95 protein-coding genes and 2 tRNA genes (2 of these 97 only partly in view) are annotated in these 115343 nt (G+C 59.8%); 54 read left to right on the top strand and 43 right to left on the bottom strand.

Annotation, left to right across the window (positions count from 1 at the left end; all coding sequences use genetic code 11):
- Both ACIQAL_RS02220 and ACIQAL_RS02215 read left to right on the top strand, forming a co-directional pair.
- Positions 1-198 carry the 3' portion of an ABC transporter ATP-binding protein gene (locus ACIQAL_RS02220; protein ID WP_401141904.1) on the top strand. It extends 789 nt beyond the left edge of the window, so only the last 198 of its 987 coding nucleotides appear in the window; its start codon lies beyond the left edge, outside the window; its stop codon occupies positions 196-198.
- Between the two features lie 154 nt (positions 199-352).
- On the top strand, positions 353-1006 hold the full coding sequence (locus ACIQAL_RS02215; protein ID WP_401141901.1) for an HAD family hydrolase: 654 nt from the start codon (positions 353-355) through the stop codon (positions 1004-1006).
- Positions 1007-1065: 59 nt separating this feature from the next.
- Here the strand turns inward: ACIQAL_RS02215 and ACIQAL_RS02210 are convergent, their stop codons facing one another.
- Both ACIQAL_RS02210 and ACIQAL_RS02205 read right to left on the bottom strand, forming a co-directional pair.
- Complete coding sequence (locus ACIQAL_RS02210; protein WP_401141899.1) at positions 1066-1548, bottom strand: hypothetical protein; 483 nt, start codon at positions 1546-1548, stop codon at positions 1066-1068.
- Between the two features lie 362 nt (positions 1549-1910).
- Entirely contained in the window at positions 1911-2375 is a 465-nt protein-coding gene (locus tag ACIQAL_RS02205; RefSeq protein WP_401141896.1) for a hypothetical protein, read from the bottom strand.
- Positions 2376-2982: 607 nt separating this feature from the next.
- On the opposite strand from ACIQAL_RS02205, the gene ACIQAL_RS02200 reads away from it, so the two are divergent.
- Entirely contained in the window at positions 2983-3900 is a 918-nt protein-coding gene (locus ACIQAL_RS02200) for a hypothetical protein (protein ID WP_401141893.1), read from the top strand.
- A 103-nt stretch (positions 3901-4003) separates the two neighbouring features.
- Here the strand turns inward: ACIQAL_RS02200 and ACIQAL_RS02195 are convergent, their stop codons facing one another.
- Positions 4004-4966: an NAD(P)H-quinone oxidoreductase gene (locus ACIQAL_RS02195; protein WP_401141890.1), complete on the bottom strand. Its 963-nt coding sequence runs from the start codon at positions 4964-4966 to the stop codon at positions 4004-4006.
- A 220-nt stretch (positions 4967-5186) separates the two neighbouring features.
- Here ACIQAL_RS02195 and ACIQAL_RS02190 point away from each other — a divergent pair, with 220 nt between their 5' ends.
- Together ACIQAL_RS02190 and ACIQAL_RS02185 are read left to right on the top strand one after the other, a co-directional pair.
- Positions 5187-7268 carry a carboxy terminal-processing peptidase gene (locus tag ACIQAL_RS02190; RefSeq protein WP_401141888.1) on the top strand — a complete coding sequence of 694 codons (2082 nt, stop codon included), beginning with the start codon at positions 5187-5189 and terminating at the stop codon, positions 7266-7268.
- A 132-nt stretch (positions 7269-7400) separates the two neighbouring features.
- Positions 7401-9179 (top strand): bifunctional diguanylate cyclase/phosphodiesterase, encoded by a 1779-nt coding sequence (locus ACIQAL_RS02185; protein ID WP_401141886.1) that lies wholly within the window; start codon positions 7401-7403, stop codon positions 9177-9179.
- A gap of 86 nt (positions 9180-9265) precedes the next feature.
- Here the strand turns inward: ACIQAL_RS02185 and ACIQAL_RS02180 are convergent, their stop codons facing one another.
- From ACIQAL_RS02180 to ACIQAL_RS02160, 5 genes are all read right to left on the bottom strand, one after another.
- Positions 9266-9640, bottom strand: coding sequence for a hypothetical protein (locus ACIQAL_RS02180; RefSeq protein ID WP_401141883.1), 375 nt, complete (start codon positions 9638-9640; stop codon positions 9266-9268).
- Positions 9637-9981, bottom strand: a complete 345-nt coding sequence (locus ACIQAL_RS02175) for a helix-turn-helix domain-containing protein (RefSeq protein ID WP_401141881.1) — start codon at positions 9979-9981, stop codon at positions 9637-9639. The genes ACIQAL_RS02180 and ACIQAL_RS02175 overlap by 4 nt, the downstream gene beginning before the upstream one ends.
- Positions 9982-10251: 270 nt before the next feature.
- Positions 10252-10701, bottom strand: coding sequence for a YkvA family protein (locus ACIQAL_RS02170; protein ID WP_166593392.1), 450 nt, complete (start codon positions 10699-10701; stop codon positions 10252-10254).
- 415 nt (positions 10702-11116) lie between these two features.
- Positions 11117-11902: an FKBP-type peptidyl-prolyl cis-trans isomerase gene (locus ACIQAL_RS02165; RefSeq protein ID WP_166593393.1), complete on the bottom strand. Its 786-nt coding sequence runs from the start codon at positions 11900-11902 to the stop codon at positions 11117-11119.
- A 281-nt stretch (positions 11903-12183) separates the two neighbouring features.
- Positions 12184-15978, bottom strand: coding sequence for a molybdopterin-dependent oxidoreductase (locus tag ACIQAL_RS02160; protein ID WP_401141878.1), 3795 nt, complete (start codon positions 15976-15978; stop codon positions 12184-12186).
- 746 nt (positions 15979-16724) lie between these two features.
- Here ACIQAL_RS02160 and nirB point away from each other — a divergent pair.
- Entirely contained in the window at positions 16725-19286 is a 2562-nt protein-coding gene (nirB, locus tag ACIQAL_RS02155; RefSeq protein ID WP_401141875.1) for a nitrite reductase large subunit NirB, read from the top strand.
- A complete protein-coding gene (gene nirD, locus ACIQAL_RS02150) occupies positions 19283-19660 on the top strand; it encodes a nitrite reductase small subunit NirD (protein WP_166593396.1) in 378 nt (125 codons plus the stop codon). Before nirB ends, nirD begins: the two co-directional genes overlap by 4 nt.
- Positions 19661-20071: 411 nt before the next feature.
- On the opposite strand, the gene ACIQAL_RS02145 is transcribed toward nirD, so the two are convergent.
- Together ACIQAL_RS02145 and ACIQAL_RS02140 are read right to left on the bottom strand one after the other, a co-directional pair.
- Positions 20072-20148, bottom strand: a tRNA-Asp gene (locus ACIQAL_RS02145).
- Between the two features lie 20 nt (positions 20149-20168).
- Positions 20169-20244, bottom strand: a tRNA-Val gene (locus ACIQAL_RS02140).
- Between the two features lie 160 nt (positions 20245-20404).
- Between ACIQAL_RS02140 and rdgC the strand changes: the two genes are divergently transcribed.
- The gene (gene rdgC, locus ACIQAL_RS02135) at positions 20405-21325 is read left to right on the top strand and encodes a recombination-associated protein RdgC (protein ID WP_401141872.1); all 921 of its coding nucleotides are present in this window, start codon (positions 20405-20407) and stop codon (positions 21323-21325) included.
- A 99-nt stretch (positions 21326-21424) separates the two neighbouring features.
- Positions 21425-22387 (top strand): bile acid:sodium symporter family protein, encoded by a 963-nt coding sequence (locus ACIQAL_RS02130; RefSeq protein ID WP_401141870.1) that lies wholly within the window; start codon positions 21425-21427, stop codon positions 22385-22387.
- Between the two features lie 170 nt (positions 22388-22557).
- On the opposite strand, the gene ACIQAL_RS02125 is transcribed toward ACIQAL_RS02130, so the two are convergent.
- Positions 22558-24429, bottom strand: coding sequence for an MFS transporter (locus tag ACIQAL_RS02125; protein ID WP_401141868.1), 1872 nt, complete (start codon positions 24427-24429; stop codon positions 22558-22560).
- 223 nt (positions 24430-24652) lie between these two features.
- The gene (locus tag ACIQAL_RS02120; RefSeq protein WP_401141866.1) at positions 24653-25801 is read right to left on the bottom strand and encodes a TDT family transporter; all 1149 of its coding nucleotides are present in this window, start codon (positions 25799-25801) and stop codon (positions 24653-24655) included.
- Positions 25802-26085: 284 nt separating this feature from the next.
- On the opposite strand from ACIQAL_RS02120, the gene ACIQAL_RS02115 reads away from it, so the two are divergent.
- A complete protein-coding gene (locus ACIQAL_RS02115; protein ID WP_401141864.1) occupies positions 26086-29559 on the top strand; it encodes a NahK/ErcS family hybrid sensor histidine kinase/response regulator in 3474 nt (1157 codons plus the stop codon).
- A 70-nt stretch (positions 29560-29629) separates the two neighbouring features.
- Here ACIQAL_RS02115 and ACIQAL_RS02110 read toward each other — a convergent pair whose 3' ends face one another.
- A complete protein-coding gene (locus ACIQAL_RS02110) occupies positions 29630-30757 on the bottom strand; it encodes a GNAT family N-acetyltransferase (protein WP_401141861.1) in 1128 nt (375 codons plus the stop codon).
- A gap of 293 nt (positions 30758-31050) precedes the next feature.
- Here ACIQAL_RS02110 and ACIQAL_RS02105 point away from each other — a divergent pair, with 293 nt between their 5' ends.
- Positions 31051-32370, top strand: coding sequence for a putative porin (locus ACIQAL_RS02105; RefSeq protein WP_401141858.1), 1320 nt, complete (start codon positions 31051-31053; stop codon positions 32368-32370).
- A 315-nt stretch (positions 32371-32685) separates the two neighbouring features.
- On the opposite strand, the gene ACIQAL_RS02100 is transcribed toward ACIQAL_RS02105, so the two are convergent.
- The 4 genes from ACIQAL_RS02100 to fadD2 form a co-directional block, all read right to left on the bottom strand.
- Positions 32686-33807 carry a beta-ketoacyl-ACP synthase III gene (locus tag ACIQAL_RS02100; protein ID WP_401141855.1) on the bottom strand — a complete coding sequence of 374 codons (1122 nt, stop codon included), beginning with the start codon at positions 33805-33807 and terminating at the stop codon, positions 32686-32688.
- Positions 33808-34149: 342 nt separating this feature from the next.
- Positions 34150-38061, bottom strand: a complete 3912-nt coding sequence (hrpA, locus tag ACIQAL_RS02095; protein WP_401141853.1) for an ATP-dependent RNA helicase HrpA — start codon at positions 38059-38061, stop codon at positions 34150-34152.
- A 323-nt stretch (positions 38062-38384) separates the two neighbouring features.
- Positions 38385-40082: a long-chain-fatty-acid--CoA ligase FadD1 gene (fadD1, locus tag ACIQAL_RS02090; RefSeq protein ID WP_401141851.1), complete on the bottom strand. Its 1698-nt coding sequence runs from the start codon at positions 40080-40082 to the stop codon at positions 38385-38387.
- Positions 40083-40521: 439 nt separating this feature from the next.
- On the bottom strand, positions 40522-42210 hold the full coding sequence (gene fadD2, locus ACIQAL_RS02085) for a long-chain-fatty-acid--CoA ligase FadD2 (RefSeq protein WP_401141849.1): 1689 nt from the start codon (positions 42208-42210) through the stop codon (positions 40522-40524).
- Positions 42211-42436: 226 nt separating this feature from the next.
- Here fadD2 and ACIQAL_RS02080 point away from each other — a divergent pair, with 226 nt between their 5' ends.
- Together ACIQAL_RS02080 and ACIQAL_RS02075 are read left to right on the top strand one after the other, a co-directional pair.
- Complete coding sequence (locus ACIQAL_RS02080; protein ID WP_401141846.1) at positions 42437-43381, top strand: lysophospholipase; 945 nt, start codon at positions 42437-42439, stop codon at positions 43379-43381.
- 38 nt (positions 43382-43419) lie between these two features.
- A complete protein-coding gene (locus ACIQAL_RS02075) occupies positions 43420-43890 on the top strand; it encodes a MaoC family dehydratase (protein ID WP_401141845.1) in 471 nt (156 codons plus the stop codon).
- 269 nt (positions 43891-44159) lie between these two features.
- On the opposite strand, the gene ccoM is transcribed toward ACIQAL_RS02075, so the two are convergent.
- The 3 genes from ccoM to ACIQAL_RS02060 all read right to left on the bottom strand — a co-directional run bounded on the left by ccoM (position 44160) and on the right by ACIQAL_RS02060 (position 45023).
- On the bottom strand, positions 44160-44276 hold the full coding sequence (gene ccoM / locus ACIQAL_RS02070) for a cytochrome c oxidase subunit CcoM (RefSeq protein WP_306167747.1): 117 nt from the start codon (positions 44274-44276) through the stop codon (positions 44160-44162).
- Positions 44277-44420: 144 nt separating this feature from the next.
- Complete coding sequence (locus ACIQAL_RS02065; protein ID WP_401141841.1) at positions 44421-44579, bottom strand: hypothetical protein; 159 nt, start codon at positions 44577-44579, stop codon at positions 44421-44423.
- 66 nt (positions 44580-44645) lie between these two features.
- Positions 44646-45023 carry an aspartate-semialdehyde dehydrogenase gene (locus ACIQAL_RS02060; RefSeq protein ID WP_166593411.1) on the bottom strand — a complete coding sequence of 126 codons (378 nt, stop codon included), beginning with the start codon at positions 45021-45023 and terminating at the stop codon, positions 44646-44648.
- A gap of 217 nt (positions 45024-45240) precedes the next feature.
- Between ACIQAL_RS02060 and rapA the strand changes: the two genes are divergently transcribed.
- Positions 45241-48087: an RNA polymerase-associated protein RapA gene (rapA, locus tag ACIQAL_RS02055; RefSeq protein WP_166593412.1), complete on the top strand. Its 2847-nt coding sequence runs from the start codon at positions 45241-45243 to the stop codon at positions 48085-48087.
- Positions 48088-48274: 187 nt separating this feature from the next.
- Here rapA and ACIQAL_RS02050 read toward each other — a convergent pair whose 3' ends face one another.
- Complete coding sequence (locus ACIQAL_RS02050; protein WP_401142387.1) at positions 48275-49687, bottom strand: spinster family MFS transporter; 1413 nt, start codon at positions 49685-49687, stop codon at positions 48275-48277.
- A gap of 202 nt (positions 49688-49889) precedes the next feature.
- On the opposite strand from ACIQAL_RS02050, the gene ACIQAL_RS02045 reads away from it, so the two are divergent.
- From ACIQAL_RS02045 to ACIQAL_RS02035, 3 genes are all read left to right on the top strand, one after another.
- Positions 49890-50267: a YkgJ family cysteine cluster protein gene (locus tag ACIQAL_RS02045; protein WP_166593414.1), complete on the top strand. Its 378-nt coding sequence runs from the start codon at positions 49890-49892 to the stop codon at positions 50265-50267.
- A 148-nt stretch (positions 50268-50415) separates the two neighbouring features.
- Positions 50416-52707 carry a putative bifunctional diguanylate cyclase/phosphodiesterase gene (locus tag ACIQAL_RS02040; RefSeq protein ID WP_401141838.1) on the top strand — a complete coding sequence of 764 codons (2292 nt, stop codon included), beginning with the start codon at positions 50416-50418 and terminating at the stop codon, positions 52705-52707.
- Between the two features lie 196 nt (positions 52708-52903).
- On the top strand, positions 52904-55090 hold the full coding sequence (locus ACIQAL_RS02035) for a hypothetical protein (RefSeq protein WP_401141835.1): 2187 nt from the start codon (positions 52904-52906) through the stop codon (positions 55088-55090).
- A gap of 434 nt (positions 55091-55524) precedes the next feature.
- On the opposite strand, the gene ACIQAL_RS02030 is transcribed toward ACIQAL_RS02035, so the two are convergent.
- The gene (locus tag ACIQAL_RS02030) at positions 55525-55824 is read right to left on the bottom strand and encodes a DUF2288 domain-containing protein (RefSeq protein WP_401141833.1); all 300 of its coding nucleotides are present in this window, start codon (positions 55822-55824) and stop codon (positions 55525-55527) included.
- A gap of 328 nt (positions 55825-56152) precedes the next feature.
- Between ACIQAL_RS02030 and ACIQAL_RS02025 the strand changes: the two genes are divergently transcribed.
- From ACIQAL_RS02025 to ACIQAL_RS02005, 5 genes are all read left to right on the top strand, one after another.
- Entirely contained in the window at positions 56153-57280 is a 1128-nt protein-coding gene (locus ACIQAL_RS02025; RefSeq protein ID WP_166593418.1) for a branched-chain amino acid ABC transporter substrate-binding protein, read from the top strand.
- Positions 57281-57496: 216 nt separating this feature from the next.
- Positions 57497-58426: a high-affinity branched-chain amino acid ABC transporter permease LivH gene (gene livH, locus ACIQAL_RS02020; RefSeq protein ID WP_341959525.1), complete on the top strand. Its 930-nt coding sequence runs from the start codon at positions 57497-57499 to the stop codon at positions 58424-58426.
- Positions 58423-59685 (top strand): high-affinity branched-chain amino acid ABC transporter permease LivM, encoded by a 1263-nt coding sequence (locus ACIQAL_RS02015; protein WP_401141831.1) that lies wholly within the window; start codon positions 58423-58425, stop codon positions 59683-59685. The genes livH and ACIQAL_RS02015 overlap by 4 nt, the downstream gene beginning before the upstream one ends.
- Positions 59685-60452 carry a high-affinity branched-chain amino acid ABC transporter ATP-binding protein LivG gene (gene livG, locus ACIQAL_RS02010; RefSeq protein ID WP_166593421.1) on the top strand — a complete coding sequence of 256 codons (768 nt, stop codon included), beginning with the start codon at positions 59685-59687 and terminating at the stop codon, positions 60450-60452. The genes ACIQAL_RS02015 and livG overlap by 1 nt, the downstream gene beginning before the upstream one ends.
- Positions 60453-61154, top strand: coding sequence for an ABC transporter ATP-binding protein (locus ACIQAL_RS02005; RefSeq protein ID WP_166593422.1), 702 nt, complete (start codon positions 60453-60455; stop codon positions 61152-61154).
- Positions 61155-61225: 71 nt separating this feature from the next.
- Here the strand turns inward: ACIQAL_RS02005 and ACIQAL_RS02000 are convergent, their stop codons facing one another.
- Positions 61226-62134 (bottom strand): LysR family transcriptional regulator, encoded by a 909-nt coding sequence (locus ACIQAL_RS02000; RefSeq protein WP_401141828.1) that lies wholly within the window; start codon positions 62132-62134, stop codon positions 61226-61228.
- 104 nt (positions 62135-62238) lie between these two features.
- Here ACIQAL_RS02000 and ACIQAL_RS01995 point away from each other — a divergent pair, with 104 nt between their 5' ends.
- From ACIQAL_RS01995 to nhaA, 4 genes are all read left to right on the top strand, one after another.
- Positions 62239-62838, top strand: a complete 600-nt coding sequence (locus ACIQAL_RS01995; RefSeq protein WP_401141825.1) for a short chain dehydrogenase — start codon at positions 62239-62241, stop codon at positions 62836-62838.
- 62 nt (positions 62839-62900) lie between these two features.
- Positions 62901-63581: a COG3650 family protein gene (locus ACIQAL_RS01990; RefSeq protein WP_166593425.1), complete on the top strand. Its 681-nt coding sequence runs from the start codon at positions 62901-62903 to the stop codon at positions 63579-63581.
- 173 nt (positions 63582-63754) lie between these two features.
- Positions 63755-65368: an NAD(P)/FAD-dependent oxidoreductase gene (locus ACIQAL_RS01985; RefSeq protein ID WP_401141822.1), complete on the top strand. Its 1614-nt coding sequence runs from the start codon at positions 63755-63757 to the stop codon at positions 65366-65368.
- A 346-nt stretch (positions 65369-65714) separates the two neighbouring features.
- A complete protein-coding gene (gene nhaA / locus ACIQAL_RS01980) occupies positions 65715-66914 on the top strand; it encodes a Na+/H+ antiporter NhaA (protein WP_401141819.1) in 1200 nt (399 codons plus the stop codon).
- An 88-nt stretch (positions 66915-67002) separates the two neighbouring features.
- Here nhaA and ACIQAL_RS01975 read toward each other — a convergent pair whose 3' ends face one another.
- The 5 genes from ACIQAL_RS01975 to dinG form a co-directional block, all read right to left on the bottom strand.
- Positions 67003-67467 carry a glycine zipper 2TM domain-containing protein gene (locus tag ACIQAL_RS01975; RefSeq protein ID WP_166593428.1) on the bottom strand — a complete coding sequence of 155 codons (465 nt, stop codon included), beginning with the start codon at positions 67465-67467 and terminating at the stop codon, positions 67003-67005.
- A 178-nt stretch (positions 67468-67645) separates the two neighbouring features.
- A complete protein-coding gene (gene pdxH, locus ACIQAL_RS01970; protein ID WP_341959532.1) occupies positions 67646-68293 on the bottom strand; it encodes a pyridoxamine 5'-phosphate oxidase in 648 nt (215 codons plus the stop codon).
- A gap of 48 nt (positions 68294-68341) precedes the next feature.
- A complete protein-coding gene (locus ACIQAL_RS01965) occupies positions 68342-69427 on the bottom strand; it encodes an OmpA family protein (RefSeq protein WP_401141815.1) in 1086 nt (361 codons plus the stop codon).
- A 150-nt stretch (positions 69428-69577) separates the two neighbouring features.
- Positions 69578-70726 carry a serine hydrolase domain-containing protein gene (locus ACIQAL_RS01960; RefSeq protein WP_401141812.1) on the bottom strand — a complete coding sequence of 383 codons (1149 nt, stop codon included), beginning with the start codon at positions 70724-70726 and terminating at the stop codon, positions 69578-69580.
- Between the two features lie 134 nt (positions 70727-70860).
- Positions 70861-73005 (bottom strand): ATP-dependent DNA helicase DinG, encoded by a 2145-nt coding sequence (gene dinG, locus ACIQAL_RS01955; protein ID WP_166593432.1) that lies wholly within the window; start codon positions 73003-73005, stop codon positions 70861-70863.
- A 124-nt stretch (positions 73006-73129) separates the two neighbouring features.
- On the opposite strand from dinG, the gene ACIQAL_RS01950 reads away from it, so the two are divergent.
- Positions 73130-73594 (top strand): CopD family protein, encoded by a 465-nt coding sequence (locus ACIQAL_RS01950; RefSeq protein ID WP_401141809.1) that lies wholly within the window; start codon positions 73130-73132, stop codon positions 73592-73594.
- Positions 73595-73728: 134 nt separating this feature from the next.
- Here ACIQAL_RS01950 and ACIQAL_RS01945 read toward each other — a convergent pair whose 3' ends face one another.
- The 3 genes from ACIQAL_RS01945 to ACIQAL_RS01935 all read right to left on the bottom strand — a co-directional run bounded on the left by ACIQAL_RS01945 (position 73729) and on the right by ACIQAL_RS01935 (position 75841).
- Complete coding sequence (locus ACIQAL_RS01945) at positions 73729-74502, bottom strand: collagen-like protein (protein WP_401141806.1); 774 nt, start codon at positions 74500-74502, stop codon at positions 73729-73731.
- Positions 74495-74770, bottom strand: a complete 276-nt coding sequence (locus ACIQAL_RS01940; protein WP_341959537.1) for a DUF1145 domain-containing protein — start codon at positions 74768-74770, stop codon at positions 74495-74497. Before ACIQAL_RS01940 ends, ACIQAL_RS01945 begins: the two co-directional genes overlap by 8 nt.
- Before the next feature lie 369 nt (positions 74771-75139).
- A complete protein-coding gene (locus ACIQAL_RS01935) occupies positions 75140-75841 on the bottom strand; it encodes an OmpA family protein (protein ID WP_166593436.1) in 702 nt (233 codons plus the stop codon).
- 243 nt (positions 75842-76084) lie between these two features.
- On the opposite strand from ACIQAL_RS01935, the gene ACIQAL_RS01930 reads away from it, so the two are divergent.
- Positions 76085-76582 carry a DUF6231 family protein gene (locus ACIQAL_RS01930; RefSeq protein ID WP_166593437.1) on the top strand — a complete coding sequence of 166 codons (498 nt, stop codon included), beginning with the start codon at positions 76085-76087 and terminating at the stop codon, positions 76580-76582.
- 10 nt (positions 76583-76592) lie between these two features.
- The gene (locus tag ACIQAL_RS01925) at positions 76593-77066 is read left to right on the top strand and encodes a YchJ family protein (RefSeq protein ID WP_401141803.1); all 474 of its coding nucleotides are present in this window, start codon (positions 76593-76595) and stop codon (positions 77064-77066) included.
- A gap of 54 nt (positions 77067-77120) precedes the next feature.
- Here the strand turns inward: ACIQAL_RS01925 and ACIQAL_RS01920 are convergent, their stop codons facing one another.
- Entirely contained in the window at positions 77121-77729 is a 609-nt protein-coding gene (locus ACIQAL_RS01920; protein WP_401141801.1) for a hypothetical protein, read from the bottom strand.
- 111 nt (positions 77730-77840) lie between these two features.
- Between ACIQAL_RS01920 and ACIQAL_RS01915 the strand changes: the two genes are divergently transcribed.
- The 12 genes from ACIQAL_RS01915 to pdeM all read left to right on the top strand — a co-directional run bounded on the left by ACIQAL_RS01915 (position 77841) and on the right by pdeM (position 92285).
- On the top strand, positions 77841-78326 hold the full coding sequence (locus tag ACIQAL_RS01915; protein WP_401141799.1) for an LEA type 2 family protein: 486 nt from the start codon (positions 77841-77843) through the stop codon (positions 78324-78326).
- A 4-nt stretch (positions 78327-78330) separates the two neighbouring features.
- Positions 78331-78537, top strand: a complete 207-nt coding sequence (locus tag ACIQAL_RS01910) for an SEC-C metal-binding domain-containing protein (RefSeq protein ID WP_166593441.1) — start codon at positions 78331-78333, stop codon at positions 78535-78537.
- A 247-nt stretch (positions 78538-78784) separates the two neighbouring features.
- Positions 78785-81268, top strand: a complete 2484-nt coding sequence (locus ACIQAL_RS01905; protein ID WP_401141796.1) for a penicillin acylase family protein — start codon at positions 78785-78787, stop codon at positions 81266-81268.
- 313 nt (positions 81269-81581) lie between these two features.
- A complete protein-coding gene (locus tag ACIQAL_RS01900) occupies positions 81582-82619 on the top strand; it encodes a ligase-associated DNA damage response exonuclease (RefSeq protein ID WP_401141793.1) in 1038 nt (345 codons plus the stop codon).
- Positions 82616-84331: an ATP-dependent DNA ligase gene (locus tag ACIQAL_RS01895; protein WP_401141791.1), complete on the top strand. Its 1716-nt coding sequence runs from the start codon at positions 82616-82618 to the stop codon at positions 84329-84331. The genes ACIQAL_RS01900 and ACIQAL_RS01895 overlap by 4 nt, the downstream gene beginning before the upstream one ends.
- A gap of 381 nt (positions 84332-84712) precedes the next feature.
- Positions 84713-85495, top strand: coding sequence for a transporter substrate-binding domain-containing protein (locus ACIQAL_RS01890; protein WP_166593445.1), 783 nt, complete (start codon positions 84713-84715; stop codon positions 85493-85495).
- Positions 85496-85580: 85 nt separating this feature from the next.
- Positions 85581-86309: an ABC transporter permease gene (locus tag ACIQAL_RS01885; RefSeq protein ID WP_166593446.1), complete on the top strand. Its 729-nt coding sequence runs from the start codon at positions 85581-85583 to the stop codon at positions 86307-86309.
- Positions 86306-87016, top strand: a complete 711-nt coding sequence (locus ACIQAL_RS01880; protein WP_166593447.1) for an ABC transporter permease — start codon at positions 86306-86308, stop codon at positions 87014-87016. Before ACIQAL_RS01885 ends, ACIQAL_RS01880 begins: the two co-directional genes overlap by 4 nt.
- Before the next feature lie 9 nt (positions 87017-87025).
- Complete coding sequence (locus tag ACIQAL_RS01875; protein ID WP_401141787.1) at positions 87026-88144, top strand: succinylglutamate desuccinylase/aspartoacylase family protein; 1119 nt, start codon at positions 87026-87028, stop codon at positions 88142-88144.
- A 12-nt stretch (positions 88145-88156) separates the two neighbouring features.
- Positions 88157-88921, top strand: coding sequence for an ABC transporter ATP-binding protein (locus ACIQAL_RS01870; protein WP_166593449.1), 765 nt, complete (start codon positions 88157-88159; stop codon positions 88919-88921).
- Positions 88922-89139: 218 nt separating this feature from the next.
- Positions 89140-91629 carry a ligase-associated DNA damage response DEXH box helicase gene (locus ACIQAL_RS01865; RefSeq protein ID WP_401141784.1) on the top strand — a complete coding sequence of 830 codons (2490 nt, stop codon included), beginning with the start codon at positions 89140-89142 and terminating at the stop codon, positions 91627-91629.
- Complete coding sequence (gene pdeM / locus ACIQAL_RS01860; protein WP_401141782.1) at positions 91626-92285, top strand: ligase-associated DNA damage response endonuclease PdeM; 660 nt, start codon at positions 91626-91628, stop codon at positions 92283-92285. The genes ACIQAL_RS01865 and pdeM overlap by 4 nt, the downstream gene beginning before the upstream one ends.
- Before the next feature lie 62 nt (positions 92286-92347).
- Here the strand turns inward: pdeM and ACIQAL_RS01855 are convergent, their stop codons facing one another.
- Together ACIQAL_RS01855 and dcd are read right to left on the bottom strand one after the other, a co-directional pair.
- Complete coding sequence (locus tag ACIQAL_RS01855) at positions 92348-92569, bottom strand: hypothetical protein (RefSeq protein ID WP_166593452.1); 222 nt, start codon at positions 92567-92569, stop codon at positions 92348-92350.
- Positions 92570-92679: 110 nt separating this feature from the next.
- Positions 92680-93246, bottom strand: a complete 567-nt coding sequence (dcd, locus tag ACIQAL_RS01850) for a dCTP deaminase (RefSeq protein WP_017126297.1) — start codon at positions 93244-93246, stop codon at positions 92680-92682.
- 310 nt (positions 93247-93556) lie between these two features.
- Here dcd and ACIQAL_RS01845 point away from each other — a divergent pair, with 310 nt between their 5' ends.
- On the top strand, positions 93557-93766 hold the full coding sequence (locus ACIQAL_RS01845) for a cold-shock protein (RefSeq protein ID WP_002554837.1): 210 nt from the start codon (positions 93557-93559) through the stop codon (positions 93764-93766).
- A gap of 192 nt (positions 93767-93958) precedes the next feature.
- Here ACIQAL_RS01845 and apbC read toward each other — a convergent pair whose 3' ends face one another.
- Complete coding sequence (apbC, locus tag ACIQAL_RS01840) at positions 93959-95053, bottom strand: iron-sulfur cluster carrier protein ApbC (RefSeq protein WP_401141779.1); 1095 nt, start codon at positions 95051-95053, stop codon at positions 93959-93961.
- Positions 95054-95234: 181 nt separating this feature from the next.
- On the opposite strand from apbC, the gene metG reads away from it, so the two are divergent.
- From metG to ACIQAL_RS01820, 4 genes are all read left to right on the top strand, one after another.
- Complete coding sequence (gene metG / locus ACIQAL_RS01835) at positions 95235-97283, top strand: methionine--tRNA ligase (RefSeq protein WP_401141777.1); 2049 nt, start codon at positions 95235-95237, stop codon at positions 97281-97283.
- Between the two features lie 47 nt (positions 97284-97330).
- On the top strand, positions 97331-98368 hold the full coding sequence (rsxB, locus tag ACIQAL_RS01830; RefSeq protein ID WP_401141774.1) for an electron transport complex subunit RsxB: 1038 nt from the start codon (positions 97331-97333) through the stop codon (positions 98366-98368).
- 68 nt (positions 98369-98436) lie between these two features.
- Positions 98437-99075: an endonuclease III gene (gene nth, locus ACIQAL_RS01825; protein WP_401141771.1), complete on the top strand. Its 639-nt coding sequence runs from the start codon at positions 98437-98439 to the stop codon at positions 99073-99075.
- A gap of 105 nt (positions 99076-99180) precedes the next feature.
- Positions 99181-99363 (top strand): PA3496 family putative envelope integrity protein, encoded by a 183-nt coding sequence (locus tag ACIQAL_RS01820; protein WP_166593457.1) that lies wholly within the window; start codon positions 99181-99183, stop codon positions 99361-99363.
- A gap of 122 nt (positions 99364-99485) precedes the next feature.
- On the opposite strand, the gene ACIQAL_RS01815 is transcribed toward ACIQAL_RS01820, so the two are convergent.
- Entirely contained in the window at positions 99486-100112 is a 627-nt protein-coding gene (locus ACIQAL_RS01815; protein ID WP_166593458.1) for a response regulator transcription factor, read from the bottom strand.
- Between the two features lie 1179 nt (positions 100113-101291).
- Here ACIQAL_RS01815 and ACIQAL_RS01810 point away from each other — a divergent pair.
- On the top strand, positions 101292-101846 hold the full coding sequence (locus tag ACIQAL_RS01810; RefSeq protein ID WP_401141769.1) for a hypothetical protein: 555 nt from the start codon (positions 101292-101294) through the stop codon (positions 101844-101846).
- A gap of 192 nt (positions 101847-102038) precedes the next feature.
- Here the strand turns inward: ACIQAL_RS01810 and ACIQAL_RS01805 are convergent, their stop codons facing one another.
- Both ACIQAL_RS01805 and ACIQAL_RS01800 read right to left on the bottom strand, forming a co-directional pair.
- Complete coding sequence (locus tag ACIQAL_RS01805) at positions 102039-103256, bottom strand: argininosuccinate synthase (RefSeq protein WP_037012287.1); 1218 nt, start codon at positions 103254-103256, stop codon at positions 102039-102041.
- A gap of 120 nt (positions 103257-103376) precedes the next feature.
- Positions 103377-104354 carry an OmpA family protein gene (locus ACIQAL_RS01800; protein ID WP_401141766.1) on the bottom strand — a complete coding sequence of 326 codons (978 nt, stop codon included), beginning with the start codon at positions 104352-104354 and terminating at the stop codon, positions 103377-103379.
- 146 nt (positions 104355-104500) lie between these two features.
- Here ACIQAL_RS01800 and pyrC point away from each other — a divergent pair, with 146 nt between their 5' ends.
- The 4 genes from pyrC (at position 104501) to bfr (ending at position 107314) form a co-directional block, all read left to right on the top strand.
- Positions 104501-105547: a dihydroorotase gene (gene pyrC / locus ACIQAL_RS01795; RefSeq protein ID WP_401141765.1), complete on the top strand. Its 1047-nt coding sequence runs from the start codon at positions 104501-104503 to the stop codon at positions 105545-105547.
- Positions 105544-106221, top strand: coding sequence for a ribonuclease T (gene rnt / locus ACIQAL_RS01790; RefSeq protein ID WP_401141763.1), 678 nt, complete (start codon positions 105544-105546; stop codon positions 106219-106221). The genes pyrC and rnt overlap by 4 nt, the downstream gene beginning before the upstream one ends.
- Positions 106222-106417: 196 nt before the next feature.
- Positions 106418-106636, top strand: coding sequence for a bacterioferritin-associated ferredoxin (locus ACIQAL_RS01785; RefSeq protein ID WP_166593464.1), 219 nt, complete (start codon positions 106418-106420; stop codon positions 106634-106636).
- Between the two features lie 201 nt (positions 106637-106837).
- The gene (gene bfr / locus ACIQAL_RS01780; protein WP_166593465.1) at positions 106838-107314 is read left to right on the top strand and encodes a bacterioferritin; all 477 of its coding nucleotides are present in this window, start codon (positions 106838-106840) and stop codon (positions 107312-107314) included.
- A gap of 141 nt (positions 107315-107455) precedes the next feature.
- On the opposite strand, the gene grxD is transcribed toward bfr, so the two are convergent.
- From grxD to ACIQAL_RS01765, 3 genes are all read right to left on the bottom strand, one after another.
- Positions 107456-107785 carry a Grx4 family monothiol glutaredoxin gene (grxD, locus tag ACIQAL_RS01775; protein ID WP_341959557.1) on the bottom strand — a complete coding sequence of 110 codons (330 nt, stop codon included), beginning with the start codon at positions 107783-107785 and terminating at the stop codon, positions 107456-107458.
- 116 nt (positions 107786-107901) lie between these two features.
- Positions 107902-110010, bottom strand: a complete 2109-nt coding sequence (locus ACIQAL_RS01770; protein WP_401141759.1) for a molybdopterin oxidoreductase family protein — start codon at positions 110008-110010, stop codon at positions 107902-107904.
- A 147-nt stretch (positions 110011-110157) separates the two neighbouring features.
- Positions 110158-110460 (bottom strand): hypothetical protein, encoded by a 303-nt coding sequence (locus tag ACIQAL_RS01765; protein ID WP_166593468.1) that lies wholly within the window; start codon positions 110458-110460, stop codon positions 110158-110160.
- Positions 110461-110911: 451 nt separating this feature from the next.
- Here ACIQAL_RS01765 and argF point away from each other — a divergent pair, with 451 nt between their 5' ends.
- On the top strand, positions 110912-111832 hold the full coding sequence (gene argF, locus ACIQAL_RS01760) for an ornithine carbamoyltransferase (protein ID WP_401141756.1): 921 nt from the start codon (positions 110912-110914) through the stop codon (positions 111830-111832).
- Entirely contained in the window at positions 111829-112869 is a 1041-nt protein-coding gene (locus ACIQAL_RS01755; RefSeq protein WP_401141754.1) for an ABC transporter ATP-binding protein, read from the top strand. The genes argF and ACIQAL_RS01755 overlap by 4 nt, the downstream gene beginning before the upstream one ends.
- A 144-nt stretch (positions 112870-113013) precedes the next feature.
- On the opposite strand, the gene ACIQAL_RS01750 is transcribed toward ACIQAL_RS01755, so the two are convergent.
- Together ACIQAL_RS01750 and ybaK are read right to left on the bottom strand one after the other, a co-directional pair.
- A complete protein-coding gene (locus ACIQAL_RS01750; RefSeq protein WP_401141751.1) occupies positions 113014-113802 on the bottom strand; it encodes a PhzF family phenazine biosynthesis protein in 789 nt (262 codons plus the stop codon).
- Between the two features lie 95 nt (positions 113803-113897).
- Positions 113898-114368 (bottom strand): Cys-tRNA(Pro) deacylase, encoded by a 471-nt coding sequence (gene ybaK / locus ACIQAL_RS01745; RefSeq protein WP_401141749.1) that lies wholly within the window; start codon positions 114366-114368, stop codon positions 113898-113900.
- Positions 114369-114650: 282 nt separating this feature from the next.
- Between ybaK and glpK the strand changes: the two genes are divergently transcribed.
- Positions 114651-115343: the start of a glycerol kinase GlpK gene (gene glpK, locus ACIQAL_RS01740; protein ID WP_401141746.1), read on the top strand. It continues 816 nt past the right edge of the window; the window shows 693 of its 1509 coding nt (coding positions 1-693); its start codon is at positions 114651-114653; the stop codon falls past the right edge of the window.

The following is a 115343-nucleotide window of genomic DNA, read 5'->3' as shown; positions in this document are numbered from 1 at the left end:
ATTCAACTGAGCCTCACTGGCGCGCTGGAAGGCGAAGTGCGCAGCCACAGTTTGCTGGGCAACGTGATTCGTTACCGCGTCGAAGCGCGCGGGGTGGAACTGGTGGTCGACGTGCTCAATCGCTCGGCTGATGACTTGCACCCGAACGGCCGCCGCGTCACTCTGAACATCGAAGCGTCGGCGCTCTGCGCCGTGTAAGGCAACTGCAAGCAGAGGAGCAGCTGCGAGCTGCAAGCTTCAAGCTGTAAGAAAAAGCGGAATCACCGCTGCTCTTACTTGCAGCTTGTAGCTCGAAACTTGCAGCTGCGCGCCGAGCATCCATAAAACCCACACTGAAAAAAGGAGAGCGCGCATGGCCTTGGCCATCTTCGATCTGGACGAAACCCTGATACACGGCGACTGCGCCAGCCTGTGGAGCGAGCAGATGGGGCGTCTGGGCTGGGTCGATCCCGAATCGTTCATGAAGAAAGACCATGAACTGATGGAGGCCTACAGCAAGGGCGATCTGGCGATGGAGGACTACATGGCGTTCAGCCTGGAACCCATGATCGGCCGCACACCCGAAGAGGTGGATTTCCTCGTCGGCCCGTGGGTCGAGGACTACATCGAACCGATCATTTTCAGCGACGCAACCCGCACCATCGCCGAACACCGCGCCAACGGCGACCGCATCCTGATCATCTCCGCCTCCGGCGTGCATCTGGTGCAAGCCATCGCCGAACGCATCGGCGTCGACGAAGTGCTGGCCATTGATCTGGAAGTCGCCCACGGCGTCTACAGCGGCAACACCCGAGGCGTGCTGACCTACCGCGAAGGCAAGATCACGCGGTTAATGGAATGGCTGGATCAGGAAGGAGAAAACCTCGAAGGCGCGAGTTTTTATTCTGATTCGAGGAATGATTTGCCGTTGTTGCAGAAGGTCGACTTCCCGCATGTTGTGAATCCCGATGCGGTGCTCAAAGAAGCAGCAGAGAAGGCCGGTTGGCCGATTCATCGCTGGAACTGATTTCATCGCCGATGACAACCTGATCCATTCCTGGATCAGGCCGTTATTATCAGCGAGTATCAGTTGGGGCCAGGAGGACTCACTTGATTCAACTCGAAGTTATCGAGTACAAAAAAGCTGGACATATTGTTGCACCTGAACTGTATTTCACGTACAGGTGATCCGTGGAACACCACCTGACGAGGTCCGCTGACCGATTCTTTCAGCTCTTCCCAATAATAACCGCCATTCTTCAAATGAAAGAGCACTACCACACTGGACGCCGGCGTCAGGTAGTGCCAAAACTTAACCTCACTAAACTCCACCTTGGCGAATACAAAAACAACTTTATCGCTCGCCAACTTGCTATCGTTCGCGTAGATCACTTTCCCTTCGATTTTTCCAGGTTGAACACTGACCCCCTTATAATCAAGCGACTGAAGCGCCACCTGACCACCCTCATTGGAATAAACCTCTGCAAAAGTAGGCGTCTTGAACTCGTTATAATTGTTCACGACCTGAGAGGGTTGATCATCAAAGTTTTCGCGTTCTGCGGCCATCATTCAATCTCCTCATTCCCTGTTTAACATTAATTAACTGCATCCTGCACAGGACACAGCGAAAGTATTAACTTCTTCACGCCCCTCTTCCAGTGCACGGTTCATAATAATCGTAGGCGGTGTCGACATAGCGGAAACCAAAACAAATGAAAACAATAAGTTAGCCCGTCGTTATTTCCGTTTCGAAGAACATTTATTCCAAATCAATAGATACTTGGCGACGCACAGATATCCAGACGCTTTGTGATTGCGCAATGAAATAAGCGCGAGTCCGCGATCTCCCTCAGAACATGCGCGCGCCACCCACCCGACTCATGATTGAACCGGGCAAGGCACCGCAGTAATGCGAACAGGAAACGGGCGTATCAAGAAAACTCAAAATGATCGATCACGAACCACTCTGATGCACTGATGCCACTGATCTGGAGGCGGCTGATGCGCTCGCCCGAGAAATGGACCTGCAGAGGCAAGTCATTGGAGTCTCCGAGCATTTGCTGGCTTTGACTGCCGTCCTCAGAGATACAGGTGACCTTCGTTGAGGGTGAGCCATGGAGATAATGCCAAAAACTGAGTTCGTTACATGGCACCTTTAGCGTGATGACCACCGACGCTTTGTTGCTTGCCAAGGCGTGAAAGTTGACATGTAACACCTGACCCTCGTATTTCCCGGGTATGGGGTCATACGGCATATCCTTATTATAGGGTTGAATGGCGACTGTCCCCGTAGGGTCTTCATTAAGGATCGTCATTGTAGACGTCTGAACGGTTTCGCCGGGCATCAGTATGACGGACGCCGTCAAATCAAAATCTTCATGACGTTCACGGGTCACTGCAAGTGTCCAGGTACCGGAAACAGGGGTGCCTGACGGTCACTAGGCTTGAATTTCATGGGAGCCCTCAGACAGGTCTGAAAGACTGACGATCCACTGATTATCGCTCGCAACATTCACAACTTTATTAAAAACACCATCAACGAAAATAGCGATGGTCTCTCCCACGACACGTTCATTAGCTGCCAGCGACAGCTACCGACGATCTGAATCCATGATACGTATACTCCCTTGTTAAAACCGAAGACGGTGGGCGATCCACTGTCATACCGCGTGTCCAATGCACGTGCTTTCATCATTAATTTTCACAGCTTTGAAACCATATCAGCCACACTCACTTGCAGGCCTATTACTACAACATAAACAAAATGACAGCACTGATATAGAATTCATTTTGAATAAGGGTTATTCCAAAACACTGTAAAAAACCACGGGACTGTCATCAGCGGTCCATTACAACGGGTCGGCTAACTTCATTATTGAGAGACGAGTGTGAAGGATCACTGTCCGACCAACGGTCGCAAAACCTGTCATTTATGACAGTAGCCAAACGCCCCGACCCGGCGCTCAATCTGCACTGTCCATCCATAGACAGGAGTCAGCCGGCATGAACCGCCCCACCTCCAGCTCAGCCCCAGACACACTCTCCCTTACGCCCAATGGCACAGCGCGCCTCAACGAAACTGTCGAGGTGTTTGACGGTGCAACCTCGCTGGGCACCGCTACGGTTAATGTAGACGGTACATGGACCTACCCCCTCTCAGGACTGAATGCCAGCTCGCACTCAATCAGGGCCATCCTGCAATCCGGTAATCGACCGGGGTCAAATACCCACAGCTTCACCGTGATAGCGGCCGCCACCCCCACAATCAGCAGCATCAAAAACTCTGCGGGCGCAGAAATTGCCCACGGCGGCGAAACGTTTGACACCCGCGTGACCGTTAGCGGTACGGCCACGCCAAATCAGTCCGTGGAGATTTTTGACGGCAGTAATTCAAAAGGCACGCAATCGGTCAATGCCAGCGGCAACTGGAGCACAACGCTGAGCGGATTGAGCATCGGCAGCCACGCGATAAAGGCAGTGGCGCAATACGGCAGTAATCCCTCCTCGACTATACGCAGCTTCAGCGTCGCCAGAGAGGTTACCCCCACCATCGGCAGCATCAAGGATCCCCAGGGGAATGAGATTGCAGAAGGCGCAGCAACCTACGACACCAACATCACCATCACAGGGACAGCCTCGCCCAATCAGTCCGTGGAGATTTTTGACGCTAGCGCCTCCAAAGGCACGCACTCGGTCGATGTCAACGGTAACTGGACCAGGGCCCTGACCGGGTTGGGCGTCGGGCGCCACACGATTACGGCAGTGGGCCAATATGGCAGTCGTCCGTCTTCGGCAATACGCAGTTTCAGCGTTGAGGTCGCGAACCCCACTATCACCAGCGTCAAGGACTCCAATGGAGTGGCCATTCCCGCCGGGGGAACGACGACCGACACCGCCATTACCATGACGGGCTCCGTGTGACCTCGGTTGCGGCGCAATGTCCGCTGCGCCATTTCGCGATGTCTGATCACCTGTGGGAGGGATTTCAGTCACTCTCACAGGGCGACCGTGTCAGAACGGTCTGTCAGACCAGCGTTTCATCAATCACCAGCACCACCTTCCCCGACACCTGATTGGTCGCCAGTTCCGCGTAAGCCTCTTCCGCTTCGAGGATCGGAAAGGTCCGCGCCAGTTGTGGGTTGAGACGGCGTTCGGTGAACAGCGGCCAGACGTGTTGACCCAGATCGGCGAGCAGATCGGCCTTGAACTGGTCGTCGCGGCTGCGCAGGGTCGAGCCGAGAATCTGGATGCGTTTGCCGAGTACCAGCGCCAGGTCCAGTTCAGCCTTGCGTCCGCCCATCAGGCCGATCAGCACCAGACGGCCATCGGTGCCCAGCACTTTGAGGTTCAGCGCGGCGTAATTCGCACCCACCGGGTCGAGGATCACGTTAAACGGTCCGAAGTCGTTGAGGCCGTCGAGGCTTTCGCTGCGGATCACCCCACCCTGTGCCCCGAGGTCTTCGCAATACTTCAGCCGCTCTGCCGAGCCAACACTGACCCAGCACGGGCTGCCGAACGCCTTGCACAGCTGAATGGCAGCTGAACCAACGCCACTTGCTCCCGCGTGCAGCAAGACTTTTTCACCGGGTTTAAGACCGGCCAGCTGGAACAGGTTGAGCCACGCGGTTGCATAGACTTCAGGAATGCCCGCCGCTTCATGCAGCGACATGCCCGCTGGCACCGGCAAAACATGCCGTGCGTCGACCACGACTTCTTCGGCCATCGCCCCGCCTGCAACCAGCGCGCAGACGCGGTCTCCCACGGTCCAGGACGTGCCCGGCCCCACTTCGGCGATCACCCCCGAACACTCCATCCCCAGAATTTCGGTGACACCCGGCGGTGGCGGATACAGACCCGCGCGCTGCAACAGATCGGCCCGATTGAGCCCGGCCGCTGCGACCTTTATGCGAACCTGGCCCACATCGAGCGTCGGTGATGGCTGTTCAACCCATTCCACATGACCTTCAACGCCTTGCAATGCTTTCACGGTGCCTCCATAGTGAGTCTTGACTGAGCTCGACGTGCCTCGCGGCCGTTCGGGCTTTTTGCATTATGCGACCGGGTTTCGCATCAGGTTGTGTGAATACACCACGTGCGACGGCAGGACAAGGCAGCCGAACGCAGTGGTTTTCACGGAGCCTGTAGGGAACCGGCGACCTCAAAGACGGCCTAATATGCGTTATCAATTGTCCCCGCGTCGAATCAGCATGAAGCATTTTTTGCCCAGCACCACCCTTGCATTCCTCATTGGCCTGGCTGCATTGCCAATGTCGGCCAGTTTGTTCGCAGCCAACAGCTGGGACAATCTTCAGCCTGATCGCGATGAAGTCATCGCCAGCTTGAATGTCGTGGAGTTGCTTAAACGCCACCACTACAGCAAGCCGCCGCTGGACGACAAACGCTCGGAAATCATCTACCAGAGCTACCTGAAACTTCTCGATCCTGCGCGCAGCTATTTCCTCGCCAGCGACATCGCCGAGTTCGACAAATGGCGCTTTCAGTTCGACGACTTCCTCAAGAGCGGCGATCTGAACCCGGGATTCACTATCTACAAGCGCTATCTGGATCGCATCAAGTCGCGTCTGGATTTCGCCCTGGCCCAACTGGATAAAGGCGTCGACAAGATCGACCTGACCACCAACGAAACGTTGCTGGTCGATCGCAAAGACGCGCCATGGCCCAAAAACGAAGCCGAACTGGACGACCTGTGGCGCAAACGCGTCAAGGATGAAGTTCTGCGCCTGAAGATCGCGGGCAAAGACCCGGCGAAGATTCAGGAAACCCTGACCAAGCGCTACAAAAACCAATTGGCGCGCCTCGGTCAGACCCGCAGCGAAGACATCTTCCAGGCGTACCTGAACACCTTCGCGATGTCCTACGACCCGCACACCAATTACCTGTCGCCTGACAGCGCGGAAAACTTCGACATCAACATGAGTCTGTCGCTGGAAGGCATCGGCGCCGTCCTGCAAAGCGACAACGACAACGTGAAGATTGTGCGTCTGGTGCCCGCAGGCCCGGCAGCGAAGACCAAGCAGGTCGCGACGGCTGACAAGATCATCGGCGTTGCCCAGGGCGACAAAGAAATGGTCGACGTGATCGGCTGGCGTCTGGACGAAGTGGTCAAATTGATTCGCGGTCCGAAAGGCTCCGTCGTGCGTCTGGAAATCGTCCCGGCCAGCAATGCGCCGAACGACCAGACCACCAAGATCGTTTCGATCACCCGCGAAGCCGTGAAGCTCGAAGAGCAAGCGGCCAAGAAATCGATCCTGCACCTGAATCAGGACGGCAAGGATTACAAGCTGGGCGTGATCGAGATCCCGGCCTTCTACCTGGACTTCAAGGCTTACCGTGCTGGCGATCCGGAGTACAAGAGCACGACCCGTGACGTGAAGAAACTGCTGACCGAATTGCAGTCCGAGAAAGTCGACGGCGTGGTCATCGACCTGCGTAACAACGGCGGTGGTTCGCTGCAAGAAGCCACCGAGCTGACCAGCCTGTTCATCGACAAAGGCCCGACCGTGCTGGTGCGTAACGCCGACGGTAAGGTCGATGTGCTGGAAGACGAAAACAGCGGCGCGTTCTACAAAGGCCCGATGGCGTTGCTGGTCAACCGCCTCTCGGCCTCGGCTTCGGAGATTTTCGCCGGCGCCATGCAGGACTATCACCGTGCGCTGATCATCGGCGGCCAGACTTTCGGCAAGGGCACCGTGCAGACCATTCAGCCACTGAACCACGGCGAGCTGAAACTGACGCTGGCGAAGTTCTACCGGGTGTCCGGTCAGAGCACACAGCATCAGGGCGTCCTGCCTGACATCGCCTACCCGTCGATCATCGACACCAAGGAAATCGGCGAAAGCGCGCTGCCGGAAGCGATGACCTACGACACCATCAAGCCTGCGATCAAGCCGGCGGTGGACCCGTTCAAACCGTTCCTGGCCCAGCTGCAATCGCGTCACGACGTGCGTTCTGCCAAAGACGCCGAGTTCGTGTTCGTCGAACAGAAGCTCGCGCTGGCCAAGAAACTGATGAGCGAGAAGACCGTCAGCCTCAACGAAGCCGAGCGTCGCGCCGAACACGCCGACATCGATGCCAAGCAACTGGTGATGGAAAACACCCGTCGCAAGGCCAAAGGCGAAGAACCGCTCAAAGAGCTGAAGAAAGAAGACGAGGACGCACTGCCGGTGGACGACGACAAGACCAAGCCGGAAGACGATGCGTACTTGGCCGAGACCGGCCGGATTCTCTTGGACTACCTCGGTTTGAGCGGGACAGTGGCGAAGAAGTAAGTGACTGACGACTTCGTTGGGTGAAACCTGACGAGGTGATGGCAAAGCGTCATCAAATAGTCATGAATCTGTCGTGAAATACGGGGGCTCGGCGCCAGGCGTCGAGCCCCTTTTTCTTGCCCCGAGATTGCCATGACCGTGACCGAACAGCTGAGCGCCTTGAGTGCGATTTTGACTCACCGCGACTTGCACAGCCTGTTCCAACCGATTGTGTCGCTGTCGGATCGCCGCATCCTTGGTTACGAAGCCCTGACCCGCGGTCCTTCCAACAGCGCCCTGCACTCCCCCATCAGCCTGTTCGCCGTTGCCCGTCAGACCGGTCGCCTGAGCGAGCTGGAACTGGCCTGCCGCGAATCGGCGTGTCGACGTTTCAGCGAGCAGAAGCTGGAAGGCAAACTGTTCCTCAACATCTCGCCCGAATCCCTGCTGGAGCCTTCGCACCCGCCGGGACGCACCTTGCAACTGTTGCAGCGTTACGGCATTCCGCCGAGCCAGGTGGTGATCGAGTTGACCGAACAAACGCCGACCGACGACTTCGGCCTCCTTTACAACGCACTGTATCACTACCGCGATATGGGGTTTTCCATCGCGCTGGACGATCTGGGCGCGGGCTATTCCAGCCTGCGCCTGTGGTCCGAGTTGCGCCCGGATTACGTGAAGATCGACCGGCACTTCATCGACGGCATTCATCAGGACGCCGTGAAGCGCGAATTCGTCGGTTCCATGCTGCAAATGGCCAAGGCCTCCCGCGCGCTGGTGATCGCCGAAGGCATTGAGTTGCAGGAAGAGCTGGAGGTGTTGATCGACATGGGCGTCGAGCTGGTGCAGGGCTATCTGCTGTGTCGCCCGCAAGAACACCCACCCCGCGACGCCCGCACCCTGCTGCCGAAAATCGACCCCAGCGCCGTGGCGCTCAACGAAGAAGGCAGTGACCTCAGCGCCCTGCTCAACACCTTGCCCGCCGTGGTGCAAACCACGCCGACCGCCACCGTGCTGGAAGCGTTTCGCAAACAGGCGAATCTGAACTCGCTGGCCGTACTGGACGAACAGCAACGCCCGATCGGCATCGTGCATCGGCACTCGCTCTCGGACGTGCTGCTGCAACCCTTCGCCACCGAAATCTATGCGCGCAAACCGATCAGCCGCCTGATGAGCGATGATTTTCTCGCCGTCGAACTCAATCAATCGCTGCAACAGGTCAGCCGCCTGATCACCAGCCGCGCCCGGCAACGCATCGAAGAAGATTTCATCATCATGCAGAACGGCGCCTACCTGGGGTTGGGCCGGGTTATCGACGTGCTCAAGCTGATCACGGAACTGAAGATCCAACAGGCGCGCTATGCCAACCCCCTGACCCTGCTGCCGGGGAACGTGCCGATTCAGCAATGCCTCACCCGGCTGCTGCAACAGGGGCGCGAATCGATGATCTGCTACGTGGACATCGACAGTTTCAAACCCTTCAACGACCTCTACGGCTACGGCCGTGGCGACGAAGTGTTGCTATGCCTGGCGCAGTGCCTGAACGACCGCATCGACCCCAGTCGCGACTTCGTGGGCCACATCGGCGGCGACGACTTTCTGATGGTGTTGGGCTCGGAAGACTGGCGCAAACGTTTGAACATGCTGCTCGACGACTTCCAGAACCAGTGCCGCCGCTTTTACCGCGCCGATCATTTGGAAGCAGGCTGTTTCGTCGCCCTCAACCGCCAAGGGCAGCGCCAGGAGTTCCCGCTGCTCTCGCTCTCGATTGGCGTGGTGCACCTGCATCCGCAGGTGTGTGCGACGCTGGACGCCAGTCAACTCGCAGAGCTGGCATCACAGGCCAAGCATTACGCCAAGGACGTCATCGGCGCGAGCGTGCATGTGATTGATACGGCGGTGACGAGCTTCAAGCCGCAAGTGGCAAGCTGATCGCACCAACACCTGAGAAGCCCTGGCGATTGAACGGAAACCTTCGTCGACAAGCCAGCAGATCATTCAGCACAACAGCGCGCGAGTTACTCCGGCTTGACCTCTTCCGCATATTCAAACTCAAACACCCGCACGACTTCAGCGGCGTGCCAGGAAGCAGCAGCGATGCCGTCGGAGGGGCCGGTGAAACGGCCGAGGCGTTCAGCGCATTCGAAGAAGCCGGTGCGCGGCAGACGGCTGGCGCCCTGGCTGATGACCAGCGAGCTGCGCAACGGCTGTTCGGCGCGGGCGTCGAGGGCGGCGAGGTGTTCGAGGGCGGCGGTCAGGGTTTGCATCGCCGGAGTCGGCAATTGCAGGCGTTCCAGCAAGGCGCGGTAGGTGACCAAATGGCGTTGGCGACGGGCGAGGTCCAGTTCACTCAGGAGGGCCTCCCAATGCTGACGGCTGATGCGCACGCTCATGCTTCACCTCGCCAGCCGGGCACACCCAATTCCCAGGCGAGACTGCGCTGTATGGCGGCGTCGGGCTCGCGGTTTCCGCTTTCGATCATTTCCAGATAGGAAGGGCTGATCCCCACCGCTCGGGCCAGTGTCGCCACGTCAATGCCCTTGGCCTGACGCAACGCCCCCAGCTCCTCGAACGACGGCCAATCGGAAGCAGCGGCGGAAGCGGCAGACTGGGCCGACGGGGCTGCCTCCGGTGCTCGGGACACGCCCGCCGCCTTCAACAGCGCCTGATACTCCGCCCATGGCAACACCGCGTATTCTGGCTCTCCATCGCGAGAAATAACCTGAAGATCCATAACCACCCCCTGTAGGACGAATAGCCGTTGCTTGTAATCTTTTTCTCTATATTGGCGGCATCTTACCAGCGGATGAGGGGCAAAGGCGTACGGGGGATCGACAGAGTTTTCTCAGGAACGACGTTCGGGGGGATTGAGACACCGGTGAGCTGACCTGTGGGAGCGAATTCATTCGCGAATCGGTTTTACAGACGCCACATCTCCACCGCCTGCTGCCCTTCGCGAATGAGTTCGCTCCCACAGGTGGATCGGGTGGGAGCAGATCAGCTGTCAGTCTTTCTTTTCCTGCTCCAGCACTTTCGGCGTCGAGGGCAAACGCTCGACCACGGCGAGCTTTTCCGGGCTCTGCCGCTCACGCCAGGCGCGGAAAGCACTGAGTTCGGCTTCCAGGCTCTTCATCACCCACGCCAGGACTGCGATGTCGTCTAGCATGCCCAATCCCGGAATCCAGTCTGGAATGGCGTCCAACGGGCTCAAAAAATACATCAGCCCCGCCACCACGGACAAAATCGCCTTGCCACTGATGGCCCGGTACTCACCGCGCCAGTACGCCAGACACAGTGCCTGCAAGAGCTTGAGGTCGTCCTTGAGTTTGCCCAGCCTGTTGCCATCGCTCGCGGCCTTGCCCGCCACCGCGAACAACAATGCGGGCAAACGACCTGCTGCCATCAACCGCTTGGCCATGGGCAGGTAACGAATGAAATTCCAGGGTGCTTTCATATTCACTCCAGCGATGTCGATAAAAATCGACCAAATGGCCCATCGCCCTCGATGGAAGAACCCGACCTGTAAACGCTCACGTCCACGCACAAAAGGTTATCCACACAAATTGTGGATAACCTTGTGAACAGAGCCGGTTTACGGCGCTGAAACGCCCGTTTTATAGGGCTCTGCCTTAAATCGCGCGTTTTTTACTCACATAAATAAACGCAAAAAATCGTTGACTTGAGGGTTCGCCGAGGCTACCCACGACAGTTACAAACCTGACGCATCGCTCAGCAAATGCCGACATTGCTCCATCTGCCAACGGTATTGGGACTGCCCTCTTCCTGCCCCGTTCGATTTATTTTCGGCAAAAACGAAAATGCCCCGTCGAGACGGGGCATTTCTGTTCAAGCGGCAATCGACGGATCGATTACTTCTTGGCAGCAGGCTTGGCAGGTTCTGCTGCCGGGGCAGCTTCTTCTTCCTCGTCCGCTGCGCCAGCGGCGTCGTTGCCGGCAGCAGCCGGGTCCTTGATGCCCAGCAGTTCCAGGTCGAAGACCAGAACCGAGTTGGCCGGGATCATCGGGCTTGGGCTTTGAGCGCCATAAGCCAGATCGCTCGGGATGTAGAGCTTGATCTTCTCGCCAACGTGCATCAGTTGCAGGCCTTCGACCCAGCCTGGAATCACACCGCTGACCGGCAGATCGATCGGGCTGCCGCGCTCGACGGAGCTGTCGAACACCTTGCCGTCAGTCAGCTTGCCTTCGTAGTGAACGGTCACGACATCAGTCGGCTTGGGTACTGGGCCATCGGCTTGCTTGATGACTTCGTACTGCAGGCCGGAAGCGGTAGTGGTCACTTCTTTACGCTTGCCGTTTTCTTCGAGGAATTTCTTGCCAGCGGCTGCCGACTCTTCGCTCATCTTGGCCATGCGTTCTTCAGCACGCTTCTGCAGCTCGCCGAAGGCCGCAACCAGCTCTTCGTCTTTCAGTTTCTGCTCTTTCTTGCCGACGGCATCTTCGATACCCAGCGCTACGGCTTTGGAATCCAGATCGTCCATGCCTTCTTGAGCCAGGCTCTTGCCCATGTTCAGGCCGATGCCGTAAGACGCTTTTTGTGCCGGGGTTTTCAGCTCAACGGTGCTGGCTTGCTTATCACAGCCCGCGAGTACCAGACCGACCAGGGCAATCGCCGCTGCCAACCGATGCTGTTTCATCCTGTTTCCTTGTTCATGCGCCGAAAGGGCAAACGAGTAAAGCCGCGAGCTTATCAGGCCGCCGCGATCAATGGCTACCGGCATGAGAGGGGGAAAAGGTCGATAAGTTCAGGTAACCAAAGGTTTTCTCGTTCTATCGAGAAAACGGTTCAGTTTTGGTTCAGGCGGCTTCTGCGGTTTCTCCAGCGCTCGCCGCCGGACTCAGCGACGGCTCAGGCTTGGGGGAGCCGGCTTGCTGGCGAAAGCGGTAGAGCTGGCGCTGACCATTTTGATGAATGGCCTCAGTACACGTCCCGAACGTAGCGCTTCTGCTCGGCCATCTGCCGCAGGTGCTCGACGGCCCGCTCTTCACTCATCCCACCCTGCGTCACGATGACGTCGCGCAAGGCGTGATCGACATCCTTGGCCATGTGCGTGGCATCACCGCAGACATAAAGGTGTGCCCCCTCCTGCAACCAGCGCCACAGCTCGGCGCCTTGTTGCTGAATGCGGTGCTGGACGTAGATTTTTTCGGCCTGATCGCGGGAAAAAGCCAGGCTGAGTCGGGTCAGCAGCCCGCCCTTTTGCATCCCTTTCAGTTCATCGCGGTAGTAGAAATCGGTGGCCGCGTGCTGCTCGCCGAAGAACAGCCAGTTGGCGCCCCGATCCCCTCTCGCCTGGCGCTCTTGCAGGAAAGCCCGAAACGGCGCCACGCCGGTCCCCGGTCCGATCATGATCATCGGCACATCGCCGTCGCGAGGTGGGCGAAAGTGCTGCGTCGGTTGCAGGAAAATCGGCACCGGGCTGTCATCCGCTCGATCGGCGAGAAAGGTCGAGGACACCCCTTTACGCTGGCCATACCGAACGGCGGACACCGTCAGATGGACCTCGTCGGGATGGGCTTTTGAACTGGAGGCGATGGAATACAAGCGCGGCTGCAAAGGTTTGAGCTGTTCCAGTAGCGCCTGCGCTGAGCACTGGATCGGATATTCGCGCAGCACATCTGCGAGCTGTCGTCCCCATAACCAGCTTTTCAGCTCGCCCCTGAGGGATTCACCGAGCAGGACCTTCAGTTCCTGACTGCCGCTGCGCTCGGCAATGTAATTCAGCATCTCCGGTGTGGGCCGGGCGATTTCCAGATGCTCGGTCAGTGCCTGACGCAGCGGGACATCCCCAGTCTTGGCGACGTTTACAGGCTGCTCGCCCTTGAGCCCCGTGAGGTCGAGCACTTCATCGACCAGCGCAGCGCAGTTGCGCGGCCACACGCCCAAGGCATCGCCCGCTTCGTAGGTCATGCCCGAATCCCCAAGCGTGAGCGCGAACTGGCGCGTATCTTTGCTTGCGCCCTGCCCGTTCAAGCGTCGATTGATCGAGAGCCGTGCGTGATGAGGACGTGTTCGGGTCGGTTGATCGCTGATCGTTTCCTGCATCTCGGCAGCAGGCAGCTCCAGCGCCTGCTGCAATGCCTTGAACCACATTTCGCCCGACGCCTGAAAATCCCCGTCACAATCGACCCGGTTCACCAGCGGCGTTGCGCCCAGTTCCGACAAGCGCTGATCAAGATTCCGACCGTGCTGGCAGAAGCGGTCATAACTCGGATCGCCCAACGCCAACACGGCGTAGCGCAGCGATTCCAGCCGCTGTTGTTGCGCACTCAGGGCCTGCCAGAAACCTTGGCCGTTGTCTGGAGAATCGCCGTCGCCGAAGGTGCTGCTGATCAGCGCGACGTTGCTGACTTCACGCAAGCGCTTCGCCGAAAAACTGTCCATCGCCGACACCTGAACCGGCACGCCTGCCGAGCGCAAACGTGAGCCGAAACCTTTGGCCAACGTCTCGGCATTGCCGGTTTGCGAGGCCCACAACAGGGTCAAGAGTGGCTCGCCCTCAGCCTCGTCCACGGCGTCATCTTCTGTCTGCGGCAGGTCGAGAAAGCGATGACCGATCAGCTCGACCTTTTTCAATGCAACCGCGCAGAACTTGAATTCCGGCTGCCGGGAAATCGGGTCGATGGCGTCGCTGGTCACAACGTTTATAGCGAGGTGTTCACCGTACACGTCATTCCAGTGAAACGGCGCGAAGCAATTGCCGGGAAGCACGCGGTCGGTGATCACGGCGGGCAACACGGCGTGGCCTCTCGCTGAGCGGATTTCCACCGCATCCTTGTCGGCGATGCCCAACGCAGCGGCGTCGTCCGGATGAATTTCGACAAAGGGGCCGGGGTTGAGTTTGTTCAGCGTTGCGACCTTGCCGGTCTTGGTCAGCGTGTGCCACTGGTGCTGCACGCGGCCCGTGTTGAGCACCATCGGAAAGGTGTCGTCGGGCAGTTCAGCGGGCGACATATGTGGGCGCGGCAGAAACACCGCCTTGCCGTTTTCGGTGGCAAACACAATGGCGGGACGTTGGCCGCTCTCGTCCTGTATCAGCGTCTGACTGACGCCATCGTTTAGGTAACGATTCGGGTTGCGGGAGCCTGGGTCGTCCGGCGCGCAGGGCCATTGCAGTGGCTGTTGGCGCAAGCGCGCATAGCTGGCGCCACGAATGTCGTAGCCGGTTTTCGGGTTCCAGGCCTGTTTGATTTCCTCGAACACGTCTTCCGCCGAGGTGTAGTCGAAGGCGTCAGCGAAGCCCATTTCACAGGCGACGCGAGCGATGATTTGCCAGTCGGGCAAGGCCTCTCCCGGTGCATCGACGGCCTTTTGCGTGAGGTTCAGGTTGCGCTCGGAGTTGATCATCACCCCTTCGGATTCTGCCCACAGCGCGCCCGGCAGAAGAATGTCGGCGTAGCGGTTGGTTTCGGTGTCGAGGAAGGCGTCCTGAGTAATGACCAATTCGGCAGCCTGCAACGCCTCGATCACCCTAGCGCGGTTGGCGACGCTGGCGACCGGGTTGGTGCAGATGATCCAGCAGGCTTTGATCGCGCCGTCGCGCATCTGCTCGAACATATCGATGGTGCCGCCGCCAACGGTCTGGCCGAGGCTACTCTGGGGGATCGACCACAGCGCTTCTATAAAGGAACGGTCCTGTTCAACCAGGACCGAGCGCTGTCCGGGAAGTCCCGGCCCCATGTAGCCCATTTCCCTGCCGCCCATGGCATTGGGCTGTCCGGTCAGGGAAAACGGGCCACTGCCCGGCCGGCAAATCGCGCCGGTCGCCAGGTGCAGGTTGCACAACGCGTTGGTGTTCCAGGTGCCATGGGTGCTCTGGTTCAGGCCCATGGTCCAGCAGCTCATCCAGTCCGGCGCTTTGCCGATCATCGCAGCCGCCTGACGAATATCGGCCTCCGCCAGTCCCGTCATTCGCGCCACATGGGCGGGCGTGTAATCGGCCAGAAACGATGGCATCGCCTCCCAGCCCTGGGTATAGGACGCGATGAAGTCGGCATCAATATCGCCATTTTCGTACAGCAGGTGCAGCAGGCCGTTGAGCAACGCGAGGTCAGTCCCCGGCTTGATCTGCAAAAACAGGTCGGCTTTGTCCGCCGTGGCACTGCGCCGGGGATCGACGACAATCAGCTTCGCCCCCGCCTTGACCCGATCCATCATGCGCAGGAACAGGATCGGGTGACAGTCGGCCATGTTCGCGCCGATCACGAAAAACAGGTCGGCCTTGTCGAAATCGTCGTAGGAACCGGGCGGGCCATCGGCGCCCAGCGACAGCTTGTACCCGCTGCCCGCACTGGCCATGCACAGCCGTGAGTTGGACTCGATGTTGTGGGTGCGCACGAAACCCTTGGCCAGTTTGTTGGCCAGGTATTGCGCTTCAAGGGACATTTGCCCGGAAACATAAAAGGCCAGCGCGTCCGGACCGTCGCGGTCGAGGATCGTGCGCAGGCGCTGGGCGGTTTCGCGGATCGCCACGTCGATGGGTGTGCGCACGGGGTCTTGGCGACGCTCGTGACGCAGGTAAGCCGACTCCATGCGTCCGGATTCGGCAATCGCCTGGCCGCAGGTGGTGCCTTTGGTGCACAGGCGACCGTGGTTGGTGGGGTGGTCTTTGTCGCCGCTGACCTTGGTCACGCGGTTGTCTTCGACCTGCATGACGATGCCGCAGCCGACGCCGCAATAAGGACACACACTTCGCACGCTGCTGCTCGCCATCTGCACGTTTCCCGAGGCCAAAAAAAAGGCGCCCTGTCCTCCTCCGTCTTTAGAACGGGGAGTACACGGCGCCTTTGTCGTGGAGGACGGCAATCTGCGTTGATTGCCTTTGCAGGTGACATTGCAAGGGGCAGGCCAGCGTCTTGAGCATCGCCGGGAGGGGCGCAGGCGCTTGGCGGTATGGGTGTTGGAGGCGCCATTCCCAGCAAGCCGCACTGCTACAGGTTGGGGCGATGGCGGCGAAATCGCACCGATGTTGTGCCTGGTTGGCATGATATTCCTGCGTGTTTACCAGGCCTCGGCTCTTGATTCTGGCCGCAGGCCGTAGGAGCTGGCTTGCCTGCGATCGGCCCGGGGTCGCGTCCGACCGAAGCAGTCGCAAAACCTGACGATTCGGTATGTCTGACACAACGGAGGTGTCTTGTTTTACTGCTGCTTCGCACCAGATCGTAGGCAAGCCAACTCCTACGCCCTGCGGGCAGAATCAAAATCCAATTCAGTAGCACTCTGAGGGCCGATGCTTCCCTGGCACACCCATTGCTACATCCCTTCCAATTCCAGCCACACATGCGCGGCTGGCGGCTCTGGCGGGTCAACGACGATCTGCCGCCGGGCTCAGCACGTTGCCGCCGACACCGCTGTCGCGACAACCCATAAAGAACAGGCAAAGGCGCCTGGAACCGAGAGGTTCCGGGCGCCTTTTTTTTGCGTTTGAAAAACCTGATTGGCTTAGGCCGGGAATCGATATGAACACTACTGTCGCCTCGCTTGATGATCTGCAAACCCTGATCGTGGTCGGCAACGGAATGGTCGGTCATCACTGCGTCGAGCAGCTGATCGCCGCCGGTGCCCTCTCGCGCTATCGCATTCACGTCTTCGGCGAGGAAGGCCAGCGCGCCTACGACCGCGTGCACCTGTCCGAGTATTTCGGCGGTCGGGATGCCGAGTCGCTGGCACTGAGCGATGCTTCTTTATATGAACAGCTCGGGCTGACCGTGCATCTGGGCGTTCCGGTGCTGGAGATTGACCGGGTGCGCCGCGAGGTGATCACCGCCCAAGGTTGCTTCGGCTACGACAAGCTGGTGCTGGCGACCGGGTCTTACCCTTTCGTGCCGCCCATCGAAGGCGCCGAGGGTCATTCGCGTCTGGTCTATCGCACGCTGGACGATCTGGACACCATTCGCGCCGCTGCGAGCCAGGCGACACGCGGGGTCGTGGTCGGTGGCGGCTTGCTCGGCCTTGAAGCCGCGAACGCGCTGAAATCCTTGGGTCTGGAAGCCCACGTCGTCGAATTCGCCCCGCGCCTGATGCCGGTGCAACTGGATGACTTCGGCGGCGCGGCCTTGAAGGCCCGCATCGAAGCTCTGGGCGTGGGTGTGCATCTTTCCCGCGCCACGCAGTCGATCAGCAAGGGTGAGCAGTACCGTTACCGGATGAATTTCGCAGGCGACGAATTTCTCGAAACTGACTTGATCGTGTTTTCCGCAGGCATTCGTCCGCAAGACGCCCTCGCCCGCCAATGCGAGTTGGAATTGGGTCCGCGGGGCGGCATCGCCATCGACGAACATTGCCGCACCAGCGATGCCGACATATTCGCCATCGGCGAGTGCGCGGCCTGGAACGGCAGTGTTTTTGGCCTGGTGGCGCCGGGGTATCAGATGGCGCGCAACGTCGCCGCGCAATTGTGCGATCTGGACGCCGAGCCATTCTTCGGTGCCGACATGTCCACCAAACTCAAGCTGCTGGGCGTGGACGTCGGTTCGATTGGTGACGCTCATGGCGCGCTTACCGGCGCACGCAGCTACCGGTTCATCGACGAAGCCACGGCCAGTTATCGTCGTCTGGTGGTTTCCGCCGATGGCAAACAGGTGCTCGGCGCCGTGCTGGTGGGCGACAACAGCTATTACGACACGCTGCTGCAATACGCACAGAACGGCATCAAACTGCCCGCCGACCCGTCGAGCCTGATCATGCCGCAAAGCGAAGGCGCGCCGACGTTGGGTGCCGACGCATTGCCCGCCACCGCGACCATCTGCTCCTGCCACAACGTCAGCAAGGCCTCGATCTGTTCGGCCATCGACGGCGGCTGCACCGACCTCGCCGGACTCAAAGCCTGCACCAAGGCGGCGACCGGGTGCGGCGGGTGTGCGGCGCTGCTGAAAAGTGTCTTCGAACACGAACTGACCGCCCGTGGCGTGGCCGTGGACAAGAGCCTGTGCGAGCACTTCGCCTACACCCGGCAGGAGCTGTACGCCTTCGCACGAGTGGAAAACATCGAGACGTTCGAGCACATGCTAGCTCTCCACGGCAAAGGCCATCTTGGTTGCGACATCTGCAAGCCAGCGGTCGGCTCGATCCTTGCGTCTTGCTGGAACAAGCCGATCATGGACCCATCCCTTGTGCCGTTGCAGGACACTAACGACACGTTCATGGCCAACATGCAGAAGAACGGCACCTATTCGGTGGTCCCGCGCATCCCGGCGGGAGAGATTACCCCGGACGGTTTGCTGGCGATTGGCGCGGTGGCGAAGAAATACGACCTGTACACCAAGATCACCGGCGGCCAGCGCATTGACCTGTTTGGCGCGCAGTTGCATGAATTGCCGGACATCTGGGCCGAGTTGATCGCCGCCGGGTTCGAGACCGGGCATGCATACGGCAAATCCACGCGCACGGTGAAGTCCTGCGTGGGCAGTACATGGTGTCGGTATGGTGTGCAGGACAGCGTGAGCATGGCGTTGCGCATCGAGGACCGCTACAAGGGCCTGCGCTCGCCGCACAAACTGAAGTTTGCCGTATCGGGTTGCACCCGCGAATGCGCTGAGGCCCAGAGCAAGGACATCGGCGTGATCGCCACCGAGAACGGCTGGAACCTATACGTGTGTGGCAACGGCGGCATGCGCCCGCGTCACGCCGAGCTGTTCGCCACGGACCTGGATGACGAAACGCTGATTCGCTACATCGACCGGGTGTTGATGTTCTACATCCGCACCGCCGACAAGCTGCAACGCACGTCGGTCTGGCGAGAGTCGCTTGAAGGCGGGCTGGATTACCTGAAAGCCGTGGTCATCGACGACAGCCTGGGGTTGGCCGTCGAGTTGGAGGAACAAATGCAGCTGGTGGTCGATCGTTATGAATGCGAATGGGCGAATGCGCTGAAGAGCCCGGAAAAGCTCAAGCGCTTCCGCACCTTCGTCAACGACAAGAGCGCCGACCCGGACATCCATTTCGTCAAGGAGCGCAGCCAGCGTCGCCCGGCCCGCAGCCACGAACTCAACCTTATTCCTGTCGAGGAGATCGCACGATGAACCAGGTCCACGCGTCGATGAAAGACCTTTCGCACACCCAGGCCTGGCGCGCCGTCTGCGCCCGTCAGGATTTGGTGCTCAATTCCGGCGTCGTGGCGCTGATGGGCAACGTGCAAGTGGCGCTGCTGTACGTCGCCTCCATCAGCGGCACCCCGCAGTTGTTCGCCGTGGACAACCGCGACCCGGTGTCGGGCGTGAACGTGATCGGCCGCGGGCTGATCGGCAGCCTCGCCGGTGATCTGGTGATCGCCTCACCTTTATATAAGCAGCATTATCGGTTGGACGACGGCACATGCCTGGAAGACCCGGCGCTGAAGTTGCGGACATGGCCGGTCAGGTTGACGGGGGATGTGGTTGAGGTGGATGTGGGGTAACACGGCCCGGCCTGAATCATACCGCGGACCCGCTTCTGCCCGAAGGGCGTAGGTGTGCCAGGGTGGCGTTCCGCCTTGCCTGCGATCTGCTTCTGCCGAAGGCGTGGGAGCAAGCTTGCTCGCGATCTGCCGGGCACCGGCAGCAAACCCGACAAACGCGGAGTGTCAGACACAACCGAGGTGTCCGGTTCTACTGCTGCTTCGCAGCAGATCGTAGGCAAGCCAACTCCCACGGCCTTTGGCCAGAATCAAAGGCAGCGCAGGCCCGGCATCGGAGACCGGCGAGAGCCCGCTCTTCGGCCAGAATCAAAAGCAAACCCAAAGCGTCACCAAATCCCAGGCACAAAAAAAGCGACCCTAAGGTCGCTTTCTCTGTCGTTACGAGGAGTTCAAGGGCCTCGTAACTCAATATGGCGCAGCGGACGGGACTCGAACCCGCGACCCCCGGCGTGACAGGCCGGTATTCTAACCGACTGAACTACCGCTGCGCGTAACACCTTTCAACGAGTGGTGGGTGATGACGGGATCGAACCGCCGACCCTCTGCTTGTAAGGCAGATGCTCTCCCGGCTGAGCTAATCACCCTTGTCTCTCGGTGTGGCGCGCATTCTACGGAGCGATCAAATCTCTGGCAAGCACTTTTTCAAATAATTTTTATAATCCAACCAAAGGGTTACATCAGGGTTGGCCGCAGGGTCGCAGCAGCGAATAATGCCCCCCTTTGTATAAAGGAGAGCTGTCCCCCATGTGGTTCAAAAACCTGCTTGTCTATCGCCTGACCCAAGACCTGCCGTTTGACGCCGAGGCGCTGGAAACCGCATTGGCGACCAAGCCTGCACGCGCTTGTGCCAGCCAGGAGTTGACCACTTACGGTTTCATCGCCCCGTTCGGCAAGGGTGAAGACGCGCCATTGGTGCACGTCAGTGGTGATTTCCTGCTGATTTCCGCGCGCAAGGAAGAACGTATTCTCCCCGGCAGCGTGGTCAACGACGCGCTGAAAGAGAAAGTCGAAGAAATCGAGACCGAGCAAATGCGCAAGGTCTATAAAAAAGAGCGTGATCAGCTCAAGGACGAAATCATCCAGGCCTTCCTGCCGCGCGCGTTCATCCGCCGCTCGGCCACCTTCGCCGCCATCGCGCCGAAGCAAGGCGTGATCCTGGTCAACGCCTCCAGCCCGAAACGCGCCGAAGACCTGCTCTCTACCCTGCGTGAAGTGGTCGGTTCGCTGCCGGTGCGCCCGGTGACCGTGAAGACCGCGCCGACCGCCGTCATGACCGATTGGGTGAAGACCGTCCAGACCGCCGACAACTTCTTCGTCCTCGACGAATGCGAACTGCGCGACACCCACGAAGACGGCGGCATCGTGAAGTGCAAGCGTCAGGACCTGACCAGCGACGAGATCCAACTGCACCTGAGCACCGGCAAGGTCGTCACTCAGCTGTCCCTGGCCTGGCAAGACAAACTGTCCTTTGTGCTGGACGACAAACTGGGCATCAAGCGCCTGAAGTTCGAAGACCTGCTGCAAGATCAGGCGGAACAGGACGGCGGCGACGACGCCCTGGGCCAACTGGACGCCAGCTTCACCTTGATGATGCTGACCTTCGGCGAGTTCCTCCCGGAGCTGTTCGAGGCGTTGGGTGGTGAAGAGATTCCCCAAGGTATCTGACAGCCCGACGCGGTATAAAGCATCACCTGCTGCGCCGTCGCTCATCGACGGCGCAGTGCTGATCGACACTTATAACTAGAGAAACCTAAGGAGCAAGCCATGCGTGCCCTGGCTGCGTTGAGTCGTTTTGTCGGTAATACCTTCGCGTACTGGGTGCTGCTGTTCGCCGTGTTGGCGTTCCTGTTCCCGGGCTGGTTCATTGCGCTGAAAACCCTGATCGTCCCGCTGCTGGGGCTGGTCATGTTCGGCATGGGCCTGACCCTCAAGCTTGAAGACTTCTCCGAGGTCGTGCGCCATCCGTGGCGTGTGGCGCTGGGCGTGGTTGCGCATTTCGTGATCATGCCGGGTGTGGCGTGGTTGCTGTGTCAGGTGTTCCACCTGCCAGCGGAAATCGCCGTCGGCGTGATTCTGGTCGGCTGCTGCCCAAGCGGCACGTCGTCCAACGTCATGACCTGGCTGGCCAAGGGCGACCTGGCGCTGTCGGTGGCCATCGCCGCCGTCACCACCCTCCTCGCCCCGCTGTTGACGCCGGCGCTGATCTGGCTGCTGGCGTCGGCCTGGCTGCCGGTGTCTTTCATGGATATGTTCTGGTCGATCCTGCAATTCGTGATGCTGCCCATCGTGCTCGGCGTCGTTGCGCAAAAGGTCCTGGGCGAGAAAGTGCAATACGCCGTCGACGTGCTGCCGCTGATTTCGGTGGTGAGCATCGTGATGATCGTCTGCGCGGTGGTGGCGGCCAGTCAGGCGAAGATCGCCGAGTCGGGCCTGCTGATCATGGCCGTGGTGATCCTGCACAACACCTTCGGTTTCGGCCTGGGCTATTTCACCGGCAAGCTGTTCAAACTGCCGCTGCCCCAGCGCAAATCGCTGTCGCTGGAAGTCGGCATGCAGAATTCCGGCCTCGGCGCCGCCCTGGCCGCCGCGCACTTCTCGCCACTGGCGGCGGTGCCAAGCGCGCTGTTCAGCGTGTGGCACAACATCTCCGGCGCGCTGCTCTCGACGTACTTCCGGAAGATGGAACCGGATGCGGTGGTGACGGAAGACAAGCCGGTGGTGGGCTGATCGGCGATGTGTCAGAGAAGGCATCTGGTCTGACACACCCCAATCAACTGTGGGAGCGAATTCATTCGCGAAGGTATTTCAGGCGGCACATCCCTATCGGCTGAACCCTTTTCGCGAATGAATTCGCTCCTACAGGAGACCGCACTCCGCATCAGAACCTCAGCGCCCGATTAGCGCACCGCCCCTCTCAATTCAGCCACCCGCTCACGCACCAACGCAGGTTGCGATTGATCTCCCGCCATCGCAGGCCCTGCCACCAGGGTCACGCGCGACCACAACCGACGGAACACGCCTTTGTTCGGATCGCGGCTGAAAAAGCTGCCCCACAACCCCTGCAACGCCAGCGGAATCACCGGCACGTCGGTCTCTTCCAGCACGCGGGTCATGCCGCCTTTGAATTCGTCGATGTCGCCCGTGGTGGTCAGTTTGCCTTCGGGGAAGATGCACACCAACTCGCCTTCCTTGAGGTATTCGGCGATGCGCTTGAAGGCTGCGTCGTAGATCAACAGGTCTTCGCCACGCCCGGCAATCGGGATCGCGCCTGCGGTGCGGAAGATGAAATTCAGCACCGGGATGTTGAAGATTTTGTAGTACATGACGAAGCGGATCGGCCGACGCACCGAGCCAGCGATCAGCAACGCATCGACGAACGACACGTGGTTGCAGACCAGCAAGGCCGCGCCTTCGTCAGGGATTTGTTCGAGGTCGCGGTGCTCCACGCGGTACATGGAATGGCTGAGCAGCCAGATCATGAAGCGCATGGTGAATTCCGGAACGATCTTGAAGATGTAGGTGTTGACCGCGATGTTCATCAGCGAGACGACGAGGAACAGTTGCGGGATCGACAGCTTCACCACGCTGAGGAAGATGATCGAGACAATCGCCGAGACTACCATGAACAGCGCATTGAGGATGTTGTTCGAAGCGATCACCCGCGAGCGCTCTTTCTCCGGCGTACGCGACTGGATCAGCGCGTACAGCGGCACGATGTAGAAGCCACCGAACACGCCGATGCCAAGGATGTCGAGCAGCACCCACCACGCCTGACCGTAACCCAGCACGGCCAGCCAGTCGTTGGCCTGAACGTTCTGCGGGAAGCCTCCGGAATGCCACCACAGCAGCAGGCCAAACACGGTCAGGCCTGCCGAACCGAAGGGCACCAGGCCGATTTCCACTTTGCGTCCCGACAGCCGCTCGCAGAGCATGGAGCCAGCCGCAATACCGATAGAGAAAACGGTCAGAATCAGGGTGACGACGGTTTCATCGCCGTAGAGAAATTCCTTGGCGTACGCCGGAATCTGCGTCAGGTAGATCGCACCGACAAACCAGAACCAGGAGTTGCCGACGATGGAGCGTGACACGGCTTTGGTCTGGCCGAGGCCCAGTTTCAGGGTGGCCCAGGATTCGCTGAAGATGTTCCAGTTCAGGCGCATTTCCGGGCTGGCGGCTGCAGCGGGAGGAATGCCGCGACTGGCGAGGTAACCCAGGCACGCCACCAGCACCATCGCTGTCGAGACGATGGGCGCGTAATGGGTGGCCGACATCATGATCCCGGCGCCGATGGTCCCGGCGAGAATCGCCAGGAAGGTGCCCATTTCCACCAGACCGTTGCCGCCCACCAATTCGTTTTCGTGCAGGTGCTGGGGCAGGATCGAGTATTTCACCGGCCCGAACAGCGCCGAGTGGGTGCCCATGGCGAACAGCGCCGCGAGCATCAACGACAGGTGATCGAACAGAAAGCCGACAGCGCCGACCACCATGATGCCGATCTCCAGCACCTTGATCATGCGGATCAGCCGGTCTTTGGGGTACTTCTCCCCGAACTGCCCCGCCAGCGCCGAGAACAAAAAGAACGGCAGGATGAACAGCAAGGCGCAGAGGTTGACGTAGATCGAGCGGTCACCGTCGATGGCGAGCTTGTAGAGGATGGCGAGGATCAGCGATTGCTTGAAGATGTTGTCGTTGAAGGCCCCGAGGGACTGGGTCACGAAGAACGGCAGGAAACGCCGTTTGCCCAACAAATTGAACTGCGACTGACTCATCGTCCAGGGTCCTGAATGGCGCCGCTATCGGCTTTTGGATTGGAACGCTGGAGAGCCGATCCGAGCCACATTGAAGACGCAACAGGCGTTTCTGTCGATGCACATTTCTGTGGGAGCGAATTCATTCGCGAAGGTATTTCAGGCGGCACCTCTCTATCGGCTGAACCTTTTTCGCGAATGAATTCGCTCCCACAGTTTGATGTCGTGCCGGACGTGAGAATCCTTACCCCTTCAAACCCGCAATACACGGCGAGACAAACAGCGTTCCTTTATAGGCCCCAACCACGGTGCGTTTCATGATCACCAGCCACAGCGCCGCGAGACCGGCGACCAGCACGCTGCCGAAGACCGAAAAGAACCCCAGATTCAACACCGCCCCCAGCTTCAGCGTGGTCAACGCAAACACGCCCAACGGAAAGGTAAAGCCCCACCAGCCGAGATTGAACGGGATGCCGTTGCGCAGGTAACGCGCCGTGATCAGCACGGCCATCAGCAGCCACCACACGCCGACACCCCAGAGCATGATCCCTGCGATCAGCCCCAATCCCGCCGCAATCTCGCCCACACCGGGCAATCCATTGGCGGCGAATATCTGTGGCGACTCAGCGCCCAGCACCATCAAGCCGAACGCGCCGGTGCTGATCGGCCCCAACGCCAGCCAACTCGACGCCGCCATGTTTTCGTGGGGCAGTTTGTGCAACGCCATGCGCAGCAGAAGGATCGTCAGAATGCTGAACGCCACGGGCACCGACAACGCCCACAGCACGTAACTGGTGATCAGCACACTGAACTGGCTGTGCGAATCCGTCAGATGCGGTGCCAGCAATCCCCCGCTGGCCGCCGCCACTTCCGCCGCGACCACGGGCAGCAGCCATACCGCTGTCATCTGATCGATGCTGTGCTGCTGGCGGGTGAACATCATGAACGGGATCAGCACGCCGCAGCCCACCGACATCGCCACGTCCAGCCACCAGAGCAGTTCCGCGACCGGCACCATCCCGTCGCCCCAGCGCGGCAGGCCGAAGGTCAGCAGCCCGTTGATGATCGTCGCCAGCCCCATGGGGATCGTGCCGAAGAACATCGAGACCGTGGAATGCCCGAACACCCGCCGCGCTTCGTCGAAGAACATCACCCAACGAGCGGTGTAGAGGACGCTGAAGGTCAGAAACAGCGCGATGTTCAGCAGCCACAGGGCCTCGGCGAACGGGAACAGGCCCGGGACTTGAACGGGCAATTGCGTGAGCACCGCCGAGAGAATCCCGGTGCCCATGATGACGGCGAACCAGTTGGGGGTGAATTGGCGGATGACTTCGCGCGGGTGGCTCAGTTGGCTGAAGGGCCTGCGCGCGGTGACGAAAAGGCTGTGACTCATGGGATGGCTCCTGTCCTCGTGTGAGGTGATCTCCATGGTAGGGCGTCAGGTGATATCGACTAAGCGGGTAATTTCGGTATGGGTCATAGATTTCTCTGATATACGCAATTCCCCGCGCTCACCACCGACCTGTAGGCGCGATGTTCCGAATCAGCGGCAGCCTCGGATAACCTTGCCCCCGCTCCGACCTTGGTCGAAACAGACGAACGTCACCCGGCGTGCGAGACTGTGTGACCTGCGAAGGATCGCAGCCGAAACCGCACCTGCTTGAGTCTGGAGTTCCCATGTCGCTGTCCAGCGGACTGATCGCTGCCGTCGCCCTGGCCTATATGGCCATCATGTTCGCCATCGCCTTTTACGGTGATCGTCGCAGCGGTGCCTTGCCGCCGCGCTTGCGTGCGTGGGTGTACAGCCTGTCGCTGGCGGTTTACTGCACCAGTTGGACGTTTTTCGGGGCCGTGGGTCAGGCCGCCGAGCAGTTGTGGTCGTTCCTGCCGATTTACCTCGGGCCCATCGTGATGTTGGTGTTGGCGCCGTGGGTGCTGCAAAAGATGGTGCTGATCAGCAAGCAGGAAAACATCACCTCCATCGCCGACTTCATCGCCGCCCGCTACGGGAAATCTCAGACCCTGGCCATCGTCGTCGCGTTGATCTGCCTGATCGGCGTGCTGCCCTACATCGCGCTGCAACTCAAAGGCATCGTGCTCGGCGTGAACATCCTGATCGGGGCCGGAGCCGATGCCACGGGCACGCGGGCGCAAGATACCGCGCTGATCGTGTCGCTGGTGCTGGCGCTGTTCACCATCGTGTTCGGCACGCGCAACCTCGACGCCACCGAACACCACCGGGGCATGGTGCTGGCGATTGCCTTCGAGTCGCTGGTCAAGCTGTTCGCCTTCATGGCAGTGGGGGTGTTCGTGACCTTCGGCCTGTACGACGGCGTGGACGACCTGTTCAATCAGGCGATGCTGGCGCCGCGTCTGGAAGAGTACTGGAAGGAAACCATCAACTGGCCGTCGATGGTGGTGCAGACCGGCGTGGCGATGATGGCCATCGTCTGCCTGCCCCGGCAGTTCCACGTGACGGTGGTCGAGAACATCGAGCCTCAAGACCTGCGGCTGGCCAAATGGGTGTTCCCGATTTACCTGCTGCTGGCCGGGCTGTTCGTGGTGCCTATCGCGCTGGCGGGGCAGATGCTGCTGCCCAGTTCGGTGCTGCCGGATTCGTTCGTGATCAGCGTGCCGCTGGCCCACGCGCACCCTGCGTTGGCGATGCTCGCCTTCATCGGTGGTGCCTCGGCGGCGACGGGCATGGTGATCGTGGCCAGCGTCGCGCTGTCGACCATGGTCTCCAACGACATGCTGCTGCCCTGGCTGTTGCGCCGCAAAACCGCTGAGCGCCCGTTCGAGGTGTTCCGTTACTGGATGCTGTCGGTGCGCCGGGTCAGCATCGTCGCGATTCTGCTGCTCGCCTACGTCAGCTATCGCCTGCTCGGCTCGACGGCGAGCCTGGCGACCATCGGCCAGATCGCCTTCGCCGCGATCACGCAATTGACCCCCGCGATGATCGGCGCGTTGTACTGGAAACCCGCCAATCGCCGAGGCGTGTTCGCGGGCTTGGCCGCCGGCGTGTTCATCTGGTTCTACACCCTCGTCCTGCCGCTCACCGCCCACAGCATGGGCTGGGCGCTGAGCAGTTTTCCGCTGCTGGGCTGGCTGCACAGCAACCCGTTCAACCTGCCGATCAGCCCGTTGACCCAAGGCGTGCTGCTGTCGATGGCGGGCAACTTCGCGCTGTTTGTCTGGGTCTCGCTGCTGTCGCGTACGCGGGTGTCGGAGCACTGGCAGGCCGGGCGTTTCATCGGTCAGGAATTGCAGGCGCGGCCCAACAATCGCTCGCTGCTGGCGGTGCAGATCGAGGATTTGCTCAAACTCTCGGCGCGTTTCGTGGGCGAGGAACGGGCGCAGCAGAGCTTCATTCGCTTCGCCTACCGGCAGGGCAAGGGCTTTAACCCGAACCAGAACGCCAACGGCGAATGGATCGCCCACACCGAACGGCTGCTGGCGGGTGTCCTCGGCACGTCCTCGACCCGCGCCGTGGTGAAGGCCGCCATCGAAGGCCGCGACATGCAGCTCGAAGACGTGGTGCGCATCGCCGACGAAGCGTCCGAGGTGTTGCAGTTCAATCGCGCGCTGCTGCAAGGCGCCATCGAGAACATCACCCAGGGCATCAGCGTGGTGGACCAGTCGCTGAAACTGGTGGCCTGGAACGACCGCTACCTCGAACTGTTCAACTACCCGGAAGGCCTGATCAGCGTCGGGCGCCCGATTGCCGACATCATCCGCTACAACGCTGAACGGGGTTTACTCGGGCCGGGAGAGGCAGAGGTTCACATCGCTCGTCGCTTGCACTGGATGCGTCAGGGACGCGCGCACACGTCCGAGCGCCTGTTTCCCAACGGCCGGGTGATCGAGCTGATCGGCAACCCGATGCCGGGCGGCGGGTTCGTCATGAGTTTCACCGACATCACCGCGTTCCGTGAGGCCGAACAGGCGCTCAAGGGCGTCAACGAAAGCCTCGAACAGCGCGTGGCCGAACGCACCCGCGAGCTGTCGCAACTCAACGTCGCCCTGACCGAGGCCAAGGCCCACGCCGAGGCGGCGAACCAGTCGAAAACCCGCTTTCTCGCGGCGGTCAGTCACGACCTGATGCAGCCAATGAACGCGGCGCGGCTGTTCTCCGCCGCGCTGCTGCACGTGGATGACAGCATTCCCGATGAGGCGCAGAAACTGATTCAGCACCTCGACAGCTCGCTGCGTTCCGCCGAAGACCTGATCAGTGACCTGCTGGACATTTCTCGCCTGGAAAACGGCAAATTCACGCCGACGATCGCGCCCTTCCCGCTCAACAACCTGTTCGACACGTTGGGCGCGGAATTCAAAGCGCTGGCCCAGGAACAGGGTCTGAACTTCCGGGTGCGCGGCAGTCAATTGCGGGTCGCCAGCGATGCGAAGCTGTTGCGCCGGGTGTTGCAGAATTTCCTCACCAACGCTTTCCGTTACGCGAAAGGCCCGATTCTGCTCGGTGTGCGGCGCACGGGCGCATCCGTGAGCCTGGAAGTGTGGGATCGCGGGCCGGGCATTCCCGAAGACAAACGCCAAGTGATTTTCGAAGAATTCAAACGGCTCGACAGCCACCAGACCCGCGCCGAAAAAGGCCTGGGTCTGGGGCTGGCGATTGCCGATGGTCTGTGTCGCGTGCTGGGCCATACGCTCGAAGTGCGTTCATGGCCAGGCAAGGGCAGCGTGTTCAGCGTCACGGTGCCGCTCGCCCGCACTCAAGCCGCGCCGCAAGCCGTGGCGGTAGAGCCGAAACGCGCCGCCTTGAATGGCACGCAGGTGCTGTGCATCGACAATGAAGACAGCATTCTGATTGGCATGAACAGCCTGCTCAGCCGCTGGGGCTGCCAAGTGTGGACGGCGCGCAACCGCGAGGAATGCCAGACCTTGCTCGACGACGGCATCCGCCCGCATCTGGCATTGGTGGATTACCACCTTGACCACGGCGAGACCGGCACCGAGCTCATGGCGTGGCTGCGCACGCAATTGGGTGAGCCGGTGCCTGGGGTGCTGATCAGCGCCGACGGGCGCCCGGAGTTGATCGCACAAGTGCACGCGGCCGGACTGGATTACCTGGCCAAGCCGGTTAAGCCCGCCGCCTTGCGGGCACTATTGAGCCGGCACGTGAGTTTGAGTTGATCGTGCGCCCGTATTGGCCGACTTCGCCCCTGTAGCCGACTGGCGCGACGCTGCCGGGGAACGATGACCTTCACTCCCCCTGACGGTAGGGCAACGCGCCTCGCGCTTCTTCGGCATACGCCAGAATCCCGGCCCGCTCTTGCTCCAGAAACCCCGTCACCGCCTCGCGCAAACCGGGATGGGCCAAGTAGTGCCATGAGTGGGTGATCACCGGTTCAAAGCCGCGAATCAACTTGTGCTCGCCCTGTGCACCGGCGTCGAATCGCTGGATGCCATGGGCAATCGCGTAATCCATGCCCTGATAGAAACAGGTCTCGAAATGCAGCCGGTCGAACTCGGCGAGACAGCCCCAATACCGCCCATAAAAGCTGTCGCCGCCGATCAGGCTGAACGCCATGGCCACCGGCCGTGCCCCCTGCTTCGCCAACACCACGCGAATCACCTCGGGCATGCGCTCGGCCAACAGGCTGAAGAACTCGCGGGTCAGGTAAGGCGCCTGGCCGCGAATCTCGTAGGTGTTGGAATAGCAGGCATAAACGAAATCCCAATGCGCCTGGCTCAGTTCGTGGCCTTCGAGCCACTCGAAATCGAAGCCCTGCCCCGCCACTTGTTCGCGCTCCTTGCGCATCTGCTTGCGCTTACGCGAACTCAGGGCGTCGAGAAAATCCTGGAAGTTCCGATAGCCCCGGTTCTGCCAGTGGTACTGACAGCCGATGCGTTGCAGCCACTCCGGGTGTTTGGCGAGCAAGGCATCGGCCACGGGGTCGGTGAAGTTGACGTGCACACTCGACAACGCTTCTGCCTCTGCGTACCCCGGCAAACAGGCGATCAACTCACGGCCGTCTTCCGGGGTCTTCGCCAACAGTCGTGGACCGCTGACCGGGCTGAACGGCACCGCCACCAGCAACTTGGGGTAGTACGCAATGCCTGCACGGCGACACGCGTCGGCCCAGCCGTGATCGAACACGTACTCGCCGTAGGAATGCCATTTGCGATAGGTCGGCAGCGCGGCGATGAGCGTGTCGTTTTCGTAATGCAACAAATGCTCCGCACGCCACCCGGACCGAGGTCCGAGGCTGCCACTGTCTTCCAGCGAACTGAGAAACCCGTGGCGCAGAAAGGGCGACTCGCCGGGTATCAGCGCGTCCCATTCGGCAGGTGCCAGATCCGACAACTTATCCAAGCGATGCAACGACATCGATCTCTCCCGAGCTCTTCAAACCACTCACGCCAACGTTTGCGCTTTATCACTTATTGAAAGTATTTGCACATGAAACTTGGGCCGACAGCGCTCTAGCCCGCGGGTTCAACAGAATTTTCACATGTCATCGACATGCCATCACCTAGCCATCTCTCTGTCATAAACGATGGTGATACTGGCGCCTGTTTTTAGAGCCCCAGGTTCTTAAAAACACAGACTTTTTCCCGCCCATTTCCGGTCGGTCGTTCCCAGGATGGCTTTGTCATCCCTTCTCATCTACGGAGATTGATATGCGTCTTGCTTCCACCAAAACTGCGGCAGCCCTGTGTGGCGGTCTGTTGCTGGCCATGAGCGTTCCGGCCAGCGCCGCAGTCGACGCGAAACTGCTCGACATGCTCAAGGCCAACGGGTCGATTTCTCCAACCCAGTACGCCGAACTGCAAAACGAGCTGGCCAAAGATCAGCAGGCTCAGCAACAAGCCCAGAAAGCGACAGCCGACCAGATCGCTGCCGCTACTGCTGCCAAGTCCTCGGAACTGTCGGCATTCGAACAGAAAGTGGCGTGGGCCGCCAAGACTCAGTTCAAAGGCGACGTTCGCGTTCGTCAGGAAACGGTCAAAATCGACGACCAGAACAACAGCCAGGACAAGAACCGTCAGCGTATTCGTGTTCGTCTGGGCGCGTACACCGACATCAACCCACAAGTCAGCACCGGTATTCGTATCGCCACTGGCGGCGACAACAAGGCCAACTCCACCAACGTTGACCAGAACGACTACTTCACCAAGAAAGACCTGTGGCTGGATCAGGGTTACATCGACTACCACCCGACTGCTATCCAGAACCTGCACCTCATCGGCGGCAAGATGGCCCAGCCCTGGGTCAGCGAAGGCGACGTGATCTGGGATAGCGACATCAACCCGGAAGGCCTGGCAGCCACTTACAGCTTGCCCATCAGCAAATCCTTCGAGCTGTTCGGTAGCGCCGGTACTTACACCCTCAAAGACGACATCAGCGGCGATGGCACCCAGTTCAAGAACGACCTGCGCCTGAACGCGGCTCAGCTGGGCATGCGTATCGGTGTTGCCGATGCCATGAAACTGACCCTCGGCGGTTCCGTTTACCAGTACCAGCACTCCAACGACTGTAATCCGGCTGCTGCCAGCACCGCGACCACCTTCTGCGGCCTGAGCATCAACGGCAACAACACCAACGACTTCCGCCTGTATGAAGGCTTCGGTCAACTGGACTTCACCGGTCTGGTCGTTCCTCTGAGCCTGTACGGTCAGTACGTGGTCAACAGCGCCACCGACAGCGATCAGGACACTGCATGGCTGGCCGGTGCCAAGACCAAGGTGTTCGGCTTCGGTCTGGACTACAACTATCGCGATACTCAGCGTAACGCCGTGGTTGGCGCCTTCACCGACTCCGACTTCGCCAACGGCACCACCGGTTCGCGCGGCCACAAGCTGAGCGTTTCGTACGATGTCGACAAGAACTTCACCTTGGGCGCCACGTACTTCCTGACCAAAGCAGACTTCGCCTACGCGAACGCCCCGCGTGACCAGGATGCCAACACCCTGCAACTGGACGTGATGGCCAAGTTCTAAGAAAAGCAGCCGCGCGTTTCGAGCGGCAAGCTTCAAGCTGAAAGCGTCAGGCCTTGAGTGCTCCCTCAAGGTCTGAAGTGACACTCACAGCCCGCCGTTGCCCTGTCGGATCCCCATCATCCGTTCCGACAGGCCAATGCCGGGCTGTTTTTATTTTGGGCGCCGAACACTTTTTTATACGCAGAAACCCCTGTAGGAGCGAATTCATTCGCGAAAGGCCCACACAGCCAACACAACCATGTCGCCTGACAGATCTTTCGCGAATGAATTCGCTCCTACCGTTTCAGATCCCGGTCTGATCCGAGAGCGGAGTCGTTACTTCTTGCGCAGAATCACGCTACCAATCGAGTACCCCGCCCCAAACGAACTGAGCACGCCAAGTGCGCCGGTCGGCAGGTCGTCCTGGTAGGTGTGAAACGCAATCACCGAACCCGCGGAGCTGGTGTTGGCGTAGCGGTCGAGAATCACCGGGGCCTCTTCGACAGTGGCGTCGCGGTCCAGGAGTTTCTTCACGATCAAATGGTTCATGCTGAGGTTCGCCTGATGCAGCCAGAAACGCTGCACGTCGCTGACGTTGAGGCTGTTCTCGGTCAGGTGCGTGCCCACCAGTTCCGCCACCATCGGGCAGACTTCGCGGAACACTTTGCGGCCTTCCTGCACGAACAGCTTGTCCGGCTTGCCTTCGCCTTCTTCCGCCGTGCGGTTGAGGAAGCCGAAGTTGTTGCGGATGTTGTTGGAGAAGCTGGTCAGCAACTTGGTGCTGACGATGTCGAACTGATGCTCGGACGTCGCCAGATCAGCACGCTCAACCACCACTGCCGTCGCCGCATCACCGAAGATGAAGTGGCTGTCGCGGTCACGGAAATTCAGGTGCGCGGTGCAGATTTCCGGGCTGATCACCAACAGCGCACGGGCTTGGCCGAGTTTGACGCTGTTATAGGCGGTCTGAATGCCGAACGTGGCCGAGGAACAGGCAACGTTCATGTCGAAACCGAACCCCTGAACGCCCAGCGCCGCCTGAATCTCGATCGAGATGGCTGGGTAAGCCCGTTGCAGGTTGGAGCAGGCGACGATCACGCCGTCGATGTCAGCAGCCGTTTTGCCTGCGCGTTGCAACGCCTGTTCAGCGGCGGCGACGCCCATCTCGCAGAGGATCGACCATTCATCGTTCGAGCGTTCCGGCAGACGAGGCTTCATGCGAATCGGGTCGAGAATGCCTTCCTTGTCCATGACGAAGCGGCTTTTGATGCCGCTGGCTTTCTCGATGAACGCCGCGCTGGATTCGGTCAACGCCTGAACGTCCCCGGCCTCGATGGCGGCGGCGTTTTCAGCATTGAATTGCGCGACGTAGGTGTTGAAAGAATGCACCAGCTCATCGTTGGAAATGCTGTTGGCCGGGGTGAAAAGCCCTGTGCCACTGATCACGACGTCGTACACGGTCGTTCCTCTCTTTTTGATTGGCAGCAGACAAAGCGTCTGCGCAAGCACGGTGCTGGCTATTTCTGGAACGACAGTACCAATGCAACGATAAAATCCCCCGTTGGCGGGAGCAGTGTTTTTGTAACGCTGGGGTTTTAACCGCGAAGTTTGCCATAACGGCCGGAATTTGGCGCTATCGGGCCGCTGGAATGCAGGACCGCAGCATCGCAATCCCTGTGTGAGCGAATTCATTCGCGAGACAGGGGTACAGACGACAGAGATGTATCGAATGTACAGGCCATTCGCGAATGAATTCGCTCCTACAGGGGAACGCGGTGATTCAGATAAACCGCGAACTATTTACCCCTCCACTGCCGCCCACTGCTTGCTCAATCGCTTGTCGGAAATCGGCACCTTGGTCCCCAATTGCTGGCCGAACAGCGACACCCGGTACTCCTCCAGCCACCAGCGATACACCGTCAGCTCGGGGTCGCGCTTGCCTTCCTGGGCGTGTTTGTCGGCGCGGGTCTGGTATTGCGCCCAGAGGTTGCCGAGTTCGATGCTCCAGACCCGGTCTTTCTGCACCTGGCTGCCCAGCTTCTCAAGGCGCAACTCGATCGCCTTCAGATAACGCGGCAGCTCCTTGATCCAAGGCGCCGGGGTTTCGCGCACGAAGCCCGGATACACCAACTTGCCCAATTGCGCCTTGATGTCGTTCAACGCCACGGCCTGGGCCAGATCAATCTTGCCCTTGAAGCGCTTTTGCAGGCCGTGCCACAGCTTGAGAATGTCCAGCGTCAGCCTTGCCAGGCGTTCGGCGTGTTCCGTGAGCGCGCCGCGCTTGCGCTCGGCCAGCGACATCAGCCCTGCGCCATCTCGTGGCAATGTGGCTTCGCCTTCGAGAATGCAGCTGTCCAGACTGGCCAACAGAATGTCTTCGATCAGCGCGTCGACCCGGCCCATGTCGCGGTACAGCAACGCCAGTTCGGTCTGACCCGGCAATTTACTGCGCAGGAATTTCGTCGGCTCGGCCAGTTGTTGCAGCAACAGACGTTGCAAGGCGCGGCGGTGCTGGTACTCGGCTTCGGTCTGGGTCGAGAACCGCCCTTCCTTGACCGCGCCGCCCTCTTCGACCAATGCCGGATACACCGTCATCGACAGCCCGGCAATCTTCTGCTGGGTTTTTTCTTCGACCTTGGCAAAGCCCTTGGCCTCAACTGGCTGCTGGCTCTTCGCGGTTTGCGGCACAGCCAAGGCGGCTTGCCCGGCTTCTGCAAAGCGTGCAGTCAGTTCGTCCAGGTCGCGACCTTCGCCCAGAAACTTGCCCTGAGCGTCGACCACTTCGAGGTTCATCTTCAGGTGGCTCTCGACCTGCTGCGCCGCCTCGGCCCACGCCTCGTCGGTGACCCGAGCGCCGGTCATGCGCAACAGCTCACGACCCAACGCCTGCGGCAGCGAGCCGTCGGCGAACGCCATACGCTGCAACGCTGCCTTGACGAAGTCCGGCACCGGCACGAAATTCTTGCGCAGGGCCTTGGGCAGGTTCCGCACCAGCGCCACGCATTTGGTTTCCAGCAGTCCCGGCACCAGCCATTCCAGACGTTCAGCCGGCAGCGACAACAGCAGCGGCGCAGGGACGCGCAAAGTCACGCCGTCCCGTGGATGGTTCGGTTCGAAGTGGTACGTCAGCGGCAGGGTCAGATCGCCTAGACGCAACGTATCCGGGTACAGATTGGCCGTGACTTCGCTGGCCTCACGGGCGAGGACATCTTCCTCGCGCATGATCAACAGTTGAGGGTTCTTTTGGCTCTCCATCCGATACCACGCGTCGAACGTCGCGGTCTGGTGAATCTCGGCGGGCAGGCGCTCGTCATAGAAGCGGAACAGCGTTTCCTCATCCGCCAGAATGTCGCGACGACGGGCCTTGGCCTCCAGTTCGTCGAGCTGTTCCAGCAGTTTGGTGTTGGCACTCAGGCATTTGGCGCGGGACTGAATCTCGCCGCGCACCAGCCCTTCACGAATGAAAAACTCGCGGGCCACCACCGGGTCGATCGGCCCGAAATGCACCGGACGACGCCCGACGATGATCAGGCCAAACAGGGTGATCTGTTCGAAGGCCACGACCTGCCCGCGCTTCTTCTCCCAGTGCGGTTCGAAGTGGTTTTTCTTGACCAGATGCCCGGCCAGCGGCTCGATCCAGTCCGGCTCGATCTTGGCCACCATGCGCGCATACAGCTTGGTGGTCTCGACCAGTTCAGCGGCCATGATCCATTGCGGGCGTTTACGGCCCAGCCCCGACGACGGGTGCACCCAGAAACGTCGCTGACGGGCGCCGAGGTAGTCGCCTTCTTCGGCCTTCTGGCCGATCTGGCTCAGCAGGCCCGACAGCACCGCCTTGTGAAATTTCGGGAAGTCCGCGGGCTCCTTGTTGACCGTCAGTTGCAGGTCGCGACAGATCAGGCTCAACTGGCGATGGGAGTCGCGCCACTCGCGCAGCCGCAGGTAATTGAGGAAGTTGCGGCGGCACCAGTTACGCAAAGGACTCGCGGTCAGCGCCTGACGCTGCTCTTCGAAACCGCGCCACAGATTGACCAGCCCGGCGAAGTCCGAGTCCTGATCCTTCCACTGCGCGTGGGCCTGATCGGCAGCCTGTTGACGCTCGGGCGGACGCTCACGCGGGTCTTGAATCGACATGGCGCTGGCAACGATCAGCACTTCCTGCAAGCTGCCCTGCTTCGCCGCTTCCAGCAGCATGCGGCCCATGCGCGGGTCCACCGGCAGACGTGCCAGTTGACGACCAAGCGGCGTCAGCTGGTTCTCGCGGGTGACCGCCGACAGCTCTTGCAACAGGTTGAAACCGTCGCTGATCGCCTTGCCATCCGGCGGTTCGATGAACGGAAAATCGGTGATTTGCCCCAGACGCAGGTGCAGCATCTGCAGGATGACCGCCGCGAGGTTCGTACGAAGAATCTCGGGGTCGGTGAATTCCGGGCGCGAGAGGAAATCTTCTTCGCTGTACAACCGCACGCACAAACCCGGCTCTACGCGACCGCAACGGCCTTTACGCTGGTTGGCGCTGGCCTGGGAAACCGCCTCGATGGGCAGGCGCTGAACCTTGGCGCGGTAGCTGTAGCGGCTGATGCGCGCGGTGCCGGTGTCGATCACGTAGCGGATGCCGGGAACGGTCAGCGAGGTTTCCGCGACGTTGGTGGCCAGCACCACGCGGCGACCCGGATGCGACTGGAAAATCCGCTGCTGTTCGGCAGGCGACAGACGCGCGTACAGCGGCAGGATTTCGGTGTGCTTGAGCTGGGCCTTGCGCAGCATTTCGGCGGCGTCGCGAATCTCGCGCTCGCCGGGCAAAAACACCAGCACGTCGCCGGGTGACTTGCGCTCCGAACGTTCGAGCGCGGCCAGTTCGTCGAGGGTCGCGAGGATCGCCTGATCGACAGTCAGGTCGTCTTCGACGCTGTTGCCCTCTTCGTCCTGCTCGGCGGTCATCGGCCGATACCAGGTCTCCACCGGGAAGGTCCGGCCCGAGACTTCGATGATGGGCGCCTTGTCGAAATGCTCGGAAAAGCGTTCGAGGTCGATGGTCGCCGAGGTGATGATGATTTTCAGGTCCGGACGACGGGGCAGCAGGGTTTTCAGGTAACCCAGCAGGAAGTCGATGTTCAGGCTGCGTTCATGGGCTTCGTCGACGATGATCGTGTCGTAGCGCTCAAGAAAGCGGTCGTGCTGGGTTTCGGCGAGCAAAATGCCGTCGGTCATCAGCTTGATCAGGGTGTTCTGATCGCTCTGGTCTTCGAACCGCACCTGATAACCGACCAGCGCGCCCAACGGCGTGCCGATTTCTTCCGCGACCCGGCTGGCCACGCTGCGCGCTGCGATGCGACGGGGTTGCGTATGGCCGATCAGACCGTGCTGGCCGCGACCGATTTCCAGGCAGATTTTCGGCAGCTGCGTGGTTTTGCCCGAGCCGGTTTCGCCCGCGATGATCAGCACCTGATGCTTGAGCAGCGCGTCCTTGATCTCGTCGCGCTTGGCGGCGATCGGCAGGTTTTCGTCGTAGCGAATCGTCGGCACGCTCTGCTTGCGCGACGTCACCTGCGCACACGACGCCTGAACACGCTCGACCCACTGCGCCAGCTTGCCGTCGTCGGGCTTCTTGCGCAGCTCGTGCAACTGACGGCGCAGGCGATGACGATCACTGATCATCGCGTGGTCGAGGTTCTTGAACAGTTGGTCGATGGAAGGCGATTCGTCGGTCATCAGGGCGCGAAGTCTTTTCTATTCTGAATTCAGGGCGCGGATTGTCGCAGATTTGGTGGGCATCATGCATGTCCGCGGCTGGCACATCGCTTTTGATTCTGCCCGGAGGGCGTAGGAGCGCAGCTTGCTCGCGATCTGGCGCGCAGCGGCAGTAAAATCGGCTGCCCTGGTTGTGTCAGACGTATCGCGTTTGCAGTATTTGCTGCCGCTTCGCGCCAGATCGCGAGCAAGCTGCGCTCCCACGCCTTCGGCAGAAGCAGGTCGCGACGAGCCCAAAACAACAAACCCCGCACGGCGGCGGGGTCTGTGGGTGTTGCGGGGAATCAGGCCGGCTTCTTCAGCGCCAGCTTCTTCAACTCTTCGTCCCGCAGTTCGCGGCGCAGGATCTTGCCGACGTTGGTGGTCGGCAACGCATCACGGAATTCCACGCTGCGCGGCACTTTGTACGCCGTGACGTTGGCGCGCATGTGCTCCATGACCTGCTCTTTGGTCAGGGTTGCGCCGGGTTTGACCACCACGAAAATCTTGATCGCCTCACCCGACTTCTCGTCCGGCACGCCGATGGCCGCGCATTGCAGCACGCCGGGCAGGGTCGCCAGCACGTCTTCCAGTTCGTTCGGGTACACATTGAAACCGGACACCAGAATCATGTCCTTTTTGCGATCAACGATACGGATGTAGCCATTGGGCTGAATCACCGCGATGTCACCGGTCTTCAACCAGCCTTCGGCGTCCAGCATTTCGTCGGTGGCCTCCTGGCGCTGCCAGTAGCCTTTCATCACCTGCGGACCTTTAACGCACAGCTCGCCCACTTCGCCCAGCGGCAGCTCCTCGCCCGCGTCGTTGATGGTCTTGCACAGCGTAGAGGGCACCGGGATGCCGATCGTGCCCATCTGGATGTTCTTGAACGGGTTCACCGTTGCCACCGGGCTGGTTTCAGTCATCCCGTAGCCTTCGCAGATCGAACAGCCCGTCACGTCCTTCCAGCGCTCCGCAGCGGTCTGTTGCAGCGCCATGCCGCCGGACAGAGTGACCTTCAGCGACGAGAAATCCAGGTTGCGAAAATCAGCGTTGTTGCACAGCGCCACGAATAACGTGTTCAGGCCGACGAACCCGCTGAACTTCCATTTCGACAATTCCTTGACCATTGCCGACAGGTCCCGGGGGTTGCTGATCAGGATGTTGTGGTTACCACTCAGCATCATCGACATGCAGTGAAACGTGAACGCGTAGATGTGGTACAGCGGCAGCGGCGTGATCAGAATCTCGCAGCCTTCGTTGAGGTTGGAGCCCATCAGCGCCTTGCACTGCAGCATGTTGGCGATCAGGTTGCGGTGGGTCAGCATTGCGCCCTTGGCCACGCCGGTGGTGCCACCGGTGTATTGCAGCACAGCGACATCGCTGCTTTTTGGCGAGGTTTCATTGACCGGCTTGCCCTGCCCCATCGCCAGCACGTCGTTGAATTTGACGGCCTTGGGCAAGTGAAACGGCGGGACCATTTTCTTCACATACTTGATGACGCTGTTGACCAGCAGGCGCTTGAGTGGCGGCAGCAGGTCGGCGACTTCGGTGACGATCACGTGCTTGACGTGGGTTTTTGGCACGACCTTCTCAGCCAGGTGCGCCATGTTCGCCAGGCACACCAGCGCCTTGGCTCCGGAGTCGTTGAACTGGTGTTCCATTTCCCGCGTGGTGTACAGCGGGTTGGTGTTGACCACGATCAGGCCGGCGCGAATGGCGCCGAATACCGCGATCGGGTATTGCAGTACGTTCGGCAGTTGCACCGCGATACGATCGCCCGGCTGCAGATCGGTGTGCTGTTGGAGATACGCGGCGAACGCACCGGACAATTCGTACATCTCACCGTAGGTGAGTGTCTTGCCCAGGTTGCTGAACGCAGGTTTGTTGGCGAAACGCTCGCAGGACTGTTTCAATACCGCCTGAACGTTTGGATACGCGTCCGGATCAATATCGGCAGCGATACCAGACGGATATTTATCCTTCCAGAAGTTTTCGATCATGGAAGCCGACTCCTCAGCGACAGCGTTTCTACACACCGCTTGATGCGATGATTTCTTGTGTTTGGAATGTTCGTAGCAACCGCTTTTTGCGTATCGACTGTACAAAAAGCGGGCCGAGCGTAGCAGCTTTGCCAGAGGCCGACCAGAGGCAAACGCAGCCTCTACAGTCATAAACATGACTCTTGAATATTCGTTAGTCACGTTTAGAGCAATGAACCTAAATGTCGAAAATCCCTACCTCGAACGCCATGTCATTGCCGGAGATGATCCCCTGTGGGAGCGAATTCATTCGCGAGACGCCAGCATGATCGACACATGTATAGCGCCCGTACCGCCCTCTCGCGAATGAATTCGCTCCTACAGGGTTGGGCGGCGTTGCGGTTTCGGCACACAAAAAAACGGCGTGTTCCTCAACACGCCGTTTCTTTATATAGCCGTTTCAGGCCGGATCGCGTAGCTCGCGTCGGAGGATTTTGCCTACCGGCGTCATCGGCAACGACTCCCGCAGCACGATGTGCTTGGGAATCTTGTAGCCCGTGAAGTTTTCTTTGCAGTACGCCTTCAACTCATCGGTGGTCAGGCTTGCATCCCGAGGCACCACGAACAGCTTCACCGCCTCCCCCGAACGCTCGTCCGCTACGCCGATCACTGCGCAGTTGGCGACCTTCGGATGATGTGAAACCACATCCTCGATCTCGTTCGGGTAGACGTTGAAACCCGACACGATAATCAGATCTTTCTTACGGTCAACGATGCGGATGAAACCGTCCGGGTCGATCACAGCGATATCACCGGTTTTCAGCCAGCCGTCACTGTCGATCACTTCGGCAGTGGCGTCCGGTTTGTGCCAGTAACCGAGCATGATTTGCGGCCCTTTCAGGCACAGCTCGCCGCGTTCACCGACGGGCAGCTCGTTGCCTTCGTCATCGATGACTTTGGCCGTAGTGCCGGGGACGGGCATGCCGACGGTGCCCAGCTTCGACTGGTCGCCGTAGGGGTTGGCGGTGGCCACGGGCGAGGTTTCGGTGAGACCGTAGCCTTCGACGATGGGGCAGCCGGTGAGTTTCAGCCAGCGCTCGGCGGTGGATTTCACCAACGCGGTGCCGCCCGAGTTGGTCAGGCGCAGGTGGGAGAAATCCAGATTCTTGAATTCAGGGTGATCCATCAGCGCCACGAACAGCGTGTTGAGGCCAAGCATCGCCGAGAACTTCCATTTCTTCAGCTCTTTGATGAAGCCACCGATGTCACGCGGGTTGGTGATCAGCACATTGTGGTTGCCACTCACCATCATGCACATGCAGTTACAGGTGAACGCGTAGATGTGGTACATCGGCAGCGGCGCGATCATGATTTCGCCGCCTTGCTTGAAGATCGGCAGGCCGTCCGGCCCGTGCTGCAACATGCAGGCGTACACCTGCTGCATGTTGGCGACCAGATTGCCGTGGGTGAGCATGGCGCCTTTTGGCGAGCCGGTGGTGCCGCCGGTGTATTGCAGGACGGCGATGTCGTCCAGGTCGAGTTTCACCTGTTGCACGTGATCGCCACGGCCAAGCTTTAGCACGCTCTTGAACGCGACCGCCTGGGGCAGATCGTAGGCCGGAACCATCTTCTTGACCTTCTCGACGATGGTGTTGATCAGCCACCCCTTGGCCGCCGACTGCATGTCGCCCATCTTCACTTCGATGAGGTACTGAATGTCGGTGTCGGGCAGCACTTCCTGCACGTTCTTGCCGAACACATTGAGGTAGACCAGCGCACGCACACCGGCGTCCTTGAACTGATGACGCATCTCGCGGGCGGTGTAGAGCGGGTTGGTGTTGACCACGATCAGACCGGCGCGCATGGCACCGAAGACGGCGATGGGGTACTGGATCAGATTGGGCATCTGGACGGCGATGCGGTCGCCGGGCTTGAGTTCGGTTTGCTGCTGGATGTAACCGGCGAAGGCCGCGGAATGGCGCTCCAGCTCGGCGTACGTCAGGGTCACGCCCATGTTGCTGTAGGCCGGGCGATCCGCGTACTTCTTGCAATTGCGCTCGAAGACCTCGATCACCGATTTGTACGCGTGAAGGTCCACTTCAGAGAGGACGCCCGCCGGGCGTTTGTCATTCCAGAATTCAGGTTGCATGTTTTTTTTATCCTCTTACCTGAGAGTACCGGCCCCGCAGCCTGAGTGCGGGTGATTGCCGGACGTTAGCAGCTAACCCCGAGAAGGCAAATAGGCCCCCGGGCGTCATCAATGACGTGAATCTCGCGGGTGATCGGCCCGTCATTCCGCAACGGCTATACACTGCTGGATAAGGATGACTACAGCGCAATTTCGCGACAATTTTATACAAGGCCAGGGAAACACCATGAAACATGATGCTTTTTGGCTGGACACCACGGATCACCATCGCGTGTACGTGAATGCGTGGCTGCCGCTGGGCGATCCCAAGGCGGTGGTGATGCTGTCCCATGGCATGGCCGAACACAGCGGACGCTATGAGCGGCTTGGCTTCGCGCTGACGGAAGCGGGTTTTGCGCTGTACGCCCATGATCAACGCGGGCATGGCCGCACCGCCGCGCACGGCGTTCTCGGGCATTACGCCGATCAGGATGGCTGGAACAAAGTGGTGGGCGACCTGGCCCTGCTGAATGCCACGATTGGCGAGCGTCATGGAGACGTGCCCGTGTTTCTGCTGGGGCACAGCATGGGCAGTTACATTGCTCAGGCGTACTTGCTGCACCACAGCGCCAGCCTGCAAGGCGCTGTGCTTAGCGGCTCGAACTTCCAGCCAGTTTCCCTTTATCGCACCGCCGCGGTCGTGGCCCGCATGGAGCGCTGGCGTCAGGGACCGACCGGGCGCAGTGCACTGATCGAGTTTCTGTCGTTCGGCTCCTTCAATCAGAAATTCAAGCCCGTGCGCACGTCATTTGACTGGCTCAGCCGTGATCCGGATGAGGTGGACAAGTACGTGAGCGACCCGCTGTGTGGGTTTCGCTGCACCAATCAGTTCTGGCTGGACATGCTCCGTGGCCTGCAGCAAATCAGCAAAACGTCGAATCTCGCGCAGATCGACAAAAGCTTGCCGATGCTGATCATGGGCGGTGAATGTGATCCGGTGAGCGAAGGCAAGCGTCTCAAAGATCTGGCTGAGGCGCTGACGGGAACGAATCATCCATTCGTGACCCTGAAGATCTACCCTCAGGCCCGGCATGAAATTCTCAACGAGACCAACCGCGAGGAGGTCACTCATGATTTACTCGCCTGGCTCGAAGAGGCGCTGAAGGAGCCCCGGCCACCCCGCAGCGAATGACGCCTTTTCATTTCTTTTGAACGTTACAGGACCGCCACATGACTGAAGTCACCAACACCCCGTACGAAGCCCTTGAAGTCGGCCAGACCGCCAGCTACAGCAAGACCGTCGAAGAACGTCACATTCAGCTGTTCGCCGAAATGTCAGGCGACCGCAACCCGGTGCACCTCGATGCGGAATTTGCGGCCAAGACCATGTTCAAGGATCGCATCGCCCACGGGATGTTCAGTGGTGCCCTGATCAGTGCAGCAGTGGCCTGCGAGTTGCCTGGCCCGGGCACGATCTATCTGGGTCAGCAGATGAGCTTTCAAAAACCGGTGAAGATTGGCGACACGTTGACCGTGCGGTTGGAAATTCTGGAAAAACTGCCGAAGTTTCGCGTGCGGATCGCGACGCGGGTGTTCAACCAAGATGAAGAATTGGTCGTGGATGGTGAGGCGGAGATCCTGGCGCCGCGCAAGGAACAGACCGTCAGCTTGACGGAATTGCCGACCATTACGGTGGGCTGATCCGCCCAAGAGCACGTTTGCACTCCCCTTGTGGGTGACGCCGTCTGCCCGGGGCTTTGGGTCAATACACAACCCTGTGAAAGCTTCTGGAGGTTACGACAGTGGCGAAGGCATCCTGCCTGACACACCGCATTCGCTGCCGTCGTAACCTCCGGAGTCTCCCACAGGTTTGAACTGCGCCCAAAAAAGGACGCCCCCTCAAAAAAATCCAAAAAAAATGGGCAACCGAAGTTGCCCCAAATGCCTTGCGTGCTCTTTTTATAAGAGACTCAATCTTCACCGCGCGTCCGCGAGTCTCTCCAGATGAACAGTGCCAATGCTGCGAAAAAACTCAGTATCAGCATCACCGTGACCACACCCGCTATCACCGCATGATCGAGAAACATGGAAGCCCCTCCCACCGTCATCTGTTCGATGGGTGCAGATTAGCCAGAGGCGGACAGGGAAGTATTGACCCACATCAATCCCCCGCACCGTTGAATGAAGGCGCGCGCAGATTGATCAGGTCAGAGGGAGAACGGAAAGGGGAGCTAGCGCTTTTTCGGCTTGTTCTTGCTTTTCTTCTTGGCCTTGGCCAGCGGCATCGCCTGCTCAAAAGCCTGGCGCACGTCGTTGAGGCGCTTGTCGTTGAGGTCGTGAACACGCTTGGCGCGCTCGACGCTCAGGTCTACCAGTTTGTCATCGCTCATGGCGGGGTGCTCTCGAATGCCCAATGGCGACAATAATGCGCAATCGGACCGGCGCTGACCAGCACCTCACACCTTCAGGTCCACCCACAACCCTTGGCGTGGCTCATCATCGATGATCGGCACCACGGGCACGGTGTTGTCCGCATTCAGGAAATCACCGGGAATCGCCGGGCCGCTGTGAACCGGCGGCGCGCCTTCCTCTTCTTCATTGAGATCAGGATGACGATCGGACGTGCGTCGATCGCGACGGCGCCTTTGCTGGCGGCGCTGCTCTTCGCGCAACAGCAGTTGAGCTTGCTCCGGGTCGCGCTGGCCCATGTTGATGGTGCTCTCGCTGGAACTCGGCTGCACCGGCGCGACAGGCGGGATGTCAGGCGTGGGTTTGACCGGGTCCTGCTGCGAGGTAACGGGGGCCGCGCTCAAGGGGATCAGCGGTGGCAGCATGGTAATGGTCTCCTGTTATCAGGCTGTCGGCTGCCGTTTCGTCGACTTGAGCCGTAATGCGAGGAAGTTTCGACTATGTTTTTCGCAACAAGTGCCCGTCCGGCGGTTTATACCCAATAAATGCGGGGCTTTTTACAACATGGGCCGCACAAGCGCTTTGGCTGCGCGGCGTGTTCCGTTACCATAGTCGGCTTTTTCAAGGCGGGAGTCAGGCAGCATGGCGCAGCAGTATCAACCGGGGCAACGCTGGATTAGCGACAGCGAAGCCGAGCTGGGTTTGGGCACCGTTCTGGCACAGGACGGCCGCTTGTTGACCGTGCTCTATCCGGCCACTGGCGACACCCGCCAGTATGCATTGCGCAACGCGCCCCTTACGCGGGTGCGGTTCTCGCCGGGTGACACCATCACCCATTTCGAAAACTGGAAGATGACCGTTCGCGAAGTCGAAGATGTCGATGGACTGCTGGTCTATCACGGCCTCAACGCGCAGAACCAGCCGGTGACACTGCCGGAAACCCAGCTCTCCAACTTCATTCAATTCCGTCTGGCCAGCGACCGCCTGTTCGCCGGGCAGATCGATCCGCTCGCCTGGTTCTCGCTGCGCTACCACACGCTGGAGCACACCAGCCGCCAGCTGCAATCCTCGCTGTGGGGCCTGGGCGGTGTTCGCGCTCAGCCCATCGCTCACCAGTTGCACATCGCCCGTGAAGTCGCCGACCGTATCGCCCCTCGCGTTCTGCTGGCGGACGAAGTGGGTCTGGGCAAGACCATCGAAGCCGGTCTGGTCATCCATCGCCAACTGCTGTCGGGTCGCGCCAGCCGCGTGCTGATCCTGGTACCGGAAAACCTGCAACACCAGTGGCTGGTGGAAATGCGCCGCCGCTTCAACCTGCAGGTCGCGCTGTTCGATGCCGAGCGCTTCATCGAAAGCGATGCCAGCAACCCGTTCGAAGACACCCAACTGGCGCTGGTGTCGCTGGAGTGGCTGGTCGAAGACGAAAAAGCCCAGGACGCGTTGTTCGCCGCTGGCTGGGACTTGTTGGTGGTCGACGAAGCCCACCACCTGGTCTGGCATGAAGAGAAGGCCAGCCAGGAATACTCGCTGGTCGAGCAACTGGCCGAAGTCATTCCCGGCGTCCTGCTGCTGACGGCGACCCCTGAACAACTCGGTCAGGACAGCCACTTTGCCCGTCTGCGCCTGCTTGATCCGAACCGTTTCCACGACCTGAAAGCCTTCCGGGCCGAGAGCGAAAACTATCGCCCGGTGGCTGAAGCCGTTCAGGAACTGCTGGATCAAGGCCGCCTCTCGCCCAAGGCACACGAGACCATTCAAGGTTTCCTCGGGGCCGAAGGCGAAGCGCTGTTGGGCGCTGTGGCCGATGGCGACACCGAAGCCAGCGCCCGCCTGATCCGCGAATTGCTCGACCGCCACGGCACCGGCCGCGTGCTGTTCCGCAACACCCGCGCCGCCGTGCAAGGGTTCCCGGAGCGCAAGCTGCATCCGTACCCGCTGCCGTGCCCGGCCGAATACCTCGAATTGCCCATTGGCGAACACGCCGACCTGTACCCGGAAGTCAGCTTCCAGGCTCAGGGCGAGACCAGTGAAGAAGAACGCTGGTGGCGCTTCGACCCACGCGTCGATTGGCTGATCGACACGCTGAAGATGCTCAAGCGCGTCAAGGTGCTGGTGATCTGCGCTCACGCCGAAACCGCGATGGACCTGGAAGACGCTCTGCGCGTGCGCTCCGGCATCCCGGCGACCGTGTTCCACGAGGGCATGAACATTCTGGAACGTGACCGCGCCGCCGCGTACTTCGCCGACGAAGAGTTCGGCGCGCAGGTGCTGATCTGTTCGGAAATCGGCAGTGAAGGCCGTAACTTCCAGTTCTCGCACCATCTGGTGCTGTTCGACCTGCCAGCGCATCCGGATCTGCTGGAACAGCGTATCGGGCGTCTGGACCGGATCGGCCAGAAGCACATCATCGAGCTGCACGTGCCATACCTGGAAACCAGCCCGCAAGAGCGTCTGTTCCAGTGGTATCACGAAGCGCTGAACGCCTTCCTCAATACCTGCCCGACCGGCAACGCCCTGCAACACCAGTTCGGTCCGCGCCTGCTGCCGCAACTGGAAGGTGGCGACGAAGACGACTGGCAAGCGCTGGTCGCCGAAGCCCGTGCCGAACGTGAGCGTCTGGAAAGCGAGCTGCACACCGGCCGTGACCGCCTGCTGGAACTCAACTCCGGCGGCGCGGGTGAAGGCGACGCACTGGTCGAGGCGATTCTGGAGCAGGACGATCAGTTCACCCTGCCGATCTACATGGAAACCCTGTTTGACGCCTTCGGCATCGACAGCGAGGACCATTCGGAAAACGCCCTGATCCTCAAGCCGAGCGAGAAAATGCTCGACGCCAGCTTCCCGCTGGGCGACGACGAAGGCGTGACCATCACCTACGACCGCAATCAGGCGCTGTCCCGCGAGGATATGCAGTTCATTACCTGGGAGCACCCGATGGTGCAAGGCGGCATGGACCTGGTGCTGTCCGGCTCGATGGGCAACACCGCCGTCGCGCTGATCAAGAACAAAGCGCTGAAACCCGGGACCGTGCTGCTCGAACTGCTGTACGTCAGTGAAGTGGTCGCCCCGCGCTCGCTGCAACTGGGCCGCTACCTGCCACCGGCCGCCTTGCGCTGCCTGCTGGATGGCAACGGCAACGATCTGTCGGGCCGCGTCTCGTTCACCACCCTGAATGACCAATTGGAAAGCGTGCCTCGCGCCAGCGCCAACAAGTTCATCCAGGCTCAGCGTGACGTGTTGAACCCACAGATCAACGCCGGTGAAGCCAAGATCGCACCCAAACACGCCGAGCGCGTGGCCGACGCCCAGCGTCGCCTGGCCGCAGACACCGATGAAGAACTGGCGCGCTTGACCGCCTTGCAAGCGGTCAATCCGACCGTGCGCGACAGCGAAATCACGGCCTTGCGCGAACTGCGTGAACAGGGGCTGGCGATGCTGGAAAAAGCAGCGCTGCGTCTGGAAGCGATTCGGGTGCTGGTCGCGGGCTGATCCACCTACTGCCACGGACCCTGCTGCGAACCCGAAATGGGTCTATGCGCGGGGTCCCTGTAGGAGCGAATTCATTCGCGAGACGTAGGTACAGGCAGCAGAAATGTGTCGAATGCACTGGCCTCTCGCGAATGAATTCGCTCCTACAGGGGGCGAGTTTGCGCGGATCACGGTCAGCGGAACCCTGTCACGCCACCGACGGCTTCACCCCACCCACCACCGGCTCATCCGCCGCCATCCCTTCTCGCATCCGCCGCGCATCACGGCTGAAGCATTTCGACGCTATCACCAGAAACACCAGCGTGAAAAACAACGCGCCAGGAATCAGGTACATCATCGCGTCGTGCAACCCCACCGCCTTGAACGCTTCGGTCACTTCCTCAACCTGTGCAGCGGCCATCGCTGTGTGGGCGAAGTGATCGGACAGCAACCCTGCCACCACCGGCCCCAGTCCACCACCTAGCAAATACAAGCCCGCAAAGAACAGCGCCATCGCCGTGGCACGCAAACGCGGCTGCACCACGTCCTGAATCGCGGTGTAAACACAGGTGTAAAAGTTGTAGGAAAACAGCCAGCCCACGCTGAACACCGCGACGAACAGACCGATTTCGATGCGCCCGGCATGCAGCGCGAAGCCGGTGCACAGGCAGGCGACGGTCATGCTCGCCGCCGCGAACATCAGACGACCATTGGCCCAGCGTTGATGCAGCTTGTCCGCCACCCAGCCCCCTGCCGTCAGGCCGATCAACCCCGTCACGCCAACGATTAACCCGGTGGCCATTGCCGCTTCCTGCAACGGCAGTAAAAAATAGCGCTGCAGCATCGGGACCATGAACGAGTTGCAGGCGTAGGTCGCGAAATTGAACGCCAGCCCCGCCAGCACCAGCCAGCGAAACGTCGGGATCGACAGCACGCGACGAATCGGCCGGTCGATCTTCTCCTGAGACGTCGCCACGGTCTCGGCCGCCCCACGGGCGGGTTCGCGAATGAAGAACATGAACACCGCCAGGATCAGCCCCGGCACAGCAGCAATGAAGAAAGGTGCACGCCAGCTGTCGAACGCCTTCACCATCGCGCCAATGGTGAAAAACGCCAGCAACAGGCCCAACGGCAAACCGAGCATGAAGATGCCCATGGCGCGGGAACGTTTGTGCGCGGGGAACAGGTCGCCGATCAGCGAGTTGGCGGCAGGTGCGTAACTCGCCTCGCCTATGCCCACGCCCATGCGCACCAACAGGAAGGTCCAGAAACTGCCGACCAGGCCGTTCACGGCCGTCAGTCCGCTCCAGACCGCCAGCCCCCACCCCATCAATTTGCGGCGCGAGCCATTGTCAGCCATGCGTCCCAACGGCAATCCGGCGACGGCGTACACCAGCGTGAAAGCCGTGCCGATGATGCCCAATTGAAAATCGCTCAGCAGCCATTCCTTGCGGATCGGCTCGATGATGATGGCCGGGATCGTGCGGTCGAAAAAGTTGAACAGGTTGGCCAGAAACAGCAGGAACAGGACGCGCCACGCGTTAGTCGCTTGAGTGGAATGATGCATGTGTCGTCTCTTTTTATTGTTGTTGGGCCAGACGCCCTCGCCGAGACCCTGAATCTAGTCAGGCTGATCGAAACTGTCTTGGATCATTCGCCAAACTGATACCCACCCATCGCTTCAGCAGGCTGAAAATGGCCCCTGTCGCTCTACCCCCGCCCGCCGAACTATATTTTCAGCCACCACTTCCCAACGCCATCCGGAAGCCTAGAATAGCGCCGGATCGCTCCCCCTCCCCTGATTCATTCTCCGGTTTACATCCATGTCCGACGTCAGTCCGTGCCTGAATTGTGGTGCCTGCTGTTCACACTTTCGCGTGTCTTTTTATTGGGGTGATTGCGAGTCCGCAGGTGGGACGGTGCCCGACGAATGGGTCAGCAGCATCAGCCCGAGCCGCGTGGCAATGCTCGGCACCGATTGCAAATCGCCGCGCTGTACGGCCCTGCAAGGCGAAGTGGGCCAAGGCACACGCTGCTCGATCTACGAAAAACGCTCCAGCACCTGCCGGGAATTCGAGGCTTCATGGACTGACGGCGTGCACAACCCCGACTGTGACGCCGCCCGTGCAGCATTCGGTTTATTACCGGTGGAACCGATGGACAGTGGCAAAGTCACATCACTGATCGTCGCCTGTGCATAGAACCTTTCGCGATAAATGTTATTGCGAAATAGTTGGTACGTCCGTCTCCCAACGCATGTTTAAAAATAGGCGACTCCTATAATCATCGCAAAGTGCCATCAGTTGCCCAGACTGAGGTATCTCCAGCAGTGGACACATGGAGCGTGCTATGGATTGGCTGGGTTTGCATTTTTTGACGTCGATGCCCGCGCATGGCGGGATGATGCTTCATGGCACTCATAACCCCGTCCTCATCGTCCTCGCTTATGTGGTGGCCTGCGCCGCCAGCTTCGCAACGCTGAGCATCGCCGAGCGCGTCGGCCACGTGGAGCGCGTGAATGCACGCCTTCGCTGGCGTGCCCTCGGGTCGCTGTGTCTGGCCGTGGGCATCTGGGCCATGCATTTCATCAGCATGCTGTCCTTCCAGGCCCCGCTGGACATGCATTACGACCTCGCCGTCACCATCGCATCACTGGCCATTGCCCTGGTCTCCGGCATGGTGGCCATGGAAGCCCTCGGCCATCCACGTTTGCGCGTCAGTCAGTACCTGGTCGCCTCGGTGTGCATCGGCCTGGGCATCATCGCCATGCATTACCTCGGCATGTCGGCCATGCGTTCGAGCGCCACGCAGTATTACGAACCGTGGCGCTTCGCGGGTTCAATCGTGGTTGCCATCGCCAGCAGTCTGACCGCGCTGGTGCTGGCCATTCGTCTGCGTAAAGGCAGCGGCACCCGGCATCAGTTGCTCAAATACGGTGCAAGCCTGGTGTTGGGTGCAGGGATCGTCGCGACGCACTTCATGGGCATGTGGGCCTTGCAGTTGAGGGTGCCTGACGACATGCCGATGGAGATGCATGCCACGGGCAACAGTCTGCAACTGAGCCTCACCATCGCATTGATTGTGTTGCTGATTATCGCGGGCAGCATCAGCGCCGCCCTGGCTGACAAGAAACTGCAAGCCAAGGAGCGCGACCTTGCCAGGGTCAATGCTTTGCTGAGCCAGCTCGATCAGGCGCGGGCGTCATTGCAACAGGTCGCCCACTACGACGCCCTGACCAACCTGATCAACCGTCGGGGGTTCAACCAGATCTTTGCCGAACGCCTGACGGAACAGAAGCAGGCGCACGGCAAGCTCGCGGTGATGTTTCTCGACGTCGACCATTTCAAGCGCATCAACGACAGCCTGGGGCACGACGCGGGCGACGAGCTGCTGAAAGTCATTGCCGACCGCATCCGGGGTGCGACCCGGGCCAATGACGTCGTGGCACGTTTCGGGGGTGACGAATTCTGCATTCTCATTGAGCTGGAAAACGTCGAGGAAGCGCGACACATGGCGCAACGGGTCATGGCCAAAATGAAAGACCCCATCGCCTTGAACGGCCGGCGCATGGTGATGAGCACCAGCATCGGCATCAGCCTGTTTCCCGAGGACGGTGTGACCTGCGATGAGCTGCTCAAGCACGCTGACCTGGCCTTGTATCAATCCAAGGGCAATGGCCGTAACACCCTGCACTTTTTCAATGAAAGCCTGAAAACCCGCGCCAGCATGGAACTGCACCTCGAAGAACAGCTGCGCCATGCGTTGACCGAAGGACAGGGCCTGCAGCTGTATTACCAACCCATCGTTGATCTGCGCACCGGTCACGTTGCCAAACTGGAAGCCTTGGTGCGCTGGCAGCACCCGACTCAGGGTCTGTTGACCCCGGATCGTTTCATCACGATTGCTGAAACCAACGGCTTGATCGCCGATCTGGACAATTGGGTTTTGCGCCGCGCCTGTCAGGATTTGGCGCAACTCTGTGACAACGGCTTTGAGAACCTTGTGATTGCCGTGAACTGCTCGGCGCTGAACCTCGCTCGCGAGGAACTGGTGCAAGAGATGGACTCGGCGCTCAAGGAGGCGGGTGTGGCGCCACAACGGCTGGAACTGGAGGTCACGGAAAACGCGTTGATGGGCAACATCAGCAACACGGTTTTGCTGCTCAACGAGATCCGCAAGCTGGGCGTGGCCTTGTCCATCGACGATTTCGGGACAGGCTATTCGTCGCTGGCCTACCTCAAGCGTCTGCCGCTGGACACCGTGAAGATCGACCGCTCGTTCATCATCGACATCCCCAAATCCCCGCAAGACATGGAAATCGTCCAGGCGATCATCGTCATGGCCCATACGTTGCGCCTCAAAGTGGTGACCGAAGGCGTCGAGACGCCGGCACAGCTGGAATTCCTGAGCGAATACGGCTGCGATTTCGTCCAGGGCTACCTCTTCAGCAGACCTGTGCCGCTGGAGACACTCAAGCCATTGGTACAGCAACTCAATCAGCGCCAGCCCTCGCAACTCTGGCCGTCCACTCACCTCCTGGAAGCAGTGGAAATGACCGTCGGCCAGCCCATTACCGAAGAAGGCCTGCGAGAAACCGAACACCCGCGCCCCGATCGCTTTCGTTCTCGCCCGCAACGCTAAGCGTGTGAAGCAGTCCTCACATCGAGGGCTGAACGTTCAAGTCGCCCGCCATCACGCCGATCAGCAAGGGGAATCCCTTAGACGGCGCTAGGGTTGGGCCCTATCGCTCGTTGCCGATAGCCCACTGTACAGTCGGGTTTTCTTTTTGGTGATGGCGCGTTGACACCCCTGCGTCGTCCTTCAGGCGTGGCATGCAATGACCCATAAAACCGAGGCTGCAGGCGCAGTATCCGAACTTCTGCAAACCGTACTCAACGAGCACAGCGCGTTGCCACCCGTCGATTATCGACCGCAGCCCGTGCCCGCGCAGTCGTATCTCTACTTCACGGAAACCGACACGGATCGCATCCTCGACAACCTCGACGGCTTGCGTGACATGGTGTTTCCGCCATCGATTCACTTCGAAGAAACGGAAAACCGCGCCGACCAACAATTCCCGTCCGTTTGCCTGATCGGGCTGGGGCGTTGCGGTTCCAACATCGCGCTGGACGTCGCTGAACTGGTTTACAACGCGCGCACGTTCTATCTCGATCAGTTGAACAATGACGAGCGTCTGCGCGACGACAAGGGTTACAGCCCTGCCCGCTGGATTCGCAACAACCTGCGTCTGGGGCAGAACAAGTCGAGCAAGCCGGTGTTTCTGGTCGAGCCGCTGGTGATGCTCGGCGATCTGGACAAGGACATCGCCGGGCGCATTCGCTTCTCGCGCAAAGGCGACAAAAGCGGCTTCATCAAGGACTACTCCAAGATGAAGATCATGGACCTCTCTGAAGTCCACGCCGGGGGTGCGGGCAACGCGCCGATTCTGGGTCAGTACCTGGCCAAGATCATCCTGAACAAAGACACCGACCACTTTTCCAGCGCTGACTGGAAACTGATCCACTCCTACCTGATCGATTCCTGCGGCATCAAGGCCAACCAGTCGCGGCTGTATTTCTACATCTTCAGCGCAGGGGGCGGTACGGGTTCGGGCATGGCCTCGGAATTTGGCCTGGCCCAGCAGTTCTCGTACATGAACAAGACCTTCGACACCAAGCCTGCCAGCGAAAACGATGGCAAGCGGGGGCGCTCTTTTGTGTTCGAGCCGATTTTCACCAGTGGCATCTGCGTGTTGCCGAACATCTCCGACCATCGCAGCGAAATGTCTGAAGCTCTGCACATCAACGCCGGACGCTTGCTATGCAAGTATCTGGCAGAGGAATGGGACTTCTCGTACAACTTCGAGAACGAAGACAGCAGCGAAGCCAGCGTCATGGGCCGTATTCGCCCGTGGAACGCGATGATGCTGATCTCCAACGACATCATGCGCTACGCCGAAGAAAGCGACGACGGGACCATCGAGAACATCGACGTCAACGCCATGGAGCGTCACGCCAACCAGTACATCTCACAGCAGATTTTCAACATTCTGACAGCGCAGGCCGTCACCACGGACTACGACCAGAATTACTTCCGGCGTGCAGGGATAGACATCGGCGAGACCATTCGCCTGGATGCCAACGACCTGTTCATGAGCCTCGCGGGCCCTGTGGCGATTGCCTACGCCGAATCGGTGGTCCCGGAGACGCCGCTGCCGGGCTCGGACAAGCTCAAGCTGTTCGAGAAAGAGCCGCCGCGCCTGGACATCGACGATCTGTTCTTCCGCTCCATCGACCTGCCGCACTTCAACAAAATGACTCAGGCCATCGAGGGCATCAGCCTGCTGCCCATCGAGTCACGCCGCTATCGCGCGGCGCTGGAGCAGTACAAGGCGTCGGGGTATGACGCGGCGGCGTTGCACGATCTGCATTTCTTCAAGAACTGCTCGTCGGTGGTGTCGATCGTTTCGCTGCCCAAGGATTACAAGCTGTCGTACATGGACCTGAACCGGCTGAAGACGCACCTCAACAGCCTGTTCCCCAACACGACACTCAAGCGTTACGCGCTGGTGATCGGCGCGTCGGCCAATCTATCGCTGACCACCCTGATCGCCAAGAGCCCGTGCCTGTCGGACGACTTCCTGACGCTGATCGTGGCCTTCATCAAGCGCTGTTTCGCCAAACAGCCTTATCGCTTCGATGACACGCTGGACAACTCGATTCTGGATTTCATCATGAGCGATGAGTTCGACGAAGCGCGCATCGACGACCTGCTCAATGAATACGAAAACCCGGCGAAGATCCTGGACACCAACTGGTACGCGATCAAACCGATGTACGAGAAGAAATACCGCGAGCTGATCGACGACAAGGCGCGGTTCATCTCGATCAACGACATCCGCATTTCCCGCGAGAGCGTGAAGAAAGCGGTGAAATACCTGCGGGAGATTTACCGTCACCGGATTGGAAAGACGCGGGTCATTTCGCTGAACCAGCACACGGGCAAGACGGGGTATTTGGGGTGAGGGGGTTGGGTTGGGTTGGCGTTGAGTTGAGTTGAGTTGAGTTGAGTTGAGTTGAGTTGAGTTGAGTTGAGTTGAGTTGAGTTGAGTTGAGTTGAGTTGAGTTGAGTTGAGATTGCTACATCGATGCCCTTCGGGCCTATCGCGAGCAAGCTCACTCCTACATCTGTTTAAACGTGCCATGGCCTGATGGACCGAGTCGTTAGCCTTGGTGTTCGCCGCACAATTTCAAGGCTTGCTCAAAAGGCTGGTAACTCGGTCCATTAGGATGTGGCACGTTGCAAACGATGTAGGAGTGAGCTTGCTCGCGATAGGCCCGAAGGGCATCAAAGTAATGATCTCAAGCCAAACAAGACCTGCTACCTCACCACACTTAAAGTTACCGCCCTACCCACTTTGCCATCATTCAACGCACCAAAAATGCACACCATCGGTGATCACGCCCTCTCCTGGACCAGCACCCAAGGCGCCACCACAACGGCCCACAACGCGGGATCGCGGGTGAAGAGGTCCAAAGCCGTTGATTCAGAGAGCTTGCTGACTTCCCGGCTTTCCAGCCACGCAGCCACTTTCGCGTCAGCGTTTTCGGCGAATGCCTCGGCCACGGCGATCAAATCCTGCGATTGCTCGACCCACAACAGGGCACCCTTGGCAAAGAACGGTTCCAGTTCCTTCCAGGTAATAGAAGCCGTTTCGCCAAGCAATTTGGCATAGAGGGTGCTAGGTTCTTGCGTCATGGGTTTCACCGTTTGGAAAATCGGCGTAAATGATACCGCCGCCTTTCCCGCGCACAAACCCGGATACAAGTGATTGATTGCAGAGAACTTCACTCAAGCCGATAGAAAGGTGACCCGGTTGGGGAATCGGCCGGCTTGATTATGTATCTTTCTTTCGATTAAGCGACATCAACAGGTTTTGCCCCCTGCAGCCAGCTTTTCAAGCGCTCGACCGGCGCTCTAAACTGTTCCGGTACAGTTGCCGGGGGTGTGGCCTGGATGAATCAATCCGGTCCTGCAGCTTTGGCCGTCAGGATTATAAAAACTACAAACGCAAGAGTGGAGCATCATGACTAAGGGTATTAATCAGATTTCCAAGCTGTTTGCCGCACTGGTTCTGGCGGGGGTTGCCAGCCATTCGTTCGCAGCTGACACCATCAAGATCGGCATCGCCGGCCCGAAAACCGGCGCGGTTGCCCAATACGGCGACATGCAGTTCAGCGGTGCCAAAATGGCCATCGAGCAAATCAACGCCAAAGGCGGCGTGGATGGCAAGAAGCTCGAAGCCGTTGAATACGATGACGCCTGTGACCCTAAACAAGCGGTTGCGGTCGCCAACAAAGTGGTCAACGACGGCGTGAAATTCGTGGTCGGCCACCTGTGCTCCAGCTCCACTCAGCCAGCGTCCGACATCTACGAAGACGAAGGCGTGATCATGATCACCCCAGCCGCCACCAGCCCGGAAATCACCGCGCGTGGCTACAAGCTGGTGTTCCGTACCATCGGTCTGGACAGCGCCCAAGGCCCGGCTGCTGGCGAATACATCGCCAAGCAAGTCAAGCCGAAGATCGTCGCTGTGATCCACGACAAACAGCAGTACGGTGAAGGTATCGCCACTGCCGTTAAACAAACCCTGGAAAAAGACGGCGTCAAAGTCGCCCTGTTCGAAGGCATCAACGCCGGCGACAAGGACTTCTCGTCGCTGATCGCCAAAATGAAGCAAGCCAACGTCGACTTCGTCTACTACGGCGGTTACCACCCAGAGCTGGGTCTGATCCTGCGTCAAGCACAGGAAAAAGGCCTGAAAGCCGGCTTCATGGGCCCAGAAGGCGTGGGCAACGCTTCCATCTCGCAGATCGCTCAGGACGCTTCCGAAGGCCTGCTGGTGACCCTGCCGAAATCCTTCGACCAAGACCCTTCGAACAAGGCGCTGGTTGACGCGTTCAAGGCGAAGAAAGAAGACCCGAGCGGTCCTTTCGTATTCCCGGCCTACGCCGCTGTTGAAGTGATCGCCGAAGGCATCAAGACCGCCAAGTCCGAAGACACCGCCAAAGTGGCAGCCGCCATCCACGCCGGTACCTTCAAGACCCCTACCGGCGATCTGTCTTTCGACGCCAAGGGTGACCTGAAAGACTTCAAATTCGTCGTTTACACCTGGCACAAAGATGGCACCAAGACTGAAGCCCCTGTGAAGTAATCACAACCTTCATGCTTACCCGGAGCCCACTGCAACCGCAGTGGGCTTTGTTTTAGCTGGGACGCGGGATTTCACAAGAATCCTGATGCCCTGAACATCTTGAAACCGCACCAGTGAATCACTGGGCTCGTGCCGGACGCGGACGTAGATCACGACGCGCGAGCGGGAAAAAGACTCAACCAGTGAAACACCGCCAAGGTTTTTAGGAGCGCGGCAATGCCCGAGATAGATCTCTATCATTTTTTCCAACAGCTGGTTAATGGCATGACCATTGGCAGCACTTATGCCTTGATCGCCATCGGCTACACAATGGTCTACGGCATCATCGGCATGATCAACTTCGCCCACGGCGAGGTGTACATGATCGGTTCGTACGTGGCGTTCATCGCCCTCGCGGGCCTGACCATGCTGGGCCTGGACAATCTGCCGCTGCTGATTACCGCAGCGTTCGTCGCCAGTATCGTGGTGACCAGTGCCTACGGTTACGCCATCGAACGGGTTGCCTACCGTCCGTTGCGTGGCAGCAATCGCCTCATCCCTCTGATTTCCGCGATCGGCATGTCGATCTTCCTGCAGAACACGGTGCTGTTGTCGCAGGATTCCAAAGACAAATCGATCCCCAACCTGATTCCCGGCAACTTCGTGTTCGGCAGCGCCAGCACCCATGAAGTCGTGATCTCGTACATGCAGATCCTGATCTTCATTGTGACCGTGGTGGCCATGCTCGGCCTGACCTGGTTCATCTCCCGTTCCCGCCTGGGCCGCGCCTGCCGCGCCTGCGCAGAAGACATCAAGATGGCCAACCTGCTGGGGATCAACACCAACAACATCATCGCCCTGACCTTCGTCATCGGTGCCGCGCTCGCGGCGGTCGCTGCGGTACTGCTGAGCATGCAGTACGGCGTGATCAACCCCAACGCAGGTTTCCTGGTCGGCATCAAGGCCTTTACCGCAGCGGTTTTGGGCGGTATCGGCAGTATCCCGGGCGCGATGCTCGGCGGTCTGGTGCTGGGTGTGGCTGAAGCGTTCGGCGCCGATATTTTCGGCGACCAATACAAGGATGTGGTGGCGTTCGGTCTTCTTGTCTTGGTGTTGTTGTTCCGGCCAACCGGCCTGCTCGGCCGTCCGGAGGTTGAAAAAGTATGACCAGGAATCTCAAATCGGCCCTGTTCAGCGCTGTACTGGTGCTGCTGGTTGCCTACCCGATCCTCGGGCTCAAACTGGACATCGTTGGTGTCAATCTGGCGGTTGTCGGCGCCAGCACCACGACCGTGCTGGTGATCTTCGCCGCTGCATTGCTGATGTTCCTGCGCGTGCTGTTCAACGAGCAGATCAGCGCGATGTGGCGTTCGCGCCCACAGCATCAATTGGTGTCGGACAAGGCCAGCAATTTCCTGACCCTGCCATCGACCCAGCGCTGGTTCCTCGGTGCCATCGTCGTCGTCGCACTGATCTGGCCGTTTTTCGGCTCGCGCGGCGCGGTGGACATCGCGACCCTGATCCTGATCTACGTGATGTTGGGCCTGGGCCTGAACATCGTGGTCGGTCTGGCGGGCCTGCTGGACCTGGGTTACGTCGGCTTCTACGCCGTCGGCGCCTACACCTATGCCCTGCTGCAACACTACTTCGGCTTCGGTTTCTGGATCTGCCTGCCCCTGGCCGGTCTGGCCTCGGCGACGTTCGGCTTCCTGCTGGGCTTCCCGGTGCTAAGACTGCGTGGGGACTACCTGGCGATCGTGACCCTCGGTTTCGGGGAAATCATTCGTCTGTTCCTGCGTAACCTGACCGACATCACCGGCGGTCCGAACGGCATCAGCAACATCGAAAAACCGACCCTGTTCGGCCTGAGCTTTGAGCGTAAAGCCGCTGAAGGCATGCAGACGTTCCACGAGTTCTTCGGCCTGGAATACAACTCCATCAACAAGGTGATTTTCCTCTACCTGATCGCCCTGCTGCTGGCGCTGTTGGCACTGTTCGTGATCAACCGCCTGCTGCGCATGCCGATCGGCCGTGCGTGGGAAGCGCTGCGTGAAGACGAAATCGCCTGCCGCGCGCTGGGCCTGAACCCGACCGTGATCAAGCTTTCTGCGTTCACCCTGGGCGCTGCGTTCGCCGGTTTCGCCGGTAGCTTCTTCGCCGCGCGCCAAGGGCTGATCACCCCGGAATCGTTCACCTTCCTGGAATCGGCGATCATCCTCGCCATCGTGGTATTGGGCGGCATGGGATCTCAGCTGGGCGTGATTCTCGCGGCGGTCGTGATGATCCTGCTGCCTGAACTGCTTCGCGAATTCAGCGAATACCGCATGCTGGGCTTCGGCGCCTTGATGGTGCTGATGATGATCTGGCGTCCTCAGGGTTTCCTGCCAATGCAGCGTCCCGTCATGAAACTCAAGGGGGAACGCTGATGAGCCGCCCACTTCTGCAAGCCTCGGGCTTGAGCATGCGCTTTGGCGGCCTGTTGGCGGTCAATGGCGTGGGTCTGACCGTTAACGAGAAACAGGTCGTGTCGATGATCGGCCCGAACGGCGCTGGCAAGACCACCGTGTTCAACTGCCTGACCGGTTTCTACAAGCCGACGGCGGGCACCATCCTGCTGGACGGCGAGCCGATTCAGGGCCTGGCCGGTCACGAAATCGCCCGCAAAGGCGTGGTGCGAACCTTCCAGAACGTGCGTCTGTTCAAGGAAATGACGGCTGTCGAGAACCTGCTGGTGGCCCAGCACCGTCACCTCAACACCAACTTCCTGTCCGGCTTGTTCAAGACCCCGGCCTACCGTCGCAGCGAGCGCGAGGCCATGGAATACGCCGAGCACTGGCTCGAAGCCGTCGACCTGAAAGCCTTTGCCAACCGCCCTGCCGGTACGTTGGCCTACGGTCAGCAACGCCGCCTGGAAATCGCCCGCTGCATGATGACGCGCCCGCGCATCCTCATGCTCGACGAACCGGCCGCTGGTCTGAACCCCAAGGAAACCGAAGACCTGAAAGCGCTGATCGGCGTGCTGCGCAACGAACACAACGCCACGGTGTTGCTGATCGAGCACGACATGAAGCTGGTCATGAGCATTTCCGACCACATCGTGGTGATCAACCAGGGCACGCCTCTGGCCGACGGTACGCCCGAGCAGATCCGTGACAATCCTGAAGTGATCAAAGCCTACCTGGGGGAAGCGTAAATGCTGCAGTTCGACAACGTTTCCACCTTCTACGGCAAGATTCAGGCGCTGCATGGCGTCAGCATCGATGTGCAACAGGGTGAGATCGTCACCCTGATCGGCGCCAACGGTGCGGGAAAATCCACCCTGCTGATGACCCTGTGCGGTTCACCGCGCGCCCACAGCGGCAGCATTCGCTACATGGGCGAAGAGCTGGTCGGTCTGGAGTCTTCGGTGATCATGCGCAAGAGCATCGCGGTGGTGCCGGAAGGCCGTCGCGTGTTTGCCCGCCTGACCGTCGAAGAGAACCTGGCCATGGGCGGGTTCTTCACCGACAAGGGCGATTATCAGGAGCAGATGGACAAGGTCCTGGAACTGTTCCCGCGCCTGAAGGAACGCTTCAACCAGCGCGGCGGCACCATGTCCGGCGGCGAACAGCAAATGCTCGCCATTGGCCGTGCGTTGATGAGCAAGCCGAAAATGCTGCTGCTCGACGAGCCGTCTCTGGGGCTGGCGCCGATCATCATTCAGCAGATTTTCGAGATCGTCGAACAGCTGCGACGTGAAGGCGTGACCGTATTCCTGGTCGAGCAAAACGCCAACCAGGCCCTGAAAATCGCCGACCGCGCCTACGTGCTGGAAAACGGCCGCGTGGTGATGCAGGGAACCGGCGCCGAGTTGCTGGTCGATCCGAAAGTGCGGGATGCGTATCTGGGCGGGTGATTTCACCCTCCTCGGTGCTGTTTGCTCGCCTCACAAAAATGGCCCTTCTCGGGGCCATTTTTGTACCGGCTTCAAAGCTTCTCCAACGCCGCCGTACTGCGCTCGAACCATTCCGTCAAATACTCCGCCATCACCTGAATCCGCCTCGGCAAGTGCCCTTCGAACGGGTGCACCAGGTACAGCGACGACACCGGCGTCTGATAATCGCGCAACAGCCACTCCAACCGCCCGTCATGCAATTCATCGTGAACCATGTACGACGGCAGGCGCGCAATCCCGGCCCCCACCAACGCCGCTCTCTTCAGCAGCCCGTAGTGATTACTGGCAAAGGTCCCACGCACGTTCACCCGGCTCAATTCATGGTTCTGGTGATACACCCACGTCTCGCGACCGGCGTAGTGGCTGTTCAACAGACAGCGATGCACCCGCAGCGCTTCGGGGGATTGCGGTTTGCCGTGCTGTTCAAGGTACGCAGGGCTGGCGCAGGTGAGTTCTTGCAGCGACAACAGCGGCTTGGCCACCAGCCGCTCGTCGATGCCGACACTGGAGCGAATCCCCAGATCGAACCCGTCCCGGCGCATGTCGCGGAACTGATTGTTGAGGTCCAGTTCGACCTGCACGTCAGGGTATTTCGCGCTGAACTCGGTCAGCAGCCCCTCGAAAAACGTTTCGCCCAACGAGACCGGTACGGTCAGCCGCACCGTGCCCACCAGGCTTTCGCTGAGGTACGCCATCGCGTCACGCACCCGATCCCGCTGGGCCAACAACGCCCGCGCCTCGGGTAACAGAATCGCCCCCGCCGAGGTCAGCGTCAGGCTGCGGGTGGTGCGATGCAACAGCGTCACGCCGAAGCTCTTTTCCAGCTTGCTGATGCGCTTGGACAGCTGGCTGGTGCTGGTGTCCAGCCATTGGGCCGCCAGGGTGAAGCTGTTGGCTTCGACCAGCAGGGCAAACGCCGCCAGATCGTCCATTTCGCTCATGATTGTTTCCTTTCTGACAAACCGGGAATGCCGTTTAGCCCATTTATCTGTGGGAAAAGGCAGCTCACACTGAGCGCCTGATCCATTAACGGAAGGACTGCACTGTGAAAATTCTACTGATTGGCGCTGGCGGAACCATTGGCTCGGCCATTGAGAAAGAACTGGCGCCACGCCACGACATCGTTCGCATCGGCCGAAACAGCGGTGACGAGCACGTCGATATTAGTGACAGCGCGTCGATCCGCAAACTGTTCGAACGGGTAGGTCCTTTCGACGCATTGATCTGCGCGGCCGGGAACGTCACCTTCGCACCACTGGCCGACATGACCGAAGACTCGTTCGCACTGGGCCTGCGCGACAAGCTGATGGGGCAAGTCAATCTCCTGCTGATCGGCCGCGAATTCGCCAATGACGGCGCCTCATTCACCTTCACCACCGGCATCACCAGCCACGACCCGATCCGCACCGGCGCCTCGGCCAGCCTGGTGAACGGCGCCATCGACGCGTTCGTCTGCGCTGCGGCCATCGAGATGCCACGAGGCATGCGGGTCAACTCGGTGAGTCCGAACGTGCTGGTCGAGGCCATGGGCGCCTACGCACCCTACTTCCGGGGTTTCAAACCGGTGTCGGGTGCGGACGTCGCGCTGGCCTACGCCAAAAGCGTCGAAGGCCTGCAAACCGGCCAGACCTACCACGTCGGCTAATCCCCTCTTGTGATGCGCGAGCAGCCTGAGTAACGTGGCGGCACTTGTCTGGAGACCGCCCCATGTTCGCTGCTCGTTCCGTCCTGATGTTCGCCCTCCTGCCTGTTTTTGCGGGCTGTCAGTTGCTGCCCTCGCACACCGAGCCAGCCTCGGTTTCCAAGGCCGGCATGATCCGTATGCAAGGCACTCTCAGCGGCGATAACGGCAAACTGTTTTTCGAACCCTGCAACGAACAACGTCGCTATGCCGTCACTGACAAAGGCAACACCGGCGTGCTGCAGGAAGCCGCCTCCGTGGTGGACAAAAGCGGCAAGGCGTTCGCTGATGTGCGCGGCAACTTCGTCGCGAGTCGGGCGCAGGGCAGTGACGGACAGGCCGATGTCTACCAGCTCTATCGCGTCGAGCGCCCGAACGGCGCCTGCGAAGACGCCAACTTCAAACGCCTGACCATTCATGCCAGCGGCAACGGCCCGAAATGGAACCTCAACGCCAGCGGCAAGGGTCTGGTGCTCGAACGTGAAGGCATGGAGCCATTTGCCGTGCCGTATCTGGAAGAGCAACTGCCAGAGGGCCGCTTCAATCTGGTGACCGATGCCAACGACCAGCATGTCGAACTGTACGTCGCCCCGCAGCGCTGTGTTGACCCGGCCAACGGCTCGGTGCAGCACCTGACGGCAGAGTTGCGGGTCAATGGGCAGGTACGCCGTGGGTGTGCGTATTTCGGGGCCATGCGCAACGACTGACGCGCCAGCGATACCCTGTAGTCGCACGGGTTGTCGGCGGTGGCGTCTTCCGAATCGCTGCCGTCGGGAAGCCGTGCGGCCACCGGCCACCGCTCCCCGTCCAATCTGGCTTATAATCGCCGGTTCTTGTAGCGCTGCCGGGCCGATCCTGCGGCCCGAAACCGGACCTTTCAATGTTACGAATCACCGAACTCAAACTGCCGCTGGACCACGCGGACGAAGCGCTGCGCCCCGCGCTCCTGCAACGCCTGGGCATCGACAGTGCCGAGCTGCTGAATTTCACCCTGTTCAAGCGCAGCTACGACGCGCGCAAGAAATCCAGCGAACTGCAATTCATCTACACCATCGACTTCGAAGTCCGTGACGAGGCCGCGCTGCTCAAGCGCTTGAGCCACGACAAACACGTCACCCCGGCCCCGGACGTCAGCTACAAAGTCGTTGGCCATGCCCCGGCTGATCTGGCCGAGCGGCCCTTGGTGGTCGGTTTCGGCCCGTGCGGCATTTTCGCCGGGCTACTGCTGGCCCAGATGGGCTTCAAGCCGATCATCCTTGAACGCGGCAAGGAAGTGCGTCAGCGCACCAAGGACACGTGGGGCCTGTGGCGCAAGAACGTGCTCAACCCTGAATCGAACGTGCAGTTCGGTGAAGGCGGCGCAGGCACGTTCTCGGACGGCAAGCTCTACAGCCAGATCAAGGACCCGAAATTCCACGGCCGCAAGGTGCTGCATGAGTTTGTGAAAGCGGGCGCGCCGGAAGAAATTCTGTACGTCAGCAAACCCCACATCGGCACCTTCCGCCTGACCGGCGTCGTGGAAAACATGCGCCAGCAGATCATCGCGCTGGGCGGCGAAGTGCGCTTCGAACAGAAGGTCACCGACCTGCTGATCGACGACGGCCAGTTGCAGGGCGTCATGCTGGGCAACGGCGAGCGCATCGACTCGAAACACGTGATCCTCGCGCTGGGTCACAGCGCCCGTGACACCTTCCGCATGCTGCACGGCCGTGGCGTGTACATGGAAGCCAAGCCGTTCTCGGTGGGTTTCCGCATCGAACACCCACAGGGCCTGATCGACCGCGCGCGACTGGGCAAATACGCCGGTCATCCGAAGCTCGGCGCCGCCGATTACAAACTGGTGCACCACGCGAAGAACGGCCGTTCGGTCTACAGCTTCTGCATGTGCCCGGGTGGCACCGTGGTGGCCGCGACGTCTGAGCCAAACCGCGTCGTCACCAACGGCATGAGCCAGTATTCGCGCAACGAGCGCAACGCCAACTCGGGCATCGTGGTCGGCATCACCCCGGACGAAGATTATCCGGGCAGCCCACTGGCCGGTATCGAGCTGCAAGAGCGGCTGGAATCCCACGCCTACATCATGGGCGGCGAAAACTACGAAGCCCCTGCGCAACTGGTCGGTGATTTCATCGCGGGCAAGGCCTCGACTCAACTGGGCGAAGTGGAGCCTTCCTATAAGCCCGGCGTGAAACTGACTGATTTGGCAGACGCCCTGCCCGCCTTTGCCATCGAAGCCATCCGTGAAGCGCTGCCCGCGTTCGACAAGCAGATCAAAGGCTTCTCGCAGCACGACGCAATACTGACAGGCATCGAAACCCGCACCTCATCTCCGCTGCGGATCACCCGTGGCGCGGACATGCAAAGCCTCAACGTAAAAGGCCTGTTCCCTGCCGGTGAAGGCGCGGGTTACGCCGGTGGGATCATGTCGGCAGGTGTCGACGGGATTCGGATTGCCGAGGCGTTAGCCAAGAGCGTGTTGGGGATTGTTGATTAACCGATAGCGCCCTGTTCCCTGAGGACGCGGTATCACCTGTAGGAGCGAATTCATTCGCGAAAAAGTCAGTGCAGAGATGCACTCTCTGCACTGACACATCGCGAATGAATTCGCTCCTACAGCATCGTACGCGTCAGACAAATTCAAAGTCTTCCTTCAAAATCAGAAAATTCGTACACCCCACACCGCACTAGCCTTGCAGCCTTTTGTAACGAAAATTACAGATGCGTTGTATACAGGTTTCACATCGATTTTTAATAACAAAATCGAATATAACTTTTGTTTTCAGACATAAGAACACAGGGTACGGTGTCGCTTCTTTTGCGCATGTCCATGGAGAGTGACCTTGCCCGTCCGCAATACATTCAAACGTTTCTTCCAGCTGGAAGCGGCTGGCGGTCTGTTGTTGATCGCTGCGGCTGCCTTCGCCCTGATCATCAATAACTCGCCACTGTCCTGGCTCTACAACGGCTTTCTGGACGTGCCCGTCGTCGCACAGATCGGCGCCTTGAAGATCGCCAAACCCTCACTGCTGTGGATCAACGACGGCCTCATGGCGCTGTTCTTTCTGTTGATCGGGCTGGAGGTCAAGCGCGAAGTCATTCAGGGACACCTTTCTCGTCCCTCGCAGATCGTTCTGCCCGGAGCTGCGGCGATTGGCGGCATGGTTGTGCCCGCGCTGTTCTACTGGGCGCTCAATCAGGACAATCCCGCAGCGCTGGGTGGGTGGGCGATCCCCATGGCCACCGACATTGCCTTCGCCCTTGGCGTACTGGCACTCCTCGGCAAACGTGTTCCGGTGTCGCTCAAGCTGTTCCTGATGACCCTCGCGATCATCGATGACCTGGGCGCAATCATCGTCATCGCGCTGTTCTATTCGGGTGAATTGTCCACGCTGTCCCTGACCTTGGCGGCAGCCTCCATTGCGTCGTTGATCGCGATGAACCGGCTGGGTGTGGCGAAGCTCGCGCCGTATTTGCTGGTCGGATTGGTGCTGTGGGTCTGCGTGCTCAAGAGCGGCGTACACGCGACGCTGGCGGGGGTGATCCTGGCGTTCTGCATTCCGTTGAAGACCCCGAAAGACGTGCCGTCTCCCCTGCAGCAGCTGGAACACACGCTGCATCCATGGGTGGCTTACGGCATTCTGCCGTTGTTCGCGTTCGCCAATGCGGGGGTGTCGTTGAACGGCGTGACTCTTGAGAGCTTCACCCATCACGTGCCCTTGGGCATCGCGCTGGGTCTGTTGCTGGGCAAGACGCTCGGGGTGTTTGGCTTGACGTGGCTGGCCATCAAGACGGGCATGGCCGCCTTGCCCACCGGCGCAAACTGGGGTCAGGTATTGGGAGTGTCGATTCTGTGTGGAATTGGCTTCACCATGAGCCTGTTCGTCGGCTCACTGGCGTTCGTGCCAGGGCAAAGCGAGTTCGCCGGAATGGACCGCATGGGAATCCTCACCGGCTCAATACTCGCCGCGATCATCGGCTATAGCGTAATGGCCTTGGCCAGTCGAAACGTGTCAGCCGTCGACACCCAGGCCACGGCCTGAACGAAAAACGCCCCGACAATGCGGGGCGTTTATTTTGTTAACGGGTGTTACATGAGCCCGTTTTCAGCCTTTCAGCAGGGAAATTGCCTCAATGGGCAACCCGGCTGGTGCCGTTGACGGTCATGATACGAACACGCTCACCGACCCGGAAAATCTCGTTTTCCTGAACCTGCTGAACATAAGCGCGCATGGTGCCGTCATCTTCACGCACAGTGATTTCAACGCCTTGGGCACGGGTCAGGCCTTCTTCCGTCATCGAACCGAGCAGACCACCTGCCACAGCACCGATCACCGCTGTAACGATGCTGCCGCGACCGCCGCCAATGGCGCTGCCGCCTACACCGCCCACGATTGCACCTGCGCCAGCGCCGATTGGGGTCTTGGTCCCTTCGATCTTCACAGGACGCAGGGATTCGACGGTGCCCAAACGCACGGTCTGAACCTGGCGAGCTTCATCGCGCGAATACGAGTCGCCGGTCAGGCTCGAAGTACAGCCGCCCAGCGTCAGCGCCATGGCGGTGAACGAAGCAACCAACAGAACAGACTTACGCATAACATTTGCCTCCAGGGGAACAGGTAGCCATTAGACTCCCCGGCACCGAGCGGTGTCACGGGCCTGTTCCGGTAATTTACGTTTATTCAGGCGCTATACAGATTGTCGCCACGTCTATGAGTATGGACGACGGCCCGTTGGATAGATTCAAAGAGTTGCGACCCGCGCCGCCAAACCGTCAGGGCGCCAGACGCTCACGCGTCCACTGCCCATCGACCAGACGGTAATTCAGGCGATCATGCAAACGGCTCGGGCGACCTTGCCAGAATTCGATGCGATCCGGCACCAGTCGATAGCCTCCCCAGTGATCAGGACACTCCGGTTGCGTGTCGCTGAAGCGCGCTTCGGTGGCTTTTAGCAAACCTTCCAGCGCTTCACGATCTGCAATCACCTGGCTTTGCGGCGACGCCCATGCACCCAGGCGACTGCCCAGCGGGCGGACCTGGAAATAAGCGTCGGATTCTTCGTGGGAGACCTTGGCAACGCGACCTTCGATCCGCACCTGGCGCTCCAGGGTCGGCCAGAAGAAGGTCATGGCAGCGAAAGGCCGGGCTTCCAGCTGCTGACCTTTCGCGCTTTGGTAATTAGTGAAGAAGGTGAACCCTTGGGCATCCAGCCCTTTGAGCAACAGGATTCGGCAGTGAGGGCGACCGTCTGCGTCGACAGTCGCCAGTGTCATGGCATTGGCTTCGACAGGCGCTTGCTCGGTCTTCACCGCTTCGTCGAACCATTGACGGAACAACAAAAAGGGTTCTGCCGGCGCCTGCGATTCGGTCAGACCCTCGCGAGCGTAGTTACGACGCATATCAGCCAGATGCTGGCTCATCACTGCCTTCCTTAATCGGTATCCAGAAACGGGACACCGATATTACCCTCAGTTGGCACTCGCTTGGGCGTCCGCAGCCGGTTTCTTGACCGCTGCTTTCGCCGGTGCAGGCTTTGCCTTGGCAGGGGCTGCTTTTTTCACCGGGGCTTTTTTCGCGGCAGGCGCTTTGGCAGCGGTCGCCTTCTTCGCAGGCGTTGCGGATTTAGCTGGCGCGGCGGCCGCTGGAGCAGGCGCTACGGCAGGCTTGGCTTGTTGCTGCACGGCCACGAGCGTCGGGGATGGCGGCAGGTTGTACTTGGCCATCAGCGCGACCATGGTGTCCTGCGGCGTCATGATGATTTCAACACGGCGGTTCAGAGCCCGACCCGCAGCGCTGTCATCCGCTGCACGAGGCATTACCGCTCCCATGCCGCGCAGGTTCAGACGATTACGCTCAAGACCGCTCAAGCGGAAGATCGCCGCGACCGACTGGGCGCGCTGCTGGCTGATTTTCAGGTTGGTGTCGCTGGCAACATCGCTGTGCCCCAACACCAGAATCGCGGTTTTCTGATCGCCTTCGACGACCTTGGCCATGCGAGTGATCGGGCCAAGGTTGATCGGCAGCAGCATTTCCGGACGATCCGGATTGAAGGTACTGTCCACGGGCGCAGTCACGACCAGCACGTCTTCACGGCGCTCGAACTGGAATTTGCTGTCCTTGATCGCTTCGCGGACTTTTGGCTCGTACTGGTCGAGCCAGGCCTGGGTGACTTTCGGGTCAACCTTGGGAATGGCAGGCGCTGCGTCTTTCTTCGCTTCGCTGGTGCCGAACGGCCACCACCACTTGCCACCATCGTCAGCTTTCGCAACGTCCGGCTTGGCGGCAGGCTGAGTGGCTGCCAGTGCAGGCTGCTTGTCGGTCTTGCCGTGGTCGGAGCCGAACGGCCAGTACCAATGCGAGCCACTCTCGGCTTCGGTTTTGGCCACTTCAGCGACCGCGGGGCTGGGTGCTGGCTTAACAGGTGCGGCGTCTGAGCCTTTGCTGGAGCCGAACGACCACCAATGATCGTTGCTGGCCGATGAATCCTGAGGGGTTTGTGCGCAGCCGGTTACGGCGAGGCACAAGGCAAATGCGAGACTTTTATTGGCAGACATGGTGACTCACACAAATAATTGATCAGAAAATGAACGAAGCAGCGCCCATATAACACGCATAAACGCCGATTTGGAAAAGGAAACCGCTCTACGGTTCCGATATGAGCGGTTTAACTGACAGTCGGTAGAACAAGCACTTATCGCCGATAGTTATTGCAAACACTCACCAAGCGTCCGAACCAGACCTTGTGCGCGCGGATCCATCAGCACATATGGGCCCAAGGTGTTGGTGACGAAGCCAAAGGCGACGTCACGCTCCGGATCGGCGAACCCTACCGACCCTCCCGCCCCCGGATGACCGAAGGATTTCCCGCCCAGCCCGAACGTGGCATTGGGCACGGTTTGCTGATCGAGCATGCACCCCAGACCAAAGCGTGTCTGGGTAAGCAGGGTCTTGTCCTGACCGATGCTGTGCTCACGGGTCAGCTCGTTGATCAGATCGGCTTCGAGCAAACTGCCGTCTAGCAGCGCGCTGTAAAAACCGGCCAGACTGCGGGCGTTACCGTGGCCGTTGGCAGCCGGTTGTTGCATGCGCCGCCACTCGGGTTTGTTAGTGCTGGTCATGACCGACGGCGGATTGGTGAAAGCTCGGGCGGTCATTGACGTGGGTTCGCGCATCGTCGTCTGAACCAGACGCTGAGCAGCCTCGTCACCCATGTTGCCCTTGCCCCGCGCGATATGTGCGACGCGATGGAATTCCTCGTCCGGCAGGCCCACATGGAAATCCAGGCCCAGCGGTCGCGTGATGCGCGCAGCGATGGCCTCACCCGGCCCGCGTCCATCGGCGCGACGAATCACCTCGCCCACCAGCCAGCCATAAGTGATCGCGGCATAGCCATGGCCTTGTCCCGGCGTCCACCAAGGCTCCTCGGCCGCCAACGCCTCAGTCATGGCCTGCCAGTCGTACAATGCTTCGGCCGGCAGCAGGTTGCGAATGGCTGGAAGCCCCGCCTGATGGCAGAGCAATTGGCGCAAGGTGATCGACTGCTTGCCCGCCGCCGCAAACTCGGGCCACAGGCGCGACACCGGTTCATCCAGATTCAGCTTGCCTTCACCCACCATCTGCAGGGCAGTGACAGCGGTAAACGTCTTGGTGCAGGAGAACAGGTTGGCAATCGTGTCGGTGTGCCAGGCCTGCGCGCCGTCCTTGTCTGCCGTGCCCGACCACAGATCGAGAACGGTCTCTCCGCCAATCTGCACGCAGAGTGCCGCGCCGCGCTCCTGAGGATCGTCGAACAGCGCCGCAAACGCGTCGCGCACGGCTTCGAATTGAAGCTCGAAATGACCTTGAATCTGCACGTTGTCACGCTCCGGCTCGGCTGCACAAAAAGGCGTGCATTGTTCCAGCGATTGGTGGATTTGGGAACCGCGCTGCACCGTCAGACGCACAGCACGGGCTGTAGGGGCTGAGGCAGGCGACACCTTTCAGACCCTTAGGAAATTTCCCGTCGAAACGGCGGCAGCGCGTTGAGGATGGCTTTGCCGTAACGCTGGGTCACGACGCGCCGGTCCAGCAGCGTGATGATGCCGCGGTCTTTCTCGGTGCGCAGCAGCCGCCCGCAGGCCTGAATCAAACGCAACGAGGCATCGGGCACGGCGATTTCCATGAACGGATTGCCACCCCGCGCTTCGATCCATTCCGCCAGAGCCGCTTCGACCGGATCGTCGGGCACCGCGAAGGGAATCTTGGCGATGACCACGTGTTCGCAGTAGGCACCGGGCAGGTCGACACCCTCGGCGAAACTGGCGAGGCCGAACAGCACGCTCTCATCGCCCCCATCGACCCGCGCCTTGTGCTTGTTGAGGGTCTCTTGCTTGGACAGGTTGCCCTGAATGAACACCCGCTTGCGCCAGTCGCGTTCCAGGCCGTCGAAGACTTCCTGCATCTGCTTGCGCGATGAGAACAGCACCAGCGTGCCTTTGGAGCCTTCGACCAGATCCGGCAACTCGCGAATGATCGCAGCCGTGTGTTCCGCAGCGTTGCGCGGGTCCGCCTTGAGGTCCGGGACCCGCAAGACACCGGCATCAGCGTGATGAAACGGGCTTGGCACCACGGCCGTGACTGCATCTTTGGGCAGACCGGCGCGCATGCGGTAGCGGTCGAACTTGCCCAAGGCGGTCAGCGTCGCGGACGTCACCAGCGCGCCGTAAGCGACATTCCACAGGTTGCGACGGAGCATTTCCGCCGCCAGGATCGGGCTGGCATTGACTTCGATGTCGAACAGCGAACCGCTGTCGGCCAACGTCAGCCAACGGGCCATGGGCGGGCTGTTTTCCGGGTCTTCGGCGGTGAACGCGGTCCACAGCTCCCAGTTACCGTGAGCCCGCGCCAACAGGCTGCCGAACAACGGGTACCATTCTTCTGCCTGGTGGCTGGCGATACCGATGTTGACCTCGCCGTCCATGCCTTCCTTGAGGAGTTCAGTGAGGCGGGTGAACAGGTCGTCGAGCCGCGCAAAACCCTTCTTCAGCTCGATGCCCATCTCGCGCATGTGCTCGGGCACCACGCCACCGACGAAACGATGACGCGGGCGCTCACGGCCTTCCATGTCTTCGCCGGCTTTGAAATCGGCCAGTTGCTCACACGCCGTGAACATGAACTGCTGGTGGGTCTTGATCTCGCGGGCCAGTTCCGGCACCTGCTCGATGAGCTTGCCCAGATCGCCGGGCAGCGGGTGCTGAGCGAGCAATTTGGTGAGGTTTTTGGCGGTCTGTTCAAGCCAGTCGGCGGTGGAACGCAAACGGCTGAAATGGGCGAAATGGCCGATCGCCTTGTCCGGCAGGTGATGGCCTTCGTCGAACACGTAGAGGGTGTCGCGAGGATCGGGCAGCACGGCACCGCCACCCAACGCCAGATCGGCCAGCACCATGTCGTGGTTGGTCACGATCACGTCGACTTTTCCCATGCCTTCACGGGCTTTATAGAAGGCGCACTGCTGAAAGTTCGGGCAGTGCCGGTTGGTGCATTGGCTGTGATCGGTGGTCAGTCGCGCCCAGTCCTGATCCGCGAGCTCCTGAGGCCAGCTGTCGCGATCGCCGTCCCACTTATTGCCCGCAAGCTTTTCGATCATGGTGGTGAAGAGCTTTTGACTGGCCTCGTCGACCTCGATCTTGAAGCCTTCTTCCTCGAACAATTGTGCCGTGGCGCTTTGTGCGTTGCCTTCCTGCAACAACACGTCGAGCTTGGACAGGCACATGTAGCGCCCTCGCCCCTTGGCCAGCGAGAAGGTGAAGTTCAGGCCACTGTTGCGCATCAGGTCGGGCAGGTCCTTGTGGACAATCTGCTCCTGCAGCGCGACGGTTGCAGTCGCAATGACCAGCCGTTTGCCCGCTGCCTTGGCCGTGGGAATCGCGGCGATGGCGTACGCCACCGTCTTGCCCGTACCCGTGCCGGCCTCTACCGCAACCACCGCGGGGTCACCCGTGCGGCGCCCCTCTTCATCGGTGTCGATGTCCCCCAGCACCTTGGCAACCTCGGCAATCATCAAACGCTGGCCGTAGCGAGGCTTGAGGCTTTTGGCTTCGAGGAAACGCGAATAGGCGCCCTGAATCTGGGATTTGAGTTCGGTACTGATCATGGGCTGGGTCGTTGGCTCGGCATCGCAGGGTAACAAGTGAAAAAACCGCTGGATAAATTATCAGTGGTTGCAGAGGGCGGCTATCATACCGCGCTAAATCCTTCTGCGCAGATCGGAGTTGTCGATGTCACCTGTAGCCTTTGTCTACGTACTGCACGTATTTTCTGCCGTCCTGTGGGTAGGCGGGATGTTTTTTGCCTGGATGATTCTGCGACCAGCGGTAATCGCCGCCCTGGAAGGCCCGGCTCGCCTGAAGCTGTGGGTGCAGGTGTTTCCACGTTTCTTCGTCTGGGTGTGGTGCGCGGTGATTATGCTGCCAGTCACCGGGATCGGCCTGATCAACCTCAACTTCAGCGGCTTTCAGACCGCGCCTCGCTACGTGCAAGTCATGATCGGGCTGTATGTGGTGATGGTGGCGTTGTTTCTGCGCATCTCGACGCTGAACCTGCCGAACCTGCGCAAAGCCGTCGCGGCGGAGCAATGGGCCGACGGTGCCGCTGCGTTGGGTGGAATTCGGCGGTTGGTGGGGATCAACCTGATCGTGGGGATTGCCGTGATTGCCATTGCGGCGGCACGGCCCGGGTTTTGACTGTCCCGGTAGCCTGCAGACGAACGGTGTGGGAGCTCATTCATTCGCAAATCGAGTTTGCTGGCGGTACATCCCGGTCGGATGTACCGCCCTCTCGCGAATCAATCGCTCCCACAGTGAATTGCGGGGTGGCGTTACAACTTGCGAACGCTGACCGAGCCCGCAGGCCCGGTGGCCCCAGTCTGACCTTTCTCGCCGTTCTTGCCCGACTTGGCGCCATCGGCACGGTAAACCACGCAACCCTTGGAGGCGCCGCCCTTGCCACCGCGACCGCCTTCGCCGCCTGCGCCACCGGCACCGCCTTGCACGTTCACCTTCACGCGGTCATCCGGAAATGCCTGAGGCAGCTCCAGTCGCACCAAAGCGCCCGGTGCGCCGTCACGGCCATTGCCGCCGTTGTCGCCGTCATAACCCCGGCTCGCCGATCCCCACGTGCAACCAGGGTCCTGGCCATTGCCACCGTCGAGACCGACATACCCCGGAGAGCCTGCACCACCGCGCGCATCAATCGACAAGACGTCAGCACTCAGTTGCTCAATGCGCACGTTCAGGTTGCGACCCGGCAGCGGCGATTTCTGGAAGGTCCCCGGTGCACCACGGGCGGTGATTTGAGCGCCAGAGCCCAGGTTGCCCTGTTTGACGTCCAGCTTGAACGGTTCCGCGCTTGGCACGATGGCGATGCGCGACTCATGCCCCATCACCAACTGACCGACCTGCACTTCGACCAGGCCTGCCGGAATCAGCAAGGTGCCGTAATCGGCCACGTCCAGACGGTCCAGCTTCAACACACTGGCGTTGCTGGGCAGGCGCATCAGCGAATGCGGCTCCACTGTGAGGGCCTGGGCCATCACCAGAGAACTGCTCAGGGCCGACAGCAGGCTCGCCGTCATCAGTAACGCGTTACGCATGGTGAACCTCTGCCTGGCGGCGACCGAAGGATTGCAGGTGGAAAATACCGAAAATCAGAATCTGCAAGCGGTCGGACCACGGATGCAGACGCCCCCGCAGGCTGCCGTTGAAGAGAAACAGTTCCATCACATGCGTCAGCAGCAAGAGGCTGCCCGCCAGCTTGAGCAACATACCGAAAGGAACCGGCAAAACGGCGGCCTGACTGACCAGCACCACCGCCCAGAACCCCAACGTCAAGACTTTACCCAACCCCCAAACCACCTTCATGACACGCCCCTGCTGTATTTTTATTGCTGTGCCGAAAAAGCTTTGCGCACAGTACGGCGACGGGAGCGACTATGCCAGAGGATGTTGCCAAATGCCGCAGGTTTGATAGGTCATCAAGGGATCTTCATCCGAGAATAGATCTGGCGTTCGATGCAGATTTCCTGTGGGAGCGAATTCATTTGCGAAAGGGGGTTTAGACGATAGAGATGCGGCGGTCATGCGCGCCCTTCGCGAATGAATTCGCTCCCACAGTCAGGGCCGTGTGCGTGCCTCGAAAGCGCTGTCTTTTCCGGGACGCATCAACCTATCAATCCCAAAAAAGAAAACCCCGGCACAAAGGCCGGGGTTTTCTTACTAACACCTAGTCAATCAACGATTGATTTTGATCTCAACACGACGGTTCAACGCGCGGCCTTCAGCCGTTTTGTTGTCCGCTACCGGACGGGCTTCGCCATCGCCTTCAACCGACACGAACGAACTGCGCGCGATACCCGAGCTGATCAGATAATCCGTGACCGAATGCGCACGTTTTTCCGACAGCTTCTGGTTGTAGGCGTCGCTGCCCACGCTGTCCGTGTGACCACTCACGTGCAGCTGCACGTTCGGTGCCTCGGTTTTCAGCTTGGTCGCTACCATGTCCAGCTGTTGCTTGTCGCCTGGGGTCAGGGTTGCTTTGTTGAACTCGAAATGCACATCACGGATCGTGATCACTTCTTCCTTAGGCAGCACGACCGGGGCAGCCGCTGGCTCAGGCGCCGGGGTCACGATCGGGCAACCCGTCGCATCCACAGGCGTACCTTTCGGCGTGTTCGGGCACTTGTCGACGCTGTTCAGCACGCCATCGCCGTCATCATCGCCGTCGCCGTGAGCGTAGCAATACGCGCCGGCCATCACGCCCACCGCCGCGCCGAAGCCCGCCGCCACCGAAGCGGACTGGAAGGCGCCGATCGCGGCACCACTCAGCGCGCCACCGGCAGCACACAGAGGCCAGTCGGTCTTTTGCAAGCCGGCACAGCCCGTCAATACACTGGTAACCAAAATCAGAGGTAACGCTGTCCGAATCATGCTCATACAGTTCTTCTCCTTTGGTATCGGCTAAAACCGACTGAAATGCAGTAAAGACGTCGCTGGGGCCATTTGCCACCCTAAAACCGGGGGTTTCTTGGATTTCAGCGCACTCTGTGGCTTGTTCTTTTACAAATAGCCTTTTGCCTTCACTCCGTACGCTTTGTCATGGCGACGGAGAAAAAAGTTCAGGCACTAGGCCATAAAGATTCGGCGCGCTAACCTTGCTGGCTTGATCGAGGTATTCAGATGACCGACAGTTTCTCCACCCGCACGCCCCAGCAAGCGCTCGCCGCCCTGCTCGACCGCTATGCACCCAAGCGTTTGTTGCTGATTGGCGCGACGACTTTTCCTGCGCTGCAAGCGTTTCAGGATGCCCATCCGGACACCGAACTGACGCACGCCGCGCCAGGCGCATTGCCCTCTGAAGTCGCCCGTCAGCGTTTTGATCTGGCGCTGGCCGTCGATTGCCTCGAACACCTCCCCAAACGCGCGGGTCTGGAATTGCTCGGTGGCATTCGTAACCTCAATGCCAGCCGCATCGCCGTGCTGGCGGACATGACGGCCTGCGGATGGCAAACGACGGATTTCTATTCGCTGGCCTTGCAAGCGAGTGAACGCTTCGCCCGGGACGAGCAGGTGCTGACGCTGTTCACCTACGATCTGCGCGAATACAAACAGGTGCCGGACTGGCTGAACGCGAAGTTCTGGGCCAACCCGGAAAACTTTGGCAAATATTGGTGGTGAGACCTGCATCATGAGCAGTGCAATTTGTCCCTGTGGCAGCGGCAACCTTCTGGATGGCTGCTGCGGTCGCTATCACGCGGGGCTGCCCGCGCCGTGCGCCGAGGCGTTGATGCGCTCGCGGTACAGCGCCTACGTGTTAGGTCTGGTGAATTACCTGCTGGACACGACGTTGCCGGTGCAGAAAAACAGCCTGGACCGGGACTCGATTCAGCAGTGGAGCGCGCAAAGCACGTGGTTGGGGCTTGAGGTGGAAAGCGCCGAGTTACTGGGCGGCACACCCGAGCACGCGTTCGTCACCTTCACCGCACGCTGGCATGACGCGGCAGGCGAACACAGCCATCGCGAGCGCTCGGCGTTCGTGCAGAACAATGGCCGCTGGTACTTCATCGACCCGACCGTGCAACTCAAGGCCGGTCGCAACGACGCCTGCCCGTGCGGGAGCGAGCAGAAGTTCAAGAAGTGCTGCTCGGCCTACATGGCCTGAAACGCGCGGTCTTCTGTAGCCGTCCGGATTGCCAGGCTGCTACAGGGTTTGAACTCACGCGAGCTTCAGGTGAGAGATATCCGGCACGATCACATGCTCAACGTGCTTCGCCTGCCCCATGTCACTCCCCGCAGGCGCGAGGCTCAGCCCGGACAAATCCAGCCGAGGCGCAACTGGCGCCGCTTTCGGGTCCTGCACGTTGCGCCCCAGCTCCGACAGTCCGAAGTCCGGCGCTTCGACATCAACGAATGCCGCCATGTAGACATCCCGAGGTGCAAGCTTCGAGGTCTTGCCAGACGTGGCTTCAGGGCCGGAGGACGCACGTGGGCCCCGGCGGGTCCAGGTGGGCTCATCCGGGGGCGGCGCCAGCTCGACTTCTTCCACTTCCATCGGTTGAGGCTGCGGCTCACGCTCGGGCTCGGCCTGAACCTGCCCCGCCATTTCCACGACCTCAGCCAGCGCCCCTGCCCGTTCCAGCGTGGAACGGTATTTTTCGGCACTGGCCTGGTCGAGATTATTCTTCAGCACCAGACGCCGACCGGAGAACAGCAGTGCGATGCGCTGGGCATCGGCCTGAAACAATTTGGCCAGGTTGGCTTTGACCCGGTCCAGTTGTGCACCCGGTACCAATTGGCCGGAAAAAACGATTTCGTACAGCTTCATGGGTCAATACTCCTTCGACACATGGCGTGAGTATGGCGCAGGCTTTGTGGAACAGCGAGTTGCCCTGAAATGGCCACTTGCTAGACTGCAAGCCGAACAGGGAGTGAACCCATGGTGTTTCAGGCAAGCGTATTCAGAATCTTCGCCCTTTTCGTGGCGCTGACGATGTCGGGCTGCTCGACGTTTTCCAGCAGCGATGTCAGAGACCCAGACGTCAAACTGCTCAAGGTGGACGTGGTCAAGGCCAGGTTACTCAAGCAAGACATGAAACTGCGCTTTCGCATCGATAACCCCAACGACTCCGATCTGTGGGTACGAGGGCTGCGATATAAGGTCATTCTTAACGACATCCTGATTGCGGACGGCGAATACAGCGACTGGTTCATCGTCAAGGCCAACGGCCACAAGAACTTCTCGGTGCCGATCCGCACCAACCTGTGGGAACACCTCAAGGATGTCACCCGGATGCTCGGCAAGCCCAGGCAGCCTATTCATTACCGGCTGGAAGGCAAGCTCAAGACCGGATTTTTATTCGGAGACAGCGTGCGTATTGGTCGCGATGGCGACATAATTCCCGGCGATTTGATTCCGGAGTAGCCCCATGAGCAACCAACCCCACGTGCACGGCCCTGATTGCGACCACGATCACGACCACCACGACCACCATCATGACCACGGTCACGTGCACGGCCCGCACTGCAACCACGAGCCTCAAGAGCCTGTGCGCAACGCGCTGAAGGACGTGGGCCGCAACGACCCGTGCCCGTGCGGCAGCGACAAGAAATTCAAGAAATGCCACGGCGCCTGATGAGCGACAGGCGTTGATCCTGTGGGAGCGAATTCATTCGCGACAGGCCGGTACTGACGACACCCCCGCATCGCCTGATTGATTTTTCGTCGGGGTGCCGCCCAGAATGAATTCGTTCCCACAGTGTTTCCAATACTGCCATCCCCCGAAAAATCCTGAAATAAACTCCCTGCCCCCGCTTGCGTGGCGCCTGCCTGCTCTCTAACGTAGCGCGTTTCCAAACGCCTACCCCCGCAGGAGCTACAACATGGCCTCGCCCGCCCATTCATCCCTGAAGTCGCGACTCGGCACAGCCGCTGCCATGTTGGGGCTGTTGAGCCTTGCAGGCTGCCAACTGGGCGGCGAAGACCGTGACAACCTGCCGCCCACCAGCGGCGTCTATGCCCTGAAGGGCTTGGCGCAAAACGTGTCCGTGCGGCGCAATAACTTGGGCATGCCGCTGATCGAAAGCAGCACATTCCACGATGCGTTGTTCACCCTCGGTTATGTTCATGCCAGCGACCGCATCTCACAAATGGTGCAAATGCGCCTGTTGGCTCAAGGCCGCCTGTCGGAAATTGCAGGGCCCGGCGCGCTGGACCTGGACCGCATGATGCGCGCTGCCAACCTCAAGCAAACGGCGGGCGATCTGTACAATGCCTCGTCGCCGCGCTTGAAACGCTTCTTCGAGGTGTATGCACGCGGCGTCAACGCTTACCTGTTCCGATACCGCGACAAGCTGCCGTCCGACCTCGCGGATGCGGGCTACAAGCCGGAATACTGGAAACCCGAAGATTCGGCGCTGATCTTCAGCCTGCTCAATTTCAGTCTGTCGGTGAACCTGCAGGAAGAAATCTCTTCGCTGGTATTGGCGCAAAAGGTCGGCGCGGACAAGCTCGCCTGGCTGCTGCCGACGTATCCGGACGAGGAGCTGCCGTTCGCTGAAGCTGACAAGCTCAAGGGCTTGAACCTCGGCAGCCAGATGCCGGGCCTGAGCGATCTGGACAAGGCCGCGTTGCAACTATCCGACCTCAACCTGCTGGGCGTTTCAGCGTCCAACAACTGGGTGATCTCGCCGCAACGCGCCCGTGCAGGCAGGAGCCTGTTGGCCACCGACAGCCAACTGCCGGCCACGCTGCCGTCGATGTGGAATTTCGTGCAGATTCGCGCACCGAAATATCAGGCAGCGGGCGCGACGGTCGCGGGTCTGCCGCTGGTTCTCTCGGGCTTCAACGGCAAGTTGGCGTGGGGCATGGGCCCGGCCATGGGCGACAATCAGGACCTGTTCCTCGAAAAGCTCAAGCGTGAAGGCAATCGCCTGATGGTCATGGCCGACGGCAAATGGGTCGCGGCGGGCGCTCACGAAGAAACCTATTTCATCAAGGGCCAGAGCCCGGTTCGTGAAGCCGCTTACGAGACCCGTCACGGCGCGCTGCTCAACGGCAGCTCGGCGCAAGTGGCCAACGGCCTGGGCATCGCCTTGCAGACCCCGACAGCCAAGGATGACAAATCCCTCGATGCGCTGTTCGACCTGACCCGCGCACAGAACGTCGAACGTGCCTTCGACACGACGCGGGAAATTCGTGCGATCACGCTGAACATGGTCTTTGCCGACGCCACCAACACCGGCTGGCAAGTCACGGGACGATACCCAAACCGCCGCGAAGGCCTGGGCCTGATTCCGTCGCCGGGCTGGGAAGGTCGTTACGACTGGGACGGTTACGCCGACGCGATGCTGCACCCGTACGATCAAGATTCGCAGCAAGGCTGGATCGGCACCGCTAACCAACGCACGGTGCCGAAGGGTTACGGCATGCAGCTGTCCAACTCTTGGGATTACCCTGAGCGGGCCGAGCGCATCGCCGAACTGGCGAACAGTGGCAAGCAGGACACCCGCAGCACCATCGCCATGCAGTACGACCAGACCACGACCTTCGCGGCCAAGCTGAAAAAGATGTTCGAAGCGCCGGGCATGTCCAAACCGCTGAAGCAGGCCATTGACGCCCTCCCGCCAGCTGACCGCGACAAGGCGCGGGAAGCGTTGAGCCGCCTGATGGCGTTCGACGGTCGCCTGTCGCCGGTGTCGAGCGATGCGGCGATTTACGAGCTGTTCCTGCAAGAAAGCACGAAGCAGACTTTCCTCGACGAACTCGGCCCGGAAAGCAGCCCGGCGTGGAAAGCGCTGGTGCAAAGCGCCGACCTTTCCTACTCACCACAGGCCGATCACCTGCTGGGGCGTGAGGACAGTCCGTACTGGGACGACGTCAAAACGCCGCAGAAAGAAGACAAGCCCGCCATCCTGGCGCGCAGTCTCGCCGCCGCGATCAGCGCAGGGGAAAGCCAGTTGGGTGGCGATCACAAAGCCTGGCAATGGGGCAAGTTGCACCAGTACGCCTGGACTTCGCAAAGTGCGCAGTTGACCGCAGCGTTGGGCGGCAGCAAGGCCAGCGTGATCAAGGGTCCGATGGTAGCGGGCGGCGACCACACCACATTGAACGCGTCGGGCTTCCATTGGGGTCAGGACTTCAACGCAGCGGTCATTCCGGCCATGCGCATGATCGTCGACTTCGCCCAGCAAGAGCCGCTGATGGCGCAAAACGCCGCAGGCCAATCCGGCAACCCGTCTAGCCCTTACTTCGCCAACGGCATCGACCCGTGGGTGAAAGGTGTGTACATGTCGATTCCGATGCAGCCTGAGAACCTGGAGAAGGTGTACGGCAAACAGCGCTTGACCCTGACGCCGGGCAAATAAGGCCTCCCTCTCACAGTAATGGTCGGTTGCGCTCGCATGATCGGGCACGCGGCCATACCTGTGGGAGCGAATTCATTCGCGAAGGCGGCGGTATATCCAAAACATCTCTATCGCCTGAACCTATTCGCGAATGAATTCGCTCCCACAGAGGTGTTGCGGCGCGTCTGAATCCTGCGAACGACACAATCCCGCCTCCCCCATGGATCAACGGTGCGCCTATGATTTGGCGACAACCCCACTGCTTCAGAAAACAAACCGAACTTCCCCCAATCCCCACCGCTCTACCTGACAAGCCCCCCATCCGGTCAAATCCATGGACCTTGTCATTGCCCGCCCCGAAGGCCTTTATTGCCCGCCGGGGGATTTCTACATCGATCCCTGGCGCCCGGTCGAACGCTCCGTCATCACCCATGGCCACGGCGATCACGCCCACACCGGCAACCAGCACTACCTGGCCGCCGCCCCCGGCGAAGGCATTCTGCGTTCGCGACTGGGTCAGGACATCAACCTGCAGACCCTGCAATACGGCGAATCCATCACCCACCACGGCGTGAAACTGAGCCTGCACCCCGCCGGACATGTGCTGGGTTCAGCTCAGGTCAGGCTGGAATACAAAGGCGAAATCTGGGTCGCATCGGGGGATTACAAAGTCGAACCCGATGGCACCTGCGAACCGTTTGAGCCGGTCCGCTGCCACACCTTCATCACTGAATCCACCTTCGGCCTGCCGATCTATCGCTGGCAGCCGCAATCGGAAATCTTCACCGGCATCAACGACTGGTGGCGCGCCAATGCCGCCGTCGGCAAGGCCAGCGTGCTGTTCGCCTACTCCTTCGGCAAAGCCCAGCGAATCCTCCACGGCATCGACCCCAGCATCGGCCCGATTCTGGTCCACGGCGCTGTTGAGCCGTTGAACCGGGTGTACCGCGCAGCCGGTGTACGAATTCCTGAAACGCAATACGCGGGCGACTTCAAAAAAACCGATCCCGCCCTGCGCCAAGCCCTGATCGTCGCGCCGCCTTCGGCCGGTGGCAGCACGTGGATGCGTCGGTTCGGCGACTTTAGCGACGCCTTTGCCAGCGGCTGGATGATGCTGCGCGGCACCCGTCGTCGGCGCGGCGTGGACCGGGGGTTCGCCCTCTCCGACCACGCCGACTGGCCCGGCCTGCTGTGGGCCATCGAGAACACCGGCGCCGAACGGGTGATGGTCACCCACGGCTCGGTGGCGGTGCTGGTGCGCTACCTGCGCGAACTGGGACTCGACGCCCAGGGCTTCACCACCGAATACGGCGACGAGGAAGACGATGCCCCCGCCAAGCCGGAAACCGCGCCAGAAGAGGCGGCCTCATGAAGGCCTTCGCCGAACTCTACGGTCTGCTGGACGCCACCACCTCCAGCAACGCCAAACTCGCGGCCATGCAGCATTATTTCGCCCATGCCGCCCCGGAAGACGCGGCGTGGGCGGTGTACTTTCTGTCCGGCGGTCGGCCTCGGCAACTGGTCCCGACACGCCTGTTGCGGGAACAGGCAATGCTGCTCTCTGGCCTGCCCGAATGGCTGTTCGAAGAAAGCTATCAGGCGGTGGGCGATCTGGCGGAAACCCTTTCGCTCTTGCTGCCGCAAGCCGAACACAGCTCCGACGAAGGCCTCGCCCTGTGGATGGAAAACAAGCTCCTGCCCCTGCGCGGCCTGCCCCCTGAAGAACTGCTGGAACGGCTGCCGACGTTTTGGGCGCAGCTGGATCGTCAGAGCCTGATGGTCTGTTTGAAGCTGATCACCGGCAGCTTTCGCGTGGGCGTGTCGAAACTGCTGGTCACGCGCGCCCTCGCCGCACTGGCCGACATCGACAGCAAGCGTGTGGCGCAACGGCTGGTGGGCTATACCGATCTGTCCCATCGCCCGAGCGCAGAAGGCTATCTGAAGCTGATCGCCGCAGAGTCTGAAGATGAACACGCTCAGCGCGGCGGCCAGCCGTACCCGTTCTTCCTCGCTCATGCGTTGCAGCAGCCGGTGGACCAATTCGAAACCCTGCTTGGCCCCGTCGAACGCTGGCAGGTGGAATGGAAGTGGGACGGGATTCGGGCACAGGTGGTCAAGCGCGAGGGGCGGCTGTGGATCTGGTCCCGAGGCGAAGAGCTGGTCACTGATCGCTTTCCAGAATTGCACAGCCTTGCGCAATGTCTGCCCGATGGCACGGTCATCGATGGCGAGATCGTCGTGTGGAAAGCGCCTACACCGTCCCCGGAAGCGGATGACGACTTTGAGCTGAACACACCTGCCCCGGGCACGCCCAATGAAGAGACGCCTTCGGTCCAGCCTTTCGCGCTCCTGCAACAGCGCATCGGTCGCAAGACCCTCGGCAAGAAAATCCTTGAAGACGTTCCGGTGGTGGTGCTGGCCTATGACCTGCTGGAGTGGCAGGGCCACGATTGGCGCAGCCGCCCGCAACATGAACGGCGTACGCAATTGGAACAGGTGATCGCCGAGGCGCGCAGCCCGGTGCTGATGCCGTCTCCAGTGCTCAGCGGCAAGGACTGGCTCGATCTGGGCCAACAGCGCGAGGCGTCACGCAGTCTCGGTGTCGAGGGCATGATGCTCAAGGCCCGGGATTCCTTGTACGGCACCGGCCGAACCAAGGACATGGGCGTCTGGTGGAAGTGGAAGATCGACCCATTCAGCGTCGACGCCGTGCTGATCTACGCCCAACGCGGCCATGGCCGGCGCGCCAGTCTGTACAGCGATTACACCTTCGCGGTGTGGGACGGGCCGCCGGAATCCAGCGAGCGCACGCTGGTGCCGTTCGCCAAGGCCTATTCCGGGCTGACTGACGAAGAGATGCGCAAAGTCGATGCAATCATTCGCAAGACCACGGTGGAGAAGTTCGGCCCGGTAAGAAGTGTTACCCCGACCCTCGTTTTTGAACTGGGGTTCGAGGGCATTGCGCTGTCGAAACGTCACAAGAGCGGGATTGCGGTACGGTTCCCCCGCATGCTGCGCTGGCGACTGGACAAGCCCGTGGCCGAGGCTGACAGCCTGGCGACGCTTCAGGATTTGCTCGCCTGAGCACCAACATGGTGCGTGCCGCCCTCCAGGCATGCCCTTTCTAGCAGCACGGATTGCCAGCGTTGATCTATCCGGGATCGCTACCGACAGCGGACGGACTGCTACGAATCTAAGCAGCCTCGTCGGCGGTGGCAGCTGCGCCGTGGAAAACAGGAATTTTTACCGCGCCCTTTTCGATCGTTTCGGCTACTCTCCCCCTGCCTCCGGCGCCCTGAAAAAAGACAAGAGATGGCTCAAAGTCATCATTGCGACAACTCCGTACATTTAAAACGCACGTTCGTCTCTTTGGTTCGGAAATTGCTATCTTTTTGCGGTCTGGCACCTGCCGGTAGCAAGCCTTCGCGTGTTCCCAACGCTCAATTTGGTTTTAAGGACTGAACGATGAAAAAAGCATGGCTGACCCTTTCCGCACTCGCCATCTGTCTGGCCGCTGGCAACGCAATGGCCAAGGAATACAAGGAGCTGCGTTTCGGCGTCGATCCTTCGTACGCGCCCTTCGAATCGAAAGCCGCTGACGGCAGCCTGGTAGGCTTCGACATCGATCTGGGTAACGCGATCTGTGCTGAACTGAAGGTCAAGTGCAAATGGGTCGAGAGCGATTTCGACGGCATGATTCCTGGCCTGAAAGCCAACAAGTTCGACGGCGTGATCTCCTCCATGACCGTGACCACCGCGCGCGAGAAAGTCATCGACTTCTCCAGCGAACTGTTCTCCGGCCCGACTTCGCTGGTTTACAAAAAGGGTTCCGGCATCTCGGCTGACACCGCTTCGCTGAAAGGCAAGACCGTCGGTTACGAGCAAGGCACCATTCAAGAAGCCTACGCCAAGGCCGTTCTGGACAAGGCTGGCGTGAAAACCCAGGCCTACGCCAACCAGGACCAGGTTTACGCTGACCTGGTATCGGGTCGTCTGGACGCTTCCGTACAAGACATGCTGCAAGCCGAACTGGGCTTCCTGAAGTCGCCACAAGGTGCTGATTACGAAGTCAGCAAGCCAATCGACGATCCACTGCTGCCAGCCAAAACGGCCGTCGGCATCTCGAAAGGTAACAAAGACCTGAAAGCGCTTTTGGATAAAGGTATCAAAGCGTTACACGACGACGGCAAGTATGCCGAGATCCAGAAAAAGCACTTCGGTGATCTGAATCTGTACAGCGGTAAATAAGTAAACTAACGCCCATCGACTTCAGAGGTCATCCGAATCCCCCTCTGATATCGATGGGCGTTTTTATTGACTGTATAGGTTCCACATGCTCGATACTCTCCTGCAAAACCTGGGACTGTCCGCGTTCAGCCTCAAGGGCTTCGGCCCGTTGCTGCTTCAGGGCACCTGGATGACCGTCAAATTATCGGTAATGTCGCTGCTGCTGGCCATCGTGCTTGGCCTGCTGGGCGCCAGTGCCAAACTGTCGAAAAGCGCCGTGCTGCGCGTTCCGGCGCAAATCTACACCACGCTGATTCGGGGCATTCCGGACCTGGTGTTGATGCTGCTGATTTTCTACAGCCTGCAAACCTGGCTGACGAGCCTGACCGAAATCATGGAATGGGATTACATCGAAATCGATCCCTTCGCCGCAGGCGTCATCACCCTGGGCTTCATCTATGGTGCGTACTTCACCGAGACGTTCCGTGGCGCGATCCTCGCCGTGCCCCGTGGACAGGTCGAAGCCGCCACGGCCTATGGCTTGAGCCGCTCTCAGCGGTTCCGCTTCGTGGTCTTCCCGCAGATGATGCGCTTTGCCCTCCCCGGCATCGGCAATAACTGGCAAGTGGTGCTCAAAGCCACGGCACTGGTGTCGATCATCGGCCTGGCTGATCTGGTCAAGGCGTCGCAAGACGCTGGCAAAAGCACGTATCAACTGTTCTATTTCCTGGTGCTCGCGGCATTGATCTATCTGGTCATCACCAGCGTCTCCAACTTCGCCCTGCGCTGGGCCGAACGGCGTTACGCCGCTGGCAGCCGGGAGGCTCAACGATGATCGAATTGCTGCAAGAGTACTGGCGCGCCTTCCTTTATACGGATGGCCAGAACATCACCGGGCTGGCCATGACGATGTGGTTGCTCAGCGCGTCCATCGCCATCGGCTTCATCGTGTCGATCCCGCTGTCCATTGCTCGCGTGTCGCGCAATCCGCTGGTTCGCTGGCCGGTGCAGTTCTACACCTACCTGTTCCGGGGCACGCCGCTCTACATCCAGTTGCTGATCTGCTACACCGGCATCTACAGCATTGCCGCCGTACGCGAACAGCCGATGCTGGGCGCGTTCTTCCGCGACGCGATGAACTGCACCATCCTCGCCTTTGCCCTCAATACCTGCGCTTATACCACCGAGATTTTCGCCGGTGCGATTCGCAGCATGAACCACGGCGAAGTCGAGGCGGCCAAGGCCTACGGCCTGACCGGCTGGCGCCTGTACACCTACGTGATCATGCCGTCGGCGCTGCGTCGTTCGCTGCCGTACTACAGCAACGAAGTGATCCTGATGCTGCACTCGACGACGGTGGCCTTCACCGCCACGGTGCCGGACATCCTCAAGGTGGCCCGCGACGCCAACTCAGCGACCTTCATGACATTTCAGTCGTTCGGCATCGCTGCGCTGATCTACCTCACGGTCACGTTCATTCTGGTGGGCCTGTTCCGCCTGGCCGAGCGCCGCTGGCTGGCCTTCCTCGGCCCGTCTCACTAGGACCTGCCCATGCGACACCAGACTCATGACTTGCTGTCGCCGGTGCCAGGCACTGCGCGACAGATTCACAGCTTTCATTACGGCCCCGAAAACGGGGCCTGCAAGATTTATATCCAGTCCTCCCTGCACGCCGACGAACTGCCCGGCATGCTGGTGTCGTGGTATTTGAAGCAGCGCCTGGCCGAGCTTGAAAAGGCCGGTCAACTGCTCGGGGAAATCGTCATCGTGCCGGTCGCTAACCCGACCGGGCTGGAACAGGTGCTAATGGACATTCCGCTGGGCCGCTATGAGTTGGAAAGCGGACAGAACTTCAATCGCTGGTTCGTCGATGTTGCGCAACAGGTGGGCGATGAAATCGAGCCGCTGCTGAACGACGACGCCGAACGCAACGTCAGCCTGATCCGCACGCACCTGCGGGCCGCCCTGCTCGCCCGCACTGGCGCCACTCAGCTGGAATCGCAACGCCTCGCATTGCAACGACTGGCCTGCGATGCCGACATGGTGCTGGACCTGCATTGCGATTTCGAATCGGTGGAACACCTGTACACCACGCCGGAAGCCTGGTCGAAGGTCGAGCCGCTGTCCCGTTATCTGGGCGCGCAAGCCAGCCTGCTGGCCACCGACTCGGGCGGGCAATCGTTCGACGAGTGCTTCACGCTGGTCTGGTGGCAGCTGCAACAACGCTTCGAAAAGCGCTTCCCGATTCCGTTGGGCAGCTTTTCGGTGACCCTGGAATTGCGCGGTCAAGGAGACGTGAGTCACGCCCTTGGCAGCCGCGACTGTCAGGCGATCATCAGCTACCTGATGCATTACGGCGCGATTGCCGGAGAGCCGGTGGCGCAACCCGAACTGATTTATCCGGCGACGCCTCTGGCGGCGGTCGAACCGGTTGCCACGCCTGTCGGCGGCCTGCTGGTGTTCTGCACCTTGCCGGGCGAGTACGTCGAAGCGGGGCAACTGATCGCTGAGGTCATTGACCCGATCAGCGATGACGTGACCCCGATCCACGCGGCCAACGCCGGCCTCATGTACGCCCGCTCCTTGCGACGCATGGCAACCGCCGGCATGGTCATCGCCCATGTCGCCGGTACCGAGCCCTTCCGCAGCGGCTACTTACTTTCTCCTTAAGGATTGCCAGTCATGTACAAACTGACCATCGATGGCCTGCACAAAAGCTACGGTGACCACGAGGTGCTCAAAGGCGTGTCGCTCAAGGCCAACGTCGGTGACGTGATCTGCCTGATCGGCGCCAGCGGCTCGGGCAAAAGCACCTTCTTGCGCTGCATCAACTTTCTCGAACAACCCAACGACGGCGCCATGAGCCTCGACGGCCAGCAAGTCCGCATGGTCAGCGACGCCACCGGCATGCGCGTGGCCGACCCGGCCGAACTGCAACGCATCCGCACCCGCCTGGCGATGGTGTTCCAGCATTTCAACCTGTGGAGCCACATGACGGTGCTGGAAAACATCACCATGGCCCCGCGCCGGGTGCTGGGCGTGTCCAAGGTGGAAGCCGAAGACCGCGCGCGCAAGTACCTTGAGAAAGTCGGCCTGCCTGCACGCGTGGCCGATCAGTACCCGGCGTTCCTGTCCGGCGGCCAGCAGCAGCGCGTGGCGATTGCCCGGGCGCTGGCGATGGAGCCGGAAATCATGCTCTTCGACGAACCAACCTCAGCCCTCGACCCGGAGCTGGTGGGCGAAGTGCTGAAAGTGATTCAGGGCCTGGCCGAAGAAGGCCGCACGATGATTCTGGTGACTCACGAAATGGGCTTCGCCCGAAAAGTGGCGAATCAGGTCGTGTTCCTGCACCAGGGCCAGATCGAAGAAATAGGCCACCCGGACGACGTGCTGGGCAGCCCGAAAAGCGAGCGGTTGAAGCAATTCCTGAGTGGCAATCTGAAGTAAAAACGCTGACTCCACAGAGCGACACGTTCACCTGTGGGAGCGAATTCATTCGCGATGGGGCGGTACATTCCATACATCTCTGTCGGATGTACCCTCGCATCGCGAATGAATTCGCTCCCACACGGATTCCACCCCACAGATCACCCTGCCGCATCAATCCAACCAAACTAATCCCCTCCCCCAACGGTCTCTGACTTAAACCCAATCAGAGCCCGCGCATGCCCAAGACCGTGAATTTTGCCCAGCGCTGGTTCGACACGCGCGGCTGGAAACCTTTTCCTTTCCAGAAAGAAGTCTGGGCAGCTGTCGCCCGAGGAGAATCCGGCTTGTTGCACGCCAGCACCGGCGCGGGCAAGACCTACTCGGTTTGGTTCGGCGCCCTCAACCGCTTTGCTCGACTGCCTACAGAAAACGCGGAAAAACCGCGCAAACGCAAAGCGCCGCCGACGCCGCTGACGGTCCTGTGGATCACCCCCATGCGCGCATTGGCCGCCGACACAGCCCGCGCACTCGAAGCGCCGCTGCTGGACCTGCAAATCCCCTGGAGCGTCGGCCTGCGCACCGGCGACACCAGCAGCAGCGAGCGGGCCAAACAGGGTCGACGCCTGCCGACCGCGCTGATCACCACACCTGAAAGCCTGACGCTGCTGCTGACCCGCGCCGACGCGGAGGCGACGTTCTCGACCCTGAAAATGATCGTCGTCGATGAATGGCACGAACTGATCGGCAACAAACGCGGCGTACAACTGCAATTGGCAATCGCCCGTCTGCGTCGATGGAATCCGGCACTGATCGTGTGGGGGCTTTCCGCGACGCTGGGCAACCAAGCCCACGCACAGCAGGTCTTGATCGGCGACAACGGCACGACGGTTCAAGGCAAGGTGGTTAAAGAGCTGATCATCGACACCCTCATTCCCCAAGGCATCGATCGTTTCCCGTGGGCCGGGCACATGGGGCTGAAGATGCTGCCCCAAGTGCTGGCCGAAGTGGACAGCAGCACCAGTTGCCTGCTGTTCACCAACACCCGGGCGCAGTCGGAAATCTGGTATCAGGCGCTGCTGGAAGCCCGTCCCGACTGGGCCGGACTGATCGCGCTGCACCATGGTTCGCTGTCCCGCGAGGTGCGGGACTGGGTTGAACGCGCGCTGAAGGAAGGGCATCTCAAGGCGGTGGTCTGCACCTCCAGCCTCGACTTGGGGGTGGACTTTCTGCCCGTGGAGCGGGTGTTGCAGATCGGCTCGGCCAAGGGCGTCGCACGCTTGATGCAGCGCGCCGGACGTTCAGGCCACGCCCCCGGCCGCCCTTCCCGCGTGACACTGGTGCCGACACACAGTCTGGAACTGGTGGAAGCAGCCGCCGCGCGCGACGCTGTGAATGCGCGCCTGATCGAACCCCGAGAATCCCCCCACAAACCGCTGGACGTTCTCGTACAGCATTTGGTGAGCATGGCGCTTGGCGGCGGGTTTATGCCTGACGAACTACTGGCCGAAGTCCGCACCGCGTGGGCCTACCGCGACCTCACGCAAGCGGAATGGGAATGGGCGTTGGCCTTCGTCCGGCATGGCGGCCTGTCATTGACGGCGTACCCGGATTACCGACGCGTCGAGCCCGACGAGCACGGGATCTGGCGTGTGCCGGATGCGCGTCTGGCCCGACGCCATCGCATGAGTGTCGGCACCATCGTCAGTGACGCCAGCATTAACGTGAAGTATTGGAGCAAAGGTGGCGGGGGCGGCTCGCTGGGCAGTGTCGAAGAAGGCTTCATTGCCCGCTTGAAGCCGGGGGACGGCTTTCTGTTCAGCGGCCGCTTGCTGGAACTGGTGCGCGTGGAAAACATGACCGCCTATGTGAAACGGGCGACAACCAAAAAAGCCGCCGTCCCACGCTGGAATGGCGGACGGATGCCACTCTCCAGCGAATTGGCTGACGCGGTGGTCGACAAATTCGACGCCGCCGCTCATCACCATTACGACAGCCCGGAAATGCACACCGTCAGCCCCTTGCTGGAAGTGCAGCGGGAATGGTCAGCCCTGCCGCGCAAAGACACCTTGCTGGCCGAGGTGTTGAAGTCTCGCGAAGGGTGGCACCTGTTTCTCTACCCCTTTGCCGGCCGTCACGTGCACCTGGGGCTGGCGAGCCTGCTGGCGTGGCGGCTGAGTCGCGACACACCGCTGACCTTCTCCATCGCCGTCAACGACTACGGCTTCGAGCTGCTAAGCGCGACGGAGTTGGATTGGTCGCAACGCATGAGCGGCGGGCTGTTCAGCGAGGGCAATCTGCTGGCGGACATCGTCGCCAGCCTGAACGCGGGTGAGCTGGCCCTGCGTCGCTTCAGGGAGATCGCCCGGATCGCCGGGTTGGTGTTCTCTGGCTACCCGGGAGCACCCAAGAGCAATCGTCAGCTGCAGGCCTCCAGCGGATTGTTCTTTGAAGTGTTCAAGCAGTACGACGCCGGTAATCTGCTGCTGACCCAAGCTCAGGAAGAAGTGCTGCGTCAGGAACTGGACGTGAGCCGACTTGAACACACGCTGCGCCGCATCAATGGCAAAACGCTGGACCTGCATGTGATCAAGCGCCCGACGCCCATGGCGTTTCCGTTGCTGGTGGAGCGCATGCGGGAAAGCCTGAGCACTGAAAAACTGTCTGATCGCATCGCGCGCATGGTGCGGGATCTGGAAAAAGCCGCTGGACCTGAGGTAACCGTTTGAGACCCTATTTATCGATTCAACTGGCCGATGCCGAGCTGTGGCTGTTGGCGGATAAAGCCGTGTACTACCCCGCCGAACGTGCGTTGCTGATTGCCGACGCGCATTTCGGCAAGGCCGCTGCCTATCGCCGGCTCGGGCAGCCTGTTCCCCATGGCACGACTGACGACAACCTCGAACGGCTCGATGCCTTGCTGGCGGGGTACGACTGCGACCACCTGATTTTTCTCGGCGACTTCTTGCACGCTCCGGAATCCCACGCGGCAGGGACGCTCTCGGCGATACAGGCATGGCGCGAGCGGCACGAGGGACTGGCCATCACATTGATCCGGGGTAACCACGACAAACGGGCGGGCGACCCTCCTCCCACGCTGGCGATCAAGGTCGTACCCGAGCCCCTGTTGCTGGGCCCGTTTTCGCTGCAGCATGAACCGGACCCGCATCCCTCGCACCATGTGCTCGCAGGCCACGTGCATCCTGCCTACAGGCTTTTCGGACGGGCACGACAACGGCTGCGGCTGCCCTGCTTTTACGTTCAGCCACACGTCAGTCTGCTGCCTGCATTCGGCGCATTTACCGGCGGGATGAATATCGAGAGAGCAGAGGGCAGCAGGGTGTATGTCGTTGGAGACGGCGCAGTGTGGGAAGTGTCTGAATAACGCGTCGGACTGGAGGTTTGAAGCAGGTCCTGCCGGTACCGGAGCACCGGCAGGGGGCTTCGTTATGCGACGGGGGCAGGCGGCGGCTGATCAGGTTCAGTAGGCGATCCTGGCTCTTCCGGCTGAGGAAATTCGTTAGGGGTATCAGGGTTCGGCTGACCGGGAATGCCCCCGGCAACCATGTTGTTCAGATGAGGATGCGCTAACAGCGACCATGCCAGCAGCCCGACTTGATTCTGTCCCGGGTCGGATTCCTTGGTGCTGGTCTTGATTTGTCTCTTCATAGGGCACTCCTGAGCGTTGGCCCCATCCGCCTGGTGCGGATGGGAACGGTTCAGTCAATAGAGTGCGCTTTTCGAGACTAATTCAGTTTCGAGATGACCAACGGCGAAAATCAGGTACGTGGCAAAGTGACACCGCGCTGCCCCTGGTACTTGCCGCCGCGGTCCTTGTACGAGACTTCGCATTCTTCGTCAGATTCGAGGAACAGCATCTGTGCGACGCCTTCGTTCGCGTAGATCTTGGCTGGCAGCGTGGTGGTGTTGGAGAACTCCAGAGTCACGTGGCCTTCCCATTCCGGCTCCAGCGGCGTGACGTTGACGATGATGCCGCAGCGGGCGTAGGTGCTTTTCCCCAGGCAGATGGTCAGCACGTTGCGCGGAATGCGGAAGTATTCGACGGTGCGCGCCAGCGCGAAGGAGTTCGGCGGGATGATGCAGACGTCGCTCTTGATGTCGACGAAACTCTTTTCGTCGAAATTCTTCGGATCGACGGTCGCCGAGTTGATGTTGGTGAACACCTTGAATTCGTCGGCGCAACGCACGTCGTAGCCATAGCTGGAGACGCCGAAGGAGATCAGACGGTCGGCGCCCTCGCCGCGCATCTGGCGTTCGACGAAGGGCTCGATCATGCCGTGCTCTTGCGCCATGCGGCGAATCCACTTGTCCGATTTGATGCTCATGGCGGTGTCCTGAATAGCGAGGTGAAAAAAGATGTCCGGCATCTTACCGGGCTGGGGCGCAGGGTTCAAAGATTGCGCGCGGCGAGGGGTGCAAACCGTCGGTCATCCTCCGAAATAAACGTCGACCAACCATTGGCACACTCTGGAAAAAGGGTTAAGGTGGCGCCACTGTGTTGCTTGTGTCACTGAGAATCTCTACACGATGTTGAATTTCGATCCAACCATCTCCATGAATTTTCCTGCTCTTTGCACTCAGTCTCGGCCAGGGCTCTTCCTGAGTCGCAGTTAACTTTGTCCAAGGAGATACACCATGTCCAATCGCCAAACCGGTACCGTTAAGTGGTTCAACGATGAAAAAGGCTTCGGCTTCATCACTCCACAATCCGGTGACGACCTGTTCGTACACTTCAAAGCTATCCAATCCGACGGCTTCAAAAGCCTGAAAGAAGGCCAACAGGTTTCTTTCATCGCTACCCGCGGTCAGAAAGGCATGCAAGCTGAAGAAGTTCAAGTTATCTAACTTGTACTGAATCGCTTCAAAAAACCCCGCTCTCAAGGCGGGGTTTTTTTATGCCTGCCAATAACAGCTCCGCAAAAAACTGTGGGAGCGAATTCATTCGCGATGGGTCAGTGCATCCGACGCATTTCTGTCGTCTGTACCAACGTCTCGCGAATGAATTCGCTCCCACAGGGTTCAGCACGCCACCTGCAATCAATCGTCGCTGACGGAAATGTTCGGCATCGCAGGCGACGCAGCTTCCTGCAACACAATGCGCGCCCCCACGTGTCGCGCCAGTTCCTGATAGACCATGGCAATCTGGCTTTCCGGTTCGGCAATTGCTGTCGGCTTGCCGCCGTCCGCCTGTTCGCGAATCAGCATCGACAACGGCAACGAAGCCAGCAGCTCTACGCCGTATTGCGACGCCAGCTTTTCGCCACCGCCTTCACCGAACAAGTGCTCGGCATGGCCGCAGTTCGAGCAGATGTGCACCGCCATGTTCTCGACGACGCCCAGCACTGGAATGTTCACCTTGCGGAACATTTCCACGCCCTTTTTCGCATCCAGCAGCGCTAGATCCTGAGGGGTGGTGACAATGACCGCGCCCGCAACCGGGACCTTTTGCGCCAGGGTCAACTGGATATCGCCCGTGCCCGGCGGCATGTCGATGACCAGATAATCCAAGTCATTCCACGCTGTCTGGGTGATGAGCTGCAGCAGCGCGCCGGAGACCATCGGACCTCGCCAGACCATCGGCGTGTTGTCGTCGGTCAGGAACGCCATCGACATCACTTCGATGCCATGGGCCTCGACCGGCACGAACCATTTCTGGTCTTTGACCTTCGGCCGCGTGCCCTCGGGAATGCCGAACATCACGCCCTGGCTCGGGCCGTAGATGTCGGCATCGAGAATCCCCACCCGTGCGCCCTCGCGGGACAGCGCCAGCGCCAGGTTGGCGGCCGTGGTGGATTTGCCCACCCCGCCCTTGCCCGAAGCGACGGCGACAATGTTCTTGACGTTGGCCAGGCCCGGGATTTGCCCTTGCGCCTTGTGCGCAGTGATCAAGGTATCGATCTGGACGTTGGCGGACGAAACGCCTTCCAGGCCCTCAATGGCCATTTGTAGCATCTGCGCCCAACCGTTCTTGAACAGCGCGGCGGCGTAGCCCAGCTCCAGCTGCACGCTGACGCGATCACCCTCGACGTTGATGGCTCGCACGCAACCGGCGCTGACCGGGTCTTGGTTCAAATAAGGATCGGTGTACTGGCGAAGGACGGCTTCCACCGTTGCGCGATTCACAGCGCTCATGGGTCACTCCCGAAAAAGACTGAGCAAAACAGGCGGCTATCCTACCGCGTCTGTCGGATCAGAGGGGGTGGCTTTTACTTTCACGTGGCGGGGCGAATTCCGACACGCTGTGCGGGATGAAAAAAAACGTTCAGACCTTTATAGTGGCCGATCTTCGTTTCACTTCAAGTAGCCGAGCCCCATGTCCGAGCCACGCAAGATCCTCGTCACCAGCGCCCTGCCCTATGCCAACGGTTCCATTCACCTTGGCCACATGCTCGAATACATCCAGACCGACATGTGGGTGCGTTTCCAGAAGCACCGCGGCAATCAGTGCATCTATGTGTGCGCAGACGATGCCCATGGCTCGGCGATCATGCTCCGCGCAGAAAAGGAAGGCATCACTCCGGAACAATTGATCGCCAATGTCCAGGCCGAGCACAGCGCCGACTTTGCCGACTTCCTGGTGGATTTCGACAACTTCCATTCGACCCACGCCGAAGAAAACCGTGAGCTGTCGAGCCTGATCTACACCCGTCTGCGCGACGCCGGGCACATCGCCACGCGTTCCGTGACCCAGTATTTCGACCCGGAAAAGAAAATGTTCCTGGCCGACCGCTTCATCAAGGGCACCTGCCCGAAATGCGGCACCGAAGACCAGTACGGCGACAACTGCGAAAAATGCGGCGCCACCTACGCACCGACCGATCTGAAAGACCCAAAATCGGCGATTTCCGGCGCAACACCGGTGCTCAAGGACTCCAAGCACTTCTTCTTCGACCTGCCCGCTTTCGACGCCATGCTGAAGAGCTGGACCCGCAGCGGCACCCTGCAAGACGCGGTCGCGAACAAGATCGCCGAATGGCTGGATTCAGGCCTGCAACAGTGGGACATCTCGCGTGACGCCCCGTATTTCGGTTTCGAGATTCCGGACGAGCCGGGTAAGTATTTCTACGTCTGGCTGGACGCGCCCATCGGCTACATGGCCAGCTTCAAGAACCTGTGCGACCGTACGCCGGACCTTGATTTCGACACGTTCTGGAACAAAGACTCGACCACCGAGCTGTATCACTTCATCGGCAAGGACATCGTCAATTTCCACGCGCTGTTCTGGCCCGCGATGCTCGAAGGCTCGGGCTTCCGTAAACCAAGCGGCATCAACGTCCACGGCTACCTGACCGTCAATGGCCAGAAAATGTCCAAGTCCCGTGGCACCTTCATCAAGGCGCGCACGTACCTGGAGCACTTGTCGCCGGAATACCTGCGTTATTACTACGCAGCCAAGCTGGGCCGTGGCGTCGACGACCTGGACCTGAACCTCGAAGACTTCGTGCAGAAGGTCAACTCCGACCTGATTGGCAAGGTCGTGAACATCGCCAGCCGTTGCGCCGGTTTCATTCATAAAGGCAACGCGGGTGTGCTGGTGGCGGGTAATGCCGCGCCAGAGCTGACCGACGCGTTCCTGGCGGCCGCTCCGAGCATCGCCGAAGCCTATGAAGCGCGTGATTTCGCACGCGCCATGCGTGAAATCATGGCCCTGGCCGATCGCGCCAACGCCTGGATCGCCGACAAGGCCCCGTGGTCGCTGGCCAAGCAGGACGGCAAACAGGACGAAGTCCAGGCCATCTGCGCGTTGGGTATCAACCTGTTCCGCCAACTGGTGATTTTCCTCAAGCCGGTGCTACCGAATCTGGCCGCCGATGCCGAACAGTTCCTCAACGTCGCGCCGCTGACATGGAACGACCATCTGACCCTGCTCAGCAATCATCAGTTGAACCCGTTCCAGGCCCTGATGACCCGCATCGACCCGGCCAAGGTGGAAGCCATGACCAACGCCTCTAAAGAAGACCTGGCCGCCAGCGCCACCGACACGGGCGCCGCGCCGCAGGGCAACGGCGAACTGAGCAAAGACCCGCTGTCGCCGGAAATCGACTTTGATGCCTTCGCGGCCATCGACCTGCGCGTGGCCTTGATCGAGAAGGCTGAACACGTCGAAGGGGCGGACAAGCTGCTGCGCCTGACGCTCGACATCGGCGACGAGAAGCGCAATGTGTTCTCCGGAATCAAAAGCGCCTACCCGAACCCGGCCGAGCTGGAGGGCCGCCTGACCATGATGATCGCCAACCTCAAGCCTCGGAAAATGCGTTTTGGCATTTCTGAGGGCATGGTGATGGCGGCCGGTCCTGGCGGTGAAGAGATCTACCTGTTGAGCCCTGACAGCGGCGCCAAGCCGGGCCAGCGCATCAAGTAACCGTGAACATGATCGACGCCCTGCCAGGGCGTCGGTCGAGTCAAAGCATGAACCTGATTCAGCGGATTGACGCCTTGCTGCCGCAAACCCAGTGCGGCAAATGCGGCCACCCTGGCTGCAAGCCCTATGCCGAAGGGATTGCCAACGGCGAAGCCATCAACAAATGCCCGCCTGGCGGCGATGAAAGCATCGCGGCGTTGTCGCGCCTCTTGAATGTGCCCATCATTCCACTCGATACCGAACGTGGCAGCGCTCCTCCGCAGATCGCGTTCATCCGTGAAGCCGAGTGCATTGGTTGCACCAAGTGCATTCAGGCCTGCCCGGTAGACGCCATCGTCGGCGCCGCCAAACTGATGCACACCGTGATCATCGACGAATGCACGGGTTGCGACCTGTGCGTCGCCCCTTGCCCCGTCGATTGCATCGACATGCTGCCGCTGCCGTCCTCCGCTATCGTGGCCATTGTGGGCGGCCTGGCGTTCGATGAAGCCCAGCGATTGGCTCGGGCGGCCAAGCGCGGCCACGCCCGTCAGCGATTCGAGGCCCGCAACACACGCCTGCAACGTGAAGAACAGCAGCGTCAGGCTGAACGTCTTGCACGCCAACGCAAACCGGAAAGCCTTGCCCCGGCCAACGCCGATCCTGTCCAGGCGGCATTGGCGCGGCTGCGGACACAAAAGGCTGCCGACCACGATGCCGCGCTGAAACAAGCACGCGTCAATCTCGCCATGAGCCGTGCTCAGTTGAATAAGTCGCTCAAAGCCTTTGGCCACCCGCCCATAGCGGAGCAGGCTGCGCGGCTGGTGGAGTTGCAGAGGGAGTTTGAAGAGGCTGAACAGGCGCTGGCAGGAATTCAAAACGCTGCACCGCTGACTCCAGGCCCTTCAGCCACGCCATCAGCCGAGGAAAAACCTGCCGGCAAACCCGACAAAGCAGCGCTGAATCGCGCCAAAATCCAACTGGCCATGCATCGCGCAGCCTTGAGCAAGGCTCAAGCCGCCGGTCTGCCTGCTGAAGAGATTGCCGCGTTGAGCGCTAAGGTTGCTCAGGCGCAGCAGGCACTGAACGTTCTGGACGGGTCTTAAACGTCCTGTCGCCACAGTCGGGCATCCCGCACCACTTGATCTGATCGTACCCAGGGAACGCGCACTTCATGAATGCAGCAAAACGTCTGGAAATCTTTCGCCGTCTTCACGAGGACAATCCTGATCCTAAAACGGAGTTGTCCTACAGCTCTCCCTTTGAGTTGCTGATTGCAGTCATTCTTTCGGCGCAAGCGACTGATGTCAGCGTCAATAAGGCCACAGCGCGCCTCTACCCGGTCGCCAACACCCCTCAAGCCATTTACGCGCTAGGGGTTGAGGGCCTTTCGGACTACATCAAAACCATCGGACTCTATAACAGCAAGGCAAAGAACGTGATCGAGACCTGCCGCATGCTGGTCGAGCTTCATGGCGGCGAGGTGCCGCAGACGCGTGAAGCGTTGGAAGCCTTGCCCGGCGTCGGCCGCAAGACTGCCAATGTGGTGCTCAATACCGCGTTCAGGCAGCTGGCGATGGCGGTTGATACGCATATTTTCCGGGTGAGCAACCGGACAGGCATTGCGTCCGGAAAGAATGTCGTTGAGGTCGAGCATAAGCTCATGAAGTTTGTGCCAAGGGACTATCTGCTAGACGCCCATCACTGGCTGATCCTTCACGGCCGATATGTGTGTGTGGCGCGCAAGCCTCGCTGCGGCAGTTGTCGGATCGAGGACCTGTGCGAATACAAGGAAAAAACCTCTGACGATTGAGCGATAGCGTTTTTGTTCTTCAATCGATTGAAAAAATCTTTTTTACCCGCTCGATGTTTGTCGCTATAAGGTCCGCCAAAGACAGTCTCAGCTGGAGTCAACTTTATGAGCGATGACAAAGAGCAGTTGGACGTAGACGACGACTTCGTGCCCGGAGACTCCGACGAAGCCGCGCAAGTACCGGTAGAAACTGCAAAGACCAATCTCAGCAAGCGCCGCACCATCGACAACCTGCTGGAAGAACGCCGACTGCAAAAACAGCTGGCAGACTACGATTTCGATCTCTGATCAGCCTTCCGTTCAAAGCCTCTCCATGACGTGAGAGGCTTCAGCCGTTCGGCAGGAATTCTCAATTGAAACAAACTGTGCTCTCTCGATAAGGCTTGGCGGTCCCGGGGCACCTGCCGCCGCTAGACAAGCCCGTTACGCTGCGCGAGCTCAATCAGATCGACCAGTGAATGAGCGTTGAGCTTTAACAAAAGACGCGTTTTGTAGGTGCTGACAGTCTTGTTGCTCAGAAACATACCGTCTGCAATTTCCTTGTTCGTCCTGCCCCTCGCGAGTTGCTGCAACACCATCATTTCCCGCCCTGACAGCCGATCAACCATCTCAGCTTCACTGGCGTTGCCCAGGCTGGATCGAACGGTGTGCAGCGCCTGGTTAGGGAAATAGCTGTAACCCGACAACACCGCCTTGATAGCGCTCAGCAGCTCGGTCAAGTCCTGCTGCTTGCAAACGTAGCCAGCGGCCCCTGCCTGCATGCACCGCATCGAAAAGTGCCCCGGTGACTGAGAGGTCAGGATCAGCACTTTGAAGGGCAGGGTCATGGCTGTGAGCCGGGCAATGACTTCCAGCCCGTCCAGCTTGGGAATACCAATGTCCAGAATGACGATATCGGGCAGATGCTCACGGGCCAGTTGCAGCGCGTCCACCCCGTTGTCCGTTTCCGCGATGACCTCATACCCGTGCCGCTCCATCAGCATGCGTACGGCAAGCCGAATGACCGGGTGATCATCTACGATCAACACTTTATTCATGTGCAGTCCATTCTTTTGCTGTTCGAATTTTCAGAGCCCGCACAATAGCTTAGTCGTTTAGTGCTTTGCATGGCGCTCCTCCCTATGGACTAGCAGGCAAAGACCTTTCCTACTCAAGCAACAGAAAGGTCCTACAAAACCCGCCTCATCCGGTTTCACTTTTGGATACTTCGTCATCTTTGGCCTACCGATCATGCATCGCCCTGTCCAAGAATGTGAATACGTGCTGGAGCGAGTGCTGCAACCAATCATTACAACGCATCGATGCCTTTACCGCGTATCGGGTCGCGATATCCTTCTCGACGCAACATCCTGACAAGCTTGTCGAGCGCGCTGCTCATTCAAAAATTCGCTCGCAGGATCACATGCCTCCTACCCCCACGCACCGAAAATGCCAATCCCGCACATGCGATTTGTTACGCTCCCGTCAGCGCATGATAAAGAGGATGACTGATCTTCAGGATATGCCGAACCTTCATACATGCCATAGCGTATCAATCATAAAACATTGCAAATTACAACTGACTCAAAAAACCAAAACTAGAGTTTTAAAATATACGTTCAACAACATAGTTTCCTATATATAAATATTTAGCGAAATCTCCTACGCAGATATCAGCTACGTCTGAAGCGCCATCCGCGCTTAACAGCAAGATTAGCAGCCTCCCTGCAATCCGACAGGAACGTTCCTCAACACCTTCAAATGGCAAGGGGGAGAGCCCTCAAATGACAGCATTGCGCCGATCATTTTGAGGGTATATGCCGACCAGTGTTCGTCCGCCGTTCACGTAATACCATATCGACTTATAAATCCAGCCAACTTCCGACAAACCAGAAAAATACTACAGCACTAGAAGACTGTAATGCCGCCCATGTAAGACCTCAAAGTAATCACAAAAACAATTAGTGGATTTTGTATTTTTTACTTGCCAAAGCCTCATCCAATCGTTACTTTTTTCTTCAGCCAACCCTTAAGTTTCAGCCAGTAAAATACAACTGCTTGCCCCATTAATTACTGGGCACTTCTCGCCATCATCTACTTACTTCCTCGCCTGGCACTCACGCGCGAGCTGCGCCCGGCTGAATTGCATCCGGCGTGCCCGGCTTGAAACTCAGTTGATCAAGGACGCGGGCCCCGACGTGGCGCCGTATATATCAACACGTTCAAAGGCATTAACCATGACTAAGAAAACCGGGGTTTCTCCAGCAACTAACCTTCCCCCACTTAAACTGGCGGAAGCCATCGAAGCCTATATGGCCCAAGGCGGAACCATCGATGTCGTGCCGGAAGGTGAATCAGGTGAAACGACCCTGGAGGCCGATAGAAAAGGCACCGACGCCGACCTACAAGCGCAACTGGCCTCAAAGGTCGAGCAACTCAAAGGGTTGGTCGCCAAAGGCGCGGGGGTATCGGCGCTTCAGTACACGCTGCGCATGAACCGCAAGGAGATCAAGCGTCTGGCGAACGAACACGGTTTGAAGATTCTTTACAGCCGTCCCGTCAGGGGGTCACGCATCCCTCGCGGGAGAGAAATGCCGCCAATCGATGACACGATCGCCGGTCACGCCATGCACTTTTCGACCCTAGGCTACACCGTGCCTGAAATCGCTCAGCTGCTGGACCTTAGTGTGAGAGATGTCTGGAATATGGGTAAGGCCTATCGGTTCGAATTCAAAAACGCCCCCATTATCGACGCCCCTTCCCCTCCGTTTACCGAGGCACCCGAATCATGAAATCGACAATTTGTCGCGTTGCCACCCATGTCCACCGAGGGGCGGCGAATGATGGCTGCCGCGCGCCACTGAGGCTCGGCTCGGAAAAATAAGACGCAGGTGGCTAAACGACGAGACCGCAGCAAAAAAGGCTGACTGGGCTATGGAACAGCGCAGCCCCGAATGGAGCTGCGCCTGAGGACAACGACGCGATCAGAACAACTTGCGGTTCTTGTTCGCGGCAATACGCATGCGCAACGCATTGAGCTTGATAAAGCCTGCCGCGTCGGCCTGGTTGTACGCACCGCCGTCTTCTTCAAAGGTTGCGATGTTGGCATCGAACAGCGAGTCATCGGACTTGCGACCGGTGACGATGACGTTGCCTTTGTACAGTTTCAGGCGAACGACGCCGTTCACGTGAGCCTGGGAAGCGTCGATCATCTGTTGCAGCATCAGACGCTCAGGGCTCCACCAGTAACCGGTGTAGATCAGGCTGGCATATTTCGGCATCAACTCGTCTTTGAGGTGAGCGACTTCGCGGTCCAGAGTGATCGACTCAATGGCGCGGTGAGCCCTGAGCATGATGGTGCCGCCAGGGGTTTCGTAGCAGCCACGGGACTTCATGCCGACGTAACGGTTCTCGACGATGTCCAGACGGCCGATGCCGTGCTCGCCACCGATGCGGTTCAAGGTAGCGAGAACGGTGGCCGGGGTCATTTCGACGCCGTCCAGCGCAACGATGTCGCCGTTGCGGTAGGTCAGTTCCAGGTACTGCGCCTTGTCCGGAGCGTTTTCAGGCGAAACGGTCCAGCGCCACATGTCTTCTTCGTGCTCGGTCCAGGTGTCTTCCAGCACGCCGCCTTCATAGGAGATGTGCAGCAGGTTGGCGTCCATGGAGTACGGGGATTTTTTCTTGCCGTGACGCTCGATCGGGATCGCATGCTTCTCAGCGTAGTCCATCAGTTTCTCGCGGGACAGCAGGTCCCACTCGCGCCATGGAGCAATCACTTTCACGCCTGGCTTCAGTGCATACGCACCCAGTTCGAAACGCACCTGGTCATTGCCCTTGCCGGTCGCGCCGTGGGAAATGGCGTCGGCACCGGTTTCGTTGGCGATTTCGATCAGGCGCTTGGCGATCAGCGGACGTGCGATGGACGTACCCAGCAGGTACTCGCCTTCGTAAACGGTGTTGGCGCGGAACATCGGGAACACGAAATCACGCACGAACTCTTCGCGCAGGTCGTCGATGTAGATTTCTTTGACGCCCATGGCTTGCGCCTTGGCGCGTGCTGGCTCGACTTCTTCGCCCTGACCCAGGTCAGCGGTAAAAGTCACCACTTCGCAGTTGTACGTATCTTGCAGCCACTTCAGGATCACCGAAGTATCCAGGCCACCGGAATACGCGAGAACTACCTTGTTAACGTCCGCCATGCCATCACTCCAACGCGTTGTACGGAAAACCGCTGATTCTACCGTTCAAACACGTGGATTTACAGTGTCGCGACAGCTTCTGACGACGAAGCGACAGAATCTGTCGAACACACGACCCGTTTACACCTTCGGCGCGTTGTTTCCAGCGGCGGCCGTGGGGGCGGGTGTCGCTGCAGGGGTCGGGACGGGCGGCGGCGGGGTGATAGGCGCAGGGGCTGCCGTCGGCGCAACGGCCGGTTTTTGCTCGGCGACGCGATCAAGGTGAATGTTCACCCGACGGTTGCGGGCGCGGTTGGCATTGTTGGTGTTGGGCACCAGCGGGTACTGCTCGCCGTGGAAACGCAGGGTGATCTGCTCTTCCGGCACGCCTTGGGCCTTGAGGTAATCCATAACGGCCAGCGCACGACGCCGCGACAGGTCGCGGTTGGTCAAACGGTTGCCGCTGTTATCGGAGTGCCCGTCCAGCTCCACCCGATTGACCGTCGGATCAGCCTTCATATAGGCCAGCACGGTGTCGAGGCGTCGTTTAGCCTGGGCATCGAGGTCGATTCCCCCACCGGGAAAGCCGATCTCCGCCTGACGGACCTGCTCGAAGTTCATGGGTAGCAGTTTCGCGGTGCACAGCTGAAAGTCGCTGTACGCCTGGCTGAATTTCACTGGCAGGAGACGGACTTCCATCGCACCGCCACCGTCGCGCAGCGCATGACGAATGACCGGACTGCGGCCTTCCATCAGCCCTGCGATCAATCGCCCGGCCTGCGCCTGGCTGGTGTTGAACGGAATATTGCCGTTACTGACCTTGACCGCCCCGAGGTTGAGATCCCCCCTTCCCGGCTGCCACGGGGCTGCCGCTGCGAGCAGCGTTGCGGACCCTGAAGCCAGGCTGTAGCCGTTAGCCTTCAGTCGGAAAGTCGGCTGCTCACCCGCACGACGCACGAACTCGCCCGCACCGAAGTCGGTGATCGGTTGAGTCAGACGACACTCGAATTGGTCGCCCTCTACCTTCCACTCGATATTCTCCAGACGCGTCTGGAAAGTGAGAGCCACGGCCGGCAGGCTGGCAAACACGCTGAGCAGGGCTAGATATCGCTGGCGCACGGGAGGCTCCACTAAAAAATTCACCGCGTAACAATTTATCGCTTACACGTGTCTATCGGTTACTTCCTACAAAACTTGATAGCGAGTGCCTGGATGAGTCTTTTCCGGTAGCATTCCCAGCGAGTTTGCCCGCCTGGAATCCCCCAATGTCCGACCGCCTGACCCTCCTGCGCCCCGACGACTGGCATATCCATCTTCGTGATGGCGCTGTTTTGCCCCACACCGTCGCTGACGTTGCGCGCACCTTTGGCCGCGCCATCATCATGCCGAACCTCGTGCCGCCAGTACGCAACGCGGAGCAAGCCGATGCCTATCGCCAGCGCATCCTCGCTGCCCGTCCGCAAGGCAGCCGCTTCGAGCCGCTGATGGTGCTGTACCTCACTGACGTGACGCAGCCCGAAGACATCCGCGCTGCCAAAGCCAGTGGCTTTGTGTATGCCGCCAAGCTGTACCCGGCTGGCGCCACCACCAACTCCGATTCGGGCGTGACCAGCGTCGACAAGATTTTCCCGGTCCTCGAAGCGATGGCCGAAGTCGGCATGCCGCTGTTGATCCACGGCGAAGTGACCCGTGGCGACATCGACGTGTTCGACCGTGAGAAGATCTTTATCGACGAGCACATGCGTCGTGTGGTCGAGCGCTTCCCTACGCTGAAAGTGGTGTTCGAACACATCACCACCGGCGATGCCGTGCAGTTCGTCAACGAGGCTTCTGCCAACGTCGGCGCCACCATCACCGCGCATCACTTGCTGTACAACCGCAACCACATGCTGGTGGGCGGGATTCGTCCGCACTTCTATTGCCTGCCAATCCTCAAGCGCAACACCCACCAGGTCGCGCTGCTGGACGCCGCCACCGGCGGCAGCAAAAAGTTCTTCCTTGGCACCGACTCGGCGCCGCACGCGCAGCATGCCAAAGAGGCCGCCTGCGGTTGTGCTGGCTGCTACACGGCGTACGCTGCGATCGAGCTGTACGCCGAAGCGTTCGAACAACGCAACGCGCTGGACAAGCTCGAAGGGTTCGCCAGCCTGAACGGCCCGGCGTTCTACGGCCTGCCCGCCAACACCGACACCATTACTCTGGTCCGCGAAGAATGGACCGCCCCTGCCAGCCTGCCGTTTGGCGAGCTGTCCGTTATCCCGCTGCGCGCCGGTGAGACACTGCGCTGGCGCCTGCTGGAGGAACACGCGTGAGTGAAGACCATTACGACGACGAACAGGAAGGTTCTGGCGGCGGCACAGGCTCCAGGCATCCGATGGCGGCACGCTTTCGTGGCTACCTGCCAGTCGTTGTCGACGTAGAAACCGGCGGTTTCAACGCGGCTACGGATGCCTTGCTGGAAATCGCTGCGACCACCATCGGCATGGATGAAAAGGGTTTCGTGTTCCCGGAGCACACCTATTTCTTCCGCGTCGAGCCGTTCGAAGGCGCCAACATCGAAGCCGCGGCGCTGGAGTTCACCGGTATCAAGCTTGATCACCCGCTGCGCATGGCTGTGAGTGAAGAAACCGCGCTGAATGACATCTTCCGTGGCGTACGCAAGGCGCTGAAAGCCAATGGCTGCAAGCGGGCGATTCTGGTCGGCCATAACGCCAGCTTCGATCTGGGCTTTCTGAATGCCGCCGTCGCGCGACTGGACATGAAGCGCAACCCGTTTCACCCATTCTCCAGTTTCGACACGGCGACGCTCGCAGGCTTGGCATACGGCCAGACCGTGCTGGCCAAGGCCTGCCAATCGGCGGACATCGACTTCGACGGTCGCGAAGCCCACTCGGCTCGTTACGACACTGAAAAGACCGCCGAGCTGTTCTGCGGCATCGTCAACCGCTGGAAAGAAATGGGCGGCTGGCACGACTTCGACGATTGATATCTCCTTCTCGTGCGTAAAGACCGGCCCGAGTGGCCGGTTTTTTTTTCGAGCTCATCCCTCCATGTCAAGATAGTTGTCATCTGACCATTCATCGGCCTTCAGCTGATGTTCAGGAAGTAGTTTTGACAAGCATTCTCATTAACATTAGTATCCGTCGCACATGAGCAAATAACTCAGCGACGGTCTTTTATTTATGTATGTCTGCCTTTGCCAAGGTGTTACCGACGGACAGATCCGCGAAGCAATCATGGAAGGATGCTGCAGTTACCGTGAAGTGCGCGAGACCCTGGGTGTCGCCAGCAAATGTGGGAAATGTGCCTGCTTGGCCAAGGAAGTGGTGCGTGAAACCCTGACAGAACTGCAAACGTCACAGGCCGCCCTCGCCTACCCCGCGGAATTTTCTGCTGCGTGATTCAACGAATTAAAAGAAACCGGACCCTGTGTCCGGTTTTTTTATGCCTGTAATTCAAGCGCTTAGCGATAAGATGCGGAACACAAACATTCTTATTCCTATTTATTTTCACTTATTATTCAATAACTTAGGTTTGACAGGGGATTATTCGAAGCTCAAACTTGCGGCTTATATACGAACATCTTCGACAGGACCTCGATCATGAAAGGCGACATTACAGTCATCCAGCATCTCAACAAGATCCTCGGAAACGAGCTGGTCGCGATCAACCAGTATTTTCTGCATGCGCGCATGTACGAAGATTGGGGCCTGAACAAGCTGGGCAAGCACGAGTACAAAGAATCCATCGACGAGATGAAACACGCTGACAAGCTGATCAAGCGCATCCTGTTCCTGGAAGGCCTGCCCAACCTGCAAGACCTGGGCAAAATCCTTATCGGCGAGCACACCAAGGAAATGCTGGAGTGCGACCTGAAGATCGAGCGTAAAGGCCACGCAGACCTGAAAGCCGCGATCGCTCACTGCGAAACCGTTGGCGACTTCGGCAGCCGTGAGCTGCTGGAAGACATTCTTGAGTCCGAGGAAGAACACATCGACTGGCTGGAAACCCAGCTGGGTCTGATCGACAAGGTCAGCATCGAGAACTACCTGCAATCGCAGATGGGCGAAGAAGACTGATCTCAGCCTGATCCTCGCAAAAAAGCCCCGCCCGGTGATGAACCTGGCGGGGCTTTTTGTTGGGTGTCGAACCCGCTCGGGAAGCACCCACAAAAAACCCCGTATCTCCTGAAAGACCGGGGCTTTTTAACAACCACCCAATCAGGCCGTTGCGTTCTTCTCGACCGCAGCCTTGATCAAGGTCTGCAATTCGCCTGCTGCGTGCATCTCGATGATGATGTCACTGCCGCCGACCAGCTCGCCGTCTACCCACAGTTGTGGGAACGTCGGCCAGTTCGCGTATTTCGGCAGGTTGGCGCGAATCTCAGGGTTCTGCAGGATATCGACGTACGCGAACTTCTCGCCACACGCCATCAAGGCTTGGGACGCCTTCGCCGAAAAGCCGCACTGCGGGGCATTCGGAGCGCCTTTCATGTAAAGCAGAACGGTGTTTTTGGCAATCTGGTCTTTGATCGTTTCGATGATATCCATGGAGCACCTCGGCTTAACTTTACGACTGTATGAGTCGACACGGTGGCGCATTCTAACCGATTCCCTAGCGTAACGCTCGGTCTTGGCTTTAATCGGCCTCATAAATATGATGAGCGTCATGCCGCTGCGACAGTGACCGGCACCCCGTTCAGCGCAGCGTTCCCGGACAGCGTGTCCATCTGCCGCTCGTCAGTCAGGTCGTTTGCACTCTCCCCCGGCTGATCGCGGGCAATGTCCATCTGCACGCCCGGCCGCCCATGCCCCCAACCGTGAGGCAGGCTCACCACACCGGGCATCATGTCCGCGCTGCCCATCACCTCGACCTCGATCATTCCCACCCGCGAACTTACTCGCACGCGCTGCCCGTCGCTCAGGCCACGGGTGGCGAGGTCGTCCGGGTGCATCAGCAGTTGATGGCGTGGCTTGCCTTTCACCAGCCGGTGGTAGTTGTGCATCCACGAGTTATTGCTGCGCACGTGACGCCGTCCGATCAGCAACAGCTCCTCCACTGACGGCATCGCAGCGGTGGCAAAGCGCACCAGATCGGCCAGGATCACCTCCGGCGCTGCCTGAACCCGCTGATTGGGCGTTTTCAGCCGCGTGGCGAGATTGGGTTTGAGCGCGCCCAGGTCCAGCCCATGAGGGTGGTCATGGAGCGTTTCCAGTGACAGCTTCATCGCCGAGGCATCGCCATAAAAGCCTGCGCGCAATCCACGATCCACCATTTGAGCCGGAGGAATCGTCGGTTTCAGCTCACGCCCGGCGCGCGCGGCGAAGGCCTTGGCCAGCCCGACGAAAATCTCCCAGTCATGCAGTGCGCCCTCAGGCTTGGCGAGAATGGCGCGATTGAAGCGGGTGACGTTACGCACCGCGAACATGTTGAACGTCGTGTCGTAATGATCGTTTTCCAGCGCCGAGGTCGAGGGCAGAATCAGGTCGGCGTGGCGCGTGGTTTCATTGATGTAGAGATCGACACTGACCATGAACTCCAGGCCATCCAGCGCCTGATCGAGCTGACGACCGTTGGGCGTCGACAATACCGGATTGCCCGCCACCGTGATCAACGCCTTAACCTGCCCTTCGCCTTCGGTGAGCATTTCTTCCGCCAGCGCCGACACCGGCAGCTCGCCGCTGTATTCGGGCAGACCCGAGACACGACTCTGCCAGCGATTGAAACCGCCGCCCGAGGTCGAGGCCACCAGATCCAGCGCAGGCTCAGTGCACAGCGCGCCGCCGACCCGGTCAAGGTTGCCAGTCACCAGATTGATCAGCTGCACCAGCCAATGGCACAGCGTGCCGAAGGCCTGCGTCGAGATGCCCATCCGCCCGTAACACACGGCGCTTTTCGCACCCGCGAAATCCCGAGCCAGTTGCCGGATGTCTTCGGCAGGCACCCCGCAACGCAGGCTCATGGCGTCCGTGTCCATGTGCGCGATGGCAGCCCGCACTTCTTCGAGGCCATCGACCGGCAGATGCGTGTCGCGGGTCAGGCTTTCGGCGAACAGCGTGTGCAGCAGGCCGAACAGCAGCGCCGCGTCGCCACCGGGGCGGATGAACATGTGTTGGTTGGCGATGGCAGCCGTTTCGCTACGCCGAGGATCGACCACCACGACTTTGCCGCCCCGCGCCTGAATCGCCTTCAAGCGCTTCTCTACGTCGGGTACGGTCATGATGCTGCCGTTGGAGGCGAGCGGGTTGCCGCCCAGAATCAGCATGAAATCGGTGTGGTCGATGTCGGCGATGGGCAGCAACAGGCCGTGGCCATACATCAGGTAGCTGGTGAGGTGATGGGGCAATTGGTCGACGGATGTCGCGGAGAATCGGTTGCGGGTTTTCAGCAGACCAAGGAAGTAATTGCTGTGGGTCATCAGCCCATAATTGTGAACGCTGGGGTTGCCCTGATAGACCGCGACAGCGTTTTGTCCGTGACGCTGCTGGATGTCCAGCAGACGCTCGGCCACCAGTTCGAACGCGTCCTGCCAGGCGATGGGATGCCACTCGCTGCCGATACGGCGCATAGGCTGTCGCAAGCGGTCGGGGTCGTTCTGGATGTCTTGCAAAGCCACCGCTTTCGGGCAGATATGCCCTCGGCTGAACGTGTCTTGCGCGTCGCCCTTGATCGAGCTGATACGCACGCTGGCATCGTCTTCAAGGGTGGTTTCGATGGTCAGGCCACAGATGGCCTCGCACAGGTGACAGGCACGGTGGTGGAGAGTCTTGGTCATCGCCAGTCTCATGTTTTTGTGTGGCGATCGGCGCGATCGCGGAAACAAAACTATGGAGCCTGGCGCGGCACTTCGCCAGAAACGTCAGTGCCGTGAATCGGACAGCATCAGGCGAGCCGATAGCTCACCTGAGCAAAGGAACGGGGATCAGGAAGCCGAACCGCCGATGGGCGTGACCACCTTGCGCTTCAGCTGAATCTCATGAACGGTCTCGACCTGTTCCTGGGAGACCTGCACGCCCGTCAGTTCGCCAATCAAACGCCAATGGTCATCCAGTCCGGCACTGATGGTGGCCATGCGGTCGATCATGCGGCGACCTGCCGAACGGGTCACTTCATCTTCACTGCGCATCAGCTCGAACGACATCGACGTCATGGAAGCAGTGAGGTGCGTGAGGGTGCGAGCCGTGAGCCCGAGCAGTTCCGTCAGTTGTTTCTCTTTTGAATCCATTCCCCACCCCTTCTGGAGGACATAAGCGGCCTTTATAACCCACGCCACACGTTTAGGAAACGTCCCGGTTTCCACGGCGTGAAGCATGTCGCATTAGGTTCAGCAGCATTTTGAAACTGTTGCAAAAACGGCAGTAATTGCCAGTGTCCAGCGAAGCGGTGTACAACCTTTGCCCTTCGCGGTGGACGCAGATGGCGAATTGCCTTCGCTTCGTACGCAACTGTAGCACTTCGTTACATGAAAAGCGTCCTGACCACGCCATTTTCAAGCGACCGGACGTCTGACAATTTTTTTCGAACATGCCGGGCCTTGGCACGAGGCGACATTTTCTTATACCCTCGCGCCTTCCCTATTCGTCGCCCCGTGCGGCTTTTGCCGCAGGTCTCGCCCGTTTTCCCGATAAAACCCGGCTTAGAGGATCTGCGGTCTGTTGCAGACAAGGTAGTTAATGATGATCACCAGGCACTTTCTCTCGATGATGGATTACACGCCAGACGAACTGAGCGCCGTGATCCGTCGAGGCATTGAGCTGAAGGACTTGCGAAACCGAGGCGTGTTGTTCGAGCCGCTGAGAGGTCGAGTGCTGGCCATGATCTTCGAGAAATCTTCGACTCGGACTCGCGTTTCGTTCGAAGCCGGCATGATCCAGCTCGGCGGTCAGGCCATCTTTTTGTCCCCTCGCGACACCCAACTGGGGCGTGGCGAACCGATTGCCGACGGCGCGCGCGTCATGTCGCGCATGGTCGATGCGGTCATGATCCGCACGTTCGCCCACAGCAACCTCATCGAATTCGCTGCAAATTCCCGTGTGCCTGTGATCAACGGCCTGTCCGACGATCTGCACCCGTGCCAGTTACTGGCCGACATGCAGACCTTCCTCGAACATCGCGGTGCGATCAAGGGCAAGACCGTGGCCTGGATCGGCGACGGCAACAACATGTGCAACAGCTATATAGAAGCGGCGATCCAGTTCGACTTCCAACTGCGCGTCGCCTGCCCTGAAGGCTACGAGCCGAGCCCACGCTTCCTGGCGCTGGCCGGCGACCGCGTGACCGTGACCCGCGACCCGCGTGAAGCGGTCAAGGGCGCGCATTTGATCAGCACCGACGTCTGGACCTCCATGGGCCAGGAAGAGGAAACCGCCAAGCGCATCGCGCTGTTCAAGCCTTTCCAGGTCACTCGCGAACTGCTCGATCTGGCCGCTGACGACGTGCTGTTCATGCACTGTCTGCCTGCCCACCGGGGTGAGGAGATCAGTGAAGACCTGCTCGACGATCCACGTTCAGTGGCGTGGGATCAGGCGGAAAATCGTCTGCATGCGCAAAAGGCGCTGCTCGAATTTCTGGTGGCGCCTGCCTACCAACCTGCATGAGTGAGCCGATGCTGCTGCAACTGCGTGACCTGGCCTGCGGTTATCAAGACCAACGCGTGGTGCAGAACCTGAATCTGTACCTCAACGCCGGAGACATCGGGTGCCTGCTCGGCTCGTCGGGCTGCGGCAAGACCACCACGTTGCGCGCCATCGCCGGTTTCGAACCGGTGCACGCGGGTGAAATCAGCCTCGCGGGCGACGTCATCTCCAGACCCGGCTTCACCCTCGCGCCCGAGAAGCGCCGGATCGGCATGGTGTTTCAGGACTACGCGCTGTTCCCGCACCTGACTGTCGCGGACAACATCGCCTTCGGCATTCGGCATCATCCGCGCCTGGCACAGGTGGTCGAAGAAATGTTGGCGTTGGTCAACCTCGGCGCGCTGGGCAAGCGGCATCCCCATGAGCTTTCGGGCGGCCAGCAACAACGCGTCGCCTTGGCGCGGGCATTGGCACCAGAACCGCAATTGCTGCTGCTCGACGAACCTTTTTCCAACCTCGATGGCGAGCTGCGCCGACGTTTGAGCCATGAGGTGCGCGATATTCTCAAGGCCCGAGGCACCAGCGCGATTCTGGTGACCCACGATCAGGAAGAAGCCTTCGCCGTCAGCGATCAGGTGGGGGTGTTCAAGGAAGGACGCCTTGAACAATGGGATACGCCTTACAACCTTTATCACCGACCGGCTACGCGCTATGTCGCCAGTTTTGTCGGCCAGGGTTATTTCATTCGTGGGCAAATGATGGATGGCGAGTCGGTGCAGACCGAACTCGGCGTACTGCGTGGGACCTGTGCCCGTGATCCTGTAGGCACGGTCGATGTGCTGCTGAGGCCGGACGACATCATGTATGCGCCGGACAGCCCAGTGAAAGCCCGAGTCATCAGCAAAACCTTTCAGGGCGCCGCGACGCTGTATCGCTTGCAGCTGCCAAGCGGGACGCCACTGGAAGCCTTGTTCCCCAGCCAAGCTGATCTGCACGCGGGAGATGACGTCGGTATCCGCGTAACGGCTCAGAATCTGGTGCTGTTTCCTGCGTCCTGACGAACACCCCTCGCTGAGATTGGGAACACAGTCCCCTGCAGGACCGAATTCATTCGCGAATAGATCGTACAGCCGATGAAGGTCCGTCGCCTGCACCACCCTTTCGCGAATGAATTCGCTCCCACAGAGGACGCGGCGGTGAACTCACCCGACCATCAACACCCCACTCGCCACCAACGTCGCATACCCGCCAATCTTCACCCGATCTCCCTCCAGACGACAGAACAACTCGCCCCCTCGCGCCGAACTCTGATGGGCTGTCAGGCTGAATTTGTTCAGGCGTGCCGACCAATACGGAATCAGGCTGCAATGGGTCGAGCCGGTGACCGGGTCTTCGGGAATGCCGTTCCCCGGCGCGAAATAGCGAGAGACAAAATCATGCGCGTCGCCATCGCCTTTCGCAGTGATGATCACCCCCGGCCATGGCAGCCGGGCGATGGCAGCCATGTCAGGCTTGCAATCGCGAACCGCCTGCTCGGACTCCAGCACCACCAACAGCGCCGCAGCGCCCAGCGCGTCGACGACTTCGGTGTTCAGCGCGCGTTCGATATCCACCGTCACGCCCACTTCACTCGGCGGCAGAGAGGGAAAATCCAGCAACAGGCGTCCGTTCTCGCGGCTGACGCTCAGCGGCCCTGACTGGCTGATGAACTGAATGGTGTCAGACGTTTCGCCATACTTTTCATACAACACATAGGCGCTGGCCAACGTCGCATGCCCGCACAGCGGGACTTCATTGGTAGGCGTGAACCAACGGATATGCCAGCCCTGCGCCTCCCGCACAACAAAAGCGGTTTCGGACAGGTTGTGTTCCGTCGCAATGCGCTGCATCAGCTCATCCGACAGCCAGGCATCGAGGCGATACACCATCGCAGGGTTGCCTGCGAACGGTCGGTCACTGAAGGCATCGACTTGATGAAATTCAAGCTGCATGGAAGGCATCCCCAATCGTTATTGTTCGAGCGCCCTGCCCTGCATCAGCCTGAATGACTACAGCAAGACACGGCATATCTGACGATGCATCCGGATCATTCGCGGCCAATCTGAGCAAACGTCGCACCGGTATGTTGAGCAAGTACCGCCGCCGACAGTTCAACCTCAAGCCCTCGACGACCAGCGCTGACAAAAATGGTCGCGAACGGTTGGGCGGACACGTCAATAAACGTTCTGAGCCGTTTCTTTTGACCGAACGGGCTGATCCCGCCCAACAGATAACCCGTAGACCGTTGCGCGGCGGCGGGGTCGGCCATCTCGGCTTTTTTCGCCCCTGCCGCATGGGCCAGGGCCTTGAGGTCCAGCGAACCCACCACCGGCACCACGGCCACCAGCAACTCACCCTTCTCGGTGCTGGCCAGCAGCGTCTTGAAGACTTGCTCGGGTTGCAGATTCAGCTTTTCAGCGGCTTCCAGGCCATAGGACGCGGCCTTGGGGTCATGTTCGTAACTGTGGACACGGTGTTCGGCGCGAACTTTTTTCAGTAAATCCAATGCGGGGGTCATGCAGCACTCCAGACGACCAGGGTATTTCGTGTTGGCTGTCGCTACTTTAGGCCATCTGCTGTCGAAACGCCTCTGTTCAGCGGCTGTCCCAGCGTGAAATCGTTAAGCCCTGAAAAACAGAGACACCGTTCACTTTCGACTTTGACAATGTTCGTTTACGTCTATATTTTTTCGAATACGAATATTCAGCCTTCAACGGTGAGGCCGCCTCATCACCTGACGGGTTTTCGCACGTACACTGACGACAGTCCCGAACACCCGCTTTATCACCAGGCAATCGACATGACCGACAACGACAACAAGAATTACATCATCGCCCTCGATCAAGGTACGACCAGCTCCCGCGCAATCATCTTCGACCGCGATGCCAACGTGGTGAGTACCGCCCAGAGCGAATTCGTGCAGCACTACCCGCAGCCAGGCTGGGTGGAGCACGATCCGATGGAAATCTTCGCCACCCAGACCGCCTGCATGACCAAAGTGCTGGCCCAGGCCAACCTGCATCACAACCAGATCGCTGCCATTGGCATCACCAACCAGCGCGAAACCACGGTGGTCTGGGAGAAAGACACTGGGCGGCCGATCTACAACGCCGTGGTCTGGCAATGCCGTCGCAGCACCGAGATTTGTCAGCAGCTCAAGCGCGACGGGCTGGAGGACTACATTCGGGACACCACCGGTCTGGTGATCGACCCGTATTTTTCCGGCAGCAAACTGAAGTGGATTCTCGACCACGTCGAAGGCAGCCGCGAACGTGCCCGTCGGGGCGAGTTGCTGTTCGGCACCGTTGATAGCTGGCTGATCTGGAAATTCACCGGTGGCAAGGTGCACGTCACCGATTACACCAACGCCTCGCGCACCATGATGTTCAACATCCATACCCTCGAATGGGACCAGCGGATGCTGGATGTGCTCGACGTGCCTCGGGAAATGCTGCCCGAGGTGAAGTCCTCATCTGAAGTTTACGGCCACAGC

The sequence above is a fragment of the Pseudomonas sp. NPDC088368 genome (assembly GCF_044753445.1).
Taxonomy (GTDB): Bacteria; Pseudomonadota; Gammaproteobacteria; order Pseudomonadales; family Pseudomonadaceae; genus Aquipseudomonas; species Aquipseudomonas bambusae.
This window is presented reverse-complemented; position numbering and strand designations above follow the sequence as displayed.

Excerpts from the sequence above, each read along its gene's own strand:
- metG (WP_401141777.1), top strand. The coding sequence starts at position 95,235 with ATGTCCGAGCCACGCAAGATCCTCGTCACCAGCGCCCTGCCCTATGCC.
- ACIQAL_RS02060 (WP_166593411.1), bottom strand. The coding sequence starts at position 45,023 with ATGCTGCCACCGCTGATCCCCTTGAGCGCGGCCCCCGTTACCTCGCAG.
- ACIQAL_RS02120 (WP_401141866.1), bottom strand. The coding sequence starts at position 25,801 with ATGAGTCACAGCCTTTTCGTCACCGCGCGCAGGCCCTTCAGCCAACTG.
- ACIQAL_RS01950 (WP_401141809.1), top strand. The coding sequence starts at position 73,130 with ATGTCACCTGTAGCCTTTGTCTACGTACTGCACGTATTTTCTGCCGTC.
- ACIQAL_RS02040 (WP_401141838.1), top strand. The coding sequence starts at position 50,416 with ATGGATTGGCTGGGTTTGCATTTTTTGACGTCGATGCCCGCGCATGGC.
- apbC (WP_401141779.1), bottom strand. The coding sequence starts at position 95,053 with ATGAGCGCTGTGAATCGCGCAACGGTGGAAGCCGTCCTTCGCCAGTAC.
- ACIQAL_RS02200 (WP_401141893.1), top strand. The coding sequence starts at position 2,983 with ATGAACCGCCCCACCTCCAGCTCAGCCCCAGACACACTCTCCCTTACG.
- ACIQAL_RS02125 (WP_401141868.1), bottom strand. The coding sequence starts at position 24,429 with ATGAGTCAGTCGCAGTTCAATTTGTTGGGCAAACGGCGTTTCCTGCCG.
- ACIQAL_RS02000 (WP_401141828.1), bottom strand. The coding sequence starts at position 62,134 with ATGAGCGAAATGGACGATCTGGCGGCGTTTGCCCTGCTGGTCGAAGCC.
- ACIQAL_RS02185 (WP_401141886.1), top strand. The coding sequence starts at position 7,401 with ATGACCGTGACCGAACAGCTGAGCGCCTTGAGTGCGATTTTGACTCAC.
- ACIQAL_RS02045 (WP_166593414.1), top strand. The coding sequence starts at position 49,890 with ATGTCCGACGTCAGTCCGTGCCTGAATTGTGGTGCCTGCTGTTCACAC.
- ACIQAL_RS01880 (WP_166593447.1), top strand. The coding sequence starts at position 86,306 with ATGATCGAATTGCTGCAAGAGTACTGGCGCGCCTTCCTTTATACGGAT.
- ACIQAL_RS01815 (WP_166593458.1), bottom strand. The coding sequence starts at position 100,112 with ATGAATAAAGTGTTGATCGTAGATGATCACCCGGTCATTCGGCTTGCC.
- ACIQAL_RS02170 (WP_166593392.1), bottom strand. The coding sequence starts at position 10,701 with ATGAAAGCACCCTGGAATTTCATTCGTTACCTGCCCATGGCCAAGCGG.
- ACIQAL_RS02105 (WP_401141858.1), top strand. The coding sequence starts at position 31,051 with ATGCGTCTTGCTTCCACCAAAACTGCGGCAGCCCTGTGTGGCGGTCTG.
- ACIQAL_RS02160 (WP_401141878.1), bottom strand. The coding sequence starts at position 15,978 with ATGGCGAGCAGCAGCGTGCGAAGTGTGTGTCCTTATTGCGGCGTCGGC.
- ACIQAL_RS01765 (WP_166593468.1), bottom strand. The coding sequence starts at position 110,460 with ATGGATTCAAAAGAGAAACAACTGACGGAACTGCTCGGGCTCACGGCT.
- ACIQAL_RS02030 (WP_401141833.1), bottom strand. The coding sequence starts at position 55,824 with ATGACGCAAGAACCTAGCACCCTCTATGCCAAATTGCTTGGCGAAACG.
- rapA (WP_166593412.1), top strand. The coding sequence starts at position 45,241 with ATGGCGCAGCAGTATCAACCGGGGCAACGCTGGATTAGCGACAGCGAA.
- rdgC (WP_401141872.1), top strand. The coding sequence starts at position 20,405 with ATGTGGTTCAAAAACCTGCTTGTCTATCGCCTGACCCAAGACCTGCCG.
- dcd (WP_017126297.1), bottom strand. The coding sequence starts at position 93,246 with ATGAGCATCAAATCGGACAAGTGGATTCGCCGCATGGCGCAAGAGCAC.
- ACIQAL_RS01930 (WP_166593437.1), top strand. The coding sequence starts at position 76,085 with ATGACCGACAGTTTCTCCACCCGCACGCCCCAGCAAGCGCTCGCCGCC.
- ACIQAL_RS02110 (WP_401141861.1), bottom strand. The coding sequence starts at position 30,757 with ATGTCGTTGCATCGCTTGGATAAGTTGTCGGATCTGGCACCTGCCGAA.
- ACIQAL_RS02015 (WP_401141831.1), top strand. The coding sequence starts at position 58,423 with ATGACCAGGAATCTCAAATCGGCCCTGTTCAGCGCTGTACTGGTGCTG.
- ACIQAL_RS01820 (WP_166593457.1), top strand. The coding sequence starts at position 99,181 with ATGAGCGATGACAAAGAGCAGTTGGACGTAGACGACGACTTCGTGCCC.
- grxD (WP_341959557.1), bottom strand. The coding sequence starts at position 107,785 with ATGGATATCATCGAAACGATCAAAGACCAGATTGCCAAAAACACCGTT.
- ACIQAL_RS01885 (WP_166593446.1), top strand. The coding sequence starts at position 85,581 with ATGCTCGATACTCTCCTGCAAAACCTGGGACTGTCCGCGTTCAGCCTC.
- ACIQAL_RS01935 (WP_166593436.1), bottom strand. The coding sequence starts at position 75,841 with ATGAGCATGATTCGGACAGCGTTACCTCTGATTTTGGTTACCAGTGTA.
- ACIQAL_RS01890 (WP_166593445.1), top strand. The coding sequence starts at position 84,713 with ATGAAAAAAGCATGGCTGACCCTTTCCGCACTCGCCATCTGTCTGGCC.
- ACIQAL_RS01940 (WP_341959537.1), bottom strand. The coding sequence starts at position 74,770 with ATGAAGGTGGTTTGGGGGTTGGGTAAAGTCTTGACGTTGGGGTTCTGG.
- ACIQAL_RS01910 (WP_166593441.1), top strand. The coding sequence starts at position 78,331 with ATGAGCAACCAACCCCACGTGCACGGCCCTGATTGCGACCACGATCAC.
- pyrC (WP_401141765.1), top strand. The coding sequence starts at position 104,501 with ATGTCCGACCGCCTGACCCTCCTGCGCCCCGACGACTGGCATATCCAT.
- nirD (WP_166593396.1), top strand. The coding sequence starts at position 19,283 with ATGAACCAGGTCCACGCGTCGATGAAAGACCTTTCGCACACCCAGGCC.
- pdxH (WP_341959532.1), bottom strand. The coding sequence starts at position 68,293 with ATGAGCCAGCATCTGGCTGATATGCGTCGTAACTACGCTCGCGAGGGT.
- ACIQAL_RS01965 (WP_401141815.1), bottom strand. The coding sequence starts at position 69,427 with ATGTCTGCCAATAAAAGTCTCGCATTTGCCTTGTGCCTCGCCGTAACC.
- ccoM (WP_306167747.1), bottom strand. The coding sequence starts at position 44,276 with ATGTTTCTCGATCATGCGGTGATAGCGGGTGTGGTCACGGTGATGCTG.
- ACIQAL_RS01985 (WP_401141822.1), top strand. The coding sequence starts at position 63,755 with ATGTTACGAATCACCGAACTCAAACTGCCGCTGGACCACGCGGACGAA.
- ACIQAL_RS01810 (WP_401141769.1), top strand. The coding sequence starts at position 101,292 with ATGACTAAGAAAACCGGGGTTTCTCCAGCAACTAACCTTCCCCCACTT.
- hrpA (WP_401141853.1), bottom strand. The coding sequence starts at position 38,061 with ATGACCGACGAATCGCCTTCCATCGACCAACTGTTCAAGAACCTCGAC.
- ACIQAL_RS02180 (WP_401141883.1), bottom strand. The coding sequence starts at position 9,640 with ATGAGCGTGCGCATCAGCCGTCAGCATTGGGAGGCCCTCCTGAGTGAA.
- ACIQAL_RS02130 (WP_401141870.1), top strand. The coding sequence starts at position 21,425 with ATGCGTGCCCTGGCTGCGTTGAGTCGTTTTGTCGGTAATACCTTCGCG.
- ACIQAL_RS02165 (WP_166593393.1), bottom strand. The coding sequence starts at position 11,902 with ATGAAACAGCATCGGTTGGCAGCGGCGATTGCCCTGGTCGGTCTGGTA.
- ACIQAL_RS02175 (WP_401141881.1), bottom strand. The coding sequence starts at position 9,981 with ATGGATCTTCAGGTTATTTCTCGCGATGGAGAGCCAGAATACGCGGTG.
- nirB (WP_401141875.1), top strand. The coding sequence starts at position 16,725 with ATGAACACTACTGTCGCCTCGCTTGATGATCTGCAAACCCTGATCGTG.
- ACIQAL_RS02025 (WP_166593418.1), top strand. The coding sequence starts at position 56,153 with ATGACTAAGGGTATTAATCAGATTTCCAAGCTGTTTGCCGCACTGGTT.
- ACIQAL_RS01875 (WP_401141787.1), top strand. The coding sequence starts at position 87,026 with ATGCGACACCAGACTCATGACTTGCTGTCGCCGGTGCCAGGCACTGCG.
- ACIQAL_RS01925 (WP_401141803.1), top strand. The coding sequence starts at position 76,593 with ATGAGCAGTGCAATTTGTCCCTGTGGCAGCGGCAACCTTCTGGATGGC.
- livH (WP_341959525.1), top strand. The coding sequence starts at position 57,497 with ATGCCCGAGATAGATCTCTATCATTTTTTCCAACAGCTGGTTAATGGC.
- ACIQAL_RS01990 (WP_166593425.1), top strand. The coding sequence starts at position 62,901 with ATGTTCGCTGCTCGTTCCGTCCTGATGTTCGCCCTCCTGCCTGTTTTT.
- ACIQAL_RS01900 (WP_401141793.1), top strand. The coding sequence starts at position 81,582 with ATGGACCTTGTCATTGCCCGCCCCGAAGGCCTTTATTGCCCGCCGGGG.
- ACIQAL_RS02215 (WP_401141901.1), top strand. The coding sequence starts at position 353 with ATGGCCTTGGCCATCTTCGATCTGGACGAAACCCTGATACACGGCGAC.
- ACIQAL_RS01920 (WP_401141801.1), bottom strand. The coding sequence starts at position 77,729 with ATGAAGCTGTACGAAATCGTTTTTTCCGGCCAATTGGTACCGGGTGCA.
- ACIQAL_RS02080 (WP_401141846.1), top strand. The coding sequence starts at position 42,437 with ATGAAACATGATGCTTTTTGGCTGGACACCACGGATCACCATCGCGTG.
- ACIQAL_RS01865 (WP_401141784.1), top strand. The coding sequence starts at position 89,140 with ATGCCCAAGACCGTGAATTTTGCCCAGCGCTGGTTCGACACGCGCGGC.
- ACIQAL_RS01975 (WP_166593428.1), bottom strand. The coding sequence starts at position 67,467 with ATGCGTAAGTCTGTTCTGTTGGTTGCTTCGTTCACCGCCATGGCGCTG.
- fadD1 (WP_401141851.1), bottom strand. The coding sequence starts at position 40,082 with ATGATCGAAAACTTCTGGAAGGATAAATATCCGTCTGGTATCGCTGCC.
- ybaK (WP_401141749.1), bottom strand. The coding sequence starts at position 114,368 with ATGACCCCCGCATTGGATTTACTGAAAAAAGTTCGCGCCGAACACCGT.
- ACIQAL_RS01905 (WP_401141796.1), top strand. The coding sequence starts at position 78,785 with ATGGCCTCGCCCGCCCATTCATCCCTGAAGTCGCGACTCGGCACAGCC.
- nth (WP_401141771.1), top strand. The coding sequence starts at position 98,437 with ATGAATGCAGCAAAACGTCTGGAAATCTTTCGCCGTCTTCACGAGGAC.
- argF (WP_401141756.1), top strand. The coding sequence starts at position 110,912 with ATGATCACCAGGCACTTTCTCTCGATGATGGATTACACGCCAGACGAA.
- ACIQAL_RS01915 (WP_401141799.1), top strand. The coding sequence starts at position 77,841 with ATGGTGTTTCAGGCAAGCGTATTCAGAATCTTCGCCCTTTTCGTGGCG.
- ACIQAL_RS01870 (WP_166593449.1), top strand. The coding sequence starts at position 88,157 with ATGTACAAACTGACCATCGATGGCCTGCACAAAAGCTACGGTGACCAC.
- ACIQAL_RS02210 (WP_401141899.1), bottom strand. The coding sequence starts at position 1,548 with ATGATGGCCGCAGAACGCGAAAACTTTGATGATCAACCCTCTCAGGTC.
- ACIQAL_RS02035 (WP_401141835.1), top strand. The coding sequence starts at position 52,904 with ATGACCCATAAAACCGAGGCTGCAGGCGCAGTATCCGAACTTCTGCAA.
- fadD2 (WP_401141849.1), bottom strand. The coding sequence starts at position 42,210 with ATGCAACCTGAATTCTGGAATGACAAACGCCCGGCGGGCGTCCTCTCT.
- ACIQAL_RS01945 (WP_401141806.1), bottom strand. The coding sequence starts at position 74,502 with ATGCGTAACGCGTTACTGATGACGGCGAGCCTGCTGTCGGCCCTGAGC.
- ACIQAL_RS01895 (WP_401141791.1), top strand. The coding sequence starts at position 82,616 with ATGAAGGCCTTCGCCGAACTCTACGGTCTGCTGGACGCCACCACCTCC.
- ACIQAL_RS02065 (WP_401141841.1), bottom strand. The coding sequence starts at position 44,579 with ATGAGCGATGACAAACTGGTAGACCTGAGCGTCGAGCGCGCCAAGCGT.
- ACIQAL_RS01805 (WP_037012287.1), bottom strand. The coding sequence starts at position 103,256 with ATGGCGGACGTTAACAAGGTAGTTCTCGCGTATTCCGGTGGCCTGGAT.
- ACIQAL_RS02075 (WP_401141845.1), top strand. The coding sequence starts at position 43,420 with ATGACTGAAGTCACCAACACCCCGTACGAAGCCCTTGAAGTCGGCCAG.
- ACIQAL_RS01755 (WP_401141754.1), top strand. The coding sequence starts at position 111,829 with ATGAGTGAGCCGATGCTGCTGCAACTGCGTGACCTGGCCTGCGGTTAT.
- ACIQAL_RS02005 (WP_166593422.1), top strand. The coding sequence starts at position 60,453 with ATGCTGCAGTTCGACAACGTTTCCACCTTCTACGGCAAGATTCAGGCG.
- ACIQAL_RS01845 (WP_002554837.1), top strand. The coding sequence starts at position 93,557 with ATGTCCAATCGCCAAACCGGTACCGTTAAGTGGTTCAACGATGAAAAA.
- dinG (WP_166593432.1), bottom strand. The coding sequence starts at position 73,005 with ATGATCAGTACCGAACTCAAATCCCAGATTCAGGGCGCCTATTCGCGT.
- ACIQAL_RS02115 (WP_401141864.1), top strand. The coding sequence starts at position 26,086 with ATGTCGCTGTCCAGCGGACTGATCGCTGCCGTCGCCCTGGCCTATATG.
- ACIQAL_RS02190 (WP_401141888.1), top strand. The coding sequence starts at position 5,187 with ATGAAGCATTTTTTGCCCAGCACCACCCTTGCATTCCTCATTGGCCTG.
- rsxB (WP_401141774.1), top strand. The coding sequence starts at position 97,331 with ATGAACCTGATTCAGCGGATTGACGCCTTGCTGCCGCAAACCCAGTGC.
- livG (WP_166593421.1), top strand. The coding sequence starts at position 59,685 with ATGAGCCGCCCACTTCTGCAAGCCTCGGGCTTGAGCATGCGCTTTGGC.
- ACIQAL_RS01855 (WP_166593452.1), bottom strand. The coding sequence starts at position 92,569 with ATGAAGAGACAAATCAAGACCAGCACCAAGGAATCCGACCCGGGACAG.
- ACIQAL_RS01785 (WP_166593464.1), top strand. The coding sequence starts at position 106,418 with ATGTATGTCTGCCTTTGCCAAGGTGTTACCGACGGACAGATCCGCGAA.
- bfr (WP_166593465.1), top strand. The coding sequence starts at position 106,838 with ATGAAAGGCGACATTACAGTCATCCAGCATCTCAACAAGATCCTCGGA.
- ACIQAL_RS01750 (WP_401141751.1), bottom strand. The coding sequence starts at position 113,802 with ATGCAGCTTGAATTTCATCAAGTCGATGCCTTCAGTGACCGACCGTTC.
- ACIQAL_RS01770 (WP_401141759.1), bottom strand. The coding sequence starts at position 110,010 with ATGACCAAGACTCTCCACCACCGTGCCTGTCACCTGTGCGAGGCCATC.